Origin of the sequence: Streptomyces sp. NPDC096311 (genome assembly GCF_044763085.1) — a bacterium.
Taxonomy (GTDB): domain Bacteria; phylum Actinomycetota; class Actinomycetes; order Streptomycetales; family Streptomycetaceae; genus Streptomyces.
The window spans coordinates 453164-566835 of sequence record NZ_JBIWFN010000004.1 but is presented as its reverse complement, the minus strand read 5'-3'; the positions used below and the strand labels follow the sequence as shown (position 1 = coordinate 566835).

104 protein-coding genes, 2 pseudogenes and 1 riboswitch (2 of these 107 running past the window's edge) are annotated in these 113672 nt (G+C 70.0%); of the genes and pseudogenes, 63 read left to right on the top strand and 43 right to left on the bottom strand.

Annotated elements, in window-relative coordinates; all coding sequences use genetic code 11:
- On the bottom strand, positions 1-53 hold the start of the coding sequence (locus ACIRA5_RS14205) for a lamin tail domain-containing protein (RefSeq protein WP_403690675.1). The gene continues 493 nt to the left of window position 1, outside the view; only the first 53 of its 546 coding nucleotides appear in the window; its start codon is at positions 51-53; its stop codon lies beyond the left edge, outside the window.
- A gap of 492 nt (positions 54-545) precedes the next feature.
- On the bottom strand, positions 546-2318 hold the full coding sequence (argS, locus tag ACIRA5_RS14200) for an arginine--tRNA ligase (RefSeq protein ID WP_403690725.1): 1773 nt from the start codon (positions 2316-2318) through the stop codon (positions 546-548).
- Between the two features lie 146 nt (positions 2319-2464).
- Between argS and lysS the strand changes: the two genes are divergently transcribed.
- Entirely contained in the window at positions 2465-4207 is a 1743-nt protein-coding gene (gene lysS / locus ACIRA5_RS14195) for a lysine--tRNA ligase (RefSeq protein ID WP_403690723.1), read from the top strand.
- 72 nt (positions 4208-4279) lie between these two features.
- Here the strand turns inward: lysS and ACIRA5_RS14190 are convergent, their stop codons facing one another.
- The 3 genes from ACIRA5_RS14190 to ACIRA5_RS14180 all read right to left on the bottom strand — a co-directional run bounded on the left by ACIRA5_RS14190 (position 4280) and on the right by ACIRA5_RS14180 (position 7674).
- On the bottom strand, positions 4280-5608 hold the full coding sequence (locus ACIRA5_RS14190) for a DUF2637 domain-containing protein (RefSeq protein WP_403690722.1): 1329 nt from the start codon (positions 5606-5608) through the stop codon (positions 4280-4282).
- Between the two features lie 203 nt (positions 5609-5811).
- Complete coding sequence (locus ACIRA5_RS14185; RefSeq protein ID WP_403690673.1) at positions 5812-6708, bottom strand: DUF3558 family protein; 897 nt, start codon at positions 6706-6708, stop codon at positions 5812-5814.
- A 147-nt stretch (positions 6709-6855) separates the two neighbouring features.
- Positions 6856-7674 (bottom strand): DUF3558 domain-containing protein, encoded by an 819-nt coding sequence (locus ACIRA5_RS14180; protein ID WP_403690672.1) that lies wholly within the window; start codon positions 7672-7674, stop codon positions 6856-6858.
- 213 nt (positions 7675-7887) lie between these two features.
- Here ACIRA5_RS14180 and ACIRA5_RS14175 point away from each other — a divergent pair, with 213 nt between their 5' ends.
- Positions 7888-9081 (top strand): RtcB family protein, encoded by a 1194-nt coding sequence (locus tag ACIRA5_RS14175; protein WP_403690670.1) that lies wholly within the window; start codon positions 7888-7890, stop codon positions 9079-9081.
- 136 nt (positions 9082-9217) lie between these two features.
- On the opposite strand, the gene ACIRA5_RS14170 is transcribed toward ACIRA5_RS14175, so the two are convergent.
- From ACIRA5_RS14170 to ACIRA5_RS14155, 4 genes are all read right to left on the bottom strand, one after another.
- A complete protein-coding gene (locus ACIRA5_RS14170) occupies positions 9218-10474 on the bottom strand; it encodes a GNAT family N-acetyltransferase (RefSeq protein ID WP_403690667.1) in 1257 nt (418 codons plus the stop codon).
- Between the two features lie 41 nt (positions 10475-10515).
- Entirely contained in the window at positions 10516-10698 is a 183-nt protein-coding gene (locus ACIRA5_RS14165) for a hypothetical protein (RefSeq protein WP_403690721.1), read from the bottom strand.
- A gap of 23 nt (positions 10699-10721) precedes the next feature.
- Positions 10722-11498: an SDR family NAD(P)-dependent oxidoreductase gene (locus ACIRA5_RS14160; protein WP_095853240.1), complete on the bottom strand. Its 777-nt coding sequence runs from the start codon at positions 11496-11498 to the stop codon at positions 10722-10724.
- Positions 11499-11590: 92 nt separating this feature from the next.
- Positions 11591-11929, bottom strand: a complete 339-nt coding sequence (locus ACIRA5_RS14155; RefSeq protein WP_403690720.1) for a YnfA family protein — start codon at positions 11927-11929, stop codon at positions 11591-11593.
- Between the two features lie 319 nt (positions 11930-12248).
- Between ACIRA5_RS14155 and ACIRA5_RS14150 the strand changes: the two genes are divergently transcribed.
- Complete coding sequence (locus ACIRA5_RS14150) at positions 12249-12410, top strand: zinc-binding dehydrogenase (RefSeq protein WP_403690664.1); 162 nt, start codon at positions 12249-12251, stop codon at positions 12408-12410.
- 215 nt (positions 12411-12625) lie between these two features.
- Here ACIRA5_RS14150 and ACIRA5_RS14145 read toward each other — a convergent pair whose 3' ends face one another.
- Positions 12626-13444, bottom strand: a complete 819-nt coding sequence (locus ACIRA5_RS14145; protein WP_403690662.1) for a DUF6597 domain-containing transcriptional factor — start codon at positions 13442-13444, stop codon at positions 12626-12628.
- A 156-nt stretch (positions 13445-13600) separates the two neighbouring features.
- Here ACIRA5_RS14145 and ACIRA5_RS14140 point away from each other — a divergent pair, with 156 nt between their 5' ends.
- The 4 genes from ACIRA5_RS14140 (at position 13601) to ACIRA5_RS14125 (ending at position 17872) form a co-directional block, all read left to right on the top strand.
- Positions 13601-14686, top strand: coding sequence for an LLM class flavin-dependent oxidoreductase (locus ACIRA5_RS14140; protein ID WP_403690660.1), 1086 nt, complete (start codon positions 13601-13603; stop codon positions 14684-14686).
- Complete coding sequence (locus ACIRA5_RS14135) at positions 14683-15414, top strand: FMN reductase (RefSeq protein WP_403690658.1); 732 nt, start codon at positions 14683-14685, stop codon at positions 15412-15414. Before ACIRA5_RS14140 ends, ACIRA5_RS14135 begins: the two co-directional genes overlap by 4 nt.
- A gap of 253 nt (positions 15415-15667) precedes the next feature.
- On the top strand, positions 15668-16402 hold the full coding sequence (locus ACIRA5_RS14130; RefSeq protein WP_403690655.1) for a response regulator transcription factor: 735 nt from the start codon (positions 15668-15670) through the stop codon (positions 16400-16402).
- Entirely contained in the window at positions 16403-17872 is a 1470-nt protein-coding gene (locus ACIRA5_RS14125) for an ATP-binding protein (RefSeq protein WP_403690652.1), read from the top strand.
- Positions 17873-17903: 31 nt separating this feature from the next.
- On the opposite strand, the gene ACIRA5_RS14120 is transcribed toward ACIRA5_RS14125, so the two are convergent.
- Positions 17904-19871, bottom strand: coding sequence for an amino acid transporter (locus ACIRA5_RS14120; RefSeq protein ID WP_403690650.1), 1968 nt, complete (start codon positions 19869-19871; stop codon positions 17904-17906).
- A 616-nt stretch (positions 19872-20487) separates the two neighbouring features.
- On the opposite strand from ACIRA5_RS14120, the gene ACIRA5_RS14115 reads away from it, so the two are divergent.
- A complete protein-coding gene (locus ACIRA5_RS14115; RefSeq protein ID WP_403690647.1) occupies positions 20488-20658 on the top strand; it encodes a hypothetical protein in 171 nt (56 codons plus the stop codon).
- A gap of 37 nt (positions 20659-20695) precedes the next feature.
- Here ACIRA5_RS14115 and ACIRA5_RS14110 read toward each other — a convergent pair whose 3' ends face one another.
- Positions 20696-22681: an APC family permease gene (locus ACIRA5_RS14110; RefSeq protein ID WP_403690719.1), complete on the bottom strand. Its 1986-nt coding sequence runs from the start codon at positions 22679-22681 to the stop codon at positions 20696-20698.
- A gap of 133 nt (positions 22682-22814) precedes the next feature.
- Between ACIRA5_RS14110 and ACIRA5_RS14105 the strand changes: the two genes are divergently transcribed.
- Positions 22815-22943: a hypothetical protein gene (locus tag ACIRA5_RS14105; protein WP_403690644.1), complete on the top strand. Its 129-nt coding sequence runs from the start codon at positions 22815-22817 to the stop codon at positions 22941-22943.
- An 84-nt stretch (positions 22944-23027) separates the two neighbouring features.
- Here the strand turns inward: ACIRA5_RS14105 and ACIRA5_RS14100 are convergent, their stop codons facing one another.
- The 3 genes from ACIRA5_RS14100 to ACIRA5_RS14090 form a co-directional block, all read right to left on the bottom strand.
- Positions 23028-23591 carry a hypothetical protein gene (locus ACIRA5_RS14100; protein ID WP_403690642.1) on the bottom strand — a complete coding sequence of 188 codons (564 nt, stop codon included), beginning with the start codon at positions 23589-23591 and terminating at the stop codon, positions 23028-23030.
- A gap of 375 nt (positions 23592-23966) precedes the next feature.
- Positions 23967-24971, bottom strand: a complete 1005-nt coding sequence (locus ACIRA5_RS14095; protein WP_403690640.1) for a M56 family metallopeptidase — start codon at positions 24969-24971, stop codon at positions 23967-23969.
- An 18-nt stretch (positions 24972-24989) separates the two neighbouring features.
- Positions 24990-25403: a BlaI/MecI/CopY family transcriptional regulator gene (locus ACIRA5_RS14090; RefSeq protein WP_308314069.1), complete on the bottom strand. Its 414-nt coding sequence runs from the start codon at positions 25401-25403 to the stop codon at positions 24990-24992.
- Positions 25404-25544: 141 nt separating this feature from the next.
- Between ACIRA5_RS14090 and ACIRA5_RS14085 the strand changes: the two genes are divergently transcribed.
- The 3 genes from ACIRA5_RS14085 (at position 25545) to ACIRA5_RS14075 (ending at position 28798) form a co-directional block, all read left to right on the top strand.
- Entirely contained in the window at positions 25545-26381 is an 837-nt protein-coding gene (locus ACIRA5_RS14085) for an undecaprenyl-diphosphate phosphatase (protein ID WP_403690639.1), read from the top strand.
- An 87-nt stretch (positions 26382-26468) separates the two neighbouring features.
- On the top strand, positions 26469-28052 hold the full coding sequence (locus ACIRA5_RS14080; RefSeq protein WP_403690637.1) for a glycosyltransferase: 1584 nt from the start codon (positions 26469-26471) through the stop codon (positions 28050-28052).
- The gene (locus ACIRA5_RS14075) at positions 28049-28798 is read left to right on the top strand and encodes a polysaccharide deacetylase family protein (RefSeq protein WP_403690636.1); all 750 of its coding nucleotides are present in this window, start codon (positions 28049-28051) and stop codon (positions 28796-28798) included. Before ACIRA5_RS14080 ends, ACIRA5_RS14075 begins: the two co-directional genes overlap by 4 nt.
- Before the next feature lie 19 nt (positions 28799-28817).
- Here the strand turns inward: ACIRA5_RS14075 and ACIRA5_RS14070 are convergent, their stop codons facing one another.
- Together ACIRA5_RS14070 and ACIRA5_RS14065 are read right to left on the bottom strand one after the other, a co-directional pair.
- Positions 28818-29492, bottom strand: coding sequence for a class F sortase (locus tag ACIRA5_RS14070; protein ID WP_403690633.1), 675 nt, complete (start codon positions 29490-29492; stop codon positions 28818-28820).
- Positions 29493-29631: 139 nt separating this feature from the next.
- On the bottom strand, positions 29632-30495 hold the full coding sequence (locus ACIRA5_RS14065; protein ID WP_403690631.1) for a hypothetical protein: 864 nt from the start codon (positions 30493-30495) through the stop codon (positions 29632-29634).
- Between the two features lie 377 nt (positions 30496-30872).
- Here ACIRA5_RS14065 and ACIRA5_RS14060 point away from each other — a divergent pair, with 377 nt between their 5' ends.
- Entirely contained in the window at positions 30873-32687 is a 1815-nt protein-coding gene (locus tag ACIRA5_RS14060; RefSeq protein ID WP_403690629.1) for an APC family permease, read from the top strand.
- 56 nt (positions 32688-32743) lie between these two features.
- Here ACIRA5_RS14060 and ACIRA5_RS14055 read toward each other — a convergent pair whose 3' ends face one another.
- Positions 32744-33283, bottom strand: a complete 540-nt coding sequence (locus ACIRA5_RS14055; RefSeq protein ID WP_403690626.1) for a universal stress protein — start codon at positions 33281-33283, stop codon at positions 32744-32746.
- 239 nt (positions 33284-33522) lie between these two features.
- Between ACIRA5_RS14055 and ACIRA5_RS14050 the strand changes: the two genes are divergently transcribed.
- A complete protein-coding gene (locus ACIRA5_RS14050; RefSeq protein ID WP_403690624.1) occupies positions 33523-34620 on the top strand; it encodes a magnesium and cobalt transport protein CorA in 1098 nt (365 codons plus the stop codon).
- A 19-nt stretch (positions 34621-34639) separates the two neighbouring features.
- Here the strand turns inward: ACIRA5_RS14050 and ACIRA5_RS14045 are convergent, their stop codons facing one another.
- Together ACIRA5_RS14045 and ACIRA5_RS14040 are read right to left on the bottom strand one after the other, a co-directional pair.
- Positions 34640-35245, bottom strand: a complete 606-nt coding sequence (locus ACIRA5_RS14045; protein WP_403690621.1) for a flavin reductase family protein — start codon at positions 35243-35245, stop codon at positions 34640-34642.
- A gap of 125 nt (positions 35246-35370) precedes the next feature.
- Entirely contained in the window at positions 35371-35808 is a 438-nt protein-coding gene (locus ACIRA5_RS14040; protein ID WP_003974483.1) for a hypothetical protein, read from the bottom strand.
- A 418-nt stretch (positions 35809-36226) separates the two neighbouring features.
- Between ACIRA5_RS14040 and hemL the strand changes: the two genes are divergently transcribed.
- From hemL to ACIRA5_RS14000, 8 genes are all read left to right on the top strand, one after another.
- The gene (gene hemL / locus ACIRA5_RS14035; RefSeq protein ID WP_403690618.1) at positions 36227-37543 is read left to right on the top strand and encodes a glutamate-1-semialdehyde 2,1-aminomutase; all 1317 of its coding nucleotides are present in this window, start codon (positions 36227-36229) and stop codon (positions 37541-37543) included.
- Positions 37540-38253: a histidine phosphatase family protein gene (locus tag ACIRA5_RS14030; RefSeq protein WP_060894680.1), complete on the top strand. Its 714-nt coding sequence runs from the start codon at positions 37540-37542 to the stop codon at positions 38251-38253. Before hemL ends, ACIRA5_RS14030 begins: the two co-directional genes overlap by 4 nt.
- A 174-nt stretch (positions 38254-38427) precedes the next feature.
- Entirely contained in the window at positions 38428-39771 is a 1344-nt protein-coding gene (locus ACIRA5_RS14025; protein WP_403690615.1) for a hypothetical protein, read from the top strand.
- A gap of 66 nt (positions 39772-39837) precedes the next feature.
- Entirely contained in the window at positions 39838-40461 is a 624-nt protein-coding gene (locus tag ACIRA5_RS14020) for a TlpA family protein disulfide reductase (protein WP_403690614.1), read from the top strand.
- Positions 40458-41240 (top strand): cytochrome c biogenesis CcdA family protein, encoded by a 783-nt coding sequence (locus tag ACIRA5_RS14015; RefSeq protein WP_075028622.1) that lies wholly within the window; start codon positions 40458-40460, stop codon positions 41238-41240. The genes ACIRA5_RS14020 and ACIRA5_RS14015 overlap by 4 nt, the downstream gene beginning before the upstream one ends.
- Positions 41241-41243: 3 nt before the next feature.
- Positions 41244-43073 (top strand): cytochrome c biogenesis protein ResB, encoded by a 1830-nt coding sequence (locus tag ACIRA5_RS14010; protein WP_403690610.1) that lies wholly within the window; start codon positions 41244-41246, stop codon positions 43071-43073.
- A complete protein-coding gene (ccsB, locus tag ACIRA5_RS14005; protein WP_403690607.1) occupies positions 43070-44182 on the top strand; it encodes a c-type cytochrome biogenesis protein CcsB in 1113 nt (370 codons plus the stop codon). The genes ACIRA5_RS14010 and ccsB overlap by 4 nt, the downstream gene beginning before the upstream one ends.
- Positions 44183-44232: 50 nt before the next feature.
- Positions 44233-44631 carry an SRPBCC domain-containing protein gene (locus ACIRA5_RS14000; protein WP_403690606.1) on the top strand — a complete coding sequence of 133 codons (399 nt, stop codon included), beginning with the start codon at positions 44233-44235 and terminating at the stop codon, positions 44629-44631.
- Positions 44632-44707: 76 nt separating this feature from the next.
- On the opposite strand, the gene ACIRA5_RS13995 is transcribed toward ACIRA5_RS14000, so the two are convergent.
- From ACIRA5_RS13995 to ACIRA5_RS13980, 4 genes are all read right to left on the bottom strand, one after another.
- Positions 44708-46252 (bottom strand): ABC transporter substrate-binding protein, encoded by a 1545-nt coding sequence (locus ACIRA5_RS13995; RefSeq protein WP_403690604.1) that lies wholly within the window; start codon positions 46250-46252, stop codon positions 44708-44710.
- Positions 46252-48360 carry a hypothetical protein gene (locus ACIRA5_RS13990; RefSeq protein WP_403690601.1) on the bottom strand — a complete coding sequence of 703 codons (2109 nt, stop codon included), beginning with the start codon at positions 48358-48360 and terminating at the stop codon, positions 46252-46254. The genes ACIRA5_RS13995 and ACIRA5_RS13990 overlap by 1 nt, the downstream gene beginning before the upstream one ends.
- Before the next feature lie 142 nt (positions 48361-48502).
- Positions 48503-49480: an isopenicillin N synthase family dioxygenase gene (locus ACIRA5_RS13985; protein ID WP_403690598.1), complete on the bottom strand. Its 978-nt coding sequence runs from the start codon at positions 49478-49480 to the stop codon at positions 48503-48505.
- A complete protein-coding gene (locus ACIRA5_RS13980; protein WP_403690595.1) occupies positions 49461-49919 on the bottom strand; it encodes a nucleoside deaminase in 459 nt (152 codons plus the stop codon). Before ACIRA5_RS13980 ends, ACIRA5_RS13985 begins: the two co-directional genes overlap by 20 nt.
- A 100-nt stretch (positions 49920-50019) precedes the next feature.
- On the opposite strand from ACIRA5_RS13980, the gene ACIRA5_RS13975 reads away from it, so the two are divergent.
- Positions 50020-51300, top strand: a complete 1281-nt coding sequence (locus ACIRA5_RS13975; protein ID WP_403690592.1) for a PucR family transcriptional regulator — start codon at positions 50020-50022, stop codon at positions 51298-51300.
- A gap of 8 nt (positions 51301-51308) precedes the next feature.
- On the opposite strand, the gene ACIRA5_RS13970 is transcribed toward ACIRA5_RS13975, so the two are convergent.
- The 3 genes from ACIRA5_RS13970 to ACIRA5_RS13960 are packed head-to-tail and all read right to left on the bottom strand — an operon-like array spanning position 51309 to position 53468.
- Positions 51309-51698, bottom strand: coding sequence for a hypothetical protein (locus ACIRA5_RS13970; protein ID WP_403690590.1), 390 nt, complete (start codon positions 51696-51698; stop codon positions 51309-51311).
- 50 nt (positions 51699-51748) lie between these two features.
- On the bottom strand, positions 51749-52414 hold the full coding sequence (locus tag ACIRA5_RS13965) for a class I SAM-dependent DNA methyltransferase (protein WP_403690587.1): 666 nt from the start codon (positions 52412-52414) through the stop codon (positions 51749-51751).
- A 46-nt stretch (positions 52415-52460) separates the two neighbouring features.
- Entirely contained in the window at positions 52461-53468 is a 1008-nt protein-coding gene (locus ACIRA5_RS13960) for a zinc-binding alcohol dehydrogenase family protein (RefSeq protein ID WP_403690584.1), read from the bottom strand.
- A 109-nt stretch (positions 53469-53577) separates the two neighbouring features.
- On the opposite strand from ACIRA5_RS13960, the gene ACIRA5_RS13955 reads away from it, so the two are divergent.
- On the top strand, positions 53578-53934 hold the full coding sequence (locus ACIRA5_RS13955; protein WP_403690582.1) for an ArsR/SmtB family transcription factor: 357 nt from the start codon (positions 53578-53580) through the stop codon (positions 53932-53934).
- Positions 53935-54132: 198 nt separating this feature from the next.
- Here the strand turns inward: ACIRA5_RS13955 and ACIRA5_RS13950 are convergent, their stop codons facing one another.
- On the bottom strand, positions 54133-55521 hold the full coding sequence (locus ACIRA5_RS13950) for a purine-cytosine permease family protein (RefSeq protein WP_403690580.1): 1389 nt from the start codon (positions 55519-55521) through the stop codon (positions 54133-54135).
- A gap of 105 nt (positions 55522-55626) precedes the next feature.
- The gene (locus ACIRA5_RS13945) at positions 55627-56019 is read right to left on the bottom strand and encodes a PLD nuclease N-terminal domain-containing protein (protein ID WP_403690578.1); all 393 of its coding nucleotides are present in this window, start codon (positions 56017-56019) and stop codon (positions 55627-55629) included.
- A 332-nt stretch (positions 56020-56351) separates the two neighbouring features.
- On the opposite strand from ACIRA5_RS13945, the gene ACIRA5_RS13940 reads away from it, so the two are divergent.
- The 8 genes from ACIRA5_RS13940 to ACIRA5_RS13905 all read left to right on the top strand — a co-directional run bounded on the left by ACIRA5_RS13940 (position 56352) and on the right by ACIRA5_RS13905 (position 63108).
- Positions 56352-57809, top strand: coding sequence for a menaquinone biosynthesis decarboxylase (locus ACIRA5_RS13940; RefSeq protein ID WP_403690576.1), 1458 nt, complete (start codon positions 56352-56354; stop codon positions 57807-57809).
- A 31-nt stretch (positions 57810-57840) separates the two neighbouring features.
- A complete protein-coding gene (gene mqnP / locus ACIRA5_RS13935; RefSeq protein WP_403690574.1) occupies positions 57841-58746 on the top strand; it encodes a menaquinone biosynthesis prenyltransferase MqnP in 906 nt (301 codons plus the stop codon).
- Between the two features lie 31 nt (positions 58747-58777).
- Positions 58778-59452, top strand: coding sequence for a UbiX family flavin prenyltransferase (locus tag ACIRA5_RS13930; RefSeq protein ID WP_054232129.1), 675 nt, complete (start codon positions 58778-58780; stop codon positions 59450-59452).
- Positions 59453-59593: 141 nt separating this feature from the next.
- On the top strand, positions 59594-60049 hold the full coding sequence (locus ACIRA5_RS13925; RefSeq protein ID WP_054232130.1) for an Lrp/AsnC family transcriptional regulator: 456 nt from the start codon (positions 59594-59596) through the stop codon (positions 60047-60049).
- 85 nt (positions 60050-60134) lie between these two features.
- Positions 60135-61298: an aminofutalosine synthase MqnE gene (gene mqnE, locus ACIRA5_RS13920; protein ID WP_403690571.1), complete on the top strand. Its 1164-nt coding sequence runs from the start codon at positions 60135-60137 to the stop codon at positions 61296-61298.
- 183 nt (positions 61299-61481) lie between these two features.
- Positions 61482-62021, top strand: coding sequence for a GNAT family N-acetyltransferase (locus ACIRA5_RS13915; RefSeq protein ID WP_403690568.1), 540 nt, complete (start codon positions 61482-61484; stop codon positions 62019-62021).
- A 94-nt stretch (positions 62022-62115) separates the two neighbouring features.
- The gene (locus ACIRA5_RS13910; RefSeq protein ID WP_403690565.1) at positions 62116-62421 is read left to right on the top strand and encodes a DUF4229 domain-containing protein; all 306 of its coding nucleotides are present in this window, start codon (positions 62116-62118) and stop codon (positions 62419-62421) included.
- A 42-nt stretch (positions 62422-62463) separates the two neighbouring features.
- The gene (locus ACIRA5_RS13905; RefSeq protein WP_403690563.1) at positions 62464-63108 is read left to right on the top strand and encodes a TetR/AcrR family transcriptional regulator; all 645 of its coding nucleotides are present in this window, start codon (positions 62464-62466) and stop codon (positions 63106-63108) included.
- Between the two features lie 5 nt (positions 63109-63113).
- On the opposite strand, the gene ACIRA5_RS13900 is transcribed toward ACIRA5_RS13905, so the two are convergent.
- The 4 genes from ACIRA5_RS13900 to ACIRA5_RS13885 all read right to left on the bottom strand — a co-directional run bounded on the left by ACIRA5_RS13900 (position 63114) and on the right by ACIRA5_RS13885 (position 66315).
- On the bottom strand, positions 63114-63950 hold the full coding sequence (locus ACIRA5_RS13900; protein WP_403690560.1) for a MaoC family dehydratase: 837 nt from the start codon (positions 63948-63950) through the stop codon (positions 63114-63116).
- Positions 63951-64164: 214 nt separating this feature from the next.
- Positions 64165-65214: a helix-turn-helix transcriptional regulator gene (locus ACIRA5_RS13895; RefSeq protein WP_403690559.1), complete on the bottom strand. Its 1050-nt coding sequence runs from the start codon at positions 65212-65214 to the stop codon at positions 64165-64167.
- Positions 65201-65455: a DUF397 domain-containing protein gene (locus ACIRA5_RS13890; protein WP_403690557.1), complete on the bottom strand. Its 255-nt coding sequence runs from the start codon at positions 65453-65455 to the stop codon at positions 65201-65203. Before ACIRA5_RS13890 ends, ACIRA5_RS13895 begins: the two co-directional genes overlap by 14 nt.
- Positions 65452-66315 (bottom strand): helix-turn-helix transcriptional regulator, encoded by an 864-nt coding sequence (locus ACIRA5_RS13885; protein WP_403690555.1) that lies wholly within the window; start codon positions 66313-66315, stop codon positions 65452-65454. Before ACIRA5_RS13885 ends, ACIRA5_RS13890 begins: the two co-directional genes overlap by 4 nt.
- Before the next feature lie 133 nt (positions 66316-66448).
- On the opposite strand from ACIRA5_RS13885, the gene ACIRA5_RS13880 reads away from it, so the two are divergent.
- On the top strand, positions 66449-66871 hold the full coding sequence (locus ACIRA5_RS13880) for an ATP-binding protein (protein ID WP_403690554.1): 423 nt from the start codon (positions 66449-66451) through the stop codon (positions 66869-66871).
- Between the two features lie 192 nt (positions 66872-67063).
- The gene (locus tag ACIRA5_RS13875; protein ID WP_403690552.1) at positions 67064-68968 is read left to right on the top strand and encodes an AMP-dependent synthetase/ligase; all 1905 of its coding nucleotides are present in this window, start codon (positions 67064-67066) and stop codon (positions 68966-68968) included.
- 145 nt (positions 68969-69113) lie between these two features.
- Here the strand turns inward: ACIRA5_RS13875 and ACIRA5_RS13870 are convergent, their stop codons facing one another.
- The gene (locus ACIRA5_RS13870; RefSeq protein ID WP_028805073.1) at positions 69114-69317 is read right to left on the bottom strand and encodes a cold-shock protein; all 204 of its coding nucleotides are present in this window, start codon (positions 69315-69317) and stop codon (positions 69114-69116) included.
- Between the two features lie 343 nt (positions 69318-69660).
- On the opposite strand from ACIRA5_RS13870, the gene ACIRA5_RS13865 reads away from it, so the two are divergent.
- The 5 genes from ACIRA5_RS13865 (at position 69661) to ACIRA5_RS13845 (ending at position 74922) form a co-directional block, all read left to right on the top strand.
- Positions 69661-70509 (top strand): menaquinone biosynthetic enzyme MqnA/MqnD family protein, encoded by an 849-nt coding sequence (locus ACIRA5_RS13865; RefSeq protein ID WP_403690549.1) that lies wholly within the window; start codon positions 69661-69663, stop codon positions 70507-70509.
- Between the two features lie 129 nt (positions 70510-70638).
- Positions 70639-72363: a serine/threonine-protein kinase gene (locus tag ACIRA5_RS13860; RefSeq protein ID WP_403690548.1), complete on the top strand. Its 1725-nt coding sequence runs from the start codon at positions 70639-70641 to the stop codon at positions 72361-72363.
- A gap of 2 nt (positions 72364-72365) precedes the next feature.
- Positions 72366-73181 (top strand): prepilin peptidase, encoded by an 816-nt coding sequence (locus ACIRA5_RS13855; protein ID WP_403690546.1) that lies wholly within the window; start codon positions 72366-72368, stop codon positions 73179-73181.
- Positions 73182-73253: 72 nt separating this feature from the next.
- On the top strand, positions 73254-74468 hold the full coding sequence (gene mqnC, locus ACIRA5_RS13850) for a cyclic dehypoxanthinyl futalosine synthase (protein WP_067367507.1): 1215 nt from the start codon (positions 73254-73256) through the stop codon (positions 74466-74468).
- A gap of 7 nt (positions 74469-74475) precedes the next feature.
- Complete coding sequence (locus tag ACIRA5_RS13845) at positions 74476-74922, top strand: imidazolonepropionase-like domain-containing protein (protein ID WP_403690542.1); 447 nt, start codon at positions 74476-74478, stop codon at positions 74920-74922.
- A gap of 112 nt (positions 74923-75034) precedes the next feature.
- Here ACIRA5_RS13845 and ACIRA5_RS13840 read toward each other — a convergent pair whose 3' ends face one another.
- On the bottom strand, positions 75035-76087 hold the full coding sequence (locus ACIRA5_RS13840) for a chitinase (RefSeq protein WP_403690541.1): 1053 nt from the start codon (positions 76085-76087) through the stop codon (positions 75035-75037).
- 391 nt (positions 76088-76478) lie between these two features.
- Between ACIRA5_RS13840 and ACIRA5_RS13835 the strand changes: the two genes are divergently transcribed.
- From ACIRA5_RS13835 to ACIRA5_RS13820, 4 genes are all read left to right on the top strand, one after another.
- A complete protein-coding gene (locus ACIRA5_RS13835; RefSeq protein WP_403690538.1) occupies positions 76479-76799 on the top strand; it encodes a hypothetical protein in 321 nt (106 codons plus the stop codon).
- 19 nt (positions 76800-76818) lie between these two features.
- A complete protein-coding gene (locus ACIRA5_RS13830) occupies positions 76819-79230 on the top strand; it encodes a bifunctional polysaccharide deacetylase/glycosyltransferase family 2 protein (protein ID WP_403690536.1) in 2412 nt (803 codons plus the stop codon).
- Position 79231: 1 nt separating this feature from the next.
- Positions 79232-80602: an acyltransferase family protein gene (locus ACIRA5_RS13825; RefSeq protein WP_403690533.1), complete on the top strand. Its 1371-nt coding sequence runs from the start codon at positions 79232-79234 to the stop codon at positions 80600-80602.
- 72 nt (positions 80603-80674) lie between these two features.
- Positions 80675-81370: a demethylmenaquinone methyltransferase gene (locus tag ACIRA5_RS13820; protein WP_403690531.1), complete on the top strand. Its 696-nt coding sequence runs from the start codon at positions 80675-80677 to the stop codon at positions 81368-81370.
- Positions 81371-81429: 59 nt separating this feature from the next.
- Here the strand turns inward: ACIRA5_RS13820 and ACIRA5_RS13815 are convergent, their stop codons facing one another.
- Positions 81430-81762: a PASTA domain-containing protein gene (locus ACIRA5_RS13815; RefSeq protein ID WP_403690528.1), complete on the bottom strand. Its 333-nt coding sequence runs from the start codon at positions 81760-81762 to the stop codon at positions 81430-81432.
- A gap of 124 nt (positions 81763-81886) precedes the next feature.
- The gene (locus ACIRA5_RS13810) at positions 81887-82393 is read right to left on the bottom strand and encodes a GNAT family N-acetyltransferase (protein ID WP_403690525.1); all 507 of its coding nucleotides are present in this window, start codon (positions 82391-82393) and stop codon (positions 81887-81889) included.
- A 98-nt stretch (positions 82394-82491) separates the two neighbouring features.
- Between ACIRA5_RS13810 and ACIRA5_RS13805 the strand changes: the two genes are divergently transcribed.
- A complete protein-coding gene (locus tag ACIRA5_RS13805) occupies positions 82492-83787 on the top strand; it encodes a geranylgeranyl reductase family protein (RefSeq protein ID WP_352046342.1) in 1296 nt (431 codons plus the stop codon).
- Between the two features lie 130 nt (positions 83788-83917).
- Here the strand turns inward: ACIRA5_RS13805 and ACIRA5_RS13800 are convergent, their stop codons facing one another.
- Complete coding sequence (locus ACIRA5_RS13800; RefSeq protein ID WP_403690522.1) at positions 83918-84772, bottom strand: C40 family peptidase; 855 nt, start codon at positions 84770-84772, stop codon at positions 83918-83920.
- Between the two features lie 724 nt (positions 84773-85496).
- Here ACIRA5_RS13800 and ACIRA5_RS13795 point away from each other — a divergent pair.
- From ACIRA5_RS13795 to recQ, 15 genes are all read left to right on the top strand, one after another.
- A complete protein-coding gene (locus ACIRA5_RS13795) occupies positions 85497-85856 on the top strand; it encodes an NADH-quinone oxidoreductase subunit A (protein WP_007383963.1) in 360 nt (119 codons plus the stop codon).
- Positions 85857-85870: 14 nt separating this feature from the next.
- Positions 85871-86425 carry an NADH-quinone oxidoreductase subunit B family protein gene (locus ACIRA5_RS13790; RefSeq protein ID WP_003998928.1) on the top strand — a complete coding sequence of 185 codons (555 nt, stop codon included), beginning with the start codon at positions 85871-85873 and terminating at the stop codon, positions 86423-86425.
- Positions 86422-87162 carry an NADH-quinone oxidoreductase subunit C gene (locus ACIRA5_RS13785; RefSeq protein ID WP_403690521.1) on the top strand — a complete coding sequence of 247 codons (741 nt, stop codon included), beginning with the start codon at positions 86422-86424 and terminating at the stop codon, positions 87160-87162. The genes ACIRA5_RS13790 and ACIRA5_RS13785 overlap by 4 nt, the downstream gene beginning before the upstream one ends.
- Positions 87159-88511 carry an NADH-quinone oxidoreductase subunit D gene (locus tag ACIRA5_RS13780; protein ID WP_403690519.1) on the top strand — a complete coding sequence of 451 codons (1353 nt, stop codon included), beginning with the start codon at positions 87159-87161 and terminating at the stop codon, positions 88509-88511. Before ACIRA5_RS13785 ends, ACIRA5_RS13780 begins: the two co-directional genes overlap by 4 nt.
- Before the next feature lie 29 nt (positions 88512-88540).
- Positions 88541-89350 carry an NADH-quinone oxidoreductase subunit NuoE gene (gene nuoE / locus ACIRA5_RS13775; RefSeq protein ID WP_067367904.1) on the top strand — a complete coding sequence of 270 codons (810 nt, stop codon included), beginning with the start codon at positions 88541-88543 and terminating at the stop codon, positions 89348-89350.
- Positions 89347-90696 carry an NADH-quinone oxidoreductase subunit NuoF gene (gene nuoF / locus ACIRA5_RS13770; protein WP_352046346.1) on the top strand — a complete coding sequence of 450 codons (1350 nt, stop codon included), beginning with the start codon at positions 89347-89349 and terminating at the stop codon, positions 90694-90696. The genes nuoE and nuoF overlap by 4 nt, the downstream gene beginning before the upstream one ends.
- Complete coding sequence (locus tag ACIRA5_RS13765) at positions 90693-93197, top strand: NADH-quinone oxidoreductase subunit G (protein WP_403690515.1); 2505 nt, start codon at positions 90693-90695, stop codon at positions 93195-93197. Before nuoF ends, ACIRA5_RS13765 begins: the two co-directional genes overlap by 4 nt.
- Positions 93194-94567, top strand: coding sequence for an NADH-quinone oxidoreductase subunit NuoH (gene nuoH / locus ACIRA5_RS13760; protein ID WP_352046348.1), 1374 nt, complete (start codon positions 93194-93196; stop codon positions 94565-94567). The genes ACIRA5_RS13765 and nuoH overlap by 4 nt, the downstream gene beginning before the upstream one ends.
- Complete coding sequence (gene nuoI / locus ACIRA5_RS13755) at positions 94560-95162, top strand: NADH-quinone oxidoreductase subunit NuoI (protein WP_388215684.1); 603 nt, start codon at positions 94560-94562, stop codon at positions 95160-95162. The genes nuoH and nuoI overlap by 8 nt, the downstream gene beginning before the upstream one ends.
- Positions 95159-95983 carry an NADH-quinone oxidoreductase subunit J gene (locus tag ACIRA5_RS13750; RefSeq protein ID WP_403690514.1) on the top strand — a complete coding sequence of 275 codons (825 nt, stop codon included), beginning with the start codon at positions 95159-95161 and terminating at the stop codon, positions 95981-95983. The genes nuoI and ACIRA5_RS13750 overlap by 4 nt, the downstream gene beginning before the upstream one ends.
- Positions 95980-96279: an NADH-quinone oxidoreductase subunit NuoK gene (gene nuoK / locus ACIRA5_RS13745; RefSeq protein ID WP_018568277.1), complete on the top strand. Its 300-nt coding sequence runs from the start codon at positions 95980-95982 to the stop codon at positions 96277-96279. The genes ACIRA5_RS13750 and nuoK overlap by 4 nt, the downstream gene beginning before the upstream one ends.
- A 14-nt stretch (positions 96280-96293) precedes the next feature.
- Positions 96294-98207, top strand: a complete 1914-nt coding sequence (nuoL, locus tag ACIRA5_RS13740; protein WP_403690511.1) for an NADH-quinone oxidoreductase subunit L — start codon at positions 96294-96296, stop codon at positions 98205-98207.
- Positions 98208-98212: 5 nt separating this feature from the next.
- Positions 98213-99784, top strand: coding sequence for an NADH-quinone oxidoreductase subunit M (locus tag ACIRA5_RS13735; protein ID WP_403690509.1), 1572 nt, complete (start codon positions 98213-98215; stop codon positions 99782-99784).
- On the top strand, positions 99781-101430 hold the full coding sequence (nuoN, locus tag ACIRA5_RS13730; protein WP_352046351.1) for an NADH-quinone oxidoreductase subunit NuoN: 1650 nt from the start codon (positions 99781-99783) through the stop codon (positions 101428-101430). Before ACIRA5_RS13735 ends, nuoN begins: the two co-directional genes overlap by 4 nt.
- Positions 101431-101742: 312 nt before the next feature.
- Entirely contained in the window at positions 101743-103728 is a 1986-nt protein-coding gene (recQ, locus tag ACIRA5_RS13725; protein ID WP_351423739.1) for a DNA helicase RecQ, read from the top strand.
- A gap of 428 nt (positions 103729-104156) precedes the next feature.
- On the opposite strand, the pseudogene ACIRA5_RS13720 reads toward recQ, so the two are convergent.
- Positions 104157-104546 (bottom strand): annotated as a pseudogene (locus ACIRA5_RS13720) (oxidoreductase); the annotation flags it as partial.
- Between ACIRA5_RS13720 and ACIRA5_RS13715 the strand changes: the two are divergent.
- On the top strand, positions 104496-104663 hold the full coding sequence (locus ACIRA5_RS13715) for a hypothetical protein (protein WP_403690507.1): 168 nt from the start codon (positions 104496-104498) through the stop codon (positions 104661-104663). The pseudogene ACIRA5_RS13720 and the gene ACIRA5_RS13715 sit on opposite strands and share 51 nt — an antisense overlap.
- A 339-nt stretch (positions 104664-105002) precedes the next feature.
- Here the strand turns inward: ACIRA5_RS13715 and fahA are convergent, their stop codons facing one another.
- Positions 105003-106226 carry a fumarylacetoacetase gene (fahA, locus tag ACIRA5_RS13710; RefSeq protein ID WP_403690505.1) on the bottom strand — a complete coding sequence of 408 codons (1224 nt, stop codon included), beginning with the start codon at positions 106224-106226 and terminating at the stop codon, positions 105003-105005.
- Between the two features lie 364 nt (positions 106227-106590).
- Here fahA and ACIRA5_RS13705 point away from each other — a divergent pair, with 364 nt between their 5' ends.
- From ACIRA5_RS13705 to ACIRA5_RS13695, 3 genes are all read left to right on the top strand, one after another.
- Positions 106591-107841: an ATP-grasp domain-containing protein gene (locus ACIRA5_RS13705; RefSeq protein WP_403690717.1), complete on the top strand. Its 1251-nt coding sequence runs from the start codon at positions 106591-106593 to the stop codon at positions 107839-107841.
- Positions 107842-107868: 27 nt separating this feature from the next.
- On the top strand, positions 107869-109071 hold the full coding sequence (locus ACIRA5_RS13700) for an FAD-dependent oxidoreductase (protein ID WP_403690503.1): 1203 nt from the start codon (positions 107869-107871) through the stop codon (positions 109069-109071).
- A 303-nt stretch (positions 109072-109374) separates the two neighbouring features.
- A complete protein-coding gene (locus ACIRA5_RS13695; protein ID WP_403690500.1) occupies positions 109375-110256 on the top strand; it encodes an HAD family hydrolase in 882 nt (293 codons plus the stop codon).
- A 122-nt stretch (positions 110257-110378) separates the two neighbouring features.
- On the opposite strand, the gene ACIRA5_RS13690 is transcribed toward ACIRA5_RS13695, so the two are convergent.
- The 3 genes and pseudogenes from ACIRA5_RS13690 to ACIRA5_RS13680 all read right to left on the bottom strand — a co-directional run.
- The gene (locus ACIRA5_RS13690; RefSeq protein ID WP_403690497.1) at positions 110379-111077 is read right to left on the bottom strand and encodes a transglycosylase SLT domain-containing protein; all 699 of its coding nucleotides are present in this window, start codon (positions 111075-111077) and stop codon (positions 110379-110381) included.
- Positions 111078-111081: 4 nt separating this feature from the next.
- Positions 111082-111242, bottom strand: a riboswitch (cyclic di-AMP (ydaO/yuaA leader).
- 272 nt (positions 111243-111514) lie between these two features.
- The gene (locus tag ACIRA5_RS13685) at positions 111515-111838 is read right to left on the bottom strand and encodes a hypothetical protein (protein ID WP_403690494.1); all 324 of its coding nucleotides are present in this window, start codon (positions 111836-111838) and stop codon (positions 111515-111517) included.
- A pseudogene (locus tag ACIRA5_RS13680) lies at positions 111822-113672 on the bottom strand (CocE/NonD family hydrolase); it runs 486 nt beyond the window's last position. The gene ACIRA5_RS13685 and the pseudogene ACIRA5_RS13680 overlap by 17 nt, the downstream one beginning before the upstream one ends.

Genomic DNA, 113672 nt, shown 5'->3' with positions numbered 1-113672 from the left:
GACAGAGCGGCGGCGGCCAGGCGACGGGCCGTGAAGGTCTGCGAAGCGGTCATGGGTGCCCCCTTGGGGTACTGGCGGGCCATGGCGACAGGATCGTGCCGTCGGCCCGCTGTTTTTGTGCACCCGGCCTGCTGGCCGGACACCGCATAGCTTGCCGACTGAAGTGCTCCGCTACGTCCCGGAATCGGAGGGCGTTGCTGATCAACGACATTGTCGTGATAGTCGCCTGTAGTGTGCACGTTTTGTGAAGGTGTGTCGGGTTGACGCCCCTTCGGGGGGTGTGGCTGCATCAGTACTGGCCTGCGCCACTTCTTCGCCATGCCGCGCCACCCGTCCACGACCTCCGCTGTCACCCGAAAGTGAGTAACAGTCCCGGGCGGGCAGGGGTACCCGCCCGGGTGATCGTGCGTACGCGCGTCCGGGTGCGGAAACGCCTGATCCCGCAGGCGCGTCACCGGCCTACGGGATCAGGTACTACGGGATCAGGTACTACGGGATCAGGCACTACGGGGTCGGACATGCCGCGCCGGGCGCCCTACGGGAGATCAGAGGCGCTCGGGCGTCCTGATGCCCAGCAGGGCCATGCCCTGGTGGAGCGTGCGGGCGGTGAGGTCGCACAGGAAGAGGCGGTTCTCCGCGACCTCCTGTGCGGGAGCCGGCTTGATGACCGGGCACTGGTCGTAGAACGTCGTGTAGAGCGACGCCAGCTGGTACAGATACGCAGCCAGCTTGTGCGGCGCGTACTCGACGGCCGCCTCGTCCAGCGTCTCCCCGAACCGGTCCAGGTGCAGACCCAACGCCCGCTCCGCCGGAGCCAGTTCGAGCTCCGGGTGGGCCAGCGGCGTACGGTCGCCGGCCTTGCCGAAGATCGACCGGATACGGGCGTACGCGTACTGGAGGTACACGGACGTGTCGCCGTTCAGCGAGACCATCTGGTCCAGGTCGAACTTGTAGTCCCGGACGGCGGAGGTGGAGAGGTCCGCGTACTTCACGGCGCCGATGCCGACGAACCGGCCGTTCTCCTCGATCTCCTGCTCGCTCAGGCCCACCTTCTCGGCCTTCTCCCGCACGACGGCGGTGGCCCGCTCGATCGCCTCGTCCAGGAGATCCACCAGCCGGACCGTCTCGCCCTCACGCGTCTTGAACGGCTTGCCGTCCTTGCCCAGCACCGTGCCGAAGGCCAGCTGCTGCGCCTGCACGTCGTCGCCCAGCCAGCCCGCCCTGCGCGCGGTCTCGAAGACCATCTTGAAGTGCAGGGACTGACGGGCGTCGACCACGTAGACGAGGGTGTTCGCCTTGAGGTTGAAGACACGGTCCCTGATCGCCGAGAGGTCGGTCGCCGCGTAGCCGTAGCCGCCGTCCGACTTCTTCACGATCAGCGGGACCGGGTTGCCGTCCGGGCCCTTCACATCGTCGAAGAACACACAGAGCGCGCCGTCGGACCGGACCGCGACACCCGACTCCTCCAGGAGACGGCAGGTCTCGTCCAGCATGTCGTTGTAGCCCGACTCGCCGACCACGTCCGGGTCCCGGATCTCCATGTCCAGCTTGTCGAAGACCGAGTAGAAGTAGATCTTCGACTCGTCCACGAACTTCTGCCACATGGCGAGGGTCTCGGGCTCGCCCGCCTGGAGGTCGACCACCCGGCGCCGCGCCCGCGTCTTGAACTCCTCGTCGGAGTCGAAGAGCGTCCGCGCCGCCTTGTAGAGCCGGTTCAGGTTCGACATGGCCTCCTCGCCGGAGACCTCCGCCGCACCCTTGTGGTCCAGCTCGTGCGGGTGCTCGATCAGGTACTGGATGAGCATGCCGAACTGGGTGCCCCAGTCGCCGATGTGATGGCGCCGGACCACGCTCTCGCCGGTGAACTCCAGGATCTGGACCACCGCGTCGCCGATGACCGCCGAACGCAGGTGACCGACGTGCATCTCCTTCGCCACGTTCGGCTGCGCGTAGTCGATGACCGTGGTGCCCGGGTTCTCGGCCGGCGGCACACCGAGGCGCTCGCCGTCCTCGTACCGCGCGGCCAGGTTCTCGGTGATGGCCTTGTCGGTGATCGTGATGTTCAGGAACCCGGGCCCGGAGACCTCGATGTCCTTGATCACGTCACCCGACTCGACCCGCGCCACGACCTGCGTCGCCAGCTCTCTCGGGTTCGCCTTCGCCTTCTTCGCGAGGGCCAGGATCCCGTTGGCCTGGAAGTCGGCCCGGTCGCTTCGTCGCAGCAGCGGGTCCGCGGAACCGGCCTCCGGCAGGGCTGCCGAGAGGGCGTCCGCGAGGCGCTGGTGGACGGAGGCGGTGAGGGACGTGACCGAGGCCATGGAGTGGCTGCCGTTCTGCTCGGGTTCCGGGAGTTTCTGAGTACAGGAAAGCCAGTATCCCATGCGGTGAAAAGCCGTTTTCGCGGTTCACGCCCGAGCTGGGAGAATGGTGGCGTCAGCCGTACTGGCGTATGAGAAAGAAGGACGTGCCGATCGTGGCTCAGAGCACCGAGACCACCGACTGGGTCTCCCGTTTCGCGGATGAGGTCATCGAGGAATCGGAGCGTCGGGCCCCGGGCAAACCTGTGGTCGTCGCGTCCGGCCTCTCCCCCTCAGGCCCGATCCACCTCGGCAACCTCCGCGAGGTCATGACCCCGCACCTGGTCGCCGACGAGATCCGCCGCCGCGGGCACACCGTGCGCCACCTGCTCTCCTGGGACGACTACGACCGCTACCGCAAGGTCCCGGCCGGCGTCCCCGGCATCGACGAGTCCTGGGCCGAGCACATCGGCAAGCCGCTGACCTCCGTCCCGGCCCCGAAGGGCTCGGAGCACCCGAACTGGGCCGAGCACTTCAAGGCCGTCATGGTCGAGGCGCTGGCCGAGCTCGGCGTCGAGTACGACGGGATCAGCCAGACCGAGCAGTACACCTCCGGTGTCTACCGCGACCAGGTGCTGTTCGCGATGAAGCACCGCGGTGACATCGACGCGATCCTCGATCAGTACCGGACCAAGAAGGGCCCCGCGAAGAAGCAGCAGGGCCAGAAGCCGGTCGACGAGGCCGAGCTCGAAGCCGCCGAAGGCTCCGGCGCCGCCGCCGAGGACGACGGCAGCTCGGCCGCCGGGTACTACCCGTACAAGCCCTACTGCGGCCGGTGCGAGAAGGACCTCACCACCGTCACCTCGTACGACGACGAGACCACCGAGCTGGCCTACACCTGCTCCGCCTGCGGCTTCTCCGAGACCGTCCGGCTGAACGAGTTCAACCGCGGCAAGCTGGTCTGGAAGGTCGACTGGCCCATGCGCTGGGCCTACGAGGGCGTCATCTTCGAACCGAGCGGGGTCGACCACTCCTCTCCTGGGTCCTCCTTCCAGGTGGGCGGCCAGATCGTGGGCATCTTCGGCGGCAAGCAGCCGATCGGGCCCATGTACGCGTTCGTCGGCATCTCCGGCATGGCCAAGATGTCCAGCAGCAAGGGCGGGGTGCCCACCCCGGCCGACGCGCTCCAGATCATGGAACCGCAGCTGCTGCGCTGGCTGTACGCCCGCCGCCGTCCCAACCAGTCGTTCAAGATCGCCTTCGACCAGGAGATCCAGCGGCTGTACGACGAGTGGGACAAGCTCGCGGGCAAGGTCGCCGACGGCTCGGTCCTCCCGGCCGACGCCGCCGCGTACGCGCGCGCGGTCGGCACCGCCGCCGGAGAGCTGCCCAGGACCCCCCGCCCGATGCCGTACCGCACCCTCGCCTCCGTCGCCGACATCACCGCCGGCGCCGAGGACCAGACCCTGCGGATCCTGAGCGAGCTCGACCCCGAGAACCCGCTCGCCTCCCTGGACGAGGCCCGGCCCCGGCTCGACAAGGCCGAGACCTGGATCAACACCCAGGTGCCGGCCGAGGAGCGCACCGTCGTGCGCGACGAGCCCGACGTCGAACTGCTCACGTCGCTCGACGACCAGGGCCGCGAGTCGCTGCGGCTGCTCCTCGACGGACTGGAGCAGAACTGGTCCCTGGACGGCCTGACCCACCTCGTCTACGGCGTCCCCAAGGTCCAGGCCGGCTTCCCCGCCGACGCGACCGCCAAGGAGCTCCCGCCGGAGATCAAGGTCGCCCAGCGCACGTTCTTCGCGCTGCTGTACCACCTGCTGGTCGGGCGTGACACCGGTCCGCGCCTGCCCACGCTGCTGCTCGCGGTCGGACAGGACCGGGTGCGCAAGCTGCTCGGCGCGTAGGGCCTGCGGCGGTACGAGGAAGGGGGCGCCCGGTGAACACCGGGCGCCCCCTTCCTGTGCACGCCGACGTGCCTACGCGATGTGGTCTTCTTGGAGTTCCGCCGTGTGGCGGTTGGTGAAGCGGTTGACCATGCGGTCGGCCTCGCGCTGCGGGAGCGTGGTGCCGTACGTCGCCTCCACGTCGCCCCTGAACTGGCCCGAGGTCGGATAGCTGCCGTCTATCGACTTCTTGAAGACCAGGTAGTAGTCCTCCTCGGTCGGCTCCGAGCCGCCGCCCGCGCCCAGCTCACGGGTACGGCCCGGGCCGGACGGGATCGGGAAGGTACCGGTGTCCTCCGGAGAGGGCTCCGGGGCGGGGGCAGGCTGCTCCTCGTACCGCTGCTGCGGGAACGTCTGCTGCTCGAACCGCTGCTGTTCTTCGAACTGCTGCCGAGCCCGGAACCGCTGCTGCTCCTCGAACTGCTCGGCCTGCTGCTGCTCCTCGTACCACTGCCGGTACGCGACATCCGGGTCGTACGTCGGGTCGTAGCCGCCCTGATACGCGATGGACTGGGGGTCCCGCGCCTGAAGCCACTGGCTCTGCGGCTCGGCGTAGTCCTCCGGCTGCTCGGGGGGCTCGTTCGCCTCGGCGGCGGGAAGCTGTTCCCGGACAGGCGCCGCGTTGCTCTGTACGGCGGGTGCCGTCGGTTCCGGCTCGCGCGCGACCTCCAGCTGCGGTGCGGGGGGCAGCAGCACCGGATCGATGCCCGCGGCCGCCAGGCCGGAGGGGGCGGTCTCGGCGAGCGGCACGCCGTAGCGGGCCAGGCGCAGCGGCATCAACGACTCCACCGGGGCCTTGCGGCGCCAGGCGCGGCCGAAGCGGGAGTGGAGGCGGGCCTGGTAGACGAGACGGTCCTGCTCCAGCTTGATGACCTGCTCGTAGGAGCGCAGCTCCCACAGCTTCATCCGGCGCCACAGGAGGAAGGTCGGGACCGGGGAGAGCAGCCAGCGGGTGAGGCGGACGCCCTCCATGTGCTTGTCGGCGGTGATGTCCGCGATCCGGCCGATCGCGTGCCGGGCCGCCTCGACGGAGACCACGAACAGGACCGGGATGACGGCGTGCATACCGACGCCCAGCGGGTCCGGCCAGGCCGCCGCGCCGTTGAAGGCGATCGTCGCGACCGTCAGCAGCCACGCCGTCTGGCGCAGCAGCGGGAAGGGGATGCGGATCCAGGTCAGCAGGAGGTCCAGGGCGAGCAGGACGCAGATGCCCGCGTCGATGCCTATCGGGAAGACGTACGCGAAGTTCCCGAAGCCCTTCTTGAGGGCCAGCTCGCGCACGGCCGCGTACGAGCCGGCGAAGCCGATACCCGCGATGACGAGCGCACCGGCGACGACCACACCGATGAGAATCCGGTGCATTCGTGTGAGCTGGATTGGCGCGGCCACCTGTACTCCCCTCTCCTTGCGTGTTGTTGCGCGCAACAGGGTGGCACATGTGTACGGCGCACGGGCGGCCGGTATGGCAGGAGCCCGGCCCATGAGGTGACCGGGCTCCGTCAAATGCCCTGCTGGGCAGGCGAGTTGCGCGCCGACGCCCGTTGAATGTCAGTACTTCTCGAATGTCAGTTCTTCTTGGTGGCCGATGCCGAGGCCGAGGGCTTGGAGCTGGCCGACGCCGACGGGGAAGCCGACTTCGAGGGGTTCGCGGACTTGGAGGGGGAGGCCGACTGCGACGGGGCGGTGGTCGCCCGGCTGCCGTCCTGGTTCGCGGAGGCCACCGCGGCCACCGCCTCCTTGGCGGCCTTCTCCGCGGCCTTCGTCAGGTCGTCCGCGCTGGGGGCCTTGTCGCCGGCGAGACCGGCACCGTTGTAGTCGAGCGTGACGACGACGTTCTCGACGCGCGTCACGACCGTCTGCTGCTTGAAGGAGCCTTCCTTCTTCTTCAGGCCGTAGCGCACCGCCGTCGACGCGTCGCCGATCCCGGAGACCGGCTCCGACCGGGCGCCCGTCGCGCCGGTCACCGTCTGCGCGTCCTTGACCTGCTTGTCGTAGTAGGTCTGCGCGAGCTGGTTGCCCTCACCACGGGTCGCGTCCGAGTCGAAACGCAGCAGGGAGACGTTCAGCCAGCGGAACTGGGAACCCTTGACGCCCTTGTTGTCGAGGCTGTTCCAGGAGCAGCTGCTGCGGTCCTTCGCGTCGTCCGACTTGCCCGACTTGGCGGACTTCAGGCCCTTTGGTACGAGTTCGCCCAGCGTCTTCTTCGAGAACAGCGAGCAAGGGGACGGCAGCGTCGCGTACGCGGCCGGCTTGACGGCGTCCGCGGAGGTGCTCGGGGACGCGGACGAGGTCGCGGCCGTGCCCTTCTGGGCGGCGTTGTCGGCGCTCGATCCCGATCCCGAGCCGGAGCCGGAGTCCGAGGAACAACCGGCGGCGGCGAGCACCACCGGGACGGCGGCTGCGCTGACAAGGATGCGGGTGAGTCGCGGGGCTCGGCCTACTCGCTGTGCTGGTCGGTGCATGGTTCCTTCACTCGTGGCGCTCGTGGTGCGACCGCACGTGGCTGGTGCGGCCGGTCGGGTCCGAGGGGCCACGGTACGCGGTGAGGCAGCCATGCGTTTCCTGTTCGAGGGGTTCGCATGGGGTGCCCCCGCGCCCCGGCGGACCCGCTAGCCGTTGAACCGGTCGACCAGCTTCTGTGCCAGATTCCGGGCCTTGTCCTGCATTTCTTCGCTGTCCGGGGTGCCTGTGGAAGCGGTCGGCTGCTCGGTGTACTCGATCCTCACGATCACGTTGGACGTGCGGAACACCACAGTCACGGTGCGCTGCTGAGCCGTCGCGGAGCCGGAGTTGAGTTTGTCGTTGAGGAACGCCTCGTCGCCCAGACTGCTGAGCTTGCGGGGCTGGAGGTCGGCGGGGGTCTCGCTCGGGCCGGCCGAGGTCGAGGCGGAGGCGGAGGAGGTCGGGGAGGCGGACGCGGAGGGGGGCGCCGAGGGGGTGGCGGAAGCGGTGTCGGACGGCGTGGCCGAAGCGGAGGCCTCGGGGAGGTTCGCCGCGGTCTCCTCGGTCGCGTAGATGTCCTGGGCGCGGGAGTCGTCGCTCACCGCGTTGTCGTACGAGACCACGCGCTCGAAGTCGACGCTGAGATGGTCGGTGGCGTCCGTGGACTCCACCTTCCAGCCGCACCCGACGCGGCGGTCGGTGTCGTAGGTGAGGGTGGCCTGGCCCTCGTACGCCGTGTCGCGCTGGTCCTGGTCGGTGATCTGCTTGATGCCGGGCAGCAGGGAGTCCAGGCTGTCGTGGCTCACCGCGGCGCAGGCCTCCGGGAGCGTGCGGTACTTGCCCGGCTGGGCGGCCGGGGTGTTCACGCTGACGTCGCCCGGCTTGGGGTCGGCCGCCGTGCCGTTGCTCGCCGAACCTCCGGTGCAGCCGGCCAGCAGGGCCGCGAGGAGCGCGGCGATGCCGGGAACGTACGCCTTCCGCTGCACGGTCGGGCTCCTCTCGACGGCTCCCGGAGCCTGTGGCCGGGATGCTCTGTGGTGCTGTCCTGTGGTTATTGGGTTGCCGCACGGGGGCGGCCCCTGGAGACAATGTGTATCGCACGCACAGCCGTGGACGCCGGTCCGTTGTCCCATACGTCGACCTTGGTGCGGGTTTTGCGTTCTATGACTTTTGTCGTTTGCCGGGGGAATGAGGATGTTATGTCGTACGTAGAGATATCGGGCGCCAAGGTGCCCATCCGCATGTGGACGGACCCGGCGTCGGTCGAGGACGTGGCCCTGCGCCAGCTCCAGAACGTGGCCACGCTCCCGTGGATCAAGGGGCTCGCCGTCATGCCGGACGTCCACTACGGCAAGGGCGCGACGGTCGGCTCGGTCATCGCCATGCGCGACGCGGTGTGTCCGGCGGCGGTGGGGGTCGATATCGGCTGCGGGATGTCCGCGGTCAGGACGTCGCTCACGGCCAATGATCTGCCGGGGGATCTTTCGCGGCTTCGGTCGAAGATCGAGGAGGCGATTCCGGTGGGACGGGGGATGCATGACACTGCCGTTGAGCCGGGGCGGTTCCATGGGCTGGCCACGTCCGGGTGGGATGACTTCTGGGGGCGGTTCGACGGGGTTGCGGAGGCGGTCAAGTTCCGGCAGGGGCGGGCAACTCTGCAGATGGGGACACTTGGCTCGGGCAACCACTTCATTGAGGTTTGTGTAGATACATCCGATTCGGTGTGGCTCATGCTCCACTCCGGATCCAGGAACATCGGCAAGGAACTGGCCGAGCACCACATCGGCGTCGCCCAGAAGCTCCCGCACAACCAGGGGCTGGTCGACCGCGACCTCGCGGTCTTCGTGGCGGACACCCCGCAGATGGCCGCATACCGCAACGATCTGTTCTGGGCGCAGGAGTACGCGAAGTACAACCGCACCCTGATGATGGCGCTCCTGAAGGACGTGATCCGCAAGGAGTTCAAGAAGGCGAAGCCGACCTTCGAGCCGGAGGTCAGCTGCCACCACAATTACGTCAACATCGAGCGCTACGAGGGTATGGACCTGCTCGTCACGCGCAAGGGGGCCATCAGCGCCCGGGCCGGAGAATTCGGCATCATTCCGGGTTCGATGGGGACAGGCTCGTACATCGTGAAGGGTCTCGGGAACGAGAAGGCATTCAACTCGGCCTCCCATGGCGCGGGCCGGCGCATGAGCCGCAACGCGGCGAAGCGCCGGTTCTCGACGCGGGACCTGGAGGAGCAGACACAGGGCGTCGAGTGCCGCAAGGACTCGGGCGTCGTGGACGAGATCCCGAGCGCGTACAAGCCGATCGAGCAGGTCATCGAGCAGCAGCGCGACCTCGTGGAGGTCGTGGCGAAGCTGAAGCAGATCGTCTGCGTCAAGGGTTGACGCGCGGAGGTAAAGGCAGCCGGAAAAGGAGGCCCCGGACAAGTCGGTCTGTCCGGGGCCTCTGCTTGGTTCATGGCTGCTGTCAGGCGTGTTCGAGTGAGCGCTGTGGGTGAGCTATGCGGTTCACCCTTGCGAGTCAGCGGAGGCGCTTCTCCAGGAGGGTCACCGCGTACGGGTTGCCCAGGCCGCCGTCTTTCATGGGCTGTTCACCGACGACCGTGTAACCCGCGGCCTCGTAGTAGCGGCGCAGGTGCGGGTTGGTGGAGATGCAGTCCAGGCGGGAGAGCGGGCGGCCGGAGGCTGCTGTGCGGCGCTCCGCGTGGGCCAGGATGTGGCGGCCGGTGCCGGGTGGGGCCGTGCGATGGTCGGTCATCAGGCGGTGGATGTACCCGGCCGTCGGAGGCTGGAGGCCCCAGGCCGCCGGGTCATCCCACCAGAGTTCGCAGGCTCCGACCACGTCGGGGCCCAGGTGGGCCAGCCAGACCTCGCCCTCCTGGATGCGAGTGCGGAAGTGGGTCTCGCCCAGCTGGCCCGGTGTCCATTGCTCGATGTCGGGCGCGGTCCGCTTCTGCCAGCGGGCCGCTTCGTCCCGGAGACGGACCAGGGTGGGGATGTCGGTCTCGGTCGCGCGGCGGAAGGTGAGGGGAGAGGCCGGTTCGAGGAGGGTCGCGCGGAGGGCCGAGGTGAAGGCCGTGTCCAGGCCCAGGGTCTCCGTGACGTACGACTGGACCGAGCCGTAGCGGGAGTTCATCGTCGCCAGGAACCGGGTCATGATCTCGGCGGGGGCCGTGCCGTAGGCCGGCCACAGCAGTTCACGGTCGGGGTTGTCGGTGCGCCAGTCCGCCACCAGGAGGGGCGTGGCCCGTTCCGTGAGGGTGAAGTCCTCGACGATCGTCTGGTCCGGGACGCCCAGGAGGGACAGGACCAGGGCCGCCACCAGGCCCGTGCGGTCCTTGCCCGAGGCGCAGTGGAAGGCGAGGGGCGTGTCCGACTCGGCCGCCCGCGCGATCAGTTGCAGCGTCTCGCGGATCTCCTTCGTGCCGTCCTCGGCGACCTCCGCGAAGCGCTCTGCCAGATACGGGCCGGGAGCCACCTCCGGCCCCAACGCCGCCTGGTCGTACGGGCGGTGCTCGATGCTCTGGTTGTGGTATGCGAGGGAGGGGTGCTCGGGGACGCGGCCCTTCGACTCGGTCTCCCAGGGGTAACGGAGGTCCACGACCGTACGGACGCCGAGAGAGAGGAAGAGCTCCCAGTCCGCCGTCCCGGGGATCAGTTTGCCGAGCGAGTCCGCGCGGTACAGGCGGGACCGGCGGACCGTTCGGCCGTCCTCGGTCGCGTAGCCCCCGAGGTCGCGGAAGTTGTGCAGACGCGCGAAAGGTATGTGTCGGTTCACGACCAGGGACCTTACGTGTGACGACCAGCGACCCCGGGTGGCTACTTCGCGTGCGTCACCGCATAGATCATCACGAACGCCACGATGTGGATGCCGAAGAGGAAGTACGCGAGGTACCACCAGACATAACGCTGGTTCTTCTTCTCCGCGGCGAGGTGGCGGCGCTCCGCGGAGGGCGCGTCCGACGTCTCGTCCGGCGCCTCGATCGGTATCCCGTCCGGCATTCCGTCTGGCATCCCGTGCGGCATCAGAGTTCCCGGTGGACCTTGGTGTTCGACGCCTGGGCGCGGGGGCGGACGACGAGGAGGTCGATGTTGACGTGGCTGGGGCGGGTGACGGCCCAGGTGATGGTGTCGGCGACGTCGTCGGCGGTCAGTGGCTCGGCCACGCCCGCGTAGACCTTGGCCGCCTTCTCCGTGTCGCCGCCGAAGCGGGTCAGCGCGAACTCGTCCGTCTTGACCATGCCGGGCGCGACCTCGATGACCCGGACCGGCGTTCCGACGATCTCCAGGCGGAGGGTCTCGGCGAGGACGTGTTCGGCGTGCTTGGCGGCGACATAGCCCGCGCCGCCCTCGTACGTGCCGTGCCCCGCCGTCGACGACAGCACGACGACCGTGCCGTCGCCGCTCGCGGTGAGCGCCGGGAGCAGGGCCTGGGTGATGTTCAGTGTGCCGATGACGTTCGTCTCGTACATCTGGCGCCACTCGGCCGGGTCGCCGGTCGCGACCGGGTCGGCGCCCAGCGCGCCGCCCGCGTTGTTGACCAGGACACCGATGGTCTTGAAGGCGCCGGCGAACTCGTCGACCGCGGCGCGGTCCGTGACGTCCAGCGCGTACGCGGTCGCCTGGTGGCCCGTGGCGTTGATCTCCTCGGCCAGCGCCTCGATGCGGTCCTTGCGGCGGGCGGTCAGCACGACGCGGTAGCCGGCCGCGGCCAGCTGCCGGGCCGTCGCCGCGCCGATGCCGCTGCTCGCGCCGGTGACGACGGCGATACGGGAGGAGGCGGAGGGCACGGCGGACGTCATGGGCTGCTCCTAGGACGTGACTAACTGGCGTACGTGGTGTGGTCGGTCCTCGTCAGGATAGGCAGGCGGTCGGCGTCCGGGAGGTCGCGGGCTCAGTTGCCGCCGCGCGGCGCGTACATGATCACGGCCATTCCGGCGAGGCAGATGAGGGCGCCGGTCACGTCCCAGTGGTCGGGCCGGTAGCCGTCCGCGACCATGCCCCAGAGGAGGGAGCCGGCCACGAACACTCCGCCGTACGCGGCGAGGACGCGGCCGAACTCGGCGTCCGGCTGGAGTGTCGCCACGAAGCCGTAGACGCCGAGCGCCATGACGCCCGCGCCGATCCAGAGCCAGCCGCGGTGCTCGCGCACGCCCTGCCAGACCAGCCAGGCGCCGCCGATCTCGAAGAGCGCGGCGATGACGAAGAGGGCGACGGAGCGGACGATCAGCATGCCGTCACTCTCGCACGGGCGTCCGGGCAGAGCCTGGCGGTGACGGGTGCGGCGGGGGCGGTCGGCGGGTACGCCGTCCAACTCGCCGCCCACCGGGGTCTCGTGGTGACGGGGGCGGCCCGCGAGGGCGACGAGGAGCTCGTACGGTCGCTGGGGGCGGCCCACTTCGCGCCGGGCGGCGTGGAGGGCGTGGACGGGGTGCTGGACGCGGCGATTCTCGGCGCGGGTTGGAGTGGGTGCGGGACGGCGGGGTGTTCGTGGGCGTCATCCCGGGGGGCGCATCCGGCGTCCGTACGGGGGGCGGACGGACGCGGTGGAGGTGAGCGCCGACGGGGCGCGCCTCGCGGAGCTGGCGGCGCTCGTCGACGAGGGGGTGCTCACGACCCGGGGCGCCGACACGTACGGGCTGGAGGAGGCGGGGAGGGCGCACGTGCGGCTGGCCGAGGGCGGCCTGCGGGGGCGGCTGGTCCTGATCCCCTGAGTCCGCGGGGTGCCCGAAGGGGCCACGGGGTGATCTCGAAGTCCTGGGTGCTTCCGCCCGTCACCCGTTCGGCTCAACGCTGTCGGGGTGATGCCGAGCTGTCGTCCGTGCCCGGGGCGGGAGGTGGGCATCCGGGTGAAGATCTCGCGCTGCTGTACGTCCCCGCGCCCCTGGGGGGCGGGGCTGCGCCCCGGCCCCCCGCGATCGGAGTCGGGTCAGTGGGTGGTGGGTGCGTAGGTGGTGGGGGGTACTCCTACCGTCGCTGTGAAGTCGCGGACGAGGTGGGCCTGATCGGCGTAGCCGAGGTCGGCGGCGAGGGCGGCCCAGTCGACCGGGCCGGAGGCCTCCGCGCGGGACAGGGCCTCGTGGATCCGGTAGCGCAGGATGATCCACTTCGGGCCGACGCCGACGTACGCGGCGAAGAGCCGTTGCAGGGTCCGTACGGTCATCCCCTCGGCGCGTGCGAAGTCGCCGACGTGCCGGATGGCGCGGTCGCCCCGGATGCGGTCCACCAGGGCCATGGCGAGGTCGGCCTGGGGATCCGGGCGCGGACCGAGGTCCAGGAGGAACGCGTCGAGCGCGGCCACGCGCGCGTCCTCGTCGGCGGGGTCGAGGACGGAGGGGACCGTGGCGGCGTCCACCGCGGGAAACACCGTGCGGAGCGGGATGCGCTCGCCTGTGAGTGACGTCAGGGCCCGTCCCGGCGCGAAGGGGCGGAAGCCCCCCGGGCGGAACTGGATCCCGCACACCCGCCCCCGGCCCTCCAGCTTCTGCGTGAACAGGTCGAGGCCGATGCCGGCCACCTCGCCGAATTCGACGGAGTCCTGACCCGCGTACCTCTGGAAGACGACGTTCACGGACGGGTGCGGGACCACGTGGGAGGCGTACGGCTCGGGCAGGTCCCAGTCGATCAGCCAGTAGTGCTCGAGGTAAGGGCGGAGCGGCTCGGCCGGTTCGCGGCGGCGGAAGCGGACGCGCGCGAAGAGCTCCGCGGCGTCGACGATGCCTCGGGTGTCACGGCGTGGTGCGGCCATGACGGGATCGTAGGGCGGGGCACTGACAGTCGGGGCAGGGGCAGGGGCAGGGGCAGGGGCGAGGAGCCGGGGGGTGGGTGGTGCGCGGAATAGCGACGGAGGGTGGATCGTTCGAGGGTATAGTTGAATTGTAAACAACCTGGAGGGTGAGCGACCATGCAGTTCGGAATCTTCAGCGTCGGCGATGTCACGGCGGACCCGACGACCGGCCGTACGCCGACCGAGGCCGAGCGGATCAAGGCCATGGTCGCCATCGCGCAGAAGGCGGAGGAGGTGGGCCTGGATGTGTTCGCGACGGGTGAGCACCACAACCCGCCGTTCGTCCCGTCGTCGCCGACCACGATGCTCGGCTATGTCGCGGCGCGGACCGAGCGGCTGATCCTGTCGACGTCGACCACGCTGATCACCACCAACGACCCGGTGAAGATCGCGGAGGACTTCGCGATGCTGCAGCACCTGGCCGACGGGCGGGTGGATCTGATGATGGGGCGCGGGAACACCGGGCCCGTGTATCCCTGGTTCGGGCAGGACATCCGCCAGGGCATCAACCTGGCCGTGGAGAACTACGCGCTGCTGCGCCGCCTGTGGCGCGAGGACGTGGTGACATGGGAAGGCAAGTTCCGCACGCCGCTGCAGTCGTTCACCTCGACGCCGCGTCCGCTGGACGGGGTGCCCCCGTTCGTGTGGCACGGCTCGATCCGGTCGCCGGAGATAGCCGAGCAGGCCGCGTACTACGGCGACGGCTTCTTCCACAACAACATCTTCTGGCCGGCCGACCACACCCGGCAGATGGTCGAGCTGTACCGGGAGCGGTACGCGCACTACGGGCACGGCACGCCCGAGCAGGCGATCGTCGGTCTCGGCGGACAGGTGTTCATGCGGAAGAACTCCCAGGACGCCGTGCGCGAGTTCCGGCCGTACTTCGACAACGCGCCGGTCTACGGGCACGGGCCCTCCCTGGAGGAGTTCACCGACCAGACCCCGCTGACCGTCGGCTCCCCGCAGGAGGTCATCGAGAAGACCCTGGCCTTCCGCGACTACGCCGGTGACTACCAGCGCCAGCTGTTCCTGGTGGACCACGCCGGGCTGCCGCTGAAGACGGTCCTCGAACAGCTCGACCTGCTCGGCGAGGAGGTCGTCCCGGTGCTGCGCGAGGAGTTCGCCAAGGGGCGCCCGGCGGATGTGCCGGACGCGCCGACCCACCAGTCCCTGCTCAAGGCTCAGGAAGTGAGCGTCGTATGAAGCTCGTCGTCGTCTCGGCGGGGCTGAGCGTCCCCTCGTCGACCCGGCTGCTGGCCGACCGGCTGGCCGCCGCCACCGGCCGGTACGCGTCCCTCGACGTCCAGGTCGTCGAACTGCGCGACCTGGCCGTGGAGATCGCCCACAACTTCACCAGCGGCTTTCCCGGGCGGGCCCTGTCCGCGGCCCTGGAGGCGGTGACGGAGGCGGACGGGCTGATCGTGGTCACACCCGTGTTCTCCGCCTCCTACAGCGGCCTGTTCAAGTCCTTCTTCGACGTACTGGACCAGGACTCGCTCACCGGCAAGCCGGTCCTGATCGCCGCGACCGGCGGCTCCGCCCGCCACTCCCTCGTCCTCGAACACGCCCTGCGCCCCCTCTTCGCCTACCTGCGCGCCGTGGTCGTACCGACCGGGGTCTACGCGGCCTCGGAGGACTGGGGTGCGGAAGGCCTGGCCGAGCGGATCGACCGCGCGGCGGGCGAACTGGGGAGGCTCATGGAAGGCCTGGGCTCCAGGGCCGGGGCCGGGGCTGTCCTAAGGGTCGATGTGGCGGACACGGCGGATGTGGCGGACATGGCGGATGTGGCGGACATGGCGGTCGCGTCGGTGGCCGTGGACACCGACACCGCCGCCGCCATCGCGCCGCGCTCGCTCGACGGGGCTCTCGCCTCCGCCCACGGGTTCACCGTCATCCCCTTCGAGCAGCAGCTCGCCGCGCTGCGGCCGTAGGGCGAGCCGGGAGAGCGGCCGTGAAGGTGGGAAGAGAGGGTGGGCCGCCACCGTCCTGCGCTTCCGGCCCACCCCCTCCGCACGGGCCGACCCCTGCCGGGGGATTCGGGGGTCCGCCCGTCCTGACATACGGGACAGACTGACCGCGCGAGGTAAGGGGCTCGCGGGAGGAGGGGTGAGAGGCGGGTAAGAAGCCCACCCTCACCCCCGCCCACCAGGTGGTCCCCGGCCGACGGCTTGGCAGACTGGTGGGGTGCCCCAGAATGTGCTGCTCGCCGAGGACGACCGTGCCATCCGCCATGCCCTGGAAAGGGCACTGACGCTGGAGGGCTACGCGGTGACGGCCGTCGCCGACGGCGTAGAGGCGCTGGCCCAGGCCCACCGCACGCCACCGGACGTCCTCGTCCTGGACGTGATGATGCCCGGAATCGACGGGCTCCAGGTGTGCCGCGTGCTGCGCGCGGAGGGGGACCGTACGCCGATCCTGATGCTCACCGCACTGGTCGAGACGGCCGACCGCATCGCGGGCCTGGACGCCGGGGCCGACGACTACGTGGTCAAGCCGTTCGACGTGGAGGAGGTCTTCGCCCGGCTGCGGGCCCTGCTCCGCCGGACCGGTCCGGTGAACGGCACCCCCGCCGGCGTACCGGTGCCGTCGCCGTCGGTGTCCGCGTCGAAGGAGGCGTCGGGCCAGATCTCCGCGGCCGGGCTGCGCATGGACATCCAGGCGCGCCGCGCCTGGCGCGGACAGCGCGAGCTGGAGCTCACCCGCACCGAGTTCGAGCTGCTCGAACTGCTCGTCCGCAACGCGGGCATCGTCCTCGACCACGCCACGATCTACGACCGCATCTGGGGCTACGACTTCGGTCCCGGTTCCAAGAACCTCGCCGTGTACGTGGGATATCTGCGGCGCAAGCTCGACGAGCCGGGGGCACCGGCGCTGATCCACACCGTCCGGGGCGTGGGGTATGTGCTGAGGGAGGACTGAGTGCCCCCCCGATGGCTCACGGGGCTGCGGCCCCGGCGGGTGTCCTCCCTGCGGGCCACCTTCACCCTGTCCTTCGCCGCCGTGGCCGCCGTGGTCACCGTCCTCGTCGGGTTCCTGAGTTACGACGCCGCCGCCCGGCTGGTGCGGGTGGACCAGCAGACCGTCTTCTCCGGGGTCGTGCAGGACCTGCGGGTCCAGGTGCGCGAGACGGCGTTGGACCCGGGTGATTTCTCGTCGTCCGACCCCGATCACGACGGACCGCTGGACGACATCATCCGGCCCGCCCGTACGGATGTGCAGGTGCTCGGGCGCGGCGGGGTGATATCGGACCGTGGGAACCCCGCGCTGCCCGTGACCGCCGCCGACCGGCGGACGGCCGCGTCCGCGACCGCGGGCAGGTGGGTGGAGCACGGGGAGGTCGACGTCGCCGGCGACCGCTACCGGGTGGCGACCGTCGCGCTCGGCGGCGGGCGGGGCGCGGTGCAGGTGGCCCAGCAGTTCAGCGACACGGAGGATCTGCTGCGGGAGCTGCAGCAGCGGACCGTGCTGCTGGTGGGGGCGGTGGTGATCGCGTCGGGGCTGTTCGGCTGGTGGCTGGCCCGGCGCATCACCCGGCGGCTGGTGCGGCTGGCCGGGGCCGCGGAGGACGTGGCGCGCACCGGGCGGCTCGGCATCCAGGTGCCGGTGGCGGGATACGACGAGGTGGCCCGCCTCGGCCGCTCCTTCGACCGGATGCTCGGCCGGCTCGCCCAGTCCGAGGAGGACCAGCGGCGGCTGGTCCAGGACGCGGGCCATGAACTCCGTACGCCGCTGACCTCGCTGCGTACGAACATCTCCATGCTGCGTCGTATCGACGAGCTGCCGCCCGACGCCCGCGAGGAGCTGGTCGCCGACCTGGCGCAGGAGTCCCGTGAGCTGACCGACCTCGTCAACGAGCTGGTGGCGCTCGCGGCCGGGCGGTCCGACACCGAGCCCGTGCAGCGGATCGACCTGGCCGATCTCGCCGAGGACGTGGCGATCGCCTCGCGGCGCCGCACCGGGCGGGACATCCTCGTCCGGGTGGGCGGTGACACGACGGCCGACGGCCGTCCCACGGCGCTTCAGCGGGCGATCTCCAACCTGGTGGAGAACGCGGCCAAGTTCGACCGCGAGGGCAAGGCGCCGATCGAGATCGCGGTCACCGGTCCGGTGCGCCCCGGCGCCGGGGTGGGCGGCGGTCTTCCGGGCAGCGTCCGGATCGAGGTCCTCGACCGGGGTCCGGGCGTGGTCGAGGGCGATCTCGTCCGGGTCTTCGACCGTTTCTACCGCGCCGCCGACGCCCGCAGCCTGCCCGGTTCCGGGCTCGGTCTGTCCATCGTCCGTGAGGTGGCCACCGGCCACGGCGGAGCGCCTTTCGCCTTCCGGCGGGAGGGGGGAGGCGCGGTCATCGGGTTCACGGTGAGCGCGGACTACCCGACGGAAGAGGACTGACGGGCGGACGGGCGGGGTGAGGTCACCGTGACTAGCCGACGTGTACGCGCGGTCGGCGGGAGCGGTCGGGTTCGGCCTCGCGCAGGACCTCTCGGGTGACGGGGGCGACCTCGCCCTGGCCGAAGAGGAAGAAGCGCATGAAGTTGGTGAAGGGGTCGCCCTCGGTCCACTCGAAGTAGATGTGCGGGGTGCAGCCGGTGCGGTCGCGGACGTACAGGAGCAGGGCGGCCAGGGCGTTGGGGATCGAGGAGGACTCCAGGGTCAGGACGCGGTAGCGGCCGTGGAGCACCTCGCCGCGTACGGTCAGGCCCGCCTCGAACTCCGAGGGGTCCAGGACGGTGACCTCGACGAAGACGAAGTCCTCCTGGGCCGGGAGGTCGTTGTCGGCGCGGATCTGCTCGATCTTCTCGCGGTACTCGGCCTTGTCGCGGTTGTCGGGTTCGTTGGCGATGAACCGGATCCGGCGGCTGGCTATGTCGCGTACGAACCGGTCCGCCATGTCGTCCAGGCTCACGCTGGTCACCCGCAGTTCGAAGGCGCGGGCCAGCCGCGAGAGCAGCGAGACGAGGATGATGCCGGCGATGAAGCAGGCGCCGATCTTGACGCCGTCGGGGCGTTCGATGACATTCACGACGGTCGTGTAGAGGAAGACCGCGGAGATGACGGCGAAGGCGATGGTCCAGTTGCGCTGGCCCGCCTTCCGCGCGGCGATGGTCACGGCGATCGCCGCGGAGCTGATGAGGACGAGGACACCGGTGGCGTAGGCGCCGCCCTGCGCGTCGACGTCGGCGTCGAAGATCCAGGTGACCAGGAACGCGACCAGGATGAAGACGATCACCATGGGGCGGACGGCGCGTGCCCAGTGCGGGGCCATGCCGTAGCGGGGGAGGTAGCGGGGCATGAGGTTGAGCAGTCCGGCCATCGCGGAGGCGCCCGCGAACCACAGGATGGCGATGGTCGACACGTCGTAGACCGTGCCGAAGGCGCCGCCGAGGTATTCGTGCGCGAGATAGGCGAGGGCGCGACCGTTGGCCTGGCCCCCGGACTTGAACTCCTGCTCCGGGATGAGGAGCGTGGTGATGAAGCTGGTGAAGATGAGGAAGACACTCATGATCACGGCGGCGGTGGTCAGCAGCTTCTTGGTGTCCCGGATGCGGCCGGCCGGCTTCTCGTCGGTGTCGGTGGCGTCGCCCTGGACGTGCGGCATGACGGCCACGCCGGTCTCGAAGCCGGAGAGGCCGAGGGCCAGTTTGGGGAAGACCAGGAGGGCGACCCCGACCATCGCGAAAACGTTTCCGTGTTCGGTGGTCAGGGCGCTGGTCCAGTCGGCGATCACATGCTCGGCCGTCGCCACGTGCCACAGGCCCACGATCACGACCACGACGTTGAGCGCGAGATAGATCCCCACCAGGACGACGGCGACGCCGATCGCCTCCAGGAAGCCCTTGAGGAACACCGCGCCGAGCAGGGCCACCAGGATGAGCGTGATCAGCATCTGCTGGTCGTGCAGCGTGCTGGTGAGATGGGGGTTCTCGACCAGGTGGGTGGCGGCGTCGGCCGCCGACAGGGTGATGGTGATCAGGAAGTCGGTGGCGGCGAAGCCCAGCAGGGTCAGGACGAACAGCTTGCCCTTCCAGAACGACAGCAGCCGCTCCAGCATCGCGATCGAGCCCTCGCCGCGCGGGCTCTCCTCGGCCACCCGCCGGTAGACGGGCAGTGCGCCCGCCAGGGTGACGATGACGAGCACGATGGTCGCGACGGGCGAGAGGAGTCCGGCGGCCAGGGCCGCGATGCCGGGCTGGTAACCCAGTGTCGAGAAGTAGTCGACGCCGGTCAGGCACATCACCCGCCACCAGCGCTGCCCCTGGTGCACGGGCTCTGGCACGGCGTGCGGGCTCTGCGGGGTCTTGCCCATGTCGGACAGTCCCTGGAGCATCCAGGCACGCAGCCGGCTCGCACCCGTCGTACCTCTGGTACGAGCGTGGTCGGTGGTGGCCATCGGGGTGCTCCTGACGTGCTGCCCGGCGTGATGCCCATTGTGATCCGATTGTGGGCAATGGGGGAGAAAACGGCAGGTCGGGTGGACATTGCGGCGAATGGGGGACGGCGGTGCGGTCGCAGAGGTGGCAGCCCTTGGTCCGGCACCGCGGTCCGGCACGTGGTCCGGCACTCCGGTCCGGCGCTCGGTCCGCCCCCGACGACGAGAATGCCGTGCTTTTCGCACACGTGGTCGGCCGACGGCGTCAAGGCCGCGTCAAAGTCGTCCGGTGCGACATCAGGGGCCCATCAAGGTCCGGTGCGGGTGAGGTGAAGCGGTCGCAGACCGGGCGCGGCACGGGGGACACGGACGAGCGTCCGTGGCGTGCCGATGGCGGGGCTCGTGGCTGTCACGGCCGGTACCACGCACAGTCCTGCGGCGCGAGCCGCGACCACGCACAGTCCGGCGCGAGCCGGGACCCTCTGAGCGCCACCGCGCGGGGCGAGCGCCCCCTCCGGGGGTGGGCACCAGCCTCGGAGGGGGCGCGGGGGACCGCGATCGAGACGCCCCCGACGCGCCGGGCGGCCCCGAAGCCCCAGGCTCCTCCTGCGCCTCGCACCCCGAAGAGCCGCCCTGGATGACGGCGCTGGACCAGGTGACGGACATCAACCGGCGGCACTTCACGGCGGCGGTCCGCGCGGGCCGCTTCGAGGCCACCGGACTGCTCCCGTGGACGTGCGGTCTGCTGCTCGGCGCGGGTGCGCTGATCCTGCTGGGGCCGCGACCGAGGCTCGCCGGGTTCCGCTGAACGGGGGTCTTCTGAACGGGGGTGTGCCGTGGGCGCGTCACCGGCGCCGGGTGCCCGCCCGGGGCGCGGGCCCCTGCGGTTCCCCCCGCCGGAAGGATCCCGGCGCCCTGGCCGTGGGCCGGTCGGCGTGGGCCGAGGACGTCAGCTGCCACGGCACACTCGTGACCATGACCCCCGGGGTGAACAGGAGCCGGTTCTTCAGCCACAGCGCCGACTGGTTGTGCAGAAGGTTCTCCCACCAGTGTCCGACGACGTACTCGGGGATGAAGACGGCGACGATGTCCCGCGGGCTCTCACGGCGGATCGAGCGGACGTACTCCACGACCGGCCGGGTCACCTCGCGGTACGGCGAGTCGATGATCTTCAGCGGGACGTCGATGCCGTACTCCTCCCAGCGCCTGAGCAGCGCCGCCGCCTCGTCTCGGTCGACGGAGACCGTCAGGGCCTCCAGCCGGTCGGGGCGGAAGGCGCGCGCGTAGGCGAGGGCACGGAGGGTCGGCTTGTGCAGGGTGGAGACCAGGACGATCCCCAACACGCGTGAGGGGAGGGTGAGTTCGCCCTTCGGGTCGGCCACCGCCAGTTCCGCCGAGGTGGCGTCGTAGTGGCGCCGGATGCCGCGCATCATCACCCACAGCACGATCGCCGCGAGTACGGCGAGCCACGCGCCCTCCGTGAACTTGGTGGCCAGCACGATCACCAGGACCAGGCCGGTGACGACCGAGCCGAGTGCGTTGATCACGCGGGCCGTGTGGTGGCGGCGCCGCAGGGCCGGGTGGCGTTCCGTGTGCAGCTCGCTGTTCCAGTGCCGGACCATGCCCAGCTGGGAGAGCGTGAAGGCGGTGAACACGCCCAGGATGTAGAGGTGGATGAGGCTGGTGACATTCGCCTTGAAGCCCCACAGCAGCAGCGCCGCGACGACCGCGAGCGCCAGGATGCCGTTGGAGAAGGCGAGCCGGTCGCCCCGGTTGTGCAACTGGTGGGGCAGATAACGGTGTTGGGCCAGGATGGACGCGAGCAGGGGAAAGCCGTTGAAGGCCGTGTTCGCCGCCAGGATCAGGACCAGCGCGGTCGCCGCCTGGATGACGTAGAAGCCGACGCTGTGCTCGCCGCCGAAGACCGCAGCCGCGATCTGCGCGATCACCGTGCGCTGGGTGTACGAGCCGCAGTCGCCGGTGAGTCCGGTCAGCCGGCACGCGTTGTCCGTGATGTGCACCTTGGTGATCAGCGCCAGCGCGGTGACGCCCACGAACATGACGATCGCGAGGGCGCCCATCGCGGTCAGTGTCTCGGCCGCGTTCCTCGACTTGGGCTTGCGGAAGGCCGGTACGCCGTTGGAGATGGCCTCCACCCCGGTCAGCGCCGTACAGCCGGAGGAGAACGCGCGCAGCACCAGCATCAGCAGGGCGAGACCCGTCAGGTTCGCGTCCGAGGGGTCCGGCGTGACGCCGTAGCCGGCGCTCTCGGCGACCGGCGCGTCCCCGAGGGCGTAGCGGATCAGGCCGGTGACCACCATGACGAGCACACCGCTGATGAACAGGTACGTCGGTGCGGCGAAGGCGCGTCCCGACTCCCGGACGCCCCGCAGGTTCATCGCCGTCAGGACCGCCACGAAGCCGATCGCCATCAGAACGCGGTGGTCGGCGAGGCGTGGGACGGCGGAGATGACGTTGTCGACGCCGGAGGCGACCGAGACGGCCACCGTCATGACGTAGTCGACGAGGAGCGAGGCGGCGACGACCAGTCCGGCGGTCGGGCCGAGGTTCGTCGACACCACCTCGTACGAGCCGCCGCCGCTCGGGTAGGCGTGCACCACCTGGCGGTACGACAGCACCACGACCGTCATCAGCGCCACGACCGCGGCAGCGATCCACGGGGTGAAGTGCAGGTAGGCAAGGCCGCCCAGGGTGAGGACCAGCAGGATCTCCTGGGTCGCGTACGCCACCGAGGACAGCGGGTCCGAGGCGAAGATCGGCAGGGCGAGCCGCTTGGGCAGTAGCGTCTCGTGCAGCTCTTCGCTGCGCATGGCCCGGCCGATCACCAGCCGCTTGAGGATCCCCGTGACGTTGAACACGGGCGGAGGGTAAGCCGCAGGAGGGGCCGGGAGGGGGCCCGACACTCACTTCGGCCTGCTCCTCCCTCGGAGGTCGCGCTCCACGGTGACCGTCGTCCAGTCCGCGCGCATCCAGTCCGCCGGGCCTGACATGGTGGTGTCCGCGCTGGGCGCGGTGATACCGGCGCGTGCGGCGGCCCGGCAGACCATCGCCCGGGTCCTGCGCAACGAGTGACGGCCGCGCCGCGTCGGAGGGGCCTGGTTCAGTGAGCCATGTCGGCGAGGACGGGCGCAGGTCCCCCTCCGCGCGACCTCTCGCTCACTCCAGCCCCGACACCCTGAAGACCGTCAGGGCCGTCTCGCGGTCGATCCGCTTCGAGACGCGGTGCAGCGCGCTCTGCCCGCACGAGAGCGTGGAGCGCCGGGCGGACAGGCGCGCGTCCTCGTCGAGGCGGCGCCACAGGGGCGGATTGGCGACCAGGACCCGGGGGTCGATCTCGACGCGCGCGCCGAACGTGTCCCGCAGCACGAGCCGCTGGCCGACTCCGTCCAGGCAGCGCACCGACACCAGGTGGTCGGTGCGCACCAGCCGTGAGCGCAGCAGTCCGCGCGAGACCAGCCAGCCCTCGCCCGCGGAGACCCGGGTGGGGTACAGCACGAGAAACAGCAGCACGGCGAGCGCGGCCCACAGGGTGGCGCGCGGCGCGGAGAGGGTGCCGACTGCCCAGTCGATGAGCAGGAGAAGGGCGAGGAGCACGGCGGCGCAGCGGATCGAACTGCGTACGTCCTGGGCCCAGAAGTGGTCGCGCGCGACTTCCGCGGAGGGTGGGGCGGGTGCGTCGACCGCGGTGCGCGCGTTGGTGCGGCGGTTGCGGCGTTCCATACGACCGACGGTAGAGACCGGGGAGGCCGGAGGCAGCATGCCTTGACGGGTCTCTGATGACTTGGGCGTCAAGGATGCGACAAGAGGCGTCGGCCGCCGCTACGAGGCAAAGGCGTCGGCCGCCGCTACGAGGCCCGAGCGGCCCGGCCTCCCGCGGCCCATCGCCCGAGCACCGGCTCCGCGCCGCGAGGGTGCGGGCCGGGAGGCACGGGGTCTGGCCGTGGCGGGCGGTGGGGCGCGTGGAGCCGGGTACGGGTTCGGCCCCTGGGGCGACCGGGTCGCCTCCCGCACGTCGGCACGGCATCAGCAGACGACTCGTCATGGCCCGCCCCTGTCACCCGTTTTCACTCGGCCTATGCCTCGACGACGACCGGTTCAGCCGAAGGGCAGGGCGGTGTGTTCGGACCTGTCCTGGTCGAGGTGATGCGGGCCGTGATGGTGCGCGATGCCGACCACCTCGAGGAGGTCGTGCAGGTCGCGGGTGGCGGCGACGGTCGACATCATGGTGAGGATCAGGCACGCCGTCGTGACGAGGGCGAGCCCCGGACGGCGGGTGAGCGGCGGGGCGAGGAGGGCGGCGACCCGGCGGGGGACCGGGCCCGCGCCGGCGAGCGGTCCCCGTCGGCCGAGGACGCCGCGGAAGCCGAGGGTGGAGAGGCGGGGGACGGGGGCGTGGTGGGCGGCCAGGGCCGCCTTGCCGACCGCGCGGGCGACCCGGCGGCGGTCGCCGGTGGCGCGGGCGGCTTGTTCGTCGGCCCAGCGTTCGACGGTGTACGTGACGGCGGTGGCGAAGGGCCGCAGGAGGGGGTTGGCGGCGGCGCCCAGGCCGGCCAGGGCCACGAACAGATAGTGGTGGGCGGCGAGATGGGCGCGCTCGTGGGCGAGCAGGATGTCGTGCTCGGCCTTGTCCAGGGTGCGCAGCATGCCGGTGGAGACGACGACCCGCCCCGGCAGCCCCGGCAGCGCGTACGCGTCCGGCGCCTCGTCCTCGACGATGACGAGTCCGTCCGGCGTGGGCATGCACGCGGCGTCCCAGACGGCGGAGGCGAGGGAGCGGGCCCGGCGCCACAGCATCCGCGCCGCGGTCAGCAGCGCGCCGCCGAGCAGGAGGCCGGCGAGGAGCGCGACCGGCGGTTCGGCGGGGTCGTTGAGCTGCGCGGTGCGGGCCGACCAGTGGCCGAGGCCGGCGAGGAACGGGACGCCTATCAGACCGGTGATCGCCAGTAGTCCCAGCGAGACGGTGGTCGCCACGCCCAGGATCAGCGCGGAGGCGGTGAGCAGCCAGGTGGCCAGGCGCGGTTCGCAGCGTTCGGAGAGCGGGCGGGCGCCGAGGGGCGCGATCACGGACAGCAGCAGCGGCAGATAGACGGCGATACGCATCCGGGCGGGCTCCTTGTCCTACCGGTCGGGGTCCGCGTCGGGTCCCAGCAGGTGGCGCAGCAGGTCCGCGTCGGTGTCGGACAGGCTGTCGGCGAAGCGGGCGAGCACCGCCTCGCGGTCGGGGCGCTCCTCGAGCACGGTGCGCATCCGGCGGGCGGCGAACCCGGGGTCGTCGGTCACGGGCGCGTAGGCGTACGCCCGTCCGCGCCGGGTGCGGGTGAGCAGCTGCTTGGTGTGCATCCGGGTGAGGATCGTGACCACGCTGCTGTACGTCAGCTCGCCCCCGAGCCGTTCGGCGACCTCGCCCGGGGTGAGCGCGGCCTCGGCCTGCTGGAGCACGCCGAGGATCTCGGACTCCCGCTCGCCGTTGGCCCGCTTGGAGCCCCGAGCCTGTGAATCGCGTGAATCGCGGCCCATGGGTTTGTCGTTCACCCGTCCATCTTCTACAGTCCTGTAAAACTTGAACTTCTACGGCGGTGTAAATGCTGCCGTGGTCCGAGTCTGCCATGTCTCGCCGTGCGCCCGTGCCCCGGGGGACACGTGCTCGCCCTGTTCACCGCAGAGATGGATCCCATGAGTGCTATCAGCGTCGGCCAGGCCGCCATACTCGGAGTCGTCGAGGGAGTGACCGAGTTCCTCCCCGTCTCCTCCACCGGCCACCTCAAGATCACCGAGGGGCTGATGAACATCCCGGTCGACGACACGGCCGTGGTCGGCTTCACCGCCGTCATCCAGGTCGGCGCGATCGCCGCCGTATTCGTGTACTTCTTCAAGGACATCGTGCGGATCGTCTCCGCGTGGGGCCGGGGGCTGCGCGACCGTGAGCAACGGCAGCACCACGACTACAAGTTCGCCTGGTGGGTCATCTACGCCACCATCCCGATCGTGATCGTGGGCCTCGCCGCCAAGCCGCTCATCGACGGGGCGCTCGGCTCCCTGTGGGTGGTCGCCGTCTCGCTGATCGTCGGCAGTGGCGCGATGTGGGCGGCGGACCAGATGGGGCGCCACAAGCGCGGCGAGGACGACACCACCTTCAAGGACGCGATGCTGGTGGGCTGTTCACAGATCCTCGCCCTGCTCTTCCCGGGCTTCTCGCGCTCCGGCGCCACGATGTCCACCGCGCTCGTCCTCGACCTGGACCGGGTCGCCGCCACCCGGCTCTCCTTCTTCCTCGGCATCCCCGCCCTGACCGGCGCCGGTCTGTACGAGTTGAAGGACGCCGTCGGTGCGGGGGTGGGCGCCGTGCCGCTGGCCGTCGGCACCGCCGTCTCCTTCGTCGTCGCCTACGCGTCGATCGCCTGGCTGCTGAAGTTCGTCGCCAAGCACTCCTTCAACGCCTTCGTGATCTACAGGATTGTCGTCGGCGTGCTGCTTCTCGGGCTGCTGGGTGCGGGAGCGCTCAACGCCTGAGGGTTCAACGCCTGAGTGCTCAGCACCTCACCGCCGAGTCGGTGACGTCCCCCGTCATGCCCTCACCACTCTGGAGGCTGATCCGCTGTGCCCCACTCCGACAGTCCCACCCGCATCACCGTCATCTCCGCGAGCATGGGGGCCGGGCACGACGGCGCCGCCACCGAACTCACCCGCCACCTCACGGCGGCGGGCTTCCTCGTCGACCGCCACGACTTCCTCGACCTGCTGCCCGCCCGCATCGGAAAGCTGCTCTCCGGCGCCTACCTCCGGCTGCTGACCTGGGCCCCCGCGGGCTACCAGCGCATCTACGCCGCCACCGAGCACGAACGACGCCCCAACCCCGCCGTACGGGCCCTGCTGCGCGGCGCCGAACGCCACACCCTCGCCACCGTCACCCCCGACACCCGCGCGGTCGTCTCGACCTACCCCGGAGCGAGTCAGGTCCTCGGCGCCCTGCGGCTGCGCGGCCGGCTCGCGATACCGGCCCTGACCTACCTCACCGACTTCTCCGTCCACTCCCTGTGGGTGGCGCCCGGCATCGACGCCCACCTCGCCGCCCACGCGATACCCGCCGCCCAGGCGCACGAGCAGGGCGCGGCGGGCGTCACCGTGACCGGCCCGATGACCGACCCGCGCTTCACCCCCGCCGACGAGGACGAACGGCGTGCCGCCCGCACCCGTTTCGGCCTTCCCCCGGACACACCGCTCGCCCTGCTGGTCGCGGGCTCGTGGGGGGTCGGGCCCGTCCGGGAGGCCGCCGCGGAGATCCTCGGCACCGGGGTCGCGCTGCCGGTCGTCGTCTGCGGACGCAATCACGCGCTGGCCGAACGGCTGCGCGCGGACGGCATCGCCCACGTGCACGGCTGGGTGGACGACATGCCCGGCCTGATGCACGCGTGCGACGTCCTCGTCCAGAACGCGGGCGGGCTCACCTCGCTGGAGGCGCTCGCGGGCGGACTCCCGGTCGTCAGCTACCGCTGCATACCCGGGCACGGCCAGACCAACGCCGCCGCGCTCGACGAGGCGGGCCTCGCTCCCTGGATCCGCGAGCCCGACCAGTTGGCGCCGGCCCTGACCGAACTCCTCCACGGCCCGCGCGGCCGGGCGCAGCGCGAGGCGGGCCTGGCCCTGTTCACCACGGCCCCCGGCCCCGTACCGGCCGTCACGGCGATGACCCGCGGCCCGCTGTCCGCCGCCACCATTCCGTCCCAGCGCCGCCCGGCCGACGCCCGCGCCGGGACTCCCGGACCCCGGGCCGGAGTTCGGACGGCGATACCGGGTCGCCCTGGTGCCGTGCGGCCCGGGACCCCGGGCCGCCGGACCGGCGGACGGCTCGGGCTGCCCGCGAGGCCTGGGCGGCCGGTCGCCGCGCGGGCCGCCGTCGACTTCGAGACGTCCCGACTCCCGACCGCCGTACCGGCCGACGCGCTGGCCGCCGTACCGGCCGACGCGCTGGCCGCCGTACCGGCCGACACGCTGCGCCGCCCCGTTGCCGCGCGGTTCGCCGTCAGGTCACGGCAGGCCCGGCGCCGTACGGTCCTCATGGTCGCCGCCGTCGCCGCCACCCTCTCCCTCGGTATCGGCGCCCCGCTCGCCTACTCCTACGGGGAGTCCCCCGGCCACCGCTTCGGTGCGCTCACCCACTACCTGGAGGACGACGACCGATGAGGTCAGGCCCGGGCCGGTCGGCCCGTACCGTTCGGCGGGCCGGGGCGATCGCCCTGCCCGTGCTCGCCGCCGCGCACGCCGCGCCGGTGATCTCCACCTTCGGCCCGCTGCGCAACCGGACCATGCCCCGCCTCGCCGGCCGCGGCCGCCCCGACCACGTCGCGCTCACCTTCGACGACGGGCCCGACCACCTCTCCACCCCGCACTTCCTGCGGCTGCTGGACGCCCGGGGCATCCGGGCGACCTTCTTCCTGCTGGGCTCGATGCTGGCCCGCTCGCCCCGCCTGGCCGAGGAGATGGCCGCCGCCGGGCACGAGATCGGCATCCACGGCTGGCACCACCGCCCCCTGCTGCTGCGCGGCCCGCGCGCCACGTACGACGACCTCGCCCGGGCCCGCGACGCCGTCGCCGAGGTCACCGGCCGCCCGCCTACGCTGTTCCGGCCGCCGTACGGAGTGATGAACACCGCCGCCCACCTCACCTGCCGCCGCCTCGGGCTGACCCCGACGCTGTGGACGGCCTGGGGCGAGGACTGGCGCAGACGGGCCACCCCGGACTCCGTCCACCACACCGTCACCCGCGATCTGTCCGGCGGCGGCACCATCCTGCTCCACGACTCGGACTGCACCTCGGCCCCGGACTCCTGGCGCACCACCCTCGCCGCCCTGCCCCGCGTCCTGGACACCTGCGAGACGCACGGCTGGCGCGTCGGGCCCCTGCGCGAGCACGGAGTTCCTGGCCTCTGACACGTCACGGGCCGTGAGGTCAGACGAGGTGGGCGAAGACCACCAGGTTCTCGGTGTAGTCCTTCGCCGAATGGTCGTAGTCGCCGGCGCAGGTGATCAGCCGGACCTCGGCGTCGCGGGTGTCGGCGTACACGCGCTTGTCGGGGAAGTCGTCCTTCGGATACGTGTCGGCGTTGTCTACCACGAAGGTGGCCTTGCGCCCGTCGGCCCTCTTCACGGTGAACCGGTCGCCCTTCTCCAGCTCCCTGAGGTCGGCGAAGACGGCCGGGGAGGTCGTCGTGTCGACATGACCGGCGATGATCGCGGCGCCCGGCTCACCGGGAGACACGCCCTTGGCGTACCAACCGACCAGGTTGGTGTCGTCGGCCGTCGGAGGCTGGAGCTTGCCCTCGTCGTCGACGGCCAGTTCGGTGAACGGGGCGTCCACGTCGATCTTCGGGATGAGCAGCCGCGTCGGCTCGGACCGCGGCAGATGCTTGCCCAGCGGCCGGGCCGAGGACGACGGTGCCAGCGCCGCGGCATGGGGCTTGGCCGAGGGGTCGGAGGGGTCGGAGGGCTTGCCGTGGCCGCCGAACAGGCTCAGCGCCAGGACCAGGATTCCGGCGCACCACACGTACAACGGCACGCCGGGCCGCGCGCCCTGGAGCGGCGTCACGGAATGGGGCTCGACAGGGGAGGACAACCGGGATGCCATCGGGCACCACCTCACTGGAACACGTACGGGACAACTCACTGGGTTACGGCGGCGGAGCCGGCGCGGACGGGGGGCAACCAGCCGGGCCGCCACGCTGTGCGCAGGAGGCGGCCCGGGCTGCTATGTCGTCAGGCATGGATCAGGACAGGCCGTCCGCCGCACGCTTGCGGCGCACCACGTAGACGCCCGCACCGGCGAGAGCCAGGACCGCCAGCCCACCGGCCGTCGTACCCGGCATGGCGAGCGCACCGCCACCCGTGTGCATGCCGCCGCGGGGCTTGTCGCGCTCCGAGTCCGAGTCGTCCTTGCCACGGCCCGAACCCGAGTCGTCCTTGCCGCGGCCTGAACCCGAGTCGTCGTTGCCCTGGTCGCCCTTATCGCCCTTGTCGCCCTTGTCCTTGTAGGTCTCCGGGTCGAACTTCTCGTCGTCCTTGTTCCAGTCGTCACTGCGTACGGCGCTGAGGGCACCGCCGCCGGTGTGCATGCCGCCGCGGGGCCCGCGGCGCTCGGAGCCGGAGTCGTCACCCTTGCCGTGGTCCGAGCCGCCCTTCTTGCCGTGTTCGGAGCCGGAGTCGTCGCTCTTGCCGCGGTCGGAGCCGGAGTCGTCGCTGCCCGAGTCCTCGCCGCGTACGGCGCTGAGGGCACCGCCGCCGGTGTGCATGCCGCCGCGGGGCCCGCCGCGCTCGGAGCCGGAGTCGTCACCCTTGCCGTGGTCCGAGCCGCCCTTCTTGCCGTGTTCGGAGCCGGAGTCGTCGCTCTTGCCACGGTCGGAGCCGGAGTCGTCCCGGCCCGAGTCCTCGCCGCGCACGGCGGTAAGAGCACCGCCACCCGTGTGCATCCCCCCGTTCGGCTTGCCGTGCTTGCCCTCCTTGTCTTGCTCCTTGCTGTAGGAAGAGTCATCGTGGCTCCCGTCACCCGCCGTGGCGGCGAGGGCGCCTGGTGCGCCGATCGCGAGAGCGGCCGTGGCCGTCGCGGCGGCGAGGAGCATGCGGGCAGATCGCATCTTCGGAGTCCTTCCGTCGCAGCCAGGCAGCTGACACTGCGTCAGCTCGTGAGAACCCGACCCCGACGTGATCCACCGTCAGTCCGCCGGGCTCCGCGCACCACTCGAGCCGCTCACCTGGCGCACCCCGAGGTCACGCCCACTCAGGCCCGTTCGACCGGCCGATGGCACGTCAGACTGCACTGACCTGCTGTTTCGTCAGGGGCGAGCGGGCGTGTCCCCGCCCGCACCGCGCTTCGGGTACTACCCGATCGGCGGCAACACGACTGCGCGTCCCGCGCCTTCGGTCCGCGTCGGTCCTGGCGCGTCCTTGCCCCGCCACACCGCACCGAGCCGGTCACACTGACCTCAGACACCCCCACCCCCGCGAGGTCCCCATGGCGTACGGCCTGGCCCGCCGCGAACTGCGGCCGAGAGTTCCGCTGCGGCACGGGGAGGGCGAGAAGTACCACCTGACGAGCGTCGAGGGGCTCGCCGCGCTCTCCCTGGACGCGCTGAGCTCGGTGGCGTACGGCCCCGAGGCGATCGTGCTCGTACTGATCGCCGCCGGGACGGGCGCGCTGTCCGCCACGTTGCCGGTGACGCTCGTCATCGCCGGACTGCTGGCGGTGCTCGTCGTGTCGTACGGACAGGTGATCGCCGTGCATCCGGACGGCGGCGGCGCGTACGCGGTGGGGAAGAAGGATCTCGGACCGACCGTCAGCCTGCTCGCGGCGGCCAGCCTCGTCGTGGACTACGTGCTGACGGTGACGGTCAGTCTGGCGGCGGGCGCGGCCAGCCTCGCCTCCGCGTTCCCGGTGCTCGGCTCGCACCTGCTCGCGGTCTGCCTGATCGGGCTCGCCCTGCTCACGGCCGTGAACCTGCGCGGTGTGGCCGAGAGCGCGCGGGTGCTGATGCTGCCCACCGCGCTGTTCATCGTGAGCATCCTCGGCATCGTCGTGCTCGGTCTGGTGCGGGGCCATCCCGTGGCGGCCGTCGGCACCGCCCAGCCCGTCCACACCACCGAGGCATTGAGCGTCCTGCTGCTCCTCAAGGCGTTCTCCTCCGGCTGCTCCGCGCTCACCGGAGTCGAGGCCATCGCCAACGGCGTGCCCTCCTTCCGCGAGCCGCGCGTCAAACGCGCCCAGCGCACGGAGCTGATGCTCGGCGCACTCCTCGGTCTGATGCTCATCGGCATGGCCCTGCTGATCCGCCGCGACGATGTCGCCCCGCGCGGCGGCGTGACCGTACTCGCGCAGCTGACGGCGGGCGCGTACGGGACGGGATGGCCGTACTACGCGACCAATCTCGTCGTCACCCTGGCCCTCGCCTTCGCCGCGAACACCAGCTTCGGCGGTCTGCCCGTCCTGATGAGCCTGCTCGCCAAGGACCACCGGCTGCCGCACCTCTTCGGGCTGCGCACGGAACGGCCGGTGTACCGCTGGGGCGTGGTGACCCTCGCCCTGCTCGCGGCCGTTCTCCTGATCGCCGTGGACGCCGACACCCACCGCATGATCCCGCTCTTCGCGATCGGCGTGTTCATCGGCTTCACCATCAGTCAGACCGGTCTTGTGCGGCACTGGGCGGGGCAGCGACCGCACGGCTGGCTGCGGCGCGCGGCCCTCAACGGGGTCGGCGCGGTACTGACCGCCGTGGCGGGCGTCGTCCTGCTCACCACCAAGTTCCTGGAAGGAGCCTGGGTGGTGGTCGTCGCCATCCCGCTGCTGATGCTGCTGTTCGCCCGCATCCAGCGCTACTACACGACCGTCGGCCGGGAACTCGGACTCGGCGAGGTCCCGCCGCCCGTGCGCGCCGGCGACTCCCTCGTCATCGTGCCGGTCGGCGAGGTCAGCAGGCTCACCCAGCACGCGCTGTCCGCCGCCCGCGCCCTCGGCCACGAGGTGGTCGCCGTCGCCGTACACGCCGACCCGGCCAAGGTCCGCACCCTCAGGGAGAGTTGGGACCGCTGGAACCCGGGCGTACGCCTGGACGTCGTCGACAGCCCGCAGCGCTCCCTGGTGGAACCGATCGTCGACTACGTCCGCAGGGCCGAGGAGGGAGGACGGCAGATCGCCGTCCTCATCCCCGAGGTGGAGCCCCTCCACCGCCGCTATCAGATCCTGCAGAACCAGCGCGGTCTGCTCCTCGCCGCCGCGCTGCGGGCCCGTACGGACGTGGTCGTCTGCGTGGTGCCCTACCGGCTCAGCCTCTGAACCGGCCGCCGGGCCAGGGCCTGATCCCGAAGAGGGGCGTAACACCCCCGGGTCGCTCAGGACCTGTCCTCGGTCAGCTCCCGTGCGTCGAGCGGCAGCCACAGGCGGATGCGGCGGTGCACCGAGGCGAGCGCGCGAGACAGGGGCGCGGGCGGCAGGGCCAGCACCGGGCAGACGGCGTGCGTGAGGCAGTACCGGGCGACGGACGGGAACAGCCACCGGTGCAGCCTTCCCCGGCGCCCCGGGCCGACCACCAGCAGGTCGTCGGCCAGGGGCGCGGTCTCGACCAGCGCCCGCCCCGGTGTGCCCCGTATCACAAGACCCCGGTACGGGACCCCGGGCCCCGCGGCGCCGAAGGCGGTGTCCAGCGCGGCGAGCAGCCGCCGGCCCGCGTCCAGCCGCAGCGTGGCCGTCGGCAGTGGACCGAGCGCACTGCGGTGGGCGAAGTCACCGCCTGGCGGCTCCCAGGCGATCACGACCAGCAGCTCGGCTCCGCCGCGCCGGGCCTCGGCGGCGGCCCGGCGCAGGGCCGCCAGGCTCCCCGGCGAACCGCTCACTCCCGCGACCACGCGTGGTCCCCGCTCTTCCTCGCCCATCGCTCGCGCACTCCTCGATGTCGGTCCACACCCGTACCCAGCGGCCATCGAAGGGCCGCAGGAGGGCGGCGGACCGCCGCGTTGGCGCGGGCCTGACGGCGCGGGCGTGATGTATGACGCCCCCCTGACACCGCGGGGCCGGGCGCGGGGCGCACGCTCGAACCGGGCCCTGACGTCGGTCTTACCCCCTGCTGGCACACTGGCCGTCCATTCCGGGAAATCCGGGGAAGGAGCACCGCATGTCGATGGTCGGCAACCTGCGCAAAGTCGCCCGTCTGGCACGCGGCGGACGCCGGGTGGACCTGAGTCACCCCGCCCGCTCCCCGCTCGGCTCCGCCGTCGTCGACTGCGTCATCTACCGCGACGGTGTCCGCCAGGAGGCCGCGCCCAGCGTCGAGGAGTCCCTCGCACGGGTCCGCAAACGCGGCGGCCAGGGCTTCGTCTGGCTGGGGCTGCACGAGCCGACCGAGACGGAGTTCGCCCGGGTCGCCGAACTGTTCGGGCTGCACCCGCTCGCCGTCGAGGACGCGGTCCACGCCCACCAGCGCCCCAAGGTCGAGCAGTACGGCGACGTCCTGTTCGCCATCTTCAAGACGGTCTCCTACGTCGAACACGCCGAACTGACCGCCACCAGCGAGGTCGTGAACACCGGCGAGATCATGGTCTTCGCAGGCCCCGACTTCGTGGTGACCGTACGGCACGGACGGCACGGCTCCCTCGGCCCCCTGCGCGAGGACCTGGAGGGCGAGCCGGAGCAGCTGGCCAAGGGCCCGGCCGCGGTGCTGCACGCCATCGCCGACCATGTCGTGGACGACTACCTGACCGTCACGGACGCCGTCCAGGTCGACATCGACCAGGTGGAGATGTCCGTCTTCTCACCCCGCGGTGCCAAGGGTGCCGACGCCGGCCGCATGTACCAGCTCAAGCGCGAACTCCTCGAATTCAAACGCGCGGTGGTCCCCCTCGGCCGCCCTCTCCACATGCTGGCGACCGAGCCGATGCGCCTGGTCGCCCCCGAGATACAGGCGTACTTCCGTGACGTCGCCGACCACCTGTCCCGGGTCACCGAACAGATCGCCGCCTTCGACGGCCTCCTCGACTCCATCCTCCAGGCCCACCTCGCCCAGGTCTCCGTCGCCCAGAACGAGGACATGCGCAAGATCACGGCCTGGGCCGCGATCATCGCCGTACCGACGATGGTGTGCGGCGTCTACGGCATGAACTTCGACCACATGCCCGAACTCCACTGGCGCTTCGGCTACCCCCTGGCCCTCACGGTGATTGCCGTGTCGTGCTTCGTCATCCACCGGGGGTTCAAGCGCAACGGCTGGTTGTGACCGCGGCTGTGCCCAGGCCCTAGGGACGCGGTTCCTCGTAGGGGATGCGGCTCAGGTGCAGGACCTTTCCCAGCGTGCCCCACTCGTCGCCGCCGAGCTTGGTGAGCGGGAGCAGATGTGCGGAGCCGGGGCGGCCCTCGACGATGTGGTCCGCGTGCACCGCCGCGAGGAGCACCCGTCCGAAGACGAGGGTGGAGTTTCCCATCCGCAGGGTGGTGTGCGAACGGCACTCGAGAACGACGGGGGAGGCCGCCACTCGGGGCGGTCGTACCCGCAGGCTCGGTTCGCGGTCGATTCCCGCGAAGTCGAATTCACTGACCGACCGGGGGAAGTCGGTGGCAGTGGCGTTGATCAGGTGCAGCAGCGGTTCGGAGGAGAAGTTGACGACGAACTCCCCGGTGTCCTCGACATTGCGCAGGGAGTCCTTGCGGCCGATCGAGGTGAACTGCACGACCGGCGGGTCGGTACTGGCGATGCTGAAAAAGGAGTGCGGGGCGAGGTTCTCGGTCGAGCCGTCCGGTGTGACGGTGGAGATCCATGCGATCGGACGAGGGATGACGACCGAGGTGAGGAACCTGTAGAAGTCGTCCCCGCGCATGGCTTCCGGGTCGAAATCGACGCGCATGGAATTCAGTATCCGCCGGTCCCGACCGGTATGCGCGTCATGCGGGCGATGTCCGTCATGCCCGTTGTGCGGGCCGTTCCCGGGCGGGACCCGAAGGCCTCGCCCGTGTCACGGAGAACCGGAGATCAGGGCCACACCAGGCAGTACGGCTGATGGCCCGCCTCGTGCAGGCGGTGGCTGAAATCCTGCCATTCGTGGAGGAGCTGGTACACGTTGAAGGCGTCCCGCGGGCCTCCGCGGTCCGGGACCGTCGACCAGATGAAGGCCGCCGCGCCGACCGCCTCCTCGCCGATGCCCCGCAGGGGGTCGACGACGGTCATGGGGAGCTTCACGACGGCGTAGTCGGGGTGGAGGACGACCAGTTCCAGGGGCGGGACCTTGTGGAGAGGGACGCCCTCGATGCCGGTGAGGACCATCGCGGCCATGGTCTCCGGCTTGATCTTGGTGAACATGCCGTTCATGCCGAGCTCGTCGCCGCCGAGTTCCTCCGGGCGCATCGAGATCGGCACGCGGGCCGCCGTCGCGCCGTCCGGCGCGCCGAAGTATTTGTAGGTCACCCCCACCCGGCCACCATTCCCGCTTCCTGCCCTGAGCCGGTCTGCCCCGCGGTCCGTGTAGTCCATACCGTCCATACGGCCCGACGAGTCGATCCGCTCAGGATCGTTCTGTGATCCTTGCGACCCGGGTGATCCGGGTGATCCGGGTGATCCGGGAGAGCCCGGCGACCCCTGCGTCTGTCGTGCCTCGGCCGCTTCCTCCGCCTCGCGCCGGTGCCTTCCCCGCCGGGCACGCCGAGGACCGAGGTCATCGGTCCCCTCGCCCAGTCCGCCACCGCGATGCATATCTCCACCCGACTGCTTTTCTAAGGCGCGCGACCCCCGCCACGCAACCCGATCATCGTGACAGTGACCTCCCCCACGGCCGCACGCCGAAACGTACGCTGAAACACCTGTCCGCAGGATCTTCGCAGCCTCTGACACCATGGCCCGTGTGAGCTATCCGTACGAAGCCCCAGTTTCGCAGACTCTTTTCGACCGCGCGGCTGCCGTCACGCCCGGCGGCGTGAACTCTCCGGTGCGCGCGTTCCGCGCCGTGGGCGGTACGCCCCGCTTCATGGTGTCCGGAAACGGTCCATACCTGACCGATGCCGACGGGAGGGAATACGTCGACCTCGTGTGTTCATGGGGGCCGATGATCCTCGGGCACGCGCATCCCGACGTCATCGGCGCCGTCCAGGAGGCCGTCGCGCGCGGCACCTCCTTCGGCACTCCCGGTGAGGGCGAGGTCGCGCTCGCCGAGGAGATCGTCGCCCGCGTCGAGCCCGTCGAGCAGGTCCGGCTCGTCTCCAGCGGGACCGAGGCGACCATGTCCGCCATCCGGCTCGCCCGCGGGTTCACCCGGCGGTCGAAGGTGATCAAGTTCGCCGGGTGCTATCACGGGCATGTCGACTCGCTGCTGGCGTCGGCGGGGAGCGGGGTGGCGACCTTCGCGCTGCCCGACACCCCCGGTGTCACCGGCGCCCAGGCCGCCGACACGATCGTCCTGCCCTACAACGACCTCGAAGCCGTGAACGAGGCCTTCCACGCGCACCCCGGTGAGATCGCCTGTGTGATCACCGAGGCCTCGCCGGGCAACATGGGCGTCGTACCGCCCCGGCCCGGCTTCAACCAGGGACTCAAGGACGCCTGCGCGCGCAACGGCGCCCTGTTCGTCTCCGACGAGGTCATGACCGGATTCCGCACCAGCAAGGCCGGTTGGTACGGGATCGATGGGGTGCGTCCCGATCTCATGACCTTCGGCAAGGTCATGGGCGGAGGATTTCCCGCCGCCGCCTTCGGTGGCCGCAAGGACGTCATGGAGCACCTGGCTCCCGCGGGGCCCGTCTACCAGGCCGGCACGCTCTCCGGTAACCCCGTCGCGACCGCCGCCGGGCTCGCCCAGCTGCGGCTGCTCGACGACGCCGCGTACGACAAGGTCGACGCCGTCTCCGAGCAGATCCGCGGGCTGGTCACGGAGGCGCTGAGCAAGGAGGGCGTGGCGCACCGGCTGCAGAACGCCTCCAACATGTTCTCGGTGTTCTTCACCGGGCGTGAGGTGCGCGACTACGAGGGTGCGAAGGCGCAGGAGTCCTTCCGGTTCACCGCGTTCTTCCACTCGATGCTGGCGCAGGGCGTCTATCTGCCCCCGTCGTCCTTCGAGTCGTGGTTCGTGTCCACGGCCCACGACGAGCGGGCCATTCAGCGGATCGCCGACGCCCTTCCGGCGGCGGCTCGGGCAGCGGCGGAGGCCACGGCATGAGCCAGGATCAGACGCAGGATCAGACGCAGGGCCGGGATCAGGACATCACTGTCGTGCATCTCATGCGGCACGGCGAGGTCGCCAACCCGGACGGGGTGCTGTACGGGCGGCTGCCCGGCTACCACCTGTCCGAGCTCGGGCGGCAGATGGCCGAGCGGGTCGCCGAGCACCTGGCCCCGCGGGACGTCACGTATGTCGTCGCCTCCCCGCTCGAGCGGGCGCAGGAGACCGCGACGCCCATCGCGAAGGCGCACGGTCTCGACCTCGACACCGACGGGCGGCTGATCGAGGCCGAGAACGTGTTCCAGGGGAAGACCTTCGGCGTGGGGGACGGGGCGCTGCGGCGGCCCGAGAACTGGAAGCACCTCGTCAACCCGTTCAAGCCGTCCTGGGGGGAGCCGTACGTCGATCAGGTCGTACGGATGATGGGGGCGCTGGACGCCGCCAAGGACGCGGCCCGTGGGCATGAAGCGGTGCTGGTCAGCCACCAGTTGCCCATCTGGATCGTGCGGTCCTTCGTGGAGAAGCGGCGGTTGTGGCACGACCCGCGCAAGCGGCAGTGCACGCTGGCGTCCCTGACGTCCTTCACCTACCGCGGCGACAAGATCGTGTCCGTGGGGTACAGCGAGCCCGCCCGGGATCTCGTTCCCGCCCATCTCCTCGCGGGCGCCAAGCCGGTGAAGGGGAAGGGCAAGGCGTTCGGGGCGTAGTGCGTCCATTCCCGTACATGTTGGCGCAATGTGTTCGTATGCGTCGCTACCCGAACTGTTCTTCGTAAAATACGATCAATGTTGCGTGCTCGAAGGAACCTGTCTGCTTGTCGTGCCCTCTCATTGTGTGTCAGCTGGGAGCCAGCTGAGAGGGCACGATGAGATGGGGACCGAATGCGGGACATCAGCCGGAGGGGAATGATCGGCCTCGGGGCGGGTGCCGCGGCGGCGATGGGACTCGCGGCGTGCGGCACCGACCAACAGGACGGTCATGGCGGGGGCGGTGGTTCCCGGTCGGGCAAGCCCGGTCCGTCCGGCAAGCCCAGCGACTCCGCGCACCCCGCCCGCCTGATAGGCGACGGCTCCACCTCCTTCACGGGCAAGCAGCCGAACCAGCCCGCGAAGCCGATTCCTCTGGAGCCCGGCCAGACCCCTCCGCAGTTCGTGGTCTTCTCCTGGGACGGCGCGGGTGAGGTCGGGACCGGTCTCTTCTCCCGCTTCCTGCGGCTCGCCCGCGAGCACGAGGCGCACATGACGTTCTTCCTCTCCGGGCTGTACCTCCTGCCCGAGTCGAAGAAGCGCAAGTACCTGCCGCCGAACAACCCCCGGGGCGCCTCCGACATCGGCTATCTCGCCGACGACCACGTCAAGTCGACGCTCGGGCTCGTCCGGCAGGCCTGGCTCGACGGCCACGAGATAGGCACGCACTTCAACGGCCACTTCTGCTCAGGCCACGGCACCGTCGGCAACTGGACGCCGGCGCAGTGGCGCAGTGAGATCGACCAGGCCAAGTCCTTCGTCAAGGAGTGGCGGACCAACACGGGCTGGACCGATCTGCCCCCGCTGCCCTTCGACTACGAGAAGGAACTCGTCGGCGCGCGCACCCCCTGTCTGCTCGGCCAGGACAACCTGCTGCCCACCGCCAAGGAGCTCGGCTGGCGCTACGACGCCTCCTCGCCCGGCGGACGCCAGGTCTGGCCGCAGAAGCGGCACGGACTGTGGGACCTGCCCCTCCAGGCGATCCCCTTCCCGGGGCGCAGCTTCGAAGTGCTGTCCATGGACTACAACATGCTGGCCAACCAGTCGATCAACTCGACGAAGGCGCCCGCGCACAACTACCCGGCGTGGCGGCAGCAGGCGGGCGAGGCGTACGTCGCCGGATTCCGGCGGGCCTACGAGAGCAACCGGGCGCCCTTCTTCATCGGCAACCACTTCGAGCACTGGAACGGCGGCATCTACATGGACGCCGTCGAGTACGCCTTCAAGCAGATCGCCCGGGAGAAGGAGAAGGGCGAGGACGTCCGCCTCGTCTCCTTCCGGCAGTACGTGGACTGGATGGACGTGCAGAAGCCCGAGATCCTGGCCAAGCTGCGGACGTTGGACGTGGGACAGCGGCCCGCGGGTGGCTGGAAGACGTTCCTCGGTGACACCGGCAAGGGGACCGGTACGAGCTCGGGCACCGGTACGGGTACGGGTTCTGGGACGGCCACTTCCAAGGGGTCCGGGGACGCCGCCTGAAATGGTGTTTTCCGCCCGCAAGGGGGGTGCGGAAGATCCTCGAAACGGGCATGCGAAACTTTTCACATGAGTGCCGCCTGCCGCGCCGAACAGCGCTCGAACCGCACCCGTAGCCGCGCCGCCCTGCTCACCACCGGGGCCGCCGTCGCCGCGCTTGTCCTGTCCGCGTGCGGTTCGGGCGGGACGTCCGGGGGCTCGGGCAACAGCAACTTCGTGGCGGGCAAGGACGGCATCTCGACCGTGGCCAAGGGCTCCCGGGCCGAGGCCCCGGACCTCTCCGGTCCGACCGTGGACGGCAAGCAGCTCGACGTCAAGGACTACAAGGGCAAGGTCGTCGTCCTGAACGTGTGGGGCTCCTGGTGCCCGCCGTGCCGCGCCGAGGCGCCGAACTTCGTCAAGGTCGCCAAGGACACCGCGGCGAAGGGCGTGCAGTTCGTCGGCATCAACACCCGTGACGCCAACGTCAGTCTGGCCCAGGCGTTCGAGAAACAGCAGGGTGTCACCTACCCCAGCCTCTACGACCCGACGAGCAAGCTGCTGCTCCGCTTCAAGAAGGGGACGCTGAACCTGCAGACGATCCCCTCCACGATCATCATCGACCGGGACGGGAAGATCGCGGCCCGTACGCTGCAGGCCCTCAGCGAGGAGAAGCTCCGCGAGATGCTCGACCCCGTTCTCGCGGAGAAGTGACCGACGTGTCCCTTCTCGCCGCGTCCACGAACCTCGCCGCGTCGTCCGACACCGTCGTCAGCGGTGCCCTGGTGCTCGCCCTGCCGATCGCCGTCCTCGGCGGGCTCGTCTCCTTCTTCTCACCGTGCGTGCTGCCGCTCGTCCCCGGTTATCTGTCGTACGTGACCGGTGTCACCGGCACGGATCTGGCGGAGGCCAGACGGGGGCGGATGGTCGCGGGCGCCAGTCTGTTCGTGGTGGGCTTCACCGCCGTGTTCGTCTCCGGCGGGGCGCTGTTCGGCTACTTCGGGTCGACCCTCCAGGAGTACCAGAGCACGCTCAGCAAGATCCTCGGCGTGCTGATGATCGCGATGGGCGTGTTCTTCATGGGGATGATGCCCTGGCTCACGCAGCGCGAGTTCCGCTTCCACAAGCGGCCGGTGACCGGCCTGGTGGGCGCTCCGATACTCGGTGCGCTCTTCGGTATCGGCTGGACGCCCTGCCTGGGACCGACGCTCTCCTCCATCAATTTTCTTTCCATGAACCAGGCGAGCGCGGGTCGCGGCGCCATACTGACCGTCGCGTACTGCGTCGGTCTGGGAGTGCCCTTCGTCCTCGCCGCCGTCGCCTTCCGCAAGGCGCTCGGCGCCTTCGCCTGGGTCAAGCGGCACTACGCATGGGTGATGCGGATCGGCGGCGGCATGATGATCGTGACCGGCCTGCTCCTGCTCACCGGCGCCTGGGACAGCATCGTGCAGCAGATGCAGACCTGGTCCAACGGCTTCACGGTAGGGATCTGATCGATGAGCACGACCGACACCGACCCGGGCACGGGCAGGACCAAGGACCCGGCGACCGCCAAGCGGCACATCGGGGTGAGCGCCGACGGCGAACTCGGCGAAGCCGGATCCCAGCTGTCCACCGCGCCGGTCGACACGGCCGTGCCCGGCTCCTTCGGCGGGTCCCGCGCACCCGGCGCCCTGGGCTGGCTGACCTGGACCGGCCGTGAGGTCGTCGGCTGGGCCCGCTGGTTCTGGCGGCAGCTGACGTCGATGCGGGTCGCCCTGATCCTGCTCTTCCTGCTGTCGCTCGGGGCGATCCCCGGTTCGCTGATCCCGCAGTCCGGGACCGACGCCCAGAAGGTGGCGGACTTCAAGGACGCGCACAGCATCCTCGGGTCCGTCTACGACAAGCTCGGCCTGTTCCACGTCTACAGCTCGGTGTGGTTCTCCGCGATCTACATCCTGCTCTTCGTCTCGCTCATCGGCTGCATCGTGCCGCGCACCTGGCAGTTCGTCGGGCAGCTGCGCGGCCGTCCGCCGGGCGCTCCCAAGCGGCTGAACCGGCTGCCCGCGTACGCGACCTGGCGTACCGGGGCCGAGCCCGAGCAGGTCCGCGAGGCCGCCCTCAAGATCCTCAAGCAGCGGCGGTTCAGGGCGCACATCGAGAAGGACGCCGTCGCCGCCGAGAAGGGCTACCTCCGCGAGACCGGCAACCTGCTCTTCCACATCGCGCTGATCGTGATGCTGGTCGCCTTCGCCTGGGGCCAGCTCTTCAAGTCCGAGGGCAACAAGCTCATCGTCGAGGGCGACGGGTTCTCCAACACGATCTCGCAGTACGACGACTTCAAGTCCGGCAACCTCTTCAGCACCGACGACCTCACGCCGTTCAGCTTCAACCTCAAGAAGTTCACCGGCACCTACGAGCGGACCGGCCCCAACAAGGGCACCCCTCGCACGTACCAGGCGGACATCACGTACAGCATCGGCGCGTACGGCAAGGAGAAGAAGACCACCGTCAAGGTCAACGAGCCGCTGAAGATCGGCGACTCGAAGGTCTATCTCACCGCCCACGGCTACGCGCCCGTCGTCACCGTCCGGGACGGCAAGGGCAACGTCGTCTACCACGATGCCGTGCCGATGCTGCCGCTCGACCCGAACGTCACCTCGCAGGGCGCGATCAAGGTCATGGACGGCTACAAGAACGCGCAGGGGACGAGCGAACAGCTCGGCTTCTCCGCCTTCTTCGTGCCGACCTTCGCGGGTGCGGGCAAGGGCGACATGTTCTCCCAGTTCCCCGCGCTCGACTTCCCCGTGCTCGCGCTGTCCGGATTCCACGGCAGCCTGGGGGTCGACGCGGGCATCCCGCAGAACGTGTACCAGCTCGACACCTCGAAGATGAAGCAGTTCAAGGACGCGAAGGGCAAGATCGTCAAGGCGCGCCTGCTGCCCGGCGAGACGATGAAGCTGCCGAACGGCGCCGGCTCCATCACCTTCGACAAGGGCATCAAGGAGTGGGCGAACTTCCAGGTCACCCAGCAGCCCGGTAGTGACTGGGCGCTGGTCGGTGCCTTCACCGCGATCTTCGGTCTCGCCGGTTCGCTCTTCATCCAGCGCCGCCGCGTGTGGGTGCGGGCGTCCACCGGGGCCGACGGCGTCACCGTCGTCGAGATGGCGGGCCTCGGCCGCAGCGAGTCCGCGAAGCTTCCCGAAGAACTGGGGGACCTGGCCGCACTCGTCCACGAGCAGGCCCCCACCAAGCCCGACACAGACGAAGCCGAAGCCGCAGCCGCAGTCGAAACCGACCCCGACGCCGAACCCTCCGTACCTGCCGCCGAAGGGGCTGAGAAGTGACTCTCGCCACCGCAACCGACCTGGGTGCCGTGACCGATCTGGCCACGGCCACCAACGAACACCTCGCCAACGTCAGCAACACGCTGATCTACTCCGCGATGGCCGTCTACACCCTGGCCTTCTTCGCGTACATCGCCGAATGGATCTTCGGCAGCCGCAGTAAGGTCGCCCGTACGGCCGCCGCGCTCACCAGTACCGAGAAGGCGAAGGCGCCGGCGGTCACCGTGCAGTCGGCGGGCGGTACGGCCGTCCTGGAGCGGCCCAAGGTCGTCACCCGTTCGACGGCGGGGGCGCGTGACGTGCCCGACGGGCCCGGCGCGCACGGCGGGGACGAGCAGGGCGACCTCTACGGCCGGATCGCGGTGTCCCTCACCGTGCTCGCCTGGGCCGTCGAGGCGGCCGGTGTCCTCGCCCGCGCCCTGTCGGTGCAGCGGGCGCCGTGGGGCAACATGTACGAGTTCAGCGTCACCTTCTCCACGGTCGCCGTCACCGTGTACCTGGTGATGCTCGCGCTGAAGAAGAACATCCGCTGGCTGGGCCTGCCCCTGGTCACCACGGTCCTCCTCGACCTCGGCCTCGCGGTCACCGTGCTGTACACCGCGAGCGACCAGCTGGTGCCCGCGCTCCACTCGTACTGGCTGTACATCCACGTCTCGACCGCGATCCTCTGCGGCGCCATCTTCTACGTGGGCGCGGTCGGCACCCTGATGTACCTCTTCAAGGACTCGTACGAGAACAAGCTCGCCACCGGCGGCCAGCCGGGCCGTTTCGCCACCTCCGTCATGGAGCGGCTGCCCTCTTCGGCCTCCCTCGACAAGTTCTCCTACCGCGTCAACGCCGCCGTCTTCCCGCTGTGGACCTTCACGATCATCGCGGGCGCCATCTGGGCGGGCGACGCGTGGGGCCGCTACTGGGGCTGGGACCCGAAGGAGACGTGGGCGTTCATCACCTGGGTCGCCTACGCCTGCTACCTCCACGCCCGCGCCACGGCCGGCTGGAAGGGCCGCAAGGCCGCGTATATCGCCCTGATCGCCTTCGCCTGCTTCCTCTTCAACTACTACGGAGTCAACATCTTCGTCTCCGGCAAGCACTCCTACGCGGGCGTCTAGCCCGCGGCGCAACACGTGCGGAACCTCCCGCCCCGGGCCACGCTGGTGTCATGACCGGAGTGACCCGAGCCATCGAAGAGGGCGCCACCGAGACCCGGGAGGACGGCACCCGCGTCCTGCACTACCTGTTGCGTTTTCCCCAGCCTGTGGAGAACGTCTGGGCGGCGGTGGCCACCTCGGAAGGACTGCGGGGGTGGCTGGCCGCCGCCGAGGTGTTCGAGTCACGCCTCGGCGGGGCGGTCACGCTGCACGGGATCGGCAGCGGCCGGATCACGGCGTGGGACGTCGAGCGGATCGCCGAGTACACGGTCGAGGGCCGGGGCCGCATCCGCTTCCACCTGGAACCGACCCGCCCGTCAGGCACGACCATCCGCTTCACCCACGAGACCCCCGAGGGCGAGGACCCAGGCTGGCGCCCGCGCTTCGAGCGGCTGATGAGCGCCCCGTAGGGGCGCGAGGAACTGCGCGACCAGCCACGAACAACCAGCACGCACCAAACCACCGATCCCCCCACGGCGCCCCCCGTCAGGCCGGCGGCAGACACTCCGTGGAGGGCGGCTTCCCCTCGGGCCACGCGATCTTCACAAAGCGAGCCCGTGACTCGGGCGTCAGCTGCACGATCGGCACCGCCTTGTCGTACGGATTGCCGTGGGCGTCCAGACAGACCCACCCGCTCGCCCCGTTCACCCGCAGTTCCTTGCCCTTGACCTGCGGCCACTGGAGCCCGACATCCGCGAGGGCCGGGATCTTCCCCGTCGGCGACGCCCCGCGGATGCCGCGCACGGCGAGCCGCATGGCGTCGTACGCGATGATCAGCTGGCCGTCGTCGAGGGCGATCGGTCCGAGGGGCCCGACCGGCTCCTTCCCGGCACTCCCCAGAAGCGACTGCAGCACCTTCGCGTCGGCCGCGCTGCCGCCCGTCTTCGCGGTGTCCTTCAGCCAGGCGTCCGGATGGGCCAGGGACGTGTAGCGGACGGTCAGCAGCGGGTCCTTGAGGGCGGCCGGGTCGAGGTCCTTGTCCCCGGCGAGGTAGGAGCCCTCGTCGCCGGTGAGCAGGGTGAACCGGCGGTCGTGGCAGCCGCGCTGGCCCAGCATGTTGATGAACTGCCGCAGCTGGGTGTGCCGCCCCGCGAACAGGATGGTGTTCGTGGTGGTCGGCGTGTTGCAGAGGATGTTGGTGATCTGCATGAAGACGTTGGAGGTGCTGCCCTCCTTGCTGCGGTCGGCGGGCGGCGTGAACGGCTGGGCCTCGTAGCGCGAGCCCTTGAGCATCTTCTCGAAGGAGGCCTGGAGCGTGCGCGTGTACGGGTCGCCGGTGCGGTCGTAGACGAGGAAGGCGTTGGCGGCGGAGACCTTGGCGAAGGAGGCGAGGGCGCGGGCCTCGTCGGTGTTGGTGGGGGAGACCCGCGCGAGCCCGGGGAACGGGTCCTTGCCGTTCTGCCCGTTGGCCAGGTCGTCGGCGGTGATCGAACTCCCTATCACCGGGATGCCCCGGCTGGTCAGCTCCTTGACGGCCTTCTTGTTGTTGTCGGTGCTCAGGCCGACCCCGGTCACCGCGCGCAGCCGGTCGGAGCCTCCCGTCATGCCCGCCAGCTGGTCGACCGTGTGCTGCCAGTAGGTGCCGGTGGAGCCGGGGTTGGCCAGCACCAGGCGGATCTTCGGCTTCAGGCCGGTGGTGTCGTGGTTGGCCTGGTACTGGGCCAGATAGGCGCCCTGGAGCTCGTGCAGCACATCGCCCAGGTTGTCGGCGTCGGTCGCGGTGAAGGGTTCGAGGAGTGCGACGGTGACGTAACTGCCGGGCGCAAGGCGGGCGTTCTCGCGGTGGATGGCCCGTACGGTGTCGGCGAACTGCGCACGCCCGAAGGCGTACGTCGTCCACGAGACGCCGACACACTCGTCGCTGCCCTTCGGCTGGACGACGCCGGGTGCGCAGGAGCGGTTCTCCTTGGTGGCCGTCATACCGCCCCAGACGCCGAGGCCCGCGAGCACTGCCGCGAGGGTCAGCGCGACATACCTGCGGAAACGAATCTCCCAGACGTCCTCGCGCAGCCAGGTCCACAAGCGCGCCATCACAGGTCCCCGTTCACGTTGTCGTCGTCGTCACCAGGGATGCGCAGAGGGCGGCCGGCGAGCGCGTCGGACGGCCACTCCCGCGAGGCCCGCCACAGCAGCGGGTTGCCCGCGGGCCGCAGGTTCGACAGCTGCTCCAGCTCGAAGCGGAGCCGGTCGGACACCTTCGGGTCCGGCAGCACCAGCGGATCGGTGAGCTGCCAGACCGCGTGCAGCAGCCGCCGTATCCGCAGATGCAGCACGGCGCCCACGCTGTCCGGAGGCTGCTGGGCGGCGTCGGTGCGGCCGAGCGCGACGGCCGCCCGGTCGTCGTGACCGCCGTGGCCGCCGAAGTCGCGGCCGTCCGGGTCGTGTGCGTGGTAGTAGGGCGCGGACGCGATGAAGACGAGCGAGGACAGCCAGGTCCCGGTGTCGGCGCGCGGGAAGGTGTCGCGCAGGTGCGCCACCGCGAAGTCGGCCTTGCCGAGCGCGAGTTCGTGGTGCAGCCGATAGCGCGCGCTGTCCGGCTGGTCGCCGTCGCCGTAGTGGTCGATGAGGGTGCGGTGCACGGACCGCCAGCGTGCGTGGTCGGGGTCGTCGTGGTGCAGCCGCAGCAGGAGCAGCGCGCGCAGGAACGGATCGCCCACGAACTGCCCGGCGGCGCTCGGCCGGCCCTCCTCGGCGAGCCGCTCCTCCAGCGCGAGGACCCCCGACGCGCCGAAGTCGTCGGAGAGCTGGACCTCCGCGAGCACGCAGGCCGAGTCGCGGTCGTGGGCCGCGGCGAGCACGGTGAGCTCGTCGAGCCGGCCACCGGGTACGAGCCGGTCGAGCAGCTCCTGATAGGTGGCCCGGCCGTCGTTGTCTTCGTGGACGGCGACGTCGGAGGTGAGCAACTCGCCCAGGGACCTGGCCCCTTGGGGGAGGTTCTGGCGGGCGGACTCCGCGAGAAGGGTGACGCCGAGCGGGCTGCCGCCGGACAGCCGGTGGGTGGCGTGCGGGAGTTGAGGGGGGACGGCGAGGCCCTGCGAGACGCCGCCCACGAGGTGCAGGGTGTCGTCCGGGGTCAGCGGCGGCAGCGCGACGAGCAGCGCCCGTGAGGACGGCGAGGTGCCCGGCTCCCAGCCGGTGTGCCGGGCGACCTCGGGGAGGGTGCGGCGGCTGGCGTTGCGCAGCGCTCCATGGGTGTATCCGCGCAGGGCGGCGAAGAAGACGACGTGGTCGGCGATGCCGTCGGCGCGGTCGCGCAGCACCGGTTCCAGCAGGCCGAGGCCCGCCCGTTCCTGCACGTTGTCGATCAGCACGACCGGGCGGCCCAGCCGGTGCGAGCGCTGCATGACCCCCGCGTACGCGTCGTCGAGGTCGGCCAGCAGGGCCCGTACGAGATAGCGCTCGGCGTGGGTGCGGGAGTCGCCGCCCGCCCGGAAGTGCGAGGAGAGCAGGATCAGGCCGAGCTTGGGATTGCCGCCCGCGTTCGGATAGTCGCGGTACCAGGTGGCGGCCCTGCGCAGCCGGCGGGGAGCGGGGCCGATCCCCTCGGCGAACGCCTCCAGGGTGGCTTCGATGATCGGCGCTATCACGGGACCCGTACCGCTGAGCGAGGCGATGAGCTTGGAGACGACCTTGCTCACCCAGCGGCCCGCGAACCCCGAGAGCCATGAGCCGGTCTCGTTCAGCAGCAGGATCCGCTCCGCCTCCTGCCGGATGCGGGGCACGTCACGGTCGCTCCAGCCGCCCGCCGCGACGGCCAGCAGCCCGGACGTCAGGCGTGGAAAGCCGATCCGCCCGGCGCCGGTGACCGGCTCCGCGAGCTGCTCGGCGATGGTGGTGAGCGCCTGTCCCACCGGCGACCAGGACTCCGCGGGCCGCTCGGCGGGTGGCCCGGCGAACTGCCCTTCCTCGCCGTCGATCAGCGCGACCGGTGTGTGCCCGCGGTACGCGTCGCGCAGCTCCCGCAGTACGGCGCTCTTGCCGAGCCCCCGCCCGCCCGCGAACACCACGAAGGGCAGTTCCTTCGGGTGTTCGTACGGGTTCGCGCGCAGCTGGTACGGGCGCAGGCCGACGAGCCGTGATGCAAGACCGGGCGGATCGGTGTCGAACAACGCTCCGCGTCCGTGCAGCCCTCTGTGCACCGCATCTCCCCCTGGCGCGGTCCGGTCCTGCTCTGTGCTGCTGTGAGGTCTATCAACACCAGTGTAAAAAGGGGGAGTTGATTCGCACTAGGGCATGGGATGTCCGTTTGGTTACGAAAATTGTCCGCGCCTTTCTGCCCGCCTATCCCACGGTGATCGAATCCAGCTTTTCGCGCAGATAAACATGGGAGTCGACGGGCGGGTGTGCGACGCGGCCCACCGGCGCGGGGACCGACTCCACCACCGTCCCCGGCGTGCACTCGCCGAAGTAGACCAGCGACATCAGTTCCTCGGCCGGCGCGTCGGCGGGCGGAGGCAGCACACGGTGCCGGCCCGAGCGCCACCGGTCACCCGTCCAGCGGGCCATCAGGTCACCGATGTTGATCGTGAAAGCCGCCGGGTCGAAGGGCGCGTCCTCCCAGCCGCCCTCGTCGGTGAAGACCTGGAGTCCGCCCTTTCCGGCCTGCCGGTCCAGGATCGTCACCGTCCCGAAATCCGTGTGCGGACCGATGCGGAACTGGCCGGGCTCGGGCTCGCCGACCACATCCGTGCCTGGATACCAGTTGATGTTGAAGCCGTACGTGGGATGGCCCATGTGCCGGGTGAAGAAGTCCGGCTCCAGGCCGAGCGCCTCGCCGAGGAGAGCGAGGAGGTGGTTCTCCAGTTCACCCATGCGCGCCAGGTACTCCTCGCACAGCTTCTGGAGTTCCGGGGCCTCGGCGGGCCAGATGTTCGGCGCGTACCACTCCGCGTTGGTCTCCGGGTCCTCGAAGGGCTCGTGCGTCGCGAAGGTCAGCGACTCCTTGAGGTCGGGAGGCGTCCGCGTACCCTCCGAGTAGCCGTTGGCCTCGGCACCCGGGCCGAGCCAGCCGCGCCCGCCGACCTGGGCGGCGTACGGCTGCTTGGTTTCCGTGGGCAGGGCGAAGAAGGTGCGGGCGGCCTCGCGGATGCGGGTGCGCAGGGCCGGGTCCACGCCATGGCCGGTGACGAGGAGGAAACCGGCGCTCTGGAGGGCCTCGTCGACGGTGCGGGCGATGCGGGCGCGGGTCTCGGGGTCGCCGTCCAGCCAGGGCCGCAGGTCGATGGTCGGGATACGGGGCTCAGACACCGATGTCCTCATTCCACAGGGCCGGGTTCTTCTCGATGAAGTCGCGCATGAGGGCCGCGCACTCGGGGTCGTCCAGGAGCACGATCTCCACGCCGTGCTCGGCCAGCCAGTCGTGGCCGCCGTGGAAGGTCTCCGCCTCGCCCACCACGACCCGCGAGATGCCGAACTGGCGCACCAGGCCGGAGCAGTACCAGCACGGCGACAGGGTCGTCACCATGGTCGTACCGCGGTACGAACGCTGTCGTCCCGCGTCACGGAACGCGGACGTCTCCGCGTGCATGGACGGGTCGCCGTCCTGGACCCGCCGGTTGCGGCCGCGGCCCAGAAGCGTGCCGTCCGCGCCGTACAGCGCGGCGCCGATGGGGATGCCGCCCTCCGCCAGCCCGGCGCGGGCCTCCGCGACGGCGGTCGACAACCACACCCGTGCCTGTGCCTGATCGATGCGCTCCATGACCCCACTCTCCTGTGGCCGAAACACGAGGGCAACGTGCGGAAAGTACTCTCCCGGCAACCCGCACCCGGACGGACTGTCAGCACCTCTGGAGGTTCCCGTGCCCGCGCTCACCCTCCGCGACATCCTGGCCCTCGACCCCGTCCGCGGCAGCGAGCCCGAACTCCTCGCCGGCGAAGGCGCCCTGGACCGCCCGGTCCGCTGGGTGCATTCGAGCGAGGTGTACGAGGGGGCGAACTTCCTCGACGGCGGCGAACTGCTCCTCACCAACGGCTTCGGGCTGACCGGCGCGGACGAGGACACCCGGCGTCGCTACGTCCGCGAGCTGGCCGCGCGCGGAGCGGCGGGACTCGCGGTGGAGGTCGGACGGTCGCTGGTGCGGATGCCGGAGGAGGTCGTCGACGAGGCCCGGCGGCTCGGGCTGCCGCTGCTCGCCCTGCACCGGGTGGTGCCCTTCGTCCGCATCACCGAGGCCGCGAACCGGGCGATCGTGGCGCGCGGTCTGTCGGGGCGAGCGGCGTCCGTACGGCCCTGGGGCGGCGACCACACCGCCGCCCTGCTCGCCGATCTCGCCGACGGGCAGGCCCTCAACCAGCCCGAGGTGGAGGCACGCGCGGCGCTCGCCGGGTTCCATCCGGGTCCGGGCGCGCGGCTGGTCGGGGTGTCGGCGCACGGGGCGCGCGAGCTGGGCGTGGTCGACCGGGCGGCGCGCTCCCTGGGCGGGGTCGCGGTGCTGCGGGCGGCGTTCCCGGGGGACGTACTGGCGCTGGTGGCGATGCCGGACGACGCCGTACGGACGGTGACGGCGCGGCGGGATGTCGTACGGGCCGTGCAGGAGGCCTTCCGCACGGCCGCCGAGGCCGGGGTGACCGTGGCGGTCGGACACGCGGTCCTCGCGGGCGGCGGCTGGCTGCGCTGGAGCGAGACACTGCGGGCGGCCCGGACGACCCTGGAACTGGCGCTCACCGTGTCGTCCGCCGAACCCGGCCCGACCGGCGGCCCGGTCGTCACCTCCTCCCGCGCCCTCACCCTGGAACGCGAGCTGACCCGAGGCGGTGTGGACGCCAACCGAGACCGCCTCGCCCGCCTGGTCCAGCACACCCTGGGCCCTCTGCTGGCCTGGGAGGCCGCCCACCCCAGCGACCTCGTCCGCACCCTGGAGATCCACCTGCGCCACGGCTGCTCACCCACCCGCACGGCGGCCCTGCTCCACATCGGCCGCCAGTCCCTCTACCAGCGCCTGGAACGCATCGAATCCCTCCTGGGCCTGGAGATCGACGACCCGGACCTCCTGGGAGAGCTGCTCGCGGCCCTGTGCGCGCACCGGATCGTGCGGGGCGTGCCGGCGGCCGCGGGAGGCGGCCTGCGGACGGTGGCCTGACCCGACCATCACACCGCGGACGCCGCCTCGACGATGCCGTTCGCCAGGGCGTCGAAGTTCTCCCGGTAGAAGCCCAGCCGGATGTGGAAGGGCTCCTGCGTGAACGCGCCCTCGCGCGAGACGAACATGGTCGCAGCGGTGGTCAGCGCGCTGTGCACCGCGTGCAGTTCCTCCGCGCGGAAGCGGATGTCGCGTGACTCCGCGGGCCCGCCGGTGAGGCGTTCGATGAGCGCGTCGACCGTCTCGCGGCCGGTACCGAGCAGCACGGTCAGGGTCAGGTCGCTGACGTCCCGGTGACGCAGGTAGCTCAGCGCCTCGTACATCGCCGCCCTCTGGGACGGGGTGAGACGGGCGACGAACGCGTCTCCGTCCCGGGTCAGCCTGAACCGTGTCCTCATTCGTCTCCCTCCCGCCTCCTCGTCCCGTCCCTCGAAGGGGAACGGGACCGTCACGCCGGTGGTTCCGGCTTGCGGGCCAGGACGAACGCCTGCGGCGTCTTCTCGTGGGCGTCGGCCTCGCGAACGAGGCGGGCGACCTCCACGAGCCCGGCATCGCCCAGCAGTTCGACGACGCGCTCGGGTGGGAAGCGGTAGACGTCGAGGTCCAGGTCATGGCCGTACGCGTGATCGAGGTGCACGCGTTCGGCGCCCACCTTGAAGGCGATCAGCAGATGACCGCCCGGGGCCAGGATCCGGTGGAACTCCGCGAAGAACAGGGGAAGTTCCTCCAACGGCGTGTGCACGGTGGAGTACCAGACGAGGGCTCCGGCGAGTGAGGCGTCCTCGATGTCGAGGTCGGTCATCGAGCCCACCTCGAAGCGGAGGTGGGGGTGACTGCGCCGGGCCAGGGCGACCATCTGCGGCGACAGATCGATCCCGTACGCGTCCAGCCCGAGACCCTCCAGGTGGATCGTCACCCGCCCCGGCCCGCACCCGAGGTCCGCGACCTGCCCGCCCCCGCCGTCCCGCACCTTCTCCGCGAAGGCGGCGAGCATCGCCCGGTCGAAGGGCTTGTTCTCCAACTCGGCCTTGAGGAGCTCGTTGTAGGCGACGGCGACGGTGTCGTACGACGCCCTGGTGGCGTCCGGGCGGGAGGTCATCGGGTGAGAGGTCATGGCGAGGAGGCTAGCCGGGGGGACTGACAAGCCTGAGGAGTTGTTGTCACGTGACGTCGGCTTCCCCGGCCGCGCGGTGGGTGCGCAACAACAGCTTCCCCGTGCTCGTCCGCGTCCCCATCAGCCGGTGCGCCTCCGCCGCGTCCGACAGGGCGAACTCCGCCGTCACCGGCAGGGACACCACCCCGTCGGCCACCGTCCGGAAGGCGCGTTCGGTGAGGGCGCGCAGTTCGGTCGGGGCCGTCTGGGCCAGGGTGAGGATGGAGAAGCCGGAGACCGACAGGGCCAGGGGGTAGAGGTCCGGCTGTCCCACCTGCCACGGCTGCGCCCCGCTCGCGTTGCCGAAGGAGACGAGGCGGCCGAAGGGGGCGAGGGCGGCGAGGGAGGCCCGGAGGGTGTCGCCGCCGACCGGGTCGAGGGCCAGGTCCACCCCGCGACCGTCCGTCGCCTCGCGCACCTCCTTGGCGAAGGAGGCGGAGGAGGTGACGAAGACCTCGTCGTAGCCGTGGTCCCGTGCGTACGCGGCCTTCGCCTCGCCCGACACCACCCCGTAGACGGCCCCGGCCCCCGCCGCGCTCGCCAACTGCCCCAGCACCGTGCCCACCCCGCCCGCCGCGCCCTGCACGAGCACCGTCTCGCCGGGCTGGAGCCGGCCCACGGTGTGGATCAGGGCGTACGCGGTGGGCAGCACGGTGGGGAGGGTCGCGCCGGTGCGCAGGCCCACACCTGGCGGCAGCGGGAAGACGGTCACCGCGTCGGCCACCGTCACCTCCGCGTACGCGCCGCCCTCCGTCAGGGCGGCGACCTCCTGGCCGGTCTCCAGCCCCTCGACGTCCGCTCCGACGGCCCGGATCCGGCCCGAGACCTCAAGTCCCGGCCGGAAAGGGAGACTCGGCACGCGATAGCCCTCCGAGCGCGCCTTCAGGTCCGCGAAATTCACGCCGACGTAGGACACGTCGATGCTCACCTGCCCCGGGCCGGGCTCGGGAACCTCCGCCTCCACGACCCGCAGAACCTCGGGACCGCCGTACTCCTGGAACTCGACCGCGTGCATGGCACACCCCTCGCAGGTGCTCGACTGTTCAATCGAAAGCGAACACTCGGGAGTGTATGGTTTTCATCGAACACTCTGCAAGCGGACATGAGGACCCAGGGAGGCGGGCGTGGCGGAGCGCACCAGTCATCGGGTGGCACCCGAGCACACCCACCCCGACGACGTCCCCGTACAGACCGCGCTCGCCGCCCTCGCCGATCCCGTACGTACCAGGCTCGTAAGGGAGTTGGCAGGTTGCCCCGCGTGGACGCGCAGCTGCGGCAGCTTCGATGTGCCGGTCGGCAAGGCGGCACTCAGTCACCACTTCACGGTGCTGCGCGGTGCGGGGCTCGTGGAGCAGCGGGACGAAGGGCCCAAGCGGGTCAACCGGCTCCGCCGCGAAGAGTTCGATGCCCGCTTCCCGGGGCTGCTCGCGCTCGTGCTCCGGGAGGACCGCGGTCAGCGCGGGGTCGCGCCGCTGACCTGACCCCGCGCCGCAGCCGGCCTCGTCCCCGAGACGCGGCACGCCTCGTACTCCGGCTCCGCCGTCGCGTCCCGCACGATCGAGTACGGCACGGACCGGAAGCTCCTGCGACGGGCCGGCGTGCCGCCGTGTTCCCGGGTCCGGTGCCGGCGCAGCAGTACGTTCACCTCCGCTCTGCGCTGACCGAGCGCAAGATCCCGCCTAGCCGCTGCGCCGCCGCAGCACCGCGTACAGCCCCGCGCTCAGCACGAAGCCGACCAGCGGGGTGCTGTCGCCGAAGGACGGGTAGTGCTCGGGCACCCAGCCCACGTACTTCTCCTGGTTGGAGAAGAGCGGGACGGACACCGCGACGCCGATCAACAGGGCGGCCAGGCCAGGCCAGTTGGTGTACGAGCGGTCGCCCAGCCGGCGTGCCCGCTCCTCGTCCGTCGCCGTGCGCGACCGGGTCCACCGCTCCACCAGGACGACGCCCAGCCAGGGGGCCACCCAGTACGCGATGACCAGCAGGAACGCCTCATAGGCCGCACCCGCGTCCGACAGCGACGCCCACGCCGCCGCCGTACCGGCGATCCCGGACACCACGACCAGCACGCTGCGGCTCAGCCGGACGGGGAGCTCAAGGCCGAGGGCCGTGATCGAGATCGCCCCGGAGTAGACGTTCAGAGCGTTCGCCGAGACCGCTCCGAGGATGATGGCGATCAGGACCAGGTCGCCGAGCCAGCCCGGCAGATGACCGGTGAAGGCCGCCGTCGGAGTGGCGTCCTCCGGGGCCGCGATCGTCGCCGAGGCCGCGCCGATGACGGCGACCACGGCGACCGACACGAACAGGCCGACCGCCGGGTAGAGGACCGTCCTGAACTTGTTCGCCGTGCGCGGCAGATAGCGCGAGTAGTCCGTGGCGTACGGGTTCCAGCCCGCGGCGTACCCCCAGGCCGCGCTGAACGCGAGCAGGAAGCCGCCGATGCCGCCGCCCGCGCCGCCCCCGTCGAGGTGTGCGTCCTTGAAGGTCCACACCCCGGCCAGCAGGAAGATCACCGCGAGGACGGGGAAGGCGTACTTCTCGAAGGTGTGCACGAAGTTGTGGCCGATGAAGCCGATCAGGATCTCGGCCACCACCACGAGGAGCAGGGAGGGCAGCGGGCGCAGGCCCGTCAGGGTGTTCAGGGCGAAGGCCGCGCTCACGCTGTTCACCGCGAACCAGCCCACGCCCGCCACCAGGCCGTTGACCCCGGACGGCAGGATGTTGCCCAGGTATCCGAAGGAGAACCGGCCGATCACCATCTGCGGGACGCCGAACCGCGGCCCGTCCAGGGACAGCACGCCCTGTGTGAGGGCGCCGAGCGCGGTGCCCAGGACGATGGCCGCGGTCGCCTGCCAGAAACCCAGGCCGAAGAAGAGGACAGAGATCACGCCGATGAAGACGGTCGCGAACTCGATGTTCGGGGAGGCCCAGGTCCACAGCAACTGGAGTGGACTGCCGTGGCGTTCGGCGTCGGGGATCGGCTCCGAGCCCGCCGTCTCGACGGCGATGACTCTGTCGCCGTACTCGGGCGTGATCGGTGCGGTGGTGCCGGCGGGAGCGGTCGTCATGCACCGTAAGTGTCCGGGGCCCCGCCACCCCCGGCCAGAGGCGCACTGTCCGTTTCGGGAGGCTCGTCGGCGTACACCTTGTACGGGCGCCGGCTTGTACGGGCGTCAGCTCTCGGACTCCTCGCCGGCCTCGCGCCGCCGCAGCTCCTCCTCGCGGCGCCGCAGGTCGGCCTCCCAGTCCTTCAGGAGGGCCTCGTCCTTTCGGTTCTCGGCCTTGAGGGAGTTGAGGAACTCCGGGTTGTCGTCGGGTGCGACGTACTGCGTGCGGTGGTTGCGGTGCCACTCGGAGGGGGTGGAGCCGCCCGCCGGGCCTCGCCGGTTGCGGCCCGCGACCAGCCAGGCGATCGGGCCGACCAGCACCTCGCCGAAGAGCAGGATGATGATGACCCAGACCACCTTGGGCAGGCCCCGGACCTCTTCCTCCGGCGTGTTCAGGCAGTCGATGAACGCGTAGATCCACAGCGCCAGGACCAGCAGGAACGGCAGATACCTGAGCATGGCGGAACGGTCCCCCAGTGGACGGTGGCGGGGCGGTGCGGGGCCCCCGGTGACGCGCACAGGGTAGCGGCTGACTTCAACGGGGGGATGACACTTTCCCCGCACCCCTGAACGCCTCGGCCTGGTCGGCCCTCATCACTCGGCCCGTCCGGCGTTTGAGGAGCAGGCCGTTCAGGCCGACAGGGGGTCTGGGGGCGTAGCCCCCGGCGGGGTGGAAGGGGCGGAGCCCCTGGGACGGGACGGGTAGGGGCGGCGGGGGCGAGAGGGGTGGTGCCGCCCGCGGCGGTGGGGCGCACGTCGGTGTCGGGTGGGCCTCAGCGATACTGGGACGCATGGCTTACGACGATCTTCGATCCCTGCTGAGGGCGCTGGAGCGCGAGGGCGACCTCAAGCGCATCAAGGCCGAGGTGGACCCGTATCTGGAGGTCGGGGAGATCGTCGACCGGGTGCAGAAGGCGGGTGGACCGGCGCTGCTCTTCGAGAACGTGCGCGGGTCCGCCATGCCGCTCGCCATGAACGTCTTCGGCACCGACCGGCGGCTGCTGAAGGCCCTCGGCCTGAAGTCGTACGGCGAGATCAGCGAGAAGATCGGCGGCCTGCTCAGGCCCGAGCTCCCTCACGGCTTCGTCGGCGTACGCGAGGCCTTCGGCAAGCTCGGCGCGATGACCCACGTACCGCCGAAGAAGGTGAAGTCCGACAACGCGCCCGTGCAGGAGGTCGTGCTGCACGGTGAGGACGTCGACCTGGACGCCCTCCCCGCACTCTTCACCTGGCCCCAGGACGGCGGCTCCTTCTTCAACCTCGGGCTCACCCACACCAAGGACCCCGAGTCCGGGATCCGCAACCTCGGGCTCTACCGCCTCCAGCGCCACGACAAGCGCACCATCGGCATGCACTGGCAGATCCACAAGGACAGCCGCAACCACTACCAGGTGGCGGCGAGGAGGGGAGAGCGACTGCCCGTCGCGATCGCCTTCGGGTGCCCGCCCGCCGTGACGTACGCCTCCACCGCCCCCCTGCCCGCTGACATCGACGAGTACCTCTTCGCCGGGTTCATCCAGGGCAAGCGGATCGAGATGGTGGACTGCAAGACCGTCCCGCTGCAGGTCCCCGCGAACGCGGAGGTCGTGCTCGAAGGGTGGCTGGAGCCGGGGGAGATGCTCCCGGAGGGGCCCTTCGGCGACCACACGGGGTTCTACACGCCCCAGGAGCCCTTCCCGGCGCTGACCATCGACTGCGTCACCATGCGCAAGCGGCCGCTGCTCCAGTCGATCGTCGTGGGGCGGCCCCCGACGGAGGACGGCCCTCTCGGGCGGGCGACCGAGCGCTTCTTCCTCCCCCTGCTGAAGATCATCGTGCCGGACATCGTGGACTACCACCTCCCCGAGGCCGGCGGTTTCCACAACTGCGCGATCGTCGCGATCGACAAGAAATACCCCAAGCACGCCCAAAAGGTGATGCATGCCGTCTGGGGGGCACACATGATGTCCCTCACGAAGCTCATCGTGGTCGTGGACTCGGACTGCGACGTCCACGATCTGCACGAGGTCGCGTGGCGGGCCCTCGGCAACACCGACTACGCCCGCGACCTCACCGTCGTCGAAGGCCCCGTCGATCATCTCGACCACGCCTCCTACCAGCAGTTCTGGGGCGGCAAGGCGGGCATCGACGCGACGAGGAAGTGGCCCGAGGAGGGTTACACCCGGGACGGGGGATGGCCGGAAATGGTTCTCTCCGACCCGGAGACGGCGGCGACGGTCGACCGCCGCTGGAAGGAGTACGGCTTGTGAGGTCCATCAACAGCACAAGGGCGGCCGGCCGGTGACCAGCGCATCCGCCGCGCTCCCGCGGCAGCCGGGGCGCACCAAGGCCTTCCTCCGGCTCGTCATGATCGAGCACTCCGTCTTCGCGCTGCCCTTCGCCTACATCGCCGCGCTGACCGCGATGTTCGAGTGGGACAGGAACATCCACTGGGGCAGGCTGCTGCTCGTCACGATCGCGATGGTCGGGCTGCGTACGTTCGCGATGGCGGCGAACCGGATCATCGACCGCGAGATCGACGCCCGCAACCCGCGCACGGCCCACCGTGAGCTGGTCACCGGCGCGATGAGCGTGAAGCACGCGTGGACGGGCGCGCTGGTCGCGCTGGTCTTCTTCCTGGGCGCCGCGGCTCTCCTGAACCCCCTGTGCCTGGCCCTCGCCCCCATCGCCGTGATCCCGATGGTGGTGTACCCGTACGGCAAGCGGTTCACGAACTTCCCGCAGGCCATCCTGGGTCTGGCCCAGGCGATGGGCCCGATCGGCGGCTGGCTGGCGATCTCCGGCGAGTGGTCGTGGGACGCCGTCATCCTGGGGCTCGCGGTCGGGATCTGGATCGGCGGCTTCGACCTGATCTACGCCTGCCAGGACGTCGAGACGGACCGCGAGGTCGGGGTCATGTCGGTACCGGCGCGCTTCGGTATCCCCGCCGCGATCTGGGGGGCACGCGGCTGCCACGCCGTCACCACCGCGCTGTTCGCCTGGTACGCCGTCACCACCGACGCGGGCGCGTTCTTCTGGTTCGGCCTGCTGATCGTCGCGGGCGCTTTCCTCTACGAGCACTCCATCGTGAAGCCGCACGACCTGTCCCGTCTGAACCGCGCGTTCTTCCAAGTCAACGGATTCATCGGCATCGCCCTGTTCGTGTGTGCCCTGCTCGATCTGCTGGTCCGCGGGCTCACGGTCTGAATCCCGACAGCCGCCGGATACCCTCGACATCATGAAGCCAGGACAGACGCAGCGCCGGCCTTGGATCGTGGGGGTGTCGGGTGCCTCCGGTACGCCCTACGCCGCCTCCGTGCTGCGGGCGCTCCTGGCGGCGGGGGAGAGCGTCGACCTGGTGGTCTCGCGCGCCTCCCGGCTCACGCTGCTCGACGAGACCGGCCTCCCCTTCCGGGACGCCCACTGGCAGGACGACCTGCGGGAATGGCTGGCGCGTGGCGCGGACGGCAAGCCCGGCACCTTCGACGTGCGCATCGAGGACGTACGGCACTGGAGCGCCGGTGACCTGGCGGCGGGGCCGTCCTCGGGCTCGTATCCCTCGAAGGGCATGCTGATCGTGCCGGCCTCGACGGCCTGTGTGGCCGGAGTCGCCCTGGGGCTGTCGAAGGATCTGCTGCAGCGCGCGGCGAGTGTGACGCTCAAGGAGGGGCGCAAGCTCGTCGTCGCCGTCCGCGAGACCCCGTTGAACGGGCAGACGCTGCGCCATCTGGTCTCCCTGGACGACGCGGGCGCCACCGTGCTGCCCGCCTCGCCGGCGTTCTACGCGGGGGCCACCCACATCCAGGACCTGGTGGACTTCGTCGCCGGGCGGGTGCTGGACGCGGCGGGTGTCGAACACGGGCTGTACCGCCGGTGGGAGGGCGAACTCGGCGGCGGTTCCCGGGCGACCTGAGCGGCCACGGCCGAGCACCTGTGAAGCGAAGCACGTACGACCGGAGCACGCACGATCCGAGCACCACTGAGCAACCGAGCACCACTGAGCAACATCGCACCACTCACGACTCACACACTTCAGCGGAAGGCTAGCGATCGCATGGACGCGGTGGACAGGCAGCTCATCCAGGCCCTGAGAGAGAACGGCCGGGCCTCCTACGCGGAGCTGGGGCGCCTCGTCGGTCTGTCGGGACCCAGCGTCACCGACCGCATCAACCGGCTGGAGGCGGCCGGGGTCATCACCGGTTACCGCGCCACCGTCGACTCCGCCTCGCTCGGTCTCGGCGTCACCGCCCTGATCGGCATCTCGCTCTCCGACGCCGCCGACCACGAGGACGTGGCCCGGCGGATGCGGGACCTCGGCGAGATCGAGGACTGCTGGTTCATCGCGGGCGACGACTCGTTCATGCTCAAGGTGCGGGCGAGTGATGTCGACGGGCTGGAGAAGACCATCCGACGGCTCTCGGGGACGAAGGGTGTCTCCCGGACCCGTACGACGATCGTGCTCTCCACGAAGTGGGAGAACCGGGTCGGAGAGCTGCCCGAAGAGGGCTAGGGCACGAAGTGCCTGATGGGGCTCCTCCCGCCCGGAGGGTGGGGGAGTACGGTTGGCGAAGTCTGTCTTAGGAAGAGGTAGAGGCATGGACGTCGGGCTCAAGCGCGAGCTGGAGCAGAAGGTTCGAGCCGGTGAGCGGCTGACCCGCGAGGACGGCATCGCGCTGTACGAGTCGGACGACCTGGCCTGGCTGGGCGGGCTCGCCCACGAGGTGCGCACGCGCAAGAACGGCGACGTCGTCCACTTCAACGTCAACCGCCACCTCAACATGACGAACGTGTGCACCGCGTCCTGCGCGTACTGCTCGTTCCAGCGCAAGCCGGGCGAGAAGGACGCGTACACGATGCGCATCGAGGAGGCCGTCCGCCTCGCCAAGGCGATGGAGAACGACAACCTCACCGAGCTGCACATCGTCAACGGCCTGCACCCGAACCTGCCGTGGCGCTACTACCCGCGGTCGCTGAGCGAGCTGAAGAAGGCACTCCCGAACGTCTCCCTGAAGGCCTTCACGGCGACGGAGATCCACCACTTCGAGACCATCTCCGGGCTGTCGGCGTCGGAGATCCTCGACGAGCTGATCGAGGCGGGCCTCGAGTCCCTCACCGGTGGCGGCGCGGAGATCTTCGACTGGGAGATCCGCCAGCACATCGTGGACCACCGCACGCACTGGGAGGACTGGTCGCGCATCCACCGGCTCGCGCACGAGAAGGGTCTGAAGACCCCGTGCACGATGCTGTACGGACACATCGAGGAGCCCCGCCACCGCGTCGACCATGTCCTCAGGCTCCGCGAGCTCCAGGACGAGACCGGCGGCTTCCAGGTCTTCATCCCGCTGCGCTACCAGCACGACTTCGTGGACATGAAGGACGGCAAGGTCCGCAACCGGCTCCAGGCGCGCACCCAGATGGCGACCGGCGCCGAGGCCCTGAAGACCTTCGCGGTCTCCCGGCTGCTCTTCGACAACGTGCCGCACGTCAAGGTCTTCTGGGTGATGCACGGTGTGCAGACCGCGCAGCTCGCCCTCCAGCACGGTGCCGACGACATGGACGGCTCGGTCGTCGAGTACAAGATCACGCACGACGCGGACAACTACGGCACGCCGAACAAGCTGACCCGCGAGGACCTGCTCGACCTGATCCGCGACGCGGGCTTCCAGCCGGTCGAGCGCAACACCCGCTACGAGATCATCCGCGAGTACGACGGCCCGGACCCGGCGCGCCGCGAGTCGCCGCAGCCGATGCGCGTCTGACGCTCCGCCGTCCGGTCGTACGCCCATGACGGCCCCTTGGCCGGTTCCCTCCTCGCGGAGGGGGCCGGCCTTTCGCTTCGTGCGACGACACTCCGCCGTCGTGTTCCGGAAGTTCAACCGGGCGTGGACGGGCGACATCCGCAGTTGGTCCACTCCGACCTCGGTGTTCTACGCTCGGTGGCCGTGCCACTGACCTTCACCCTGTTCACCCGTGACGCGAAGCCGCCCCGCCCCCTGCCCGACCAGCTGCTCACCCTCTGGACGGATGTCACCAACGCGGGCGGTGCGGTCGGCTTCGTGCCGCCGGTGACCGCCGTCGACATACGCCCCCGCGCCGAGGCCCATCTCACCGCGATAGCCGAGGGCCGCACCCGGCTCCTCGCCGGGTTCACCGCCGACGGCCGGCTCGCCGCCACCGCGTTCCTCGCGCTCAACGACCACCCCCTCATGCGCCACTGGGCCTGGCTGTACACCGTCATGGTCGACCCGGCCCTCCAGGGCCGCGGCTACGGCGCCGACCTGCTCCGCGAGGCCGAGGACCGGGCCCGCGCGCTCGGCCTGGAGGGACTCCGCCTCACCTGCCGGGGCGGGGAGGGACTGGAACGCTTCTACGCCTCCTGCGGCTACAAGGAGATCGGCCGGGCGCCCGACGCGCTGCGTGTCGCGCCGGGCGACGACCGCGACGAGATCACGATGCTGCTGCCTCTCCCGCGCACCGACTGAGGCCCCCCTGCGCGCCGGGAACGCCGGGCGTGCTTCACTGGACGGTGCCCTTTGGGAACGTTCGAAACGGTTCGGAACGGAAGAGTGGATTGACATGGGCCGCTACACACTGATGCGCCTCGGCGTCTTCGCCGGCTGCCTCGTGGTCGTCTGGGGCCTCGTCTACCTGGGCATCGCCCCGCGCGGCCTGGGTGACTCCAACTACATGTGGATCGTCCTGCTCGCGCTGATGATCTCCGCGCCCATCAGTTTCGTCGTGCTGCGCAAGGAGCGCGACCGCGCCTCCGCCCAGGTCGTCGCGCGCGTGGATCGCATGAAGACCAACCTGGAGCAGAACCGCAGCCAGGAGGACGGCGTGGACGACGCCACCCGCGGCGGCGTGCAGGGCCAGACCTCGTAACGCTGTACCGGGCCGACGGCGGCCGATCGTACGCTTGCCCATATGGGTGCTGTGAAGAACAAGCGGATGCCGCGCGCGGTACGTGAACAGCAGATGCTGGACGCCGCCGTGCGGACCTTCGGGCAGTTGGGGTACCGATCCGCTTCGATGGACGAGATCGCCGATCTGGCGGGCGTGTCCAAGCCGTTGGTGTATCTGTACCTGAACTCCAAGGAAGACCTCTTCACCGCCTGCATCCGCCGTGAGGCGGCCGCACTGACCACGGCGGTACGCGCGGGCGTCCAGCCCGGTCTGCCCGCCGACCGTCAACTCTGGGCAGGCTTGCGGGCGTTCTTCACGCACACGGCGGAGAATCCGGACGGCTGGGCGGTCCTGCACCGTCAGGCGCGCACGCACGGCGAGCCGTTCGCGGCCGAGGTCGCGGCGATGCGCGAGGAACTCGTCGCGTTCGTCACCCAGCTGATCGTGGTCGCCGCGCGCGAGGCCCACCGTGACCCGTCCCTGCCCGAACGGGAGGTCGCCGGACTCGCCGAGGCCCTCGTCGGCGCCGCCGAGTCCCTCGCCGCCTGGGCCAACGCCACGCCGGGCGTCTCCGCGAAGCAGGCCGCGGCGACCCTGATGAACTTCGCCTGGGCGGGCCTGGGCGACCTGATGAACAACCGCCCGTGGACGCCCCCGCAGGACTGACCCCTTCACCGTACGGGCTGTAGGTCGCCCGTCAGATGCAGGCGTCCGGGGTCCGTGCCGCGGAGCTCGAACGCGGGGCCGTCGGCGGCGTAGGTGACCGTGCCCGGGAGGAGGACGGGGGCCTTGAAGTCGGCACGCAGACGTACCGCGTCCTGGGGACCCTGTTCGGCGAGACAACGGGCCACCGTCCACATGCCGTGCGCGATGGCGCGGGGAAAGCCGAACAGGCGGGCGGTGAGGGGGTGCAGGTGAATGGGGTTGCGGTCCCCCGAGGCGGCACCGTACCGCCGCCCCACGTCACCGCCGAGCCGCCACTCGGCACGGACGGGGAGGGGCTTGCCGTCGCCCGGCTCCCGCGGGGGCGTGGACGTCGGCTCCCCGGCCGTCCGGTGCCGCGCGAGATAGACACTCCTCGACTCCCACACCACCTCGCCGTCGACGCTCGCCTCGGTCACGACGCAGGCCTGCGTCCCACGGCGATGGGGTTCCAACCCCGCGACGCGCACGCCGAGTTCGTACGTCTCTGAGGTCGCCAGTGCCTTGTGCTGGGTGATCTGGATAGAGGTGTGGACGAGCCCGAGCAGCGGCAGGGGGAACGAGCGGCTCGCCATGATCCGCATGGCCAGCGGAAACCCGAGGACGTGCGGATACGTCACCGGCAGCGCGTCCGCCCCCGTGGCGAACCCGCAGACCCGCTCGTACGTGGTGAGCCGGGCGATATCGATACGGACGTCCGGGAGAACGAGGCGGGTCGGCGGGACGTGGGCGTCCGGGCGGGGTCGCTTGAAGGGCGAGAGGAAGGCGCCCTGGGCGAGGAGAGGGGTCAGGTAGCGGTCGGCCATGGTCCAACTCCCGGCTCGGGTGTATTTACTCCGGAGCCAGGTTACCCACGGTAAGGCAACGTCAATACCTGCCGGGGCAGAGAGTCACCACTGCCAGAGTGGCCGCCGTGATGAGGAGTGCGATGGTCAGGCGCAGGCGGTGCATGGTGTTCCCTCGCTCGGTGATTCCCGTCATCACGGTGGCGGGTGCCGAGACGGGGAGCTATCCCGAGAACTAGGGGGTTGCGCGGTGCCGCAGGCACGCGAGGAGTTCCTCGCGTCCACTCACGCCCAACTTGCGGTAGACGGCTCCCAAGTGGTCGTTGACGGTGTGCTGCGACAGTTCCAGGCGGCGGGCGATGTTCTTCGCCGCGAGGCCTTCGAGCGCGTGCCGGACCACCTCCCGCTCCCGCGAGGTGATCCCGTACCAGGCGGCCACCGTAGGCAGCAGCGCCTCGGCCGTCGCCGTCTGAATGGTGACGACCATGTCGCCCGTCTCCGGCGAGCACAGCGGTTGGGCGTGCAGCAGCGCCCAGCCGCGCGCGGTGAACATCCGGGTGACCGCCGTACCGTCCGGTGCCCGGCGCGCGGTGGCCGTGATGTTGCAGACGGAGCTGCGTAGGGCCTCGTGGTCCAGCTTCGGGGGGCCCTGGGGGCCCGTTGGCCGGCCGCCGGGTGCGGGCAGACACTCGTACAGCCAGTCCTGTACGCCGGGACTCGCCGCCTTGACCGTGTCGTCCCGGCCCACGACCACCACCCCGGGCGGTCCCTCGTACGGCAGTAAGCGCAGCGGCCGGTCGGCGACGAAGCGGCGCAGGGCGACGGCGAGCGGTGCGGCGAGGCGCTCGGCGCGCGTGATCTCGGTGTCCGAGAACGGCTTGCCGCCACGCTCCCGCAGCAGCACCATGCCGCCGCACGCCAGGCCGCCCACGGTGAGCGCGATCCGCATCTCGCAGCCCAGTCCCTCGGCCTGCATGACCTCGTGCAGCCGTACGTCGCACGGGGGCACGTCACCGGCCGTACCGAGCACGGCGACCGGTGTGGGCCCGCCGAACAGGGCCGGGAAGGGCAGGGCCGAACCGGTCCGCCAGTACTCCTTGTTCAGCACGCGCCGCGCGCTCGTGCCGTAGCCGTGCCGGGCGACGTGGAAGGAGATGGTGCCGCTGACGGGGTCCAGGCCGATCAGGTGGTACCCGTCGTGGGGGACCCAGCGTCCGATCTCGGTGGACAGGGCCGTACCGAGTTCCGCCGTGTTCGTCGCGCCGTGCGCGTCAGGGACCCGCAATCCCGGGCCCGGAGGTGAGGAAGGCGGACCAGGTGGTGGGGGAGAGGGTGAGGTGGGGGCCGGTGGGGTTCTTGGAGTCGCGGAGGTGGATGGTGTGGGCGGTGACAGCGACTTCAAGGCACTGACCTCTCTCGCCGTCGCTGTAGCTCGACTTCCGCCAGGTGTAGGCGACTTCGAGGCATTGGCCGCCTTCGCCGCTGCTGTAGCTCGACTTGAACCAGTTCAACTGCTCTATGGTCATCGCTCTTCCAGCATCTTCTCGATCAGGTCCAGGGACTCGTACGGGTTGAGCGCCTGCGCCCGGATGATCCCATAGCGGGCGGCGAGGACGCGGACCTCTTCGCGGTCGGTGATCAGCCTCGGGTAACCCTGGGACTCCATGTACGCCACTTGCTCCTTCCGTTTGGGAGTCAGGAGGGTGAATGAGCTGTCCAAGCAGGGGTGTTCACGGCGCCGCGTCGGCATCACCTGAAGCTGCACGTTTCGCAGGCGCCCGATGCGCAGCAACTGCTGTAACTGTTCGGCGTGCACTTCGGGGCCTCCGATGGGCCGTTCCAGTACCGCCTGCTCCAGTACGAAGCTGCACTCCGGCGGAGGCCATCGCTCGAAGAGCTGCTGTCGCGAGAGGCGGTCCGGCACGCGCCGCTCGATGGTCGCCTCGTCGAGTGGCGGGTGTCGTTGTGTGAACACCGCCCGCGAGTACGACTCCGTCTGCAACAGCCCGAGCACGCCCATCGTGCTGTAGTCGTACAGCGAAACGGCCTCCGCCTCCAGCCCCGCGTAACTCCGATACCACTCCGGATGACGCGTCCGCGCCTTCTTCATCGCCTCCCTGACCTCGGGGATCGCCTGCTTCAACAGCCCCCCGGCATCGAGGAGTTCGTCCGCCTTCTCCAGCAGCTCGGGCCGAGTCACCCGTACCCCCCGCTCCATGGCGGAGATCGCGTCGGGCCCGTACCCCACCGCCTGCCCGAACTCCTTCTGCGTCAGCCCCGCCCGCTCACGCAGCAGCTTCAGCATCTTGCCGAGCGCGGTGAACAAACCCGTCGTTCCCTCGGCCTCCGCCGGTGTCTCCGGCCTCCGGTCGGTCTCTTCCGTCACGTACGCCACCGCCTTCACACGCTCACCGCCACGGCCGACAACCCGCACACGCCGCGCACCGCACCCGTACGGCTACGCAGCGTCGCCGGGTCACTCCTGGTCAGCGTAGGACGAGCCGACCACGCTCGGTGATGTGAACTCCCGAATCTCCACCCCCACCGACGAACTGAGCCAGCGCCTCAGCTCCACCCCGCGCGGCGCCCGGCTGGCCCGTCACCTCACCGCACACCAACTCGCCGCGTGGGGATACCCGCACGACAGCGACGTGAACGACACCGCGCAGCACGTCGTGGCCGAACTCGCCGCCAACGCGGTCACCCACGGCCGCGTACCCGGACGCGACTTCGAACTCCGCCTGCTGCGCCTCCCGGAGGGCGTCCTGCGCATCGAGGTGAGCGACACGCGGGGTGACCGGCGGCTGCGGTTCGGTGCGGGGGAGGCGGACGGTGAGGGAGGGCGAGGTCTGGTCATCGTGGCCCTGCTCGCCCCTGTCTGGGGCATCGCGGACCGCCACGTCGGCAAAACGGTATGGGCCGAACTTCCCCTGAAGAATTAAGATTTACCCGGGGTAACTCGCACTTCGCCCGCCCCAAACACCCACATACCCCACACTCCCGCACCGTACGATCCCGGTCACCCCTGCCTTGTTGAAACTCGCATGAACCCCCCACGCCCCAGGCACGTATGAGGCGTTGCGCCCCCAACCCGCCTCATACCGACCGGGTCCTGGCAGCCAAGGAGCCGCGCCATGTCCAGCCAGCCCAGCCCGTACGACTCCCCACCCTCCCTCGTGGAGCCCGAGATCAGGCGGCTGGACGGAGTGGTGCGCGAGGTGTCCATGCCACCGCTCGTCGGTCAGGTGACCCACGGCTCGCTCGCGGACATCCCGTTCGACAACGCGACCGTGGCCCCGAACGCGGCGGTCCTCAGCAGGAAGAACGCCGACGGCGCCTGGGAGGACGTGACCGCCACCGAGTTCGCCGCGCAGGTACTGGCGGTGGCGAAGGGCCTGATCGCCGAGGGCCTGGCGCCCGGCGACCGCATCGCGATCATGGCGCGGACGACGTACGAGTGGACGCTCCTGGACTTCGCGGCCTGGGCGGCGGGCCTGGTCACCGTCCCCGTCTACCCCACCTCCTCCGTCTTCCAGGTCCGCTGGATCCTCCAGGACTCGGGAGCCGTCGCCCTCGCCACGGAGACGGTGGCGCAGGCGTCCGCGCTCGGCCCGGAGCGCGACCGGATCCCCGACCTGCGGCACATGTGGGTCTTCGACAAGGGCCACCTGGAGCGGCTGGCCGAACTGGGGCAGGACATCCCGGACCAGGAGGTCGCCGTACGCCGTGGGGTGCTCGGCCCCGACACGCTCGCCACCCTCATCTACACCTCGGGCACCACCGGCCGCCCCAAGGGCTGCGCACTCACCCACGGCAACTTCTTCGCCGAGATCGACAACGCGATCGAACTGCTCTACCCGATCTTCAAGGCGAAGACCTCGGATGCCGCGTCGCTGCTCCTCTTCCTCCCCCTCTCCCATGTCTTCGGGCGGATGGTCGCGGTCGCCTGTCTGCGTGCCCGGGTGCGCCTGGGCCATGCGCCGAGCCTGGATACCGAGGACCTGCTCGCGGACCTGGCGAGCTTCCGGCCCACCTTCCTGCTGGCCATCCCTTATGTCCTGGAGAAAGTGTTCAACACCGGCCGGGCCACGGCCGAGAAGATGGGCCGCGGGTCCTCCTTCGACCGCGCCGCGCGCATCGCGTGCAGCTACGGCGAGGCGGTCGAGGCCAAGCAGCACGGCACCGGGCCGGGTCCCTCGCGCTCCCTGCGCGCCGCCCGCGCCCTCTACGACCCCCTGGTCTACCGCCGTATCCGCAACGCGCTGGGCGGCAAGGTCCGCTACGCGATCTGTGGCGGCTCCCCGCTGGGCCGCCGACTCGCCGCGTTCTACGCGGGTGCCGGCATCGAGATCTTCGAGGGGTACGGCCTGACGGAGGCCACCGCCGCCGCGACCGTCACGCCTCCGCTCAAACCCCGACTGGGCACGGTGGGCTGGCCGCTGCCGGGCACCCGGGTCCGGATAGCCGGGGACGGCGAGATCCTGCTGGGCGGCGAACAGATCTTCCGCGGCTACTGGGATCCGAACGCGGGCGGCGTCGTCGACGCGGCGCCGGACGGCTGGTTCGCGACCGGTGACATCGGCGAACTGGACGACGGGGGCTACCTCACCATCACCGGGCGCAAGAAGGAGATCCTGATCACCGCGGGCGGCAAGAGCGTGGCCCCCGCGCCGCTGGAGAACTGGCTCCGCTCGCATCCGCTGATCGCCCAGTGCATCGTCCTCGGCGACCGCCGCCCCTACGTCAGCGCCCTCATCACCCTCGACCAGGACGGCATCACCCACTGGCGCCAGATGATCGGCAAGCATCCCGTCCCGCCGGAGCTCCTCATGAACGACCCGGAGCTGAACGTCATCCTCCAGCGCGCGATCGACGAGGCCAACAAGCTCGTCTCCCGCCCCGAGTCCATCCGCCGCTTCGCCGTCCTCCCGGGAGACTTCACGGAACTGGCGGGCCACGTGACGCCCACCATGAAGCTGAAGCGGGCGGCGATCGAACGTGACTTCGACAAGGAGATCGAGGAGCTGTACGTGCGGTAGGGACGCTCCCCGACGAAGACAGGCACACGAAGACACGCACACGAAGACAGACAAAGGCAGGAGCCCCGCGACCGGCTGGCGCGGGGCTCCTTGGGTACTGCGATCCGTTCCAAATCAAAGCATTGGGCTCATGATGCCCGCAGACTTAGATCGGGGTGACGTTCTCCGCCTGCGGGCCCTTCGGACCCTGCGTGACGTCGAAGGAAACCGACTGGTTCTCTTCGAGAGAGCGGAATCCGCTCGCGTTGATCGCGGAGTAGTGGACGAAGACGTCCGGGCCGCCGCCTTCCTGGGCGATGAAACCAAAGCCCTTTTCGGCGTTGAACCACTTCACGGTTCCGGTAGCCATAAGCCCTCCTTGGGCCCAAAGGGTTGCCCTGCTCCAGAACCTGCGATTGTGTAAACAACTGCATTCGTCTGAAAACGACGAGAGCCCGCGGTCACATGCTCCGCAGGCTCTGTACTGCAAGGGAAACCAAACTGCAACTTGCGGCGAGCCTAGCACGCAGGCAGCCGAAAGCAATAGGGGGCAAGATCACGTCACCCGGATGTTTGACCCGCATGGCGGATGGGTTGACGTGAGGGTGTCGACTCGCTGTCGCAAGGGTTGACACAAGAGGGTGGAAGGGTTTCGGAAACCACGCGGGGACCCTGGAGACTGCACGGTACTCCATGGGGTCTAGCCTCGCGATGTGGACAATTACCGCACCCGGCCGCGCGTCGGCCACATCCAGTTCCTGAACTGCCTGCCCCTCTACTGGGGGCTCGCGAGAACGGGCACGCTCCTCGACTTCGAGCTCACCAAGGACACCCCGGAGAAGCTCAGCGAGAAGCTGGTACAGGGCGACCTCGACATCGGGCCCATCACGCTCGTCGAGTTCCTCAAGCACGCCGACGAGCTGGTCGCCTTCCCGGACATCGCGGTCGGCTGTGACGGTCCGGTGATGTCCTGCGTGATCGTCTCGCAGGTCCCGCTGGACCAGCTGGACGGCGCCCGCGTCGCCCTCGGCTCCACCTCTCGTACATCCGTCCGGCTTGCGCAGCTGCTGCTGGCCGAGAGCGTGGGCGTCCAGCCGTCCTACTACACGTGCCCGCCCGACCTCAGCCTGATGATGCAGGAGGCCGACGCCGCCGTCCTCATCGGCGACGCGGCACTGCGGGCCAACCTCCTCGACGGGCCGAAGTATGGTCTGGAGGTGCACGACCTCGGCACGCTGTGGAAGGAGTGGACGGGCCTGCCGTTCGTCTTCGCCGTGTGGGCGGCCCGCCGCGACTACCTGGAGCGCGAGCCCGTCGTCACCCGCAAGGTGCACGAGGCCTTCCTCGCCTCCCGGGACCTCTCGCTGGACGAGGTCTCCAAGGTCGCCGAGCAGGCGGCCCGCTGGGAGGCCTACGACGAGCGGGTCCTGGAGCGGTACTTCACCACGCTCGACTTCCGCTTCGGCGGCCCGCAGCTCGCGGCCGTACAGGAGTTCGCCCGGCGGGTCGGCTCGACCACCGGCTTCCCGACGGACGTGAAGGTCGAACTGCTGACTCCCTGAGATCGCGGGGACGTTCTGAACCCCGTGGGGACGTTGTGAACCCCGCGGGGGTGTTCGGGACCCTGTGGGGGCGTACGGAACTACCCTGCTGGGCAGTGCGTCCGTGCGTACGGGGGAGGTGGGAGCGCCATGCAGCCGCTCGGAGTGGATGAGCCCACGGTCGTGGGGCCCTACCGGCTGCTCGGCCGGCTGGGCTCCGGCGGCATGGGGCGGGTGTACCTGGGCCGCAGCGCGGGCGGGCGGACGGTCGCGGTCAAGATCGTGCACCCGCACTTCGCGCTCGACGAGGAGTTCCGCGCCCGCTTCCGCCGCGAGGTCGAGGCCGCGCGACGGGTGGGCGGCGCGTGGACGGCCCCGGTTCTCGACGCGGACCCGGAGGCGTCCGTGCCGTGGGTCGCGACCGGCTACGCGGCCGGTCCCTCGCTCGCCGCGGCGGTCGCGGACGCGGGCGGTCCGCTTCCGGCGCATTCGGTACGGGTGCTGGGCGCGGGTCTGGCCGAGGCGCTCACGGCGGTCCACGCGCTGGGCCTCGTCCACCGTGACGTCAAGCCCTCCAACGTCCTGCTCACCCTCGACGGACCCCTCCTCATCGACTTCGGCATCGCCCGGGCCACCGACGGCACCGCCTCGCTCACCTCGACGGGCGTCTCCGTCGGCTCCCCCGGCTACATGTCTCCCGAGCAGATCCTCGGCAAGGGGGTCACGGGCGCGGCGGACGTCTTCTCCCTGGGCGCGGTGCTGGTGTACGCGGCGACGGGCGAGTCCCCGTTCCCCGGCGACTCCTCGGCCGCCCTCCTCTACAAGGTGGTGCACGAGGAACCCCGGCTCGGCTCCCTGGAGGGGGAGCTACGGGAACTCGTGGCCGCCTGCCTCGCCAAGGACCCGGCCGGCAGGCCGACCCCGGGTGAGGTGGCCGGACGCCTGGCCCCCGAGGGGGCGGCCCGGCTGGTGACCGCCGGCTGGCTGCCGGGGCCCCTGGTGGAGCAGGTCAGCCGCAGTGCGGTGCAGCTGCTGAACCTGGAGGCGGCGGAGGTGACACCGTCCGGGCCGGTGGGGTTCAGCAGCCCTTCGGTGGGCACGGACTCCGGGGCCGGGGCGCCGCCGCCCGGCGGGGTGTTCGGTCCGCCGCCGACCATGCCGCCGTACGCCATGCCGACGTACGTTCCGGGGCAGCGCGATGTCCAGGACGCGGTCGCGGCGCCGACCGTCCACCCGAGCACGCCCGCGACCGGCCCCGGCCACCAGGATCACCCGGGCAAGCTCTCCGTCAGCATGGCCGCGACCTCGGCCCCCGGTGCGAACGGTCGTGGCCGCAGGGTGAGTTGCACGCTCGCGCTGGCCGTGGCGGGAGCGCTGGCCGCGGTGACCGTGGGCTCGGTGTTCATGTTTCACCTGCTCCCGGGCGGCGGTGACGACAACTCGGCTTCCAGCGGCTCCGATTCTGCGGCCAGCCCTCCGGCGGCGACACCGAGCGCCCCCGGCCCGGCCGGCGCGACGCTCGCCTCCGTGCCCGCGCACTACCTCGGCACCTGGTCGGGCGACGCCTACGCGCTGAACGGGAAGCTGCCCGCGGGCACGTTCCGGGTCACCCTCCACCAGGCCGCCGTGGGCAAGGAGTTGGGCACGTTCCGGTCGACCGATCTGATCGGCGGCACCTGTGACGACGTACTCGTCCTGAAGAAGGTCACGGACACACAGCTCACCGCGACGAGCACCGCCAAGACGTCCAACCCCGGCACCTGCACGACCGGCAGCCACGAGGTGCGGCTGACCCCCGCCGGGGGCGATCTCAAGTACGAGACGGACAACGCGGACGCGGGCGATCCGGTGGCGCGGATGTCGAAGGCCGAGTAGCCGTGGACCTCGAACTCTGGTCCGTCCGGCCGCTGTGGCTGACCGTCCTCGCCGCCCTCTGGGGCGCGGCGGCGGGACTGCTGGTGCCGCGGGCCGCCTACCGGTTCGCGGTGGAGCCGGACGAGGCGTGGCGGACCCGGTGCCCGGACGGACACGTCCTCACCGGCGCCGCGGGCGGCTGGCTCGGCCTCGCCCGCTGCCCCGACTGCGCCCAGGACCTTCGTGACCTTCGTACGTCCTGGTCGGGGCCCGGCGACGCCCCGACGGCGTACCGCTACGGCTCCGGCACCCCGCTCGTCGCCCTCGCCACCGCGGGGGCCTGCGCCGGTCTCGCCCTCGCCACCGGTGCCCGCCCCGAACTGGCCGTCTGGCTGCTGCTCGCGCCGCTCGGCGTGCTGCTCGCGGTCGTGGACTTCCGGGTGCAGCGCCTGCCGGACGTCCTGACCCTCCCGCTCGCGGGCCTGGCCCTCGTACTGCTGGGCGTGATGGCCCTCGTACCGGAGCACGCGGGGCAGTGGCCGGCCGCGCTGTTCGGTTCGCTCGTGCTGGGTGGCGCGTACTTCCTCCTCTTCCTCGTCAACCCGAACGGCATGGGCTTCGGGGATGTGAAGCTCGCGCTGGGAATCGGGGCCGTGCTCGGCTGGTACGGATGGGGGACCCTGGTGCTCGGTACCTTCGCCGGGTTCCTGTTCGGCGGCCTGTACGGGCTGGGGCTGGTACTGATGCGACGCGCGGGGCGCAAGACGTCCATCCCCTTCGGACCGTTCCTGATCGCGGGGGCGTACGTCGGGCTGCTGATCGGGGCGTACGCGGCCTGACGTCGGGCCGCGGGAGGGGCTGGCGTAGGCTGGCCGGGTCCGTCCAGAACCCTTACGAAAGGGACGCTCCCGGTGACCGAGAAGGCCGACCTCACGTCTTTTGATGTCACAGCCGTCCTCGACCGTGCTGCCGCGGGTGGGCGGATCACTCCCGAAGAGGCGCTCGTCCTCTACCGCGACGCCCCGCTGCACGCCCTGGGCGCCGCCGCGGACGCGGTCCGCCGCCGCCGGTACGCGGGGACCGAGCACATCGCCACGTACATCATCGAGCGCAACATCAACTACACGAACGTGTGTGTCACGGCGTGCAAGTTCTGCGCCTTCTACGCGGCTCCCAAGGACACCGCCAAGGGCTGGACGCGCGACCTCGACGACATCCTGCGCCGCTGCGCGGAGACCGTCGAACTCGGCGGCACGCAGATCATGTTCCAGGGCGGACACCACCCGGACTACGGCGTCGAGTACTACGAGAAGCACTTCGCCGCGATCAAGGCCGCCTACCCGCAGCTGGTCATCCACTCCCTCGGCGCCTCCGAGGTCGAGCACATGGCCCGCATCTCCAAGGTGAGTGTGGAGGAGGCCATCCAGCGGATCCACACCGCCGGCCTCGACTCCTTCGCGGGCGCCGGTGCCGAACTCCTCCCGGCCCGCCCCCGCAAGGCGATCGCCCCTCTCAAGGAGTCCGGCGAGCGCTGGCTGGAGATCATGGAGACCGCGCACGGGCTGGGCGTCGAGTCGACGTCCACCATGCTCATGGGCACCGGCGAGACCAACGCCGAGCGCATCGAGCACCTGCGGATGATCCGTGACGTACAGGACCGCACGGGCGGCTTCCGCGCCTTCATCCCGTACACCTACCAGCCCGAGAACAACCACCTGAAGGGCCGCACGCAGGCGACGCTCTTCGAGTACCTGCGGATGATCGCGATCGCCCGGCTGTTCATGGACAACATCGCCCACATCCAGGGCTCCTGGCTCACCACCGGCAAGGAGGTCGGCCAGCTCTCCCTGCACTACGGCGCGGACGACCTCGGCTCGATCATGCTGGAGGAGAACGTCGTCTCCTCCGCCGGCGCCAAGCACCGCTCCAACCGCATGGAGATCATCGACCTGATCCGCAAGGCCGGCCGCGTGCCCGCCCAGCGGACCACGACGTACGAGCACATCGTCGTCCACGACGACCCGGCGAACGACCCGGTCGACGAGCGCGTCATGTCCCACATCTCGTCCACCGCGATCGAGGGCGGCACGGCGCACCCCGAGCTGAAGCTGCTCGCCTCCAACTAACGCCGCCGTGCTGACGATCCACACCGCCGACGAGCTGCGCGTCAGCTGGGACGCGGACCCGCTGAAGGACGGCGCGGTCGCCGTGGAGGGCGACCGGGTCGCGGGCACCGGCCCGCTGGACGTGCTGCTGGCGCGCTTTCCGGGGGCGCGGGTCCGCAGCTGGCCCGGGGTCCTCGGGCCGGCGCTCGTCCATGAGGGCCCCCTGCCCGACGCGCCGTCCCCACGGGAACGTGTTCACGCGGTGCTGAAGTCGGGTGCCACGGCGGTGATGGCGCAGTACGCCGACACCCCCGACCTCCGCGCGGCGGCCTCCCGCAACGAGGTCGCCGTACTCCGTGGTGCGAGAAAGCCCGAGATCACCGATACCGGCCGGGCCGACTTGGCGGTCTTCGACGCGGACGGGACGTGCTTGGCGACGGTGTGCGCGGGACGCTTGGTGCACAGACGCCGCTGAACTTCTTCACCCCGGGCAGGGGAGCGCCGTGCTTTTCGGGGCGCGGGGCTGTGTATATGTGCGGCTCCGCCCCGGGGCGCGCTCAGCCCCCACCCGCCCGCGCTCGACGAACTCACCCAGCGAACGCCTGAGCAAACGCCCCCGAACTCTGCGAAACCCCACTGCAATTGGTGGCCGCATTGTCCGAAGAAGCGTCATCACTCGAACACTGCTGATCCCGGAACGTCGACCACATCGACACCCAAGCGATCTTCTTCGACTCGGCAAACGCACGGACCTGCGCCGCGTCCGAGAGGCTGAACGTCTCATTGGCCACGTCGTTGTCCCCGATCATCGACGTCAACGCGAGCCCCTGCCAGGCCCCCGCACTCGACAGCCCGAACACATCCTGCAGTTGATCGTGGGTCGCCTTGGCGGAGGTCTCGGCGTAGTCGCCCATGTCCCCGGAGTACGAACTCCCGTAATTCATCGTCATGATGTTGACCGTCGAGACCGTCACGGAGTTGTCGTTGGCGGACTCCAGCAGCGCCAGACTGTCCGAATCCAGCCCGGACGGCATGACCGGCAGCGTGAAGGACACCTTCAGGTCACCGCGCTCCTTCTGGAGCAGCGCGATCGCCTTGGACCGCAGCGCCACCGACGCGGAGTCGGTCAGCGCGTCCCCCTCGATGTCGAAGTCGGCCTGGGTGGACCCGGCGGCGTCGAGCGCCGCCCCGTATGCCGCCGCGAGCGCGCTCGCGCTGCCGCAGACCTCCGCCAGCTCCTTGCCGGACGCCCCGCCGAACGAGACGCGCACACTCGCGCCGGACTCCTTCAGCGCCGAGATCCGCGACTTCACGGCGGCCTTGTCGATGGCGTCCGTGCCGTTCCACTTGGCCGTGCAGTGGGTGCCGTCGGAGATCACGAAGGCCAGGTTGTACGTGGTCGGAGATCCTGTCGAGTCCGTCGCGGAAGCCTCCGTGGCGCTCACGTAGGGCGCGTACGAGGTGCTGGACGAGGTGTCGGAGGAGGACGCGCTCTCGGAGGGCGCCGCACTCGTCCGCGGGGCCGGGGAGGTCTGCGCGGGCGCCGCGTCCGTGGTGCCCTGACCGCCGGAAGAGCACCCCGCCACCGCCAGAGCAAACAGGCAGGTGAGCCCGGCAGCCGGCCTCAGATAACCCCTCATTGCGTATGCACCCGCTCTCGTGATTTCTGTCTCAGGACCGAAACAAAGTGCGATTCGGGAGTTCCAAGGTGGCACATCCGAGGGGGATTCCCGAATACAGGAAGCGCATGGGTTACCCATGAGTAGCGGTACGCGAATCGGGCAAGCCGGGTCGCGAATCGGTACACAAGGTAGATATGCATCGACCCTGAGCTGCGCGGATGTTCGAGGATTCTCTCAGGGAATGGACAGCTTGGGCCAAGTTTCATGGGCGCCTCACATGAGAACCAGAGAATTGGCCACATAAAGGAGCCCTAATATCCGGGGAATGCAATCCGAGTCAGCCATCGAAAACCACAGTCAAGGGCGCGGCCGCCGCCGTAAACGCGGCAACGCGTCCGAAGACGGTCCCGTGTTCGTTGACAACTCCGGGCGCAGAGCACGTCTGCTGCGCAGGTTCGGCATGCTCGTCGGCGCCGTCTGCTTCGGTTACGCGGTCGTCCTCGGGATGGCCTTCATGGGCTGGGGCACCTCGCTGACCCCGTCCTCGCTCTTCCCCTTCAGCGGCGGCCAGGCCGGCTCCGCACCCGGGGGCGGCCTTCGGCCGCAGGGCGGCGTGGCCCCCACCGGCAGGCCGACCGGCACCCCGCCGTCGGGCCTGCGCACGGGCACGGCCCCCTCCTCGGCCGCTTCCCCGGCCGTATCCGCGTCCGCTTCCGCCGGCGCCAACTGACCGGAACGGACCCACCTCCATGACTTCGACGACGCCTTCACGCGGACGCCGGCGCGCCCCCACCAAGATGGAGCGGGCGGCCGGCAAGGCCGCGGCGCTGCAGAAACCGCGGGTGATCCTGGCCCTGCTGCTCCTGCTGGGGCTCACCAGCGTGATGCTGCTCGACGGCTATCTGCGTTCCGAGATCGGCAACGACGCGCGGGTGCGCGACGGCGCGGCTTACGACAAGGTGCCGCAGAAGATCCTCGACGGCGGTCCGCTGCTGACGTTCACGGGTGGCACGGCCAAGACCCAGTCCGTTCCGAAGAAGACCATCGTGCTCACCTTCGACGACGGTCCGACCCCGACCTGGACTCCCCAGATCCTCAAGGTGCTCGACGACAACGACATCGAGGCCACCTTCTTCATGGTCGGCTCGATGGTCTCCCGCTATCCGGGCGTCGTGAAGGACCTCGTGGACCAGGGCAACGAGGTCGGCATCCACACCTTCACCCACGTCGACCTCTCCTACCAGGGCGCGGGCCGGCTCCAGCGCGAGCTGAAGCAGACCCAGCTCGCGCTCGCGGGTGCGGCGGGGATCACGACGACGCTGTTCCGGGCCCCGTACTCCTCGGAGATCAACGCCGTCGACAACTACAGCTGGCCCGTCTACAAGGAGATCGGCAACCTCGGCTACACCAGCGTCTTCGTCGACACCGACAGCGACGACTGGAAGAAGCCGGGTGTCTCGAAGATCGTCCAGTGGGCCACGCCGAAGAACAACGAGGGTGCCGTCGTCCTCATGCACGACGCGGGCGGTGACCGCTCGGAGACGGTCAAGGCGCTCGACACGTACATCAAGAAGATGAAGGCGAAGGGGTACTCCTTCACCACCGTCAGCGGCGCGATGGCGAAGCTGAACGGGGCGCCGAACGGTGCCGGCCGCACGGGCACCGCCGGTTCCGGATCCGGACAGGCCGTCGAGGCCGGGGTCGGACAGACCGGTGCGGGTGCGGGTGCGGGTGCGGGTGCGGGTGCCGGTAGCGGCGCGTCGGGCGAGCAGCCGGGCGGCACGCAGTCCGCGCCCGGTTCGGGCTCCGCCGACAACTCCTCCGACAGCTCTTCCAACAAGGTGAACATCGAGCAGTCCGGCCAGCAGAAGGCCACCGGCTCGACCCTCTACGAGGGCAAGGCCCTCATCTACGCGGTCGCGGTCGCCGAATGGGTCCTGCCGCTGCTCTCCTGGCTGCTGCTGGTCGTCGGCGTCTCCGTCATGGGCCGCTTCGGGATGATGCTGCTCCTCGCCCGCCGCCACTACAGACAGCGCAACAGGAAACGCGGCAAGGGCGGCAAGTTCAGCTGGGGGCCGACGGTCACCGGGCCGGTGACGGTGATCGTGCCCGCGTACAACGAGAAGGAGTGCATCGCCAACACGCTCCACTCGCTGGCGCAGAGCACCCATCCGATCGAGATCATCGTCGTCGACGACGGCTCCACGGACGGCACCAAGGAGATCGCCGAGTCGCTGGGCCTGCCCAACGTCCGGGTCATCCGCCAGGAGAACGCGGGCAAACCGGCCGCCCTCAACAACGGTGTCCGCAACGCCAGTTACGACATCGTCGTGATGATGGACGGCGACACCGTCTTCGAGCCGGACGCCGTGCACCAGCTCGTCCAGCCCTTCGCGGACCCGGGCATCGGCGCGGTCGCGGGCAACGCCAAGGTCGGCAACCGCAACACCGTCATCGGCGCCTGGCAGCACATCGAGTACGTGATGGGCTTCAACCTCGACCGCCGCATGTACGACCTGCTGCGCTGCATGCCCACCATCCCGGGCGCGATCGGCGCGTTCCGCCGAGACGCGGTCCTCGAGGTCGGCGGCATGAGCGAGGACACGCTCGCCGAGGACACCGACATCACCATCGCGATGCACCGTGCGGGCTGGCGGGTCGTCTACCAGGAGCACGCCAGGGCCTGGACGGAGGCGCCGAGTTCGCTGAAGCAGCTGTGGTCGCAGCGCTACCGCTGGTCGTACGGCACCATGCAGGCGCTGTGGAAGCACCGCAAGTCCCTGACGGACAAGGGCCCGTCGGGCCGCTTCGGTCGCATCGGCATGCCGCTCGTCGTGATCTTCCAGATCATCACGCCGGTCCTCGCCCCGCTCATCGACGTGTTCACCGTCTACTCGATGATCTTCGTGGACTTCTGGGCCTCACTGCTGGCCTGGCTGGCGGTGCTGGTCGTCCAACTCGTCTGCGCCGCCTACGCGTTCCGCCTCGACCGCGAGAAGTACCGCTACCTCGCGATGCTGCCGCTGCAGCAGCTCGCATACCGCCAGATGATGTACCTCGTCCTGATCCACTCCTCCGTGACCGCCCTGACCGGCGGCCGCCTCCGCTGGCAGAAGCTCAAGCGCACGGGTGAGGTCGGGACCCCGGCAGGAGTGAGCTGACATGAGCTGGGGCTCGGAACAACAGGAGCAGCAGGGGTACGGCTACGGGTACGGGCAGCAGGTGCCGCCGCAGCCGTACGGACAGGGATACCCCCAGTACGACCAGGGATACGGGCCGCCCGCGCAGCCCGTCCAGCCCGTCCAGTACGAGCAGCCCGCCCAGTACGAGCAGCCCTGGCAGTACGTTGCCGAAGAACCGCAAGCGGCGGCCTCGAACACCATCCAGATGGACCCCGTCCAGGCGGAGTCCCGGACGGAACCGGAACCGGCACCGGCACCGGAACCGACGTCGGTGCCAGAACCAGAACCCGAACCGGATGCCGGGCTCAAGCCGAAGGGCGGCGGACGCGACCGCTACTTCGACGCGCTGCGCGCCGTCGCGCTGGTCCGTGTCGTGGCGTACCACACCTTCGGCTGGGCCTGGGCCGGCCTGGTCTTCCCGTCGATGGGCGTGATGTTCGCGCTCGCCGGCTCGCTGATGGCCAAGTCCCTGGAGCGCCCCGCGCTCAAGGTGGTCAAGAGCCGGATGCGACGGCTGCTGCCGCCCTTCTGGTTCTGGGGCTTCTTCGTCGTGGTGGCGATGCTGATCCACGACTGGATGCCGGGCTGGCAGATCGTCTTCTGGATCGTGCCGGTCGGCGACCCGCCGGGCAACCAGTGGGGCATCCAGGCCTGGGAGATCCTCTGGTACCTCAGGACGTACCTCTGGTTCGTCCTGATGTCCCCGCTGCTCCTCAAGGTCTTCCGCAAGGCCCCCCTCCCGGTCCTGCTCCTCTCCCTCGCCCCGATCCTGGTCTTCCAGTACGCCTGGCAGCCTCCGTACAACCGCTTCGGCAGCGGCCTGACGGACTTCGCCACCTTCCTGTTCTGCTGGCTGGTCGGCTTCGCGCACCGCGAGGGCGTCCTCCAGCGGCTCAAGCCCGCCCTGGTGATCCTGGCGTCGCTCGCCCTCCTGGCGTACGGCGGCTGGTACACCTTCGCGCACCAGACGGAGTTCGGTACGTACGACCTGGACGAGGTCCCCGTCGCGCAGACCTTCTGGTCGGCCGGCTTCGTGACGCTGCTGATGTACTTCAAGGCGTACTACAACGTCGACTTCGCCTGGCTCGCCCGCCTCAAGCGGCTCGACCGGATCGTGACGATCTTCAACGGACGGGCGGTGACGATCTACCTCTGGCACGAGATCGCCCTCGTGCTCGCGGTCCCGCTGATCGACCAGTTCTGGAAGGTGCCCGCCTTCGAGAAGTGGCTGCCGCTGGAGAGCCAGTGGTTCATGTTCGGCATCGGCTGGGTGCTGATCTGGGTCGCCATCCCGCTGGTCGGCTGGGTCGAGGACGTGGCCGCCAGGAAGAAGCCGAAGCTGCTCCCCTGAAGGGGGCGCGTGAGACCGGCGTACGGGCCGGGCGCCGCAGAGTCGCCCGGTCCGTGCTGCCACAATGGGGGAGTGACCCGCGCATCCCTGGACAAGCAGCCGCACGAAGTCGCCTCGATGTTCGACGACGTGGCGGAACGGTACGACCTGACGAACGACGTGCTGTCGCTCGGCCAGGACCGGGTGTGGCGCAGGGAGGTCGCGAAGGCGGTCGACGCGCGCCCCGCGCAGAAGATCCTGGACCTGGCGGCCGGTACGGCGACCTCGTCCCTGCCCTTCGCCCGCGCCGGCGCGTACGTCGTGCCCTGCGACTTCTCCCTCGGCATGCTCCGGGTCGGCAAGAAGAACCACCCATGGCTGCCGCTGACCGCGGGCGACGCGACGAAGCTGCCCTTCAAGGACGACACCTTCGACGCGGTGACGATCTCCTTCGGCCTGCGCAACGTCCAGGAGACCGACACGGCGCTGAGCGAGCTGTACCGGGTGACCAAGCCCGGCGGCCGGGTCGTGATCTGCGAGTTCTCGCACCCCACCTGGGCGCCGTTCCGCACGGTCTACACCGAGTACCTGATGCGCGCGCTGCCGCCGGTCGCCCGTGCCGTGTCCTCCAACCCCGACGCGTACGTCTATCTCGCCGAGTCCATCCGCGCCTGGCCGAACCAGCCCGAGCTCGCCGAGAAGCTGCGCAAGGCCGGCTGGTCGAAGGTGGCCTGGCGGAACCTGACGGGCGGCGTGGTGGCCCTGCACCGAGGCTTCAAGGCCGCCTGACGCCTCCGCCGCGCGGCCTGCCGCTCCCGGTTCCGGAGAGCGGCTGCCTCACGGCTGTCTCACCTGAGCACCTCGAACGGGTCCCCGGGCTCGTCGAGCTCACGGCGCATGCCGCCCGACGGCGGACCCGGCAGCCGTGGCTCCCGCACCCCCGCGCCGCCGTCCGCGTCACCGAGGTCGAACCACACGGTGACCACGGCCCCGCGCGGCACCTCGGAGCCGGGCGGCGGATATTGGCGTACGACGTAGTCGACGACGGTGAGATGGAAGTCGGGCCGGTCGGGCGCGGCGAGCAGCACACCTCGCGCGTCGGCCGTCTCGCGTGCGTCCACGGCCATCAGGCCGATGAGCCGCGGCACGCGCACTTCGGGTGTCTTGGGTGTCTGGCGCACGGACGTCACCCCCAGCGGTATCGGAAGGGTAAGCCAGGGCCCGGCCCTTCCGGAAGCCGTCGGGTGGCTGCCAGAAACCGTTCGGACGGCCGCCAGGAACTGTGAGGCGGCCTTCCAGGAGCCGTCAGAGGGCGAGGCGGTAGCAGTGCGCGGGTTCGGCCGTCGTGGGATGGGTGAAGACCTCGGCCAGTTCCATGCCGACGCGTCGGGTCACGGCGATGGAGCGCTCGTTGCCCGCTCTGACCATGGCGACGACATCCGAGACGCCCGCCGCGCGCACCCGCTCCAGGGTGGTGAGCGCGGCGGCGGTGACGTACCCCTTGCCCCAATGCGCCCGGCCGAGCCGCCACCCGATCTCGATCTTCCCCTTCGGTCCCCACTCGCGCGGCCACGGCTGCGCCCCGGTGAAGCCCAGCACCTCACCCTCCGCGTCGACCAGGGTCCACAGACAGAAACCGAGTTCGGCGTCGTGCCGGCGCTGCCGTGCGGTGAGCTCTTCGTACACCGACAGTTCGGCCGCCTTCCCACCGTGGAACTCCATGACCTCGGGGTCGGCGAAGATCCGGTGCCAGGCGAACGCGTCCTCGTCGGTGGGGACACGCAGCCGTACGTCAGGGAGAGCTCGGTTCACGGGGCAACCCTTCAGCCAGGTGATCAGTACCGCTGCATAGACTGCCCATGTCCAGTGCCCGTCAGCACGCAGATTTCGAGTCTTGGGGAGACCCCGCCGTGACCGAGCCCCAACCCCTCTCCGAAAACACCGCAGATGTGATCGTCGTCGGGGCTGGACCAGCCGGTTCCACGACCGCGTACTACCTGGCGAAGGCCGGACTCGACGTCCTGCTCCTGGAGAAGACCGCGTTCCCGAGGGAGAAGGTCTGCGGTGACGGCCTGACCCCGCGCGCCACCAAGCAGCTCGTCTCCATGGGGATCGACATCTCCGAAGAGGCCGGCTGGCTGCGCAACAAGGGCCTGCGCATCATCGGCGGCGGCGTCCGCCTCCAGCTGGACTGGCCGGATCTCGCCTCCTACCCGGACTACGGACTCGTCCGCAAGCGCGACGACTTCGACGAGCAGCTGGCCCGGCAGGCGCAGAAGGCGGGGGCACGGCTGTACGAGCGCTGCAATGTCGGCGCCCCCATCATCGACGACCGCACCGGCCGCATCACGGGCGTGCACGCGAAGCTGGGCGACGCGGGCGAGAAGCGCGAGGTCACCTTCCACGCGCCGCTGGTCGTCGCCGCCGACGGCAACTCCACCCGCCTGTCCCTGGCGATGGGCCTGCACCGCCGCGAGGACCGCCCGATGGGTGTCGCGGTCCGTACGTACTTCACGTCCCCGCGCCACGAGGACGACTACCTGGAGTCCTGGCTGGAGCTGTGGGACCGCCGGGGCGCCGAGGACCGTCTGCTGCCCGGCTACGGCTGGATCTTCGGCATGGGCGACGGCACCTCGAACGTCGGCCTCGGCGTGCTCAACACCTCCGACTCCTTCAAGGAGCTGGACTGGCGCGAGGTCCTGAAGGCCTGGTGCGCGTCCATGCCGGAGGACTGGGGCTACACGCCGGAGAACATGACCGGCCCGATCCGCGGCGCTGCCCTCCCCATGGCCTTCAACCGCCAACCGCACTACACCAAGGGTCTGCTGCTGGTCGGCGACGCCGGCGGCCTGGTCAACCCCTTCAACGGCGAGGGCATCGCCTACGCCATGGAGTCCGGCCAGATCGCCGCGGACGTCATCGTGCAGGCCCACGCCCGCGCGACGCCCACCCAGCGAGAACTGGCCCTCCAGCGCTACCCCCGTGTCCTCAAGGACACCTACGGCGGCTACTACACGCTCGGCCGCGCCTTCGTGAAGCTCATCGGCAACCCGAAGGTCATGAAGATCGCGGCCCAGCGCGGCCTGACCCACCCGCTCCTGATGAAGTTCACCCTCAAGATGCTCGCGAACCTCACGGACCCGACGGGCGGCGACGCGATGGACCGCATCATCAACGGCCTCTCGAAGGTGGCACCGAAGGCCTGACGCCATCACGGGGTCGCCCGGGGACCCGGGCGACCTCCGGGGGCGCTCCGGTCCCCTCAGGACAGCACGACGAGGCCGCCACCCATCGGGTGGCGGCCTTCACGCCGTATGACTCACAAAGTCCCGCGACTCAGAGAACGCGCACCGCGCCCGTGGCCGGGTAGCCCGAAAGGTTCTGAATCACCACACCCTTGGAGGGGTTGGCCGCGTCCAGGTACTGGCCGTTACCGATGTACACACCCACGTGGTACGCCGAACCGGCCGAACCCCAGTACAGGATGTCGCCGACCTGGATGTTGGACAGCGAGACCGGCGTACCCGACGTCGACTGGTCCTGCGAGACGCGCGGCAGGTCGACACCGACCTGCCGGAACGCGGCCTGCACGAGGCCGGAGCAGTCCCAGGCGTTGGGGCCCGTACCGCCCATCACGTACGCGTCGCCGACCTGAGCCTTGAGGAACGCGATGACGGTGGCGACACTGCCGCTGGCCGGGGCGGAGACGGTCGAACTCGAGGAGCCCGAGGAGCCCGCGGAGCCCGAGGAGCTGGACAGGACGGTCCGCGTGGACGACCGGGAGGCGGCCTGTTCGGCCGCGGCCTTCCGTGCGTCCTCGGCCTTCTTCTTGGCCTCGGCCTTCTTCTTGGCGTCCGCGAGGTCCGCCTTGGCTTGCTTCGCGGCCTTTGCGGCGGCCGCGTCGCGCTCGGCCTGCAGCTCGTAGTTCGCGGCTGCCTGCTGCGTGGCGTCCGCGGACTGCGCCAGCTGAGTGGCCAGGTCGGCCGTCAGGGTGGGCAGTTCGAGGGTCTGAGTAACGGGCTCGGCCGCGTTCGCCGAACCAGACGCACCGGCCACGGCCAAGGTGCTGAGAACGCCACCGGCAACTCCGGCACGCATCGCTAGCGTCGACGCGTTGCGGCGGGGCTTCCGGTGGTTGCGTATGTGAGCGGTGTGGGACATGGGTACAACCGGTATCAGGGACTCCCTCATACCTTCAAGAAACGTGTGGTGCGCCACAGTTGTTCAATCCGCGGCCGAATCCGCGGCGCGTCACTTCTTATTGACGCCGTAACGGGCATTCTGGACAGAGGTGATCAAGCCTGTGATCATGCTGTTTCCGTATTACGTCCGAATTGCCCTCTGCCTACCACTGGTCGCAGCCTGTGGCCAAGGCCGGCTTATCTGACCCATAGGTTGATGTGACGCAGGTCACGGAACGGTCACCGGGCCGGCTGCGCCTCGCGCGCACCTCTCGACTGCCCCGCGCTCGTGAACGCATGCACGCGCCGACGCCCGTCCACATCCGTCCACGCCCCTCCCCTGATGTGTGAACGCGCTCCTCTATCAAGCCCCTGCGTCCAGCACCAATTTGCATGCGTCGGAAGTCTCTTGATATGGAGACGCCGCCCCGGACCTGTGGTGACGAGCGGAAATGTCACATCTGGTGATCGCACGGACGCTTCGCGTATGAAGATCACTGCTCATCCGACTTCATGATCCTTCGTCAGGTGGTGGAGATCACAAAGCTTGTGCAATACCCCGTGTCGCAGATCACAGACCGGCGGGCATAAGATGCGAGGCAGTTGGGCTTGTGACCTGCTTCACATGTACGCGATCTTCGTCGGGACGCACGGGGCTCGTGGGACGGGTGGGGCGGAAGTGCTTGCCTGACGCAACCGCCAGCAGTCAGTGCCGACTGAGAGGAGCGAGGAGCGTGAACGCGTATGCGCCGATCCTCGTACTGGGAGCCCTCGGGGCAGGCTTTGCGATCTTCTCCGTGGTCATGGCCACGCTTATCGGTCCAAAGCGATACAACCGGGCCAAGCTCGAGGCCTACGAGTGCGGTATCGAGCCGACCCCCACGCCGGCCGGCGGCGGGCGCTTCCCCATCAAGTACTACCTGACGGCGATGCTCTTCATCGTCTTCGACATCGAGATCGTCTTCCTCTACCCCTGGGCCGTCACCTTCGACGCCCTGGGTGTTTTCGGGCTCGTGGAGATGCTGCTCTTCGTGCTCACCGTCTTCGTCGCGTACGCGTACGTATGGCGGCGCGGCGGCCTGGAATGGGACTGAGGGGCCTTTAAGACATGGGACTCGAAGAAAAGCTGCCGAGTGGATTCCTGCTGACCACCGTCGAGCAGGCCGCGGGCTGGGTGCGCAAGGCGTCCGTCTTCCCCGCCACGTTCGGACTCGCCTGCTGCGCCATCGAGATGATGACGACCGGCGCGGGCCGCTACGACCTCGCGCGCTTCGGCATGGAGGTCTTCCGCGGCTCACCGCGCCAGGCCGACCTCATGATCGTCGCCGGCCGCGTCAGCCAGAAGATGGCGCCGGTGCTGCGGCAGGTCTATGACCAGATGCCCAACCCCAAGTGGGTGATCTCCATGGGGGTCTGTGCCTCATCGGGCGGAATGTTCAACAACTACGCCATTGTGCAGGGCGTCGACCACATCGTCCCGGTCGACATCTATTTGCCCGGCTGTCCGCCGCGCCCCGAGATGCTGATGGACGCGATCCTCAAGCTCCACCAGAAGATCCAGACCTCCAAGCTCGGCGTGAACGCCGAGGAGGCGGCCCGCGAGGCGGAGGAAGCGGCGCTCAAGGCGCTTCCCACCATCGAGATGAAGGGCCTGCTGCGGTGAGCGACGCGAACGGCAACGGGGTGAACCCCGAGAAGGACCTCGGCGCCTCGAACCTCCCCGGCCAGCGCGGCGAGGGCGGCGAGGAGATCCGCGTCCAGCGCGGCATGTTCGGCGCCAACAACGGGGGCGACACCACCGGCTACGGAGGCCTGGTCCGCTCCGTCCGGCTGCCCGGCCCGGCCACTCGCCCCTACGGCGGCTGGTTCGACGAGGTCGCCGACGAGCTGGAAGGCGCCCTGGAGGAACAGGGACTCGTCCCCGACAACGTCATCGAGAAGACGATCGTCGACCGCGACGAGCTCTCCTTCCACATCGAACGCGAGTACCTGCTCCGGGTCGCCCAGACCCTCCGCGACGACCCGGCCCTGCGCTTCGAACTGTGCACGGGCGTGAGCGGAGTGCATTACCCCAGCGACAAGGGCCGGGAGCTGCACGCCGTCTACCACCTGCGCTCGATCACCCACAACCGGCTGATCCGCCTCGAAGTCAGCGCCCCCGACGCCGACCCGCACGTCCCCTCGCTCGTCTCCGTCTACCCGACGAACGACTGGCACGAGCGCGAGACGTACGACTTCTTCGGCCTGATCTTCGACGGCCACCCGGCACTGACGCGGATCATGATGCCGGACGACTGGCAGGGCCACCCCCAGCGCAAGGACTACCCCCTCGGTGGCATCCCCATCGAGTACAAGGGCGCCCAGATCCCTGCTCCGGACCAGCGGAGGTCGTACTCATGAGCACGCAGACCCCTTCTTCCGGTTCTTCCGGCGCGTCCGCCGCGGCGGCGCGGGAGACGACCGAGGGCACCGTATATACGGTCACCGGTGGCGACTGGGACGAGATCGCCCAGTCCGCGGCGAAGTCCGACGACGAACGCATCATCGTCAACATGGGCCCGCAGCACCCGTCCACCCACGGCGTGCTCCGGCTCATCCTGGAGATCGACGGTGAGACGGTCACCGAGGCCCGCTGCGGCATCGGCTACCTCCACACCGGCATCGAGAAGAACCTCGAGTTCCGCACGTGGACCCAGGGCACCACGTTCGTGACGCGCATGGACTATCTGACGCCGTTCTTCAACGAGACGGCCTACTGTCTCGCCGTCGAGAAGCTCCTCGGCATCGAGGACCAGATCCCCGACCGCGCCACGATCATCCGCGTCCTCCTGATGGAGCTGAACCGACTCTCCTCCCACCTGGTGTGCATCGCCACCGGAGGCATGGAACTCGGCGCCACCACGATCATGATCTACGGGTTCCGCGATCGTGAACTCATCCTCGACATCTACGAGCTGATCACCGGCCTGCGGATGAACCACGCGTACATCCGCCCCGGCGGACTCGCCCAGGACCTGCCGCCCGGCGCGGTGGACCAGATCCGCGAGTTCGTGAAGAAGATGCACAAGAACCTTCCCGAGTACGACAAGCTCGCCACCGGGAACCCCATCTTCAAGGCACGTATGCAGGACGTCGGCTACCTCGACCTGGCCGGCTGCATGGCCCTCGGCGCCACCGGCCCCGTCCTGCGCTCCGCGGGCCTGCCGCACGACCTGCGCAAGGCCCAGCCGTACTGCGGCTACGAGACGTACGACTTCGAGATCCCGACCGCCGACACCTGCGACTCCTACGGGCGCTTCCTGATCCGCCTGGAGGAAATGCGCCAGTCGCTGCACATCGTCGAGCAGTGCCTGGACCGGCTGCAGCCCGGCCCGGTCATGGTCGCCGACAAGAAGATCGCCTGGCCCGCCCAGCTCGCACTGGGCCCCGACGGTCTCGGCAACTCCCTCGACCACATCAAGAAGATCATGGGCACCTCCATGGAGGCCCTGATCCACCACTTCAAGCTGGTGACCGAGGGCTTCCGCGTCCCGCCGGGACAGGCGTACGCGGCGGTCGAGTCGCCCAAGGGCGAGCTCGGGGTGCACGCCGTGTCCGACGGAGGCACCCGCCCCTACCGGGTCCACTTCCGCGACCCGTCCTTCACCAATCTGCAGGCCATGGCGGCGATGTGCGAGGGCGGCCAGGTCGCCGACGTCATCGTCGCCGTCGCGTCCATCGACCCCGTGATGGGAGGCGTCGACCGGTGACCACCACCCCCGAGGGCGTCAGCCTGGGCATGCCCCAACTGCCCGCGCCCGACTATCCGGACGACGTCCGGGCCCGGCTCGAGGCGGACGCGCGCGAGATCGTCGCCCGCTACCCGGACTCCCGTTCGGCGCTCCTTCCGTTGCTGCATCTCGTGCAGTCGGAGGAGGGCCATGTCACGCGCACGGGGCAGCGGTTCTGCGCGGACGTACTGAACCTGACCACGGCCGAGGTCACCGCTGTCGCGACCTTCTACTCGATGTACCGGCGCAAGCCGAGCGGTGACTACCAGGTGGGTGTGTGCACCAACACCCTGTGCGCGGTCATGGGCGGCGACGCGATCTTCGAGGCCCTGCAGGACCACCTGGGCGTCGGCAACGGCGAGACCACCGACGACGGCAAGGTCACGCTGGAGCACATCGAGTGCAACGCGGCCTGCGACTTCGCACCGGTCGTGATGGTCAACTGGGAGTTCTTCGACAACCAGACCGTGGCCTCCGCGAAGCGCCTCGTGGACGACCTGCGCACGGGAGCACAGGTCGCACCCACCCGCGGCGCCCCCTTGTGCACCTTCAAGGACACCGCGCGGATCCTGGCGGGCTTCCCCGACGAGCGCGAGGGAGCCGTGGAGGCGGGCGGCAGCGCGGGCCCCGCCTCACTGATCGGTCTCCGCCTGGCCAAGGGGGAGAGCGTCCACGCGCGCGTGGTCCACCCACGAGGCGGCGGGGCGCCGCAGGACCAGCCGCCGGCCGAGCACCTGAGCTCGCACGACGCGCCGCAGGACACATCGGCCTCCGATCCGTCGCACCCGGCGGGTCCCGCAGCCGAGGAGGGGGAGTGATGACGTTGGCACCCGAGATCGACGAGACCAGCCCGGAGAAGCTGCTCGCACCCGTGCTGTCGGCCTTCTGGGACGAGGAGAAGGCCTGGACGCTGGACGTCTACCGGAGGCACGAGGGGTACGAGGGGCTGCGCAAGGCGCTGGCCATGTCGCCCGACGACCTGATCGCGTACGTCAAGGACTCCGGTCTGCGCGGCCGGGGCGGCGCGGGATTCCCCACCGGAATGAAGTGGCAGTTCATTCCTCAGGGCGATGGCAAACCTCACTATCTAGTTGTCAACGCCGACGAATCGGAACCGGGAACCTGCAAGGACATCCCGCTCCTCTTCGCGAACCCGCACAGCCTCATCGAGGGCATTGTGATCGCGTGTTATGCCATCCGGTCTTCGCATGCGTTCATCTATCTCCGCGGTGAAGTCGTCCCCGTGTTGCGGCGGTTGCACGAGGCCGTTCGAGAGGCCTACGCGGCGGGCTACCTGGGCGAGAACATCCTCGGCAGCGGACTCGACCTCAAGCTCACCGTGCACGCGGGCGCGGGCGCGTACATCTGCGGTGAGGAGACCGCACTGCTCGACTCGCTCGAAGGCCGCCGTGGTCAACCGCGGCTCCGTCCCCCCTTCCCAGCCGTCGCGGGCCTCTACGCGTGCCCGACTGTGGTGAATAACGTCGAGTCGATCGCGTCAGTTCCCGCAATCCTCCGAAAAGGCAAGGAATGGTTCAGGTCGATGGGCAGCGAGAAGTCCCCGGGCTTCACGCTGTACTCGCTCAGCGGCCACGTCGCCAGCCCCGGCCAGTACGAGGCTCCGCTCGGCATCACACTCCGTCAACTCCTCGAGATGAGCGGCGGGATGCGCCCCGGCCACCGGTTGAAGTTCTGGACGCCGGGCGGCTCCTCGACCCCGATGTTCACCGACGAGCACCTCGACGTCCCTCTTGATTACGAAGGAGTGGGTGCCGCGGGTTCCATGCTCGGCACAAAAGCACTCCAGTGCTTCGACGAGACGACCTGCGTCGTGCGGGCGGTCACCCGGTGGACCGAGTTCTACGCCCACGAGTCCTGCGGCAAGTGCACGCCCTGCCGCGAAGGGACCTACTGGCTCGTGCAGTTGCTGCGCGACATCGAGGCCGGCAAGGGCGTCATGTCGGACCTCGACAAGCTCAACGACATCGCCGACAACATCAACGGCAAGTCGTTCTGCGCCCTCGGCGACGGCGCCGCCTCGCCGATCTTCTCCTCGCTCAAGTACTTCCGCGAGGAGTACGAGGAGCACATCACGGGCCGCGGCTGCCCCTTTGACCCGGCCAAGTCCACGGCTTGGGCCGACCGCACGGAGGTGAACGCATGACGGTGACCACCAGCGCTCCCTCGGGAGGGGGAGAGGCGGCGGTTCCGCCGGAGGATCTCGTCTCGCTGACGATCGACGGAGCCGAGATCAGCGTGCCCAAGGGCACCCTGGTCATCCGGGCCGCCGAACAGCTCGGCATCGAGATCCCCCGGTTCTGCGACCATCCGCTGCTCGACCCGGCCGGCGCCTGCCGCCAGTGCATCGTCGAGGTCGAGGGCCAGCGCAAGCCCATGGCGTCCTGCACGATCACGTGTACGGACGGAATGGTGGTGAAGACTCACCTCACCTCGCCCGCCGCCGAAAAGGCCCAGCACGGTGTGATGGAGCTGCTGCTCATCAACCACCCGCTGGACTGCCCGGTCTGCGACAAGGGCGGCGAGTGCCCGCTGCAGAACCAGGCGATGTCGCACGGCAACGCCGAATCCCGCTTCGAGGGCAAGAAGCGGACCTACGAGAAGCCGGTCCCGATCTCCACGCAGGTACTGCTCGACCGCGAGCGGTGCGTGCTGTGCGCCCGCTGCACCCGCTTCTCCAACCAGATCGCGGGTGACCCGATGATCGAGCTGATCGAGCGGGGCGCGCTCCAGCAGGTCGGCACCGGCGAGGGCGACCCGTTCGAGTCGTACTTCTCCGGGAACACCATCCAGATCTGCCCGGTGGGCGCGCTGACCTCGGCGGCGTATCGCTTCCGCTCGCGTCCGTTCGACCTCGTCTCCTCGCACTCGGTGTGCGAGCACTGCGCGGGCGGCTGCGCGACCCGCACCGACCACCGTCGCGGCAAGGTCATGCGGCGCCTGGCCTCCCCCGACCCCGAGGTCAACGAGGAGTGGCTCTGCGACAAGGGGCGGTTCGGGTTCCGGTACGCGCAGCAGCGGGACCGGCTCGAGACACCCCTTGTACGGGGTGAGTCGGGTGAACTGGAGCCCGCTTCCTGGCCCGAAGCCCTGGAGGCGGCGGCCCGGGGACTGTCGGCGGCCCGCGGCCGGACCGGCGTCCTGACCGGTGGCCGTCTCACCGTCGAGGACGCCTACGCCTACAGCAAGTTCGCGCGCGTGGCCCTCGACACGAACGACATCGACTTCCGCGCGCGCGTGCACAGCGCCGAGGAGGCCGACTTCCTGGCCTCCCGGGTCGCCGGACACGGACGGGACCTCGACGGTACGGGCCTCACGTACACCTCTTTGGAGAAGGCGCCCGCCGTCCTGCTCGTCGGCTTCGAGTCCGAGGAGGAGGCGCCCGGAGTCTTCCTGCGGCTGCGCAAGGCCTGGCGCGGACATGGACAGAAGACGTTCTCGCTCGCCACGTACGCGACACGCGGCCTGGACAAGGCGGGCGGCACGTTGCTGCCCGCCGCGCCCGGCACCGAGACCGAGTGGCTGGACGCCCTCGCGAGCGGCGTCGGCCTGGAGGGCGACGGTGCCAAGGCCGCCGAGGCGCTGCGCACCGAGGGTGCGGTGATCATCGTCGGCGAGCGGCTCGCGGGCGTGGCGGGCGGGCTCACCGCCGCCGTACGGGCGGCGTCCGCGACCGGCGCCACGCTGGTGTGGATCCCGCGCCGGGCCGGGGAGCGCGGCGCGATCGAGGCGGGCGCGCTGCCGTCGCTGCTGCCGGGCGGGCGTCCGGCCACCGATCCGCGCGCGCGGGAGGAGGTCGCTGCCGCCTGGGGCGTCTCCGAACTTCCGCACCGCTACGGGCGCGACACCGGCCAGATCGTCGAGGCCGCCATCGGCGGGGAGCTGCGGGCCCTGGTGGTGGCGGGCGTGGAGATCGCCGACCTCCCCGACCCGGCACGCGCGCGTGCGGCCCTTTCCGAAGTCGGCTTCCTGGTGTCGCTCGAACTGCGGCCCGGTGAGGTCACCGAGCACGCGGATGTCGTCCTCCCAGTGGCCGCGGTGGTCGAGAAGGCGGGCACCTTCCTGAACTGGGAGGGCAGGGTGCGCTTCTTCGAGGCCGCGCTCAAGCCCGACCAGATGACCCGCCGCCTGGCACCCACCGACGCGCGTGTCCTGCAGATGCTCGCCGACGCCATGGACGTACACCTGGGTCTGCCGGATCTGCGCACCACGCGCGGGGAGCTGGACCGGCTCGGTCCCTGGGGCGGCCTGCGGGCCACCGGGCCCGTGGAGATCGCGGCATCGCTGCCGCGTCCCGCCGCGGGGGAGGCCGTGCTCGCGGGCCACCGGCTGTTGCTCGACCAGGGCCGCCTCCAGGAGGGCGACGACGCGCTCGCCGGGACCCGGCATGCCGCACGCGCGCGGGTGTCGGCCGCCACGGCCGCCGAGGCGGGCGTCAAGGAAGGCGACCTCCTCGCGGTCACCAGTAGCGCCGGAACCGTCGAACTCCCGCTGCAGATCACCGAGATGCCCGACCGCGTGGTCTGGCTCCCGTTGAACTCCACCGGAGGGGGCGTCGCCTCCGACACGGGGGCGCTGCCCGGCGCACTCGTCCGCATCGGCCCGGCGACGCTCGCCACCGAGGCCCCCAAGGAGGTGGAGGCATGACGCCGTACCTCGCCGCTGAAGACCTCTCCATGTTCGGCCGCGACCCCTGGTGGCTGGTCGTCGTCAAGGCGGTCTTCTGCTTCGCCTTCCTGATGGTGACCGTGCTCTTCTCCATCGTGTGGGAGCGCAAGGTCGTCGCCTGGATGCAGCTGCGCATCGGACCCAACCGGCACGGCCCCTGGGGCATGCTCCAGTCGCTCGCCGACGGCGTCAAACTGATGCTCAAGGAAGACGTCATCGTCAAACGCGCGGACAAGGTGGTCTACATCCTCGCGCCGATCGTCGCGGCCATCCCGGCCTTCATGGCGATCGCGGTGATCCCCTTCGGACCCGCAGGCAACGAGATCTCGATCTTCGGCCACCGCACCACGATGCAGCTCACGGACCTGCCGATCGCGATGCTCTACATCCTCGCGGTCGCCTCGGTGGGCATCTACGGGATCGTGCTGGCGGGTTGGAGTTCTGGATCCACCTACCCGCTGCTGGGCGGTCTGCGGTCCTGCGCGCAGATGATCTCGTACGAGATCGCCATGGGCGCCGCTTTCGCCTCGGTGTTCCTCTACTCCGGGTCGATGTCGACCTCGACGATCGTGGAACAGCAGCACGACCGCTGGTACATCATCCTGCTGCCGGTCTCGTTCCTGATCTACATCATCACGATGGTCGGCGAGACCAACCGCGCCCCCTTCGACATGCCGGAGTCCGAGGGCGACCTCGTCGGCGGTTTCAACACCGAGTACTCGTCCATCAAGTTCGCGCTGTTCATGCTCGCCGAGTACGTGAACATGGTGACGGTCTCGGCCGTGTCGACCACGCTCTTCCTGGGCGGCTGGCGGGCCCCGTGGCCCATCAGCACCTTCTGGGAGGGTGCCAACCACGGCTGGTGGCCGATGCTCTGGTTCGTGGTGAAGGTGCAGCTGCTGCTGTTCTTCTTCATCTGGCTGCGCGGCACGCTGCCGCGCGTCCGCTACGACCAGCTGATGAAGCTCGGCTGGAAGGTCCTCATCCCGGTCTCCGTGGTCTGGCTGATGCTCGTCGCGACCGTACGGACCCTCAGGAACGAGAACTACGACTTCGCCGACATCGCCCTGTACGTCGGCGGCGGTGTCCTCGTCCTGCTGCTGCTCTCGTTCGCCGCGGACATCTTCCGCGACAAGCAGGGCGCCCAGGAAGCGCCCGCCGAGCCCGCCGCCTTCGACCCGATGGCCGGTGGATTCCCGGTGCCGCCACTGCCGGGACAGGAGCTGCCACCCGTGCCGCGGCGCCGCCCGCGACGCGAGCGCGAGTTGATTGTCAGTGGTGGGTCCGATACTGCGAGTGACGGATCGAATGGCGGAACTCGTGACGGAAAGGAGGGGTCCGATGGCTGAGGAGCCGAAGGAGACCAAGCCCGGTTTCCAGAACCCCGTCGCCGGCTTCGGCGTGACCTTCAAGGCCATGTTCAAGAAGCGCCTGACGGAGCAGTACCCGGAGCAGCAGAAGACCACCGCCCCGCGGTTCCACGGCCGGCACCAGCTCAACCGCCACCCGGACGGTCTGGAGAAGTGCATCGGCTGCGAGCTGTGCGCCTGGGCCTGCCCCGCGGACGCCATCTATGTGGAGGGCGCGGACAACACCGAGGAGGAGCGCTACTCGCCGGGCGAGCGGTACGGCCGCGTCTACCAGATCAACTACGCCCGCTGCATCCTGTGCGGCCTGTGCATCGAGGCGTGCCCCACCCGCGCGCTCACGATGACGAACGAGTTCGAGCTAGCCGACTCCAGCCGCGCCAACCTCATCTACACCAAGGAGCAGTTGCTCGCCGGGCTCGACGAGGGCATGGTCGACACGCCGCACTCGATCTTCCCCGGCACGGACGAGCAGGACTACTACCGGGGTCTGGTGACCGAGGCGGCGCCGGGCACGGAGCGCCAAGTCGCCGTCTCCAAGGGTGAGAAGCCCACGGAAGAGGGGGTGGGGGCATGACCGGCCTGGCCGCCTACTCCACCTCCACCGGAGAGGCCTTCCAGTTCTGGGTCCTCGGCACGGTCGCCGTGATCGGCGCCCTGTGCACCGTCTTCATGAAGAAGGCCGTGCACAGCGCGCTCTGTCTCGCCGGGACCATGATCGTCTTGGCGGTTTTCTACCTCGCCAACGGCGCCTACTTCCTGGGCGTCGTGCAGATCGTCGTCTACACCGGCGCGATCATGATGCTGTTCCTCTTCGTGGTCATGCTCGTCGGTGTCACCGCGGCGGACTCCCTGAAAGAGACCATCAAGGGACAGCGCTGGCTGGCCCTGCTGTGTGGTCTCGGCTTCGGCGTCCTGCTGATCGCGGGCATCGGCAACGCGTCCCTGAAGGACTTCAACGGCCTGGGCAAGGCCAACGCCAACGGGAATGTGGAGGGCCTCGCCGCCCTCATCTTCACGAAGTACGTGTTCGCCTTCGAAATCACCGGCGCCCTGCTCATCACGGCCGCCGTCGGCGCCATGGTGCTCACGCACCGCGAGCGTACCGAGCGCGCCAAGACCCAGCGCGAGCTGTCCGAGCAGCGCGTACGGGAAGGCAAGCACGTACCGCCGCTGCCGGCCCCCGGTGTCTACGCCCGGCACAACGCGGTGGACATCGCGGGCCTCCTTCCGGACGGCACCTCGTCCGAGCTGACCGTCAGCAAGACGCTGCGGGACCGCGGCCAGATCCGTGACGTGTCCACCGAGGCGCTGAGCGATCTGAAGGCGCTGGAGCAGCGGGCCGAAGAACGCCTGGAGCGCACGAAGACGGAGAAGACGGAGGAGGCGTCCAAGTGAACCCGGTCAACTACCTCTATCTCGCCGCCCTGTTGTTCACGATCGGCGCCACCGGAGTGCTGATCAGACGCAACGCGATCGTGGTGTTCATGTGCGTCGAGCTCATGCTCAACGCCTGCAACCTCGCGTTCGTCGTCTTCTCCCGCATGCACGGCAATCTCGACGGCCAGATCATCGCCTTCTTCACGATGGTCGTCGCCGCCGCGGAGGTCGTGGTCGGGCTCGCGATCATCGTGTCGCTCTTCCGTTCCCGCCACTCGGCCTCGGTCGACGACGCCAGCCTGATGAAGCTGTAAGGGGTCGCTGAATCGTGGAGAACCTGATTGCGCTGCTGGTAGCGGCGCCTCTGCTCGGAGCGGCCGTACTGCTGTGCGGCGGCCGGCGGCTCGATGCCGTCGGCCACTGGATCGGCACGGCGCTCGCGGCCGCGTCCTTCGTGATCGGCGCGGTCCTCTTCGCCGACATGCTGGGCAAGAGCGCGGACCACCGGGCCATGAGCCAGTACCTGTTCAGCTGGGTCCCCGTCGAGGGCTTCCAGGCGGACGTCTCCTTCCAGCTCGACCAGCTGTCGATGACGTTCGTCCTGCTGATCACCGGTGTCGGCTCACTGATCCACCTGTATTCGATCGGCTACATGGAGCACGACGAGCGGCGCCGCCGCTTCTTCGGCTACCTGAACCTGTTCCTCGCGGCGATGCTGCTGCTCGTCCTCGCCGACAACTACCTGCTGCTGTACGTCGGCTGGGAGGGCGTCGGCCTCGCCTCGTACCTGCTGATCGGCTTCTGGCAGCACAAGCCCAGCGCCGCCACCGCCGCGAAGAAGGCCTTCCTGGTCAACCGCGTCGGCGACATGGGCCTGTCGATCGCCATCATGCTGATGTTCACCACCTTCGGTTCCTTCGCCTTCGGGCCGGTGCTCGGTACCGAGGGGCACCCGGGGCTCGTCGGTGGCGCGACCGAGGGCAAGCTCACCGCCGTCGCCCTGATGCTGCTGCTCGCCGCCTGCGGCAAGTCCGCCCAGGTGCCGCTGCAGTCCTGGCTCGGGGACGCGATGGAGGGCCCGACCCCGGTCTCGGCCCTCATCCACGCCGCGACCATGGTGACCGCGGGTGTCTACCTGATCGTCCGCTCCGCCGCGATCTTCAACGCCGCGCCCGACGCCCAGCTCGTCGTCACCGTGGTCGGCGCCGTCACGCTCCTGTTCGGTGCGATCGTCGGTTGCGCGAAGGACGACATCAAGAAGGCGCTCGCCGGATCGACGATGTCGCAGATCGGCTACATGGTGCTGGCCGCGGGCCTCGGCCCCATCGGTTACGTCTTCGCGATCATGCACCTGGTGACGCACGGCTTCTTCAAGGCCGGATTGTTCCTCGGCGCCGGCTCGGTCATGCACGGCATGAACGACGAGGTCGACATGCGCAAGTACGGCGGCCTGCGCACGTACATGCCGATCACCTTCGTCACCTTCGGCCTCGGCTACCTCGCCATCATCGGCTTCCCGGGCCTGTCCGGCTTCTTCTCCAAGGACAAGATCATCGAGGCGGCCTTCGCGAAGGGCGGCACCGAGGGCTGGATCCTCGGCGGCGCGGCCCTGCTGGGCGCGGCCATCACGGCGTACTACATGACCCGCGTGATGATCATGACGTTCTTCGGGGAGAAGCGCTGGCAGCCGGACGCCGAAGGTCATGAGCCGCACCCGCACGAGTCCCCGAGGTCCATGACGATCCCCATGATCGTGCTGGCCTTCGGATCGGTCTTCGCGGGCGGTTTCTTCAGTATCGGTGACCGCTTCCTCAACTGGCTGGAGCCGGTCACCGGGCACTCGGAGGGCGACTCGCCCGTCAGCGCCCTCACGGTCACGCTGGCCACCATGGTGCTGCTCGTCGTCGGCGCCGGAATCGCGTACGCCCAGTACGGGCGCAGCCCCGTCCCGGTCGTCGCCCCGCGCGGTTCCCTGCTCACCCGGGCCGCCCGGCGCGACCTGCTCCAGGACGACTTCAACCACGTCGTGCTGGTGCGCGGCGGGGAGCACCTCACACGCTCCCTGGTGTACGTCGACCACACTCTGGTCGACGGGGTCGTCAACGGCACCGCGGCCTCCATGGGCGGCCTCTCCGGGCGGCTGCGCAAACTGCAGAACGGCTATGCGCGCAGTTACGCGGTCTCGATGTTCGGCGGTGTGGCGATCCTCGTCGCCGCGACCCTGCTGATGAGGGCGGTCTGATACCGATGTCCTTTCCTCTGCTGACAGCGACGGCGGCGCTCCCGGCGATCGGGGCGATCGCCACGGCCGCCGTGCCGGCCGCGCAACGCGTCGCCGCCAAGTGGCTGGCGCTGCTCGTCTCGCTCGCCACGCTCGTCCTGGCCGCGATCGTGCTCGTACGTTTCGACCCCGGCGGCGACCGCTACCAGCTCACCGAATCCCACGCCTGGATCAAGGACTTCGGAGTGCGGTACGAGCTGGGCGTGGACGGCATCGGGGTGGCGCTCGTCGCGCTGACCGCGCTGCTGATCCCGTTCGTGATCCTGGCGGGCTGGCACGATGCCGACCCGCAGGAGACAGGAAGCAGTCGCTGGCGGCCGACCCAGGGCTTCTTCGCCCTGATCCTGGCCGTCGAGGCGATGGTGATCATCTCTTTCGAGGCCACCGACGTCTTCCTCTTCTACATCTTCTTCGAAGCCATGCTGATCCCGATGTACTTCCTCATCGGCGGCTTCGGGGACCGTGCCCACGAGCACGGGGACGACGCGGCGGCGACTCAACGCTCTTACGCCGCGGTGAAGTTCCTCCTCTACAACCTGGTCGGCGGTCTGATCATGCTGGCCGCCGTCATCGGCCTCTACGTAGTGGCCGGAAACTTCTCGCTCCAGGAGATCGTGCAGGCCCGCGCCAACGGCTCGCTGCACATGGCGACCAGCACGGAGCGGTGGCTGTTCCTCGGCTTCTTCTTCGCGTTCGCGGTGAAGGCGCCCCTGTGGCCGCTGCACACCTGGCTGCCCAACGCCATGGGAGAGGCCACGGCCCCGGTCGCGGTACTGATCACGGCGGTGGTCGACAAGGTCGGTACCTTCGCGATGCTCCGCTTCTGCCTCCAGCTCTTCCCGGAGGCGAGCAAGTGGGCGACGCCGGTCATCCTCGTCCTCGCCCTCATCAGCATCATCTACGGGGCGCTGCTCGCGGTCGGCCAGCGGGACATCAAACGGCTGGTGGCGTACGCGTCGATCTCGCACTTCGGGTTCATCATCCTGGGCATCTTCGCGATGACCAGCCAGGGCCAGTCGGGCGCGACGCTCTACATGGTCAACCACGGGATCTCGACCGCCGCCCTGATGCTGGTGGCGGGCTTCCTGATCTCGCGGCGCGGCTCGCGTCTGATCGCCGACTACGGAGGGGTGCAGAAAGTCGCCCCGGTGCTCGCGGGCACCTTCCTGATCGGCGGCCTGGCGACCCTCTCGCTCCCCGGGCTGGCGCCCTTCGTGAGTGAATTCCTGGTCCTGGTGGGCGCGTTCGAGCGCTACCCGGCCGTCGGCATCGTCGCCACCTTCGGCATTGTCCTCGCCGCGCTCTACACACTCGTCCTCTATCAGCGGACGATGACGGGCCCGGTGAAGGCGGAGGTCGCCGAGATGCCCGACCTCAGGGTGCGTGAGCTTCTGGTGGTCGCCCCGCTGATCGCCCTGCTGATCTTCCTGGGCGTCTATCCGAAGCCGGTCACCGACATCGTCAACCCGGCGGTCCAGCAGACCATGTCCGACGTCCATAAGACGGACCCCAAGCCCGAGGTGGAGGCGGCCAAGTGAGCACAGCAGCTGTCCACAGCCTGTGGACAACCGCGGCCGAACCGATCTCCAAGATCGACGCGCCGAAGATCGAATACGGGCAATTGTCGCCCACCCTGATCGTGATCGGGGCAGCGCTCGTAGGGGTGCTCGTCGAGGCCTTCGTGCCGCGCAAGTCCCGCTACTACGCGCAGGTCTTCCTGTCCGTCGTCGCGCTCGCCGCCGCCTTCGCCGCGGTGATCGCACTGGCGGCGGGCGGATACGGCACCACGAAGGCGCACATCGCGGCCATGGGCGCGATCGCCGTCGACGGACCGTCCTTGTTCCTGCAGGGCACGATCCTGCTGGCGGGCATCCTCGGTGTCTTCACCTTCGCCGAGCGACGGCTCGACCCGGAGGCGCACGGCAACCGCGTCGACTCGTTCGCCGCACAGGCCGCCTCCGTGCCCGGCAGCGACAGCGAGAAGGCCGCGGTGAAGGCCGGGTTCACCACCACCGAGGTGTTCCCGCTGCTGCTCTTCGCGATCGGCGGCATGCTGGTCTTCCCGTCGGCCAACGACCTGCTGACCCTGTTCATCGCGCTGGAAGTCTTCTCGCTGCCCCTCTACCTGCTGTGCGCCGTGGCTCGCCGCAAGCGGCTCATGTCGCAGGAGGCCGCGGTCAAGTACTTCCTGCTCGGCGCCTTCGCCTCCGCGTTCACCCTCTTCGGCATCGCCCTGCTCTACGGCTACGCGGGCTCCGTGTCGTACGCGACGATCGCGCAGGTCGTGGACGGCACGATCCCGAACGTCGACCCGGCGCTCGCCGGCACCATGGGCAACGACGTGCTGCTGCTCATCGGCGCCGCGATGGTCGTCATGGGCCTGCTCTTCAAGGTCGGCGCGGTGCCGTTCCACATGTGGACCCCCGACGTCTACCAGGGCGCGCCGACACCGGTCACCGGCTTCATGGCCGCGGCGACGAAGGTGGCCGCCTTCGGGGCGCTGCTGCGGCTGCTGTACGTCGTCCTTCCGGGCCTGCGCTGGGACTGGCGGCCGGTCATGTGGGCCGTCGCGATCGTCACCATGTTGGGCGGTGCGATCGTCGCGATCACCCAGACCGACATCAAGCGGCTCCTGGCGTACTCGTCCATCGCGCACGCCGGATTCATCCTCGCGGGCGTCATCGCGACCTCGCCGGACGGCGTCTCGTCGGTCCTCTTCTACCTGGGCGCGTACTCGTTCGTGACGATCGGGGCCTTCGCGGTCGTGACCCTGGTCCGCGACGCGGGCGGCGAGGCCACGCACCTGTCCAAGTGGGCGGGCCTCGGACGCAGGTCACCGCTGGTGGCGGCCGTCTTCGCGGTCTTCCTGCTGGCGTTCGCGGGTATTCCGCTGACCTCCGGCTTCGCCGGGAAGTTCGCCGTCTTCAAGGCGGCGGCGGAGGGCGGCGCGGGCGCGCTGGTCGTGGTCGGTGTGATCTCGTCGGCGATCGCGGCGTTCTTCTACATCCGCGTGATCGTGCTCATGTTCTTCAGCGAGCCCCGGCCGGAGGGACCGACGGTCGCCGTGCCCTCGCCGCTGACCATGACGGCGATCGGGTTCGGCGTGGCGGTCACGCTGGTGCTCGGTGTGGCGCCGCAGTACTTCCTGAACCTGGCGAGCCAGGCGGGAGTCTTCGTCCGCTGAACCACGCACGGCCCGGGCCCCGCTCCCTCCTCGTGAGGCAGCGGGGCCCGAGCCGTGATCAGCGCATCGCGTGCCCCCTCTGCCCCTCTTCCCCGCCCGAGCAGCATGTCCCCGGCTCGAAAGCCGTCGCCATGCGAGTGGGGCCAACGGATTGAACGCGCGCAGGGCGCGCCGTGCAGGGGAGTGAGACCGGCCGGACGCGAGTGCGTAGGGAAGCCGATCGGTCGCAGCCTGTGGATAACTCTCGGGCTGTCGGCGCGGACCCCTATCGTGGACGCAGTGGTCGAGGCGCGACGTACGGGGGACAGGACGATGGGCGGGACGGGTGTGATGACCGAAGCGGACGCGACGGAGACGCTGGGAGGGAGCGAGGCGCTGGCCACGCTCCACCGGGTCTTCGGTTACGACGCCTTCCGCGGCGAGCAGGAAGCGATCATCGAGCACGTGGTGGCGGGCGGTGACGCTGTCGTCCTGATGCCGACGGGTGGCGGCAAGTCGCTCTGTTACCAGATTCCGGCCCTGGTCAGACCGGGTACGGGAGTCGTGGTCTCCCCCCTCATCGCGCTGATGCAGGATCAGGTGGACGCGTTGCGCGCGCTGGGCGTGCGTGCCGGGTTCATGAACTCCACGCAGGACTTCGACGAGCGGCGCGTGGTGGAGGCCGAGTTCCTGTCAGGGGAGCTCGACGTGCTCTACCTGGCCCCGGAGCGGCTTCGCCTGGAGACCACGCTGGACCTGCTGTCACGCGGGAAGATCTCCGTCTTCGCGATCGACGAGGCGCACTGCGTGGCCCAGTGGGGCCACGATTTCCGTCCCGACTATCTGGCGCTCTCACTGCTCGGCGAGCGCTGGCCGGACGTCCCGCGCATCGCGTTGACGGCCACGGCCACCCGCGCGACGCACAAGGAGATCACCCAGCGCTTGGCCATGCCGACCGCCCGCCACTTCGAGGCGAGCTTCGACCGTCCCAACATCCAGTACCGGATCGTCCCGAAGGCCGATCCCAAGAAGCAGCTGCTGTCCTTCCTGCGTGACGAGCACGCGGGCGATGCGGGCATCGTGTACTGCCTCTCGCGCAACTCGGTGGAGAAGACAGCCGAGTTCCTCTCCCGCAACGGCGTCGAGGCGGTGCCGTACCACGCGGGTCTGGACGCGGGCACCCGCGCCACCCACCAGTCGCGCTTCCTGCGCGAAGAGGGCCTGGTCGTGGTCGCCACCATCGCCTTCGGCATGGGTATCGACAAGCCGGACGTGCGGTTCGTGGCCCACCTCGACCTGCCCAAGTCGGTCGAGGGCTACTACCAGGAGACGGGACGCGCGGGCCGTGACGGACTGCCGTCCACGGCATGGATGGCGTATGGGCTTCAGGACGTCGTCCAGCAGCGCAAGATGATCCAGGGCTCGGAGGGCGACGAGGCGTTCCGCCGCCGGGCCGCCGCCCACCTGGACTCGATGCTGGCCCTGTGCGAGACAGTCCAGTGCCGGCGCTCCCAGCTCCTCGCCTACTTCGGCCAGGACCCGCACACCCCGGCATGCGGCAACTGCGACACATGCCTCGCACCGCCTGAGACCTCGGACGGCACGGTCGTGGCACAGAAGCTGCTGTCCACGGTGGTGCGGCTGCAGCGCGAGCGCGGACAGAAGTTCGGCGCCGGACAGATCATCGACATCCTGCTGGGGCGGCGCACCGCCAAGGTGATCCAGTTCGATCACGACCAGCTGTCCGTGTTCGGCATCGGTGAGGACCTCGCCGAGTCCGAATGGCGTGGCGTGGTGCGGCAGTTGTTGGCGCAAGGCCTGCTCGCGGTCGAGGGCGAGTACGGGACGCTGGTGCTGACCGAGGAGAGCGGGACGGTGCTGCGGCGCGAGCGCGAGGTGCCGCTCCGCAAGGAGCCGCCGAAGCCCACCGTCTCCCGCTCGTCCTCCTCCTCGCGGGGCGATCGCAAGGCCAAGGCCGCGGCGGCCGACCTGCCCCAGGAGCTCGTCCCCGCCTTCGAGGCCCTGCGCTCCTGGCGTGCCGAACAGGCCAAGGAACAGGGCGTCCCGGCGTACGTCATCTTCCACGACGCCACGCTCCGGGAGATCGCCACGGTGTGGCCCACCTCGGTCGAAGGCCTCGGTGGCATCAGCGGGGTGGGCGAGAAGAAGCTCGCGACATACGGAGAGGGCGTGATCGGAGTGCTCGCCTCCCTGGGCGGCGGCGCCCCCGGAGCAGCACCGGCCGCCGCGGCCGGTGAGGCACCGGACCCGGACTGGCCCGAGATGGACGCGGAACCGGAGCCGGAGGACTGGATATAGGGCGCCCCGGCCCTCTGCCCAGCTCTCTGCTCAGCCCTGTGGTCACAGAGCCCGTGACGCGTACGCCCTGACGTCCGCGTCGGAGTCCGCCGTGGCCAGGGCCGCGCGGGCGGCCTCGTCGATCGCGGAGTGCCGCACGAGGGCCAGGACCCTCGCCTTGCGGACGTCGGCATTCGGGTCTTCAAGGGTCCGGGCGAGCGCCGGGACGGCGACCCGGGCCTCCGCGGCGGACAGCGCGGTCGCGGCGCCGGAGCGGACCTGCCAGGCGGCGTCGGCCTGGGCGGCGACGGCCTGGGCGGCGACGGCACGCGCGGCCAGGGACGCGCGGCCAGGGACGTCGAGCAGCCGGTGACGGCCGGCGTCGCGAAGGCCGCTGCCCGGACCAGGGCGTCCGGGTCGGTCGTGAGCCGGTCGAGGGTGTCCGCGACGAGCTTTCCCGGGGTCACGTTGGCGAGGGCCTTGGCCACTGCGACGCGGACCTCGCGGGACGGGTCGGCCGCGGCCCGGCTCAGGGGCTCCGCGGCGTCGACGGAGACCAGGGCGCGCACGGCCTCGACGCGGACGGCGGTTTCGGGATCGGCGAGGGCGTCCGCGAACAGTTCGGCGTCGCCCAGGCGCAGCGCGCGCAGGACGTCCAGGGCGGCGGTACGCACGACGGGATCGTCCTCGGCGAGGGCGGCGGCGAGGGCCTCGCGCAGGTCCGGCTCGGCCGGCAGGGTCGCCACCAGCTGGCGCAGCGAGGCCGCGGCGGTGGCTCGTATGTCGCCGTGCGGGTCCCGGAGTGCGGCGGCGAGGGCGGGACCGGTGCCGGGCGGCACGGTCTCGGTGAGGACGTCGACGGCCGAGCGTCGGACAGCGGGGGACGGGTCGTCGTTCTCCAGGTCGGCGCCCAGCAGGGCGGTGCCGAGGCCGAGCGGGATGCGGGATGTAGGTGAGGTCGAGGGAGAGGGGGAGTCCGTCGAGGCGGCGGAGGCGTTCGATGGGTGCGGGGGTGCGGGGGTGCGGGGGCGTGGGGCCGACGGGTAGGGGTCTTCGCCCCCGCCGCCCCTACCCGTCCCATCCCAGGGGCTTCGCCCCTTCGACCCCCTGGGCTCCCCCCACCGGGGGAGGGGGGACCACTGCGGGGCTTCGCCCCTGCGCCCCGCCGGGCCTGTTGCCCCGGACCCCGCCGGGGCTGTTGCCCCGGACCCCGCCGGGGCTGTTGCCCCGGACCCCGCCGGGGCTGTTGCCCCCAGACCCCGCCGGGGGGGCTGTTGCCCCGGACCCCGTCGGGGTCAGGAGGGGTTGGGGGCCGGGGTGATGCGGCCACTCACCTCGCCCAGTCCCACTCGCGTGCCGCCGGGGCCCGGGGCCCAGGCCGTCAGGGTGACCTCGTCGCCGTCGTCCAGGAAGGCCCGCTTGCCGTCGGGGAGGTCGAGAGTGTCGCGGCCGTTCCAGGTGAGTTCCAGGAGGGAGCCGCGCTCGTGCTCGGAGGGGCCGCTGACCGTTCCCGAGCCGTACAGGTCGCCGGTGCGCAGGGAGGCTCCGTTGACCGTCATGTGGGCCAGTTGCTGGGCGGCCGTCCAGTACATGGTGGAGAAGGGGGGTTCGGAGATGACGTGGCCGTTGATGGCGACGGAGATACGGAGGTCGTAGCCGCCGGGCTCGTCCTCGGAGTCGTCCAGGTAGGGGAGGAGGGGGTGCGTGCGGGCCGGGGGCGCGACCCGTGCGTCGTCCAGCGCGTCGAGCGGGGTGATCCAGGCCGACACCGAGGTGGCGAAGGACTTGCCGAGGAAGGGGCCGAGAGGGACGTACTCCCAGGCCTGGATGTCGCGCGCCGACCAGTCGTTGAGGAGGCAGAGGCCGAAGACGTGGTCGCGGAAGGAGGAGAGAGGGACGGGCGTGCCCATGGTCGAGGGTGCGCCGACCACGAAGCCGACCTCCGCCTCGATGTCGAGCCGGACGGAGGGGCCGAAGACGGGGGTGGTGTCGGAAGGGGCCTTGCGCTGGCCCGAGGGGCGGACCACCTCCGTGCCCGACACCACGACCGTGCCGGAGCGGCCGTGGTAACCGATCGGCAGATGCTTCCAGTTGGGGGTGAGGGAGTCGGTGGCGTCGGGGCGGAAGATCTGTCCGACGTTCCGGGCGTGGTTCTCGGAGGCGTAGAAGTCGACGTAGTCCGCGACCTCGAAGGGGAGGTGCAGGGTCACCTCGGAGAGGGGGTGCAGGAGGGGTGCGATGGTCTCCCGGTGGGCCGGGACCGTCACCCAGGCGGTGAGCGCGCGGCGTACGTCGGACCAGGCCGTGCGGCCGGCGGCGAGCAGCGGGTTCAGGGTGGGCCGCGCGAGCAGTTCGGCGTACGGGGAGCCGAGTGCACGAGCCGTCGCTCCCGCGTCGAGGACGTGGTCGCCGAGCCGGACGCCGACGCTCCGTTCGGACGCTCCGGCCCGGGAGAAGACGCCGTAGGGGAGGTTGTGCGGGCCGAAGGGATCGCCCTCGGGGACATCGAAGGGGGGCATCGGGTGGTGCCTCGCTTTCGTGGTCGTGCGCGTTGTGTGATGCGGGTGACTGTCTTGGCCGTGTGATCCGCGCGGTGCAAGTGTGGGTGTTGCACGTGCTCCGGGTGGTCGCGGCACAGGTTACGGGGGAGTGACGTGCTGTGGCAGTGCCGAAAGAGTTGCCATGAGTTGCCGCGCGTTGTCGTGAGGCGTCGTGGCAGTACCCGAAGAGTTGCCTGGACAGTGCCTAAAGAGTTCGCAATGTCCGAATAGGCCTTGTCGGACGCGGTAGTTCCGGCTTAGCGTCCTTTGGGGACACGGACGGGGTGGGTCCGGTCCGTAGGGGGGACACGTGGGGGGACCCGTGGCCAGGAGCGTCAGCGGAGTGCCGTTCGACGCCGATCGGAACGTTCCGGGCCTGATCGTGAAGTTTGGCGACTATCCGCTGCACCACGGCGGTGTGGGCGCCATCCGAAGTCTGGGCCGTCTCGGCATACCGATGTATGCGATCACCGAGGACCGTTACACGCCTGCCGCGGCCTCGCGCTATCTGCGCCGTGCCTTCGTCTGGCCGACGACGGGGACGGAGGAGCCGGAGCGTCTCGTCGAGGGTCTGCTGCGGATCGGGGCTCGCATCGGTCGGCCGACGGTGCTCGTCCCGACGGACGAGGAGGCGGCCGTCCTGATCGCCGAGCACCAGGAGGAGCTGGGGGAGCGGTTCCTCTTCCCCCGGGTCGACGCCAAACTGCCCCGGCGCCTCGCCAGCAAGCAGGGCCTGCACGAACTCTGTGTGGAACACGGCATCCCCAGTCCGGCGGCGGCCTTTCCGCAGTCGTACGAGGAGATCGTGGCGTTCGCCGAGAGCGCTCGGTTTCCGATCGTCGCCAAGAACCGGGAGGCGTTCGTACGCCGCAGTCAGCCGGCGGTGAACGGGACGACGAGGATCGCGACCCGGGAGGGGCTGCTGTCACTCGCCCGGGACTGGGGTGATCAGCCGGGCGTGATCCTCCAGGAGTACCTGCCCAGGGAGGAGGCGGAGGACTGGATCGTGCACGCGTACTTCGACGCGGACTCGACGCCGCTCGCGATGTTCACGGGCGTGAAGGTCCGCTCCTGGCCACCGCACGCGGGAATGACGGCGAACGCGTACGTCGTCGACAATCCGGAACTCGCGGACCTCGCCGCGCGTTTCATCAAACAGATCGGCTTCAGCGGCGTCATCGACCTCGACCTGCGCTTCGACCGGCGCGACGGTCGGTACAAACTCCTCGACTTCAACCCCCGGATGGGCGCGCAGTTCCGGCTCTTCGAGAACGAGTCGGGGATCGACGTCGTCCGGGCCATGCATCTCGACCTGACCGGGCGCAGCGTTCCCGAAGGGGAACAGCGGGCCGGTCACCGGTACATCGTGGAGAACATCGACCTGCCGGCCCTGCTCGCCTACCGGCGCAGCGGCTACACGACCCCGCACGCGCCGGCTCGCGCGAGCGGTACGGAGCTGGCCTGGCTCGCGGGTGACGACCTGCGGCCGTTCTTCACGATGCTCGCGCGCTTCGTGCGGCCGGGCGCGAGGCATCTGTATCAGCTGTGGCGGACCAACCGCCGTGGCAGCAGCACCAGTACGACCACGAAGTGACGAAAGTACGTCCTGGGGAGGGACTTCGTGATTCATCCGGTAGCAGTCATCGGTGCCGGCCCGTTCGGCCTGTCCACCGCCGCCCATCTGCGGGCGCGTGGCATCCCGGTGCGCGTGTTCGGCGAGCCCATGGTGAGCTGGCGTGACCATATGCCCGAGGGGATGCTTCTCAAGTCGACCCCGGTCGCGTCCAGCCTCGATGCCCCGCAGCCCGGCCACACGATCGCCGACTACTGCGACGCGGCGGGGATCCGCCGGCTTGTCACGGACGAGGACATCATTCCGGTCGAGACGTTCATCGCGTACGGCGAGTGGTTCCAGCAGAAGCTGGTGCCCGAGCTGGAGCGGGTGCGGGTGGTGTCCGTCGACCGCCGGGGCGGCGAGGGCTTCGAACTCAAGCTGGACTCGGGGGAGTCGTTCACGGCGCGGGCGGTCGTCGTGGCCACGGGACTGTACGGACTCGCGCATCTGCCGCCCGAGCTCGGCGGCGCTGCGGCGGACGGACCCACGCCCACCGGCCCCGTCTCGCACAGCTCCCAGCACCACGACCTCGCCCGGTTCTCCGGCAAGGAACTGATCGTCGTCGGCGCGGGCCAGTCCGCGCTGGAGACGGCGGCGCTCGCGGCGGAGGCGGGCGCGCAGGTCCGGGTGGTGTCCCGGGGACGGGGCAGGGTCGCCTTCGGCGCACCGCCCTGGAAACAGCCGAAGCTGCGTCCCGAGTCGCCCTTCGGGCGCGCCTGGTCCCTGTGGGCACTCAGCTACTACCCGCACCCCTACCGCTATCTGCCCGCCGACGCCCGGCACTACCTGGTCCGCCGGGTGCTCGGCCCCCTCGGGGCGTGGTGGCTGCGCGACCGCTTCGAGGGCAAGGTCGAGGTCAGCGAGGTCTCCGGGATCGTTCGCGCCGACGTCTCCGACGGGCGTCCGGTCCTCTCCGTGCGGACCCTGGGCGGTCGGGGCGAGGAGCTCTCCGCCGACCATGTCATCGCAGCGACCGGATATCGCGTCGACATCGCCGCGATGGACTTCCTGGGACACGAGTTGCGTACGGCGCTCGCGGTGAGCCGCGGCACTCCCAAGCTCGGTGCGGGGTATTGCTCCTCGGTGCCCGGGCTGTACTTCACGGGGTTGCCGGCGGCGGCTTCGTACGGGCCGGTGATGCGGTTCGTGTGCGGTACGGAGTTCGCTTCGCCGCGGCTGGCCAAGCACTTGGCGGGCGCGCACGGGTGAGGTGGCAGGGGTCCGTACGGCCGGAGGGGTCGGTGACTGGTGGGCCACGCCGTGGGCGGGGCCCAACCCGTCGCGTCGGAGCTTGTGTTGGGCTCAGGCGGCCACAGTCACCGCAGCCGCGTCATCCTCTGGAGTGACATTCCGGTCGGAGTCTTTTCGTACCGCCCGCTCGGTGAGTGGGGGCGGAAGTGCACTTTGTACGCCCGGTACGCCCCGTACGGTGAACGGCGTTGCTGACGGGATACCGGACGTCGTCCGGTTCACGCCGGGCCGATGAGTCGTTCGATCCGTATTCTTCGGATCATGGCCGCTCCGACTGCATATTCACTTATCGCCACTGACCTGGACGGAACGCTGCTCCGCGGCGACGACACCCTCTCCGACCGGTCCCGGGCCGCGTTGGAGAGGGTGGCCGAGGCGGGCGCCCGACACCTGGTCGTGACGGGGCGCCCGGCGCCGAGAGTACGACCTCTGCTCGACGAACTCGGCGGCGCGGGGCTGGCGGTGTGCGGGCAGGGGGCGCAGCTGTACGACGCGGCGGCGGACCGACTGCTGTGGTCGGTGACCCTGGACAGGGAACTCGCGGAGACCGCGCTCGGCAAGATCGAGGCGGAGGTCGGGCTGCTCTACGCCGCGGTGGACCAGGACGGCGTGGACGGGCTGACGCTCATCGAGCCGGGGTACGTGATGCCGCATCCGACGCTTCCGGCGGTACGGGTGCATCACCGCGACGACCTGTGGACGGAGCCGATCAGCAAGGTGTTGCTCCGCCACCCGTCGCTGTCCGACGACGAGTTGGCCTCGGCGGCCCGGGGTGTGGTGGGTTCGCTGGCCACCGTCACCATGTCGGGGCCCGGGACCGTCGAACTCCAGCCAAGCGGCGTGACCAAGGCAACCGGTCTGGCGCTCGCCGCCGCCCACCTCGGTCTCACTCCCGCCGCCACCATCGCCTTCGGCGACATGCCCAACGACATCCCCATGTTCGACTGGGCCGCCCGGGGGGTCGCCATGGCCAACGCCCATCCGGAGCTGAAGACGGTGGCCGACGAGGTGACGCTGTCGAACGAGGACGACGGGATCGCGGTGGTGCTGGAGCGGCTGTTCCCGTACCGGTCGGACCGGTACCGGGAGCCCGGAGAGCCCGGTGGGTCCCGGCAGCTCTCCGAGGCTCTCCGACCCCACTAGCCATATCGGCCATATAAGCGATATCAGCCATATCGGCAATATCGGTCATGCTGGCCGCATCGGCCCCGGCAGTCGTATCAGCCCTACCGGCCCCGCCGGCCCCGCCGGCCCCACCAGTCCCGTCAGTAGGGCCCGTTGACGTTGTCGATCGAGCCGTACCTCGCCGCCGCGTAGTTGCAGGCGGCCGTGATGTTCGCGACCGGGTCGTAGGGGTTCATCGACGTGCCGGGCACGTGGTAGGCCTTGAATGTGGGGTCGATGACCTGGAGCAGGCCCTTGGAGGGGATGCCGGCCTTGGCGTTGGAGTCCCAGTTATTGATGGCCAGGGGGTTTCCGGAGGACTCGCGCATGACGTTGCGGTGGATGCCGTTGTAGGTGCCGGGGATCTTGGCGCGGGCCATGATGTCCAGCGAGTGCTTGATCCATCCGTCGAGGTTGTTCGCGTACGTCTTCGAGGTGGTGGGCGCCGTCTTTGCCGGGGTCTTCTTGGTGGTGTTTTGGACGGTTTTGGTGCCCACGGTCAGGGTGAGACCCGGACGGAGCGTCGTCGGGTCGGGGCCTATGACCGCGCGGTTGGCGGCGTACAGCTTCGCCGGGCCGCCGCTCGTGGGGTACTTCTTCGCGATCGTGGCCAGGGTGTCGCCCGCGACCACCTTGTACGTGATGAGCTGGACATCGGTGCTGGTGGCCGTGGCGGCCTGCGCGCAGGTCGCGCTCACGAGCGGAAGGGCGAGTGCGACTGCGCCCATTCCTGCGGCGAGGATGCCCCGGGTGAGCATGCCCTGGATCTTGAAGTTGCGGTGCTTGCCTCGTGCGGACATGGCGAATTCCTCTCCGGCGCCTGCGAAGTGAGCTGTCGGGTTCGGGCGGGAGCTGCCCGGCCGCACGGTGTGTGCGACGTCACCCCTAGCCGTTCCGGTGTCCGGATCGGCGGCTTACCTGGGTCCCCCGCTCCTGCCGTGCGTGTGTGTGGGTGGCTGGGATATTCCGGTCGGCGGCTGGATTGGGCGGTCCGTCCGGATCGACGTGAACGTATGCGAGAGCACATGTCCGGAACAAGCCCTCATTTCCCGGTGTAGATCGCTTTCACCTGGGTGATACGGGGGAGAAAATGCCCGATTAATCCGGAACGCGACGCTCAACTTGCCTTATGCAAAGGGGGAGTCGTCAAGAGGGGATAAAGAGCCCACTTCGCATGGGAGTGACCCAATTCACGCGGCCAAGCGGAAATAAAGCGGCACTGACGGCAAATCGGACATCACGCTTCGAGTGTCCAGGCCGGTGAGCCCGCGGGCGGAGCCGGGCGGACCTCCCACACGGACAGGTCCGTGTCGGGGTCGTCGTCGGGCAGCCGGCGTGCATGGGGCTTGAAGTAGAGGCCGTAGGCCCAGTATTCGGGGAGTTCGTGGCACATCAGGTCCGGGTAGGACCCGAACTCCTGCCCCGCGTAAGCCCTGTTGATCCTCGCCACCGCCTCGGCCCGGGGGATCCCGAAACGCGTGACCATCTCGTCGGCCATCTCGCGGAAGTACGCGAGCGTCCCCTCGTCCAGGGCCATCAGGAACTCACCGGTCCGCGCCATGCTCTGCAGGGTTGCCCATGCCGCGGCCGGGTCTCCAGTCAGCCGTCCGGGGGATTCTTCTCTCCCAGGTCCGATGGAAGACCACCTCGTTGCCGTCCTTGCAGGTCAGCTCGTTCGAGGTGATGAACTCCCGGGCGTCGCAGCTGAGTTCGGAGCGTGTCTCGACCTGGGCGTCCCAGGGCAGCTCCGGGCGGTGCGGACGGATCGACCTCGTCGAGCGGGTGCGGGCGGAGAGCGGGTCCGGCTCGTGGATGGTGTACGTGTCCCGGGCGTCCTCCGTGCGTTCGAGGTCGTCCGGGTGGACACGGGTGCCGTCCTGGCGAGGGTCGACCTCCAGTCGCCACTCGCCCCTCGCCACGTCACGGGCGACCAGGCGCTCGGGGCGGGGCTCGTCAAAGGTGGCCGGGGATGTCACTCCCAGGGGTTCGGACTGCTCCGGCTCCTCGAAGGTGATCCTCAGGTCCGACTCCCTTGCTCGCACCGGAAGTTCGAGGGAACTGCCCGCCGGGTCCAGGACGAACCCCGCCGTCGAGCCCGGCTGGGGCCAGATCCACGGCCAGCAGGCGGTGGACAGGGAGAGCCGGATGCGGTGGCCGGGTGGGAATGCGGGGCCGATGGCGGTCAGGTCGAAAAGCACGTCCTCCGTAGAGCCCGGTTTCCAGGAGACCGCCTGGTCGGGGCCGTAGCGCGCTGTCAGGTTCAGAGCACCCCGGGTCACCAGCGTCGAGGAACCGTCGGCAGCGACGTCGCACACCCGGGCGATCACCTGGCCCCAGGGGGAGTGGGACGTCAGGCGGAGGCGGACCCTGGGGCGCCCCAGGATCCAGGTCTCCCCCGGGACCTCGAACTCGAAGCAGGCCGATCTCGCGTCCTCCTCCCGCTGGTTCGGCGGCAGGTCCGCGTCGTTCCCGACGGGGCGGAAACGGCCCGCGTCCACGCCCGTGTGCTGAGGGGAGCGCACCAGCACCGGTGCGCCCCGCAGTGCGTACGCGATCGGGGTCACGGAGGGGGAGGGGCAGGCGGCGTCGCCCACCCAGTGGCCGGGAACGGACGGGTACGTCGTCGCCGGGGGTGCGCGGCCAGGACGTAGGAGGGCGGGAGGGGCTCCGCCATGACGTCACGGTTGCTCACGCCGGGGTCCGGATCGCCGTCCACTCCGGGCACTGGGTCGTCGTCCCTCCGGGGTCCGGATCGTCATCCACGCCGGGCCCTGGATCGCCGTCCACGCCAGGGCCCGGATCGGCGGTCGCACCGGGGTCGGGATTGTCATCCACGCCGAGTCCGGGATTGTTGATCACGCCGAGGCCAGGATGGCCGATCGCGTCGGGGCCGGGGCCGGGGCCGGGGCCGCGGTCGGGGTCGGCGGCAGGCCCGGGCTCGGTGACGCGCGTACCGGTCGGTCTGAGCCAGTGGTCCCACCACCTCAGCGTCTCCTGGAGGAAACCGATCGCCGGGCCCGGCGGCAGGCCCCGGTCGGGTACGGGTGGCACCAGGGGTCGATCAGGCCGCGCACACGGTCGACGGGAAGGCGTTCGACCAGCCGCAGCACCGTGTCGCAGTACGGGTCGTGCCAGCCGCCCACCTCGCGCACGGCGGCCCGGATCCCGCCGTATCCCCCGTCCTCGCGCACACCGGCGTGGCGCCAGTACGCGTCCCGGTTCGGGTGGGACAGCCACGTATGGATGAACGGCTCCGCCGTCTCCAGGCGCTTCACCCACATGTCGCGCCACATCGCCCGGCCCCCGTGCGCCGGATCCGGCGGACGGGCGACGTCGGCGAGCGCCGTCGCCGCCCGGGAAGGCGTCTCGACGGCGAGGACGGAACCTCCCATGCG

Excerpts from the sequence above, each read along its gene's own strand:
- argS (WP_403690725.1), bottom strand. The coding sequence starts at position 2,318 with ATGGCCTCGGTCACGTCCCTCACCGCCTCCGTCCACCAGCGCCTCGCG.
- ACIRA5_RS14190 (WP_403690722.1), bottom strand. The coding sequence starts at position 5,608 with ATGCACCGGATTCTCATCGGTGTGGTCGTCGCCGGTGCGCTCGTCATC.
- ACIRA5_RS14185 (WP_403690673.1), bottom strand. The coding sequence starts at position 6,708 with ATGCACCGACCAGCACAGCGAGTAGGCCGAGCCCCGCGACTCACCCGC.
- ACIRA5_RS14175 (WP_403690670.1), top strand. The coding sequence starts at position 7,888 with ATGTCGTACGTAGAGATATCGGGCGCCAAGGTGCCCATCCGCATGTGG.
- ACIRA5_RS14165 (WP_403690721.1), bottom strand. The coding sequence starts at position 10,698 with ATGCCGGACGGGATACCGATCGAGGCGCCGGACGAGACGTCGGACGCG.
- ACIRA5_RS14160 (WP_095853240.1), bottom strand. The coding sequence starts at position 11,498 with ATGACGTCCGCCGTGCCCTCCGCCTCCTCCCGTATCGCCGTCGTCACC.
- ACIRA5_RS14155 (WP_403690720.1), bottom strand. The coding sequence starts at position 11,929 with ATGCTGATCGTCCGCTCCGTCGCCCTCTTCGTCATCGCCGCGCTCTTC.
- ACIRA5_RS14145 (WP_403690662.1), bottom strand. The coding sequence starts at position 13,444 with ATGGCCGCACCACGCCGTGACACCCGAGGCATCGTCGACGCCGCGGAG.
- ACIRA5_RS14140 (WP_403690660.1), top strand. The coding sequence starts at position 13,601 with ATGCAGTTCGGAATCTTCAGCGTCGGCGATGTCACGGCGGACCCGACG.
- ACIRA5_RS14135 (WP_403690658.1), top strand. The coding sequence starts at position 14,683 with ATGAAGCTCGTCGTCGTCTCGGCGGGGCTGAGCGTCCCCTCGTCGACC.
- ACIRA5_RS14120 (WP_403690650.1), bottom strand. The coding sequence starts at position 19,871 with ATGGCCACCACCGACCACGCTCGTACCAGAGGTACGACGGGTGCGAGC.
- ACIRA5_RS14115 (WP_403690647.1), top strand. The coding sequence starts at position 20,488 with ATGACGGCGCTGGACCAGGTGACGGACATCAACCGGCGGCACTTCACG.
- ACIRA5_RS14110 (WP_403690719.1), bottom strand. The coding sequence starts at position 22,681 with ATGCGCAGCGAAGAGCTGCACGAGACGCTACTGCCCAAGCGGCTCGCC.
- ACIRA5_RS14100 (WP_403690642.1), bottom strand. The coding sequence starts at position 23,591 with ATGGAACGCCGCAACCGCCGCACCAACGCGCGCACCGCGGTCGACGCA.
- ACIRA5_RS14095 (WP_403690640.1), bottom strand. The coding sequence starts at position 24,971 with ATGCGTATCGCCGTCTATCTGCCGCTGCTGCTGTCCGTGATCGCGCCC.
- ACIRA5_RS14085 (WP_403690639.1), top strand. The coding sequence starts at position 25,545 with ATGAGTGCTATCAGCGTCGGCCAGGCCGCCATACTCGGAGTCGTCGAG.
- ACIRA5_RS14075 (WP_403690636.1), top strand. The coding sequence starts at position 28,049 with ATGAGGTCAGGCCCGGGCCGGTCGGCCCGTACCGTTCGGCGGGCCGGG.
- ACIRA5_RS14070 (WP_403690633.1), bottom strand. The coding sequence starts at position 29,492 with ATGGCATCCCGGTTGTCCTCCCCTGTCGAGCCCCATTCCGTGACGCCG.
- ACIRA5_RS14065 (WP_403690631.1), bottom strand. The coding sequence starts at position 30,495 with ATGCGATCTGCCCGCATGCTCCTCGCCGCCGCGACGGCCACGGCCGCT.
- ACIRA5_RS14060 (WP_403690629.1), top strand. The coding sequence starts at position 30,873 with ATGGCGTACGGCCTGGCCCGCCGCGAACTGCGGCCGAGAGTTCCGCTG.
- ACIRA5_RS14055 (WP_403690626.1), bottom strand. The coding sequence starts at position 33,283 with ATGGGCGAGGAAGAGCGGGGACCACGCGTGGTCGCGGGAGTGAGCGGT.
- ACIRA5_RS14050 (WP_403690624.1), top strand. The coding sequence starts at position 33,523 with ATGTCGATGGTCGGCAACCTGCGCAAAGTCGCCCGTCTGGCACGCGGC.
- ACIRA5_RS14045 (WP_403690621.1), bottom strand. The coding sequence starts at position 35,245 with ATGCGCGTCGATTTCGACCCGGAAGCCATGCGCGGGGACGACTTCTAC.
- hemL (WP_403690618.1), top strand. The coding sequence starts at position 36,227 with ATGGCCCGTGTGAGCTATCCGTACGAAGCCCCAGTTTCGCAGACTCTT.
- ACIRA5_RS14030 (WP_060894680.1), top strand. The coding sequence starts at position 37,540 with ATGAGCCAGGATCAGACGCAGGATCAGACGCAGGGCCGGGATCAGGAC.
- ACIRA5_RS14025 (WP_403690615.1), top strand. The coding sequence starts at position 38,428 with ATGCGGGACATCAGCCGGAGGGGAATGATCGGCCTCGGGGCGGGTGCC.
- ACIRA5_RS14020 (WP_403690614.1), top strand. The coding sequence starts at position 39,838 with ATGAGTGCCGCCTGCCGCGCCGAACAGCGCTCGAACCGCACCCGTAGC.
- ACIRA5_RS14010 (WP_403690610.1), top strand. The coding sequence starts at position 41,244 with ATGAGCACGACCGACACCGACCCGGGCACGGGCAGGACCAAGGACCCG.
- ACIRA5_RS14000 (WP_403690606.1), top strand. The coding sequence starts at position 44,233 with ATGACCGGAGTGACCCGAGCCATCGAAGAGGGCGCCACCGAGACCCGG.
- ACIRA5_RS13995 (WP_403690604.1), bottom strand. The coding sequence starts at position 46,252 with ATGGCGCGCTTGTGGACCTGGCTGCGCGAGGACGTCTGGGAGATTCGT.
- ACIRA5_RS13985 (WP_403690598.1), bottom strand. The coding sequence starts at position 49,480 with ATGAGGACATCGGTGTCTGAGCCCCGTATCCCGACCATCGACCTGCGG.
- ACIRA5_RS13980 (WP_403690595.1), bottom strand. The coding sequence starts at position 49,919 with ATGGAGCGCATCGATCAGGCACAGGCACGGGTGTGGTTGTCGACCGCC.
- ACIRA5_RS13970 (WP_403690590.1), bottom strand. The coding sequence starts at position 51,698 with ATGAGGACACGGTTCAGGCTGACCCGGGACGGAGACGCGTTCGTCGCC.
- ACIRA5_RS13965 (WP_403690587.1), bottom strand. The coding sequence starts at position 52,414 with ATGACCTCTCACCCGATGACCTCCCGCCCGGACGCCACCAGGGCGTCG.
- ACIRA5_RS13960 (WP_403690584.1), bottom strand. The coding sequence starts at position 53,468 with ATGCACGCGGTCGAGTTCCAGGAGTACGGCGGTCCCGAGGTTCTGCGG.
- ACIRA5_RS13950 (WP_403690580.1), bottom strand. The coding sequence starts at position 55,521 with ATGACGACCGCTCCCGCCGGCACCACCGCACCGATCACGCCCGAGTAC.
- ACIRA5_RS13945 (WP_403690578.1), bottom strand. The coding sequence starts at position 56,019 with ATGCTCAGGTATCTGCCGTTCCTGCTGGTCCTGGCGCTGTGGATCTAC.
- ACIRA5_RS13940 (WP_403690576.1), top strand. The coding sequence starts at position 56,352 with ATGGCTTACGACGATCTTCGATCCCTGCTGAGGGCGCTGGAGCGCGAG.
- ACIRA5_RS13930 (WP_054232129.1), top strand. The coding sequence starts at position 58,778 with ATGAAGCCAGGACAGACGCAGCGCCGGCCTTGGATCGTGGGGGTGTCG.
- ACIRA5_RS13925 (WP_054232130.1), top strand. The coding sequence starts at position 59,594 with ATGGACGCGGTGGACAGGCAGCTCATCCAGGCCCTGAGAGAGAACGGC.
- mqnE (WP_403690571.1), top strand. The coding sequence starts at position 60,135 with ATGGACGTCGGGCTCAAGCGCGAGCTGGAGCAGAAGGTTCGAGCCGGT.
- ACIRA5_RS13910 (WP_403690565.1), top strand. The coding sequence starts at position 62,116 with ATGGGCCGCTACACACTGATGCGCCTCGGCGTCTTCGCCGGCTGCCTC.
- ACIRA5_RS13905 (WP_403690563.1), top strand. The coding sequence starts at position 62,464 with ATGGGTGCTGTGAAGAACAAGCGGATGCCGCGCGCGGTACGTGAACAG.
- ACIRA5_RS13900 (WP_403690560.1), bottom strand. The coding sequence starts at position 63,950 with ATGGCCGACCGCTACCTGACCCCTCTCCTCGCCCAGGGCGCCTTCCTC.
- ACIRA5_RS13890 (WP_403690557.1), bottom strand. The coding sequence starts at position 65,455 with ATGACCATAGAGCAGTTGAACTGGTTCAAGTCGAGCTACAGCAGCGGC.
- ACIRA5_RS13875 (WP_403690552.1), top strand. The coding sequence starts at position 67,064 with ATGTCCAGCCAGCCCAGCCCGTACGACTCCCCACCCTCCCTCGTGGAG.
- ACIRA5_RS13870 (WP_028805073.1), bottom strand. The coding sequence starts at position 69,317 with ATGGCTACCGGAACCGTGAAGTGGTTCAACGCCGAAAAGGGCTTTGGT.
- ACIRA5_RS13860 (WP_403690548.1), top strand. The coding sequence starts at position 70,639 with ATGCAGCCGCTCGGAGTGGATGAGCCCACGGTCGTGGGGCCCTACCGG.
- ACIRA5_RS13840 (WP_403690541.1), bottom strand. The coding sequence starts at position 76,087 with ATGAGGGGTTATCTGAGGCCGGCTGCCGGGCTCACCTGCCTGTTTGCT.
- ACIRA5_RS13830 (WP_403690536.1), top strand. The coding sequence starts at position 76,819 with ATGACTTCGACGACGCCTTCACGCGGACGCCGGCGCGCCCCCACCAAG.
- ACIRA5_RS13825 (WP_403690533.1), top strand. The coding sequence starts at position 79,232 with ATGAGCTGGGGCTCGGAACAACAGGAGCAGCAGGGGTACGGCTACGGG.
- ACIRA5_RS13800 (WP_403690522.1), bottom strand. The coding sequence starts at position 84,772 with ATGAGGGAGTCCCTGATACCGGTTGTACCCATGTCCCACACCGCTCAC.
- ACIRA5_RS13790 (WP_003998928.1), top strand. The coding sequence starts at position 85,871 with ATGGGACTCGAAGAAAAGCTGCCGAGTGGATTCCTGCTGACCACCGTC.
- ACIRA5_RS13780 (WP_403690519.1), top strand. The coding sequence starts at position 87,159 with ATGAGCACGCAGACCCCTTCTTCCGGTTCTTCCGGCGCGTCCGCCGCG.
- nuoE (WP_067367904.1), top strand. The coding sequence starts at position 88,541 with ATGCCCCAACTGCCCGCGCCCGACTATCCGGACGACGTCCGGGCCCGG.
- ACIRA5_RS13765 (WP_403690515.1), top strand. The coding sequence starts at position 90,693 with ATGACGGTGACCACCAGCGCTCCCTCGGGAGGGGGAGAGGCGGCGGTT.
- nuoH (WP_352046348.1), top strand. The coding sequence starts at position 93,194 with ATGACGCCGTACCTCGCCGCTGAAGACCTCTCCATGTTCGGCCGCGAC.
- nuoI (WP_388215684.1), top strand. The coding sequence starts at position 94,560 with ATGGCTGAGGAGCCGAAGGAGACCAAGCCCGGTTTCCAGAACCCCGTC.
- ACIRA5_RS13750 (WP_403690514.1), top strand. The coding sequence starts at position 95,159 with ATGACCGGCCTGGCCGCCTACTCCACCTCCACCGGAGAGGCCTTCCAG.
- ACIRA5_RS13735 (WP_403690509.1), top strand. The coding sequence starts at position 98,213 with ATGTCCTTTCCTCTGCTGACAGCGACGGCGGCGCTCCCGGCGATCGGG.
- recQ (WP_351423739.1), top strand. The coding sequence starts at position 101,743 with ATGGGCGGGACGGGTGTGATGACCGAAGCGGACGCGACGGAGACGCTG.
- fahA (WP_403690505.1), bottom strand. The coding sequence starts at position 106,226 with ATGCCCCCCTTCGATGTCCCCGAGGGCGATCCCTTCGGCCCGCACAAC.
- ACIRA5_RS13695 (WP_403690500.1), top strand. The coding sequence starts at position 109,375 with ATGGCCGCTCCGACTGCATATTCACTTATCGCCACTGACCTGGACGGA.
- ACIRA5_RS13690 (WP_403690497.1), bottom strand. The coding sequence starts at position 111,077 with ATGTCCGCACGAGGCAAGCACCGCAACTTCAAGATCCAGGGCATGCTC.
- ACIRA5_RS13685 (WP_403690494.1), bottom strand. The coding sequence starts at position 111,838 with ATGGCGCGGACCGGTGAGTTCCTGATGGCCCTGGACGAGGGGACGCTC.